104 protein-coding genes, 3 tRNA genes and 1 pseudogene (1 of these 108 running past the window's edge) are annotated in these 115,343 nt (G+C 70.8%); 41 read left to right on the top strand and 67 right to left on the bottom strand.

Annotated features, from left to right (window positions below; all coding sequences use genetic code 11):
- A protein-coding gene (locus tag ACIG5F_RS06970; protein ID WP_396516494.1) for an amino acid deaminase/aldolase crosses the window boundary here: on the bottom strand, positions 1-1,098 show its 5' portion. It extends 108 nt beyond the left edge of the window; the window shows 1,098 of its 1,206 coding nt (coding positions 1-1,098); it begins with the start codon at positions 1,096-1,098; its stop codon lies beyond the left edge, outside the window.
- Positions 1,099-1,186: 88 nt separating this feature from the next.
- Between ACIG5F_RS06970 and ACIG5F_RS06965 the strand changes: the two genes are divergently transcribed.
- On the top strand, positions 1,187-2,527 hold the full coding sequence (locus tag ACIG5F_RS06965) for a D-arabinono-1,4-lactone oxidase (RefSeq protein WP_396516492.1): 1,341 nt from the start codon (positions 1,187-1,189) through the stop codon (positions 2,525-2,527).
- Positions 2,528-2,784: 257 nt separating this feature from the next.
- Here the strand turns inward: ACIG5F_RS06965 and ACIG5F_RS06960 are convergent, their stop codons facing one another.
- Both ACIG5F_RS06960 and ACIG5F_RS06955 read right to left on the bottom strand, forming a co-directional pair.
- Complete coding sequence (locus ACIG5F_RS06960; RefSeq protein WP_396516491.1) at positions 2,785-3,447, bottom strand: NAD(P)H-binding protein; 663 nt, start codon at positions 3,445-3,447, stop codon at positions 2,785-2,787.
- 16 nt (positions 3,448-3,463) lie between these two features.
- A complete protein-coding gene (locus ACIG5F_RS06955) occupies positions 3,464-4,084 on the bottom strand; it encodes a hypothetical protein (protein WP_396516490.1) in 621 nt (206 codons plus the stop codon).
- A 599-nt stretch (positions 4,085-4,683) separates the two neighbouring features.
- Between ACIG5F_RS06955 and ACIG5F_RS06950 the strand changes: the two genes are divergently transcribed.
- A complete protein-coding gene (locus ACIG5F_RS06950) occupies positions 4,684-5,808 on the top strand; it encodes a hypothetical protein (protein WP_396516489.1) in 1,125 nt (374 codons plus the stop codon).
- Between the two features lie 303 nt (positions 5,809-6,111).
- Here ACIG5F_RS06950 and ACIG5F_RS06945 read toward each other — a convergent pair.
- A tRNA-Leu gene (locus ACIG5F_RS06945) sits at positions 6,112-6,194 on the bottom strand.
- A 115-nt stretch (positions 6,195-6,309) separates the two neighbouring features.
- Here ACIG5F_RS06945 and ACIG5F_RS06940 point away from each other — a divergent pair.
- From ACIG5F_RS06940 to pknB, 7 genes are read left to right on the top strand one after another with little or no spacing between them, the layout of a single operon-like run.
- On the top strand, positions 6,310-7,491 hold the full coding sequence (locus ACIG5F_RS06940; protein WP_396516488.1) for a DUF3662 and FHA domain-containing protein: 1,182 nt from the start codon (positions 6,310-6,312) through the stop codon (positions 7,489-7,491).
- 46 nt (positions 7,492-7,537) lie between these two features.
- Entirely contained in the window at positions 7,538-7,999 is a 462-nt protein-coding gene (locus ACIG5F_RS06935; protein ID WP_396516487.1) for an FHA domain-containing protein, read from the top strand.
- Positions 7,996-9,414 carry a protein phosphatase 2C domain-containing protein gene (locus tag ACIG5F_RS06930; RefSeq protein WP_396516486.1) on the top strand — a complete coding sequence of 473 codons (1,419 nt, stop codon included), beginning with the start codon at positions 7,996-7,998 and terminating at the stop codon, positions 9,412-9,414. The genes ACIG5F_RS06935 and ACIG5F_RS06930 overlap by 4 nt, the downstream gene beginning before the upstream one ends.
- On the top strand, positions 9,414-10,865 hold the full coding sequence (locus ACIG5F_RS06925) for an FtsW/RodA/SpoVE family cell cycle protein (RefSeq protein ID WP_396516485.1): 1,452 nt from the start codon (positions 9,414-9,416) through the stop codon (positions 10,863-10,865). The genes ACIG5F_RS06930 and ACIG5F_RS06925 overlap by 1 nt, the downstream gene beginning before the upstream one ends.
- A complete protein-coding gene (locus tag ACIG5F_RS06920) occupies positions 10,862-12,352 on the top strand; it encodes a peptidoglycan D,D-transpeptidase FtsI family protein (RefSeq protein ID WP_396516484.1) in 1,491 nt (496 codons plus the stop codon). The genes ACIG5F_RS06925 and ACIG5F_RS06920 overlap by 4 nt, the downstream gene beginning before the upstream one ends.
- Before the next feature lie 2 nt (positions 12,353-12,354).
- Complete coding sequence (locus ACIG5F_RS06915; protein ID WP_396516483.1) at positions 12,355-13,593, top strand: serine/threonine-protein kinase; 1,239 nt, start codon at positions 12,355-12,357, stop codon at positions 13,591-13,593.
- Positions 13,594-13,650: 57 nt separating this feature from the next.
- The gene (gene pknB / locus ACIG5F_RS06910) at positions 13,651-15,663 is read left to right on the top strand and encodes a Stk1 family PASTA domain-containing Ser/Thr kinase (protein ID WP_396516482.1); all 2,013 of its coding nucleotides are present in this window, start codon (positions 13,651-13,653) and stop codon (positions 15,661-15,663) included.
- 58 nt (positions 15,664-15,721) lie between these two features.
- Here pknB and ACIG5F_RS06905 read toward each other — a convergent pair whose 3' ends face one another.
- The 4 genes from ACIG5F_RS06905 to ACIG5F_RS06890 all read right to left on the bottom strand — a co-directional run bounded on the left by ACIG5F_RS06905 (position 15,722) and on the right by ACIG5F_RS06890 (position 17,914).
- The gene (locus ACIG5F_RS06905; protein WP_396516481.1) at positions 15,722-16,087 is read right to left on the bottom strand and encodes a helix-turn-helix domain-containing protein; all 366 of its coding nucleotides are present in this window, start codon (positions 16,085-16,087) and stop codon (positions 15,722-15,724) included.
- A gap of 77 nt (positions 16,088-16,164) precedes the next feature.
- On the bottom strand, positions 16,165-16,809 hold the full coding sequence (locus ACIG5F_RS06900; protein ID WP_396516480.1) for an aminodeoxychorismate/anthranilate synthase component II: 645 nt from the start codon (positions 16,807-16,809) through the stop codon (positions 16,165-16,167).
- Between the two features lie 9 nt (positions 16,810-16,818).
- Positions 16,819-16,974: a hypothetical protein gene (locus ACIG5F_RS06895; RefSeq protein WP_396516479.1), complete on the bottom strand. Its 156-nt coding sequence runs from the start codon at positions 16,972-16,974 to the stop codon at positions 16,819-16,821.
- Between the two features lies 1 nt (position 16,975).
- Positions 16,976-17,914 carry a class E sortase gene (locus ACIG5F_RS06890; RefSeq protein WP_396516478.1) on the bottom strand — a complete coding sequence of 313 codons (939 nt, stop codon included), beginning with the start codon at positions 17,912-17,914 and terminating at the stop codon, positions 16,976-16,978.
- A gap of 208 nt (positions 17,915-18,122) precedes the next feature.
- On the opposite strand from ACIG5F_RS06890, the gene crgA reads away from it, so the two are divergent.
- Positions 18,123-18,389, top strand: coding sequence for a cell division protein CrgA (gene crgA / locus ACIG5F_RS06885; protein WP_043720472.1), 267 nt, complete (start codon positions 18,123-18,125; stop codon positions 18,387-18,389).
- A gap of 177 nt (positions 18,390-18,566) precedes the next feature.
- Entirely contained in the window at positions 18,567-18,998 is a 432-nt protein-coding gene (locus ACIG5F_RS06880; RefSeq protein ID WP_396516477.1) for a PH domain-containing protein, read from the top strand.
- Here ACIG5F_RS06880 and ACIG5F_RS06875 read toward each other — a convergent pair.
- Complete coding sequence (locus ACIG5F_RS06875; RefSeq protein WP_396516475.1) at positions 18,975-19,859, bottom strand: rhomboid family intramembrane serine protease; 885 nt, start codon at positions 19,857-19,859, stop codon at positions 18,975-18,977. The genes ACIG5F_RS06880 and ACIG5F_RS06875 overlap by 24 nt on opposite strands.
- 4 nt (positions 19,860-19,863) lie before the next feature.
- Entirely contained in the window at positions 19,864-20,394 is a 531-nt protein-coding gene (locus ACIG5F_RS06870; RefSeq protein ID WP_396516474.1) for a peptidylprolyl isomerase, read from the bottom strand.
- 91 nt (positions 20,395-20,485) lie between these two features.
- Here ACIG5F_RS06870 and ACIG5F_RS06865 point away from each other — a divergent pair, with 91 nt between their 5' ends.
- From ACIG5F_RS06865 to ACIG5F_RS06855, 3 genes are all read left to right on the top strand, one after another.
- Positions 20,486-20,989, top strand: coding sequence for a hypothetical protein (locus ACIG5F_RS06865; protein WP_396516473.1), 504 nt, complete (start codon positions 20,486-20,488; stop codon positions 20,987-20,989).
- A gap of 172 nt (positions 20,990-21,161) precedes the next feature.
- The gene (locus ACIG5F_RS06860) at positions 21,162-21,512 is read left to right on the top strand and encodes a DUF485 domain-containing protein (RefSeq protein ID WP_396516472.1); all 351 of its coding nucleotides are present in this window, start codon (positions 21,162-21,164) and stop codon (positions 21,510-21,512) included.
- Positions 21,509-23,128, top strand: a complete 1,620-nt coding sequence (locus tag ACIG5F_RS06855; RefSeq protein WP_396516471.1) for a cation acetate symporter — start codon at positions 21,509-21,511, stop codon at positions 23,126-23,128. The genes ACIG5F_RS06860 and ACIG5F_RS06855 overlap by 4 nt, the downstream gene beginning before the upstream one ends.
- A 27-nt stretch (positions 23,129-23,155) precedes the next feature.
- Here ACIG5F_RS06855 and ACIG5F_RS06850 read toward each other — a convergent pair whose 3' ends face one another.
- From ACIG5F_RS06850 to dnaA, 13 genes and pseudogenes are all read right to left on the bottom strand, one after another.
- Positions 23,156-23,704: a DUF2020 domain-containing protein gene (locus tag ACIG5F_RS06850; RefSeq protein WP_396516470.1), complete on the bottom strand. Its 549-nt coding sequence runs from the start codon at positions 23,702-23,704 to the stop codon at positions 23,156-23,158.
- 35 nt (positions 23,705-23,739) lie between these two features.
- Positions 23,740-25,899, bottom strand: a complete 2,160-nt coding sequence (locus ACIG5F_RS06845; RefSeq protein ID WP_396516469.1) for an RCC1 domain-containing protein — start codon at positions 25,897-25,899, stop codon at positions 23,740-23,742.
- Positions 25,900-26,471: 572 nt separating this feature from the next.
- Positions 26,472-26,544, bottom strand: a tRNA-Ala gene (locus tag ACIG5F_RS06840).
- A gap of 55 nt (positions 26,545-26,599) precedes the next feature.
- A pseudogene (locus ACIG5F_RS06835) lies at positions 26,600-26,716 on the bottom strand (DLW-39 family protein); the annotation flags it as partial.
- A 283-nt stretch (positions 26,717-26,999) separates the two neighbouring features.
- Positions 27,000-27,073: transfer RNA gene (locus tag ACIG5F_RS06830), tRNA-Ile, on the bottom strand.
- Positions 27,074-27,122: 49 nt separating this feature from the next.
- A complete protein-coding gene (locus tag ACIG5F_RS06825; protein ID WP_396516468.1) occupies positions 27,123-27,971 on the bottom strand; it encodes a DUF3566 domain-containing protein in 849 nt (282 codons plus the stop codon).
- 44 nt (positions 27,972-28,015) lie between these two features.
- Positions 28,016-30,529, bottom strand: coding sequence for a DNA gyrase subunit A (gene gyrA / locus ACIG5F_RS06820; RefSeq protein WP_396516467.1), 2,514 nt, complete (start codon positions 30,527-30,529; stop codon positions 28,016-28,018).
- Positions 30,530-30,581: 52 nt separating this feature from the next.
- The gene (gene gyrB / locus ACIG5F_RS06815) at positions 30,582-32,558 is read right to left on the bottom strand and encodes a DNA topoisomerase (ATP-hydrolyzing) subunit B (protein ID WP_396516466.1); all 1,977 of its coding nucleotides are present in this window, start codon (positions 32,556-32,558) and stop codon (positions 30,582-30,584) included.
- Positions 32,559-32,828: 270 nt separating this feature from the next.
- Positions 32,829-33,344 carry a DUF721 domain-containing protein gene (locus tag ACIG5F_RS06810; RefSeq protein ID WP_396516465.1) on the bottom strand — a complete coding sequence of 172 codons (516 nt, stop codon included), beginning with the start codon at positions 33,342-33,344 and terminating at the stop codon, positions 32,829-32,831.
- A 202-nt stretch (positions 33,345-33,546) separates the two neighbouring features.
- Positions 33,547-34,683, bottom strand: a complete 1,137-nt coding sequence (gene recF, locus ACIG5F_RS06805; protein ID WP_396516464.1) for a DNA replication/repair protein RecF — start codon at positions 34,681-34,683, stop codon at positions 33,547-33,549.
- Positions 34,684-34,686: 3 nt separating this feature from the next.
- Positions 34,687-35,601 (bottom strand): phosphogluconate dehydrogenase (NAD(+)-dependent, decarboxylating), encoded by a 915-nt coding sequence (gnd, locus tag ACIG5F_RS06800; protein ID WP_396516872.1) that lies wholly within the window; start codon positions 35,599-35,601, stop codon positions 34,687-34,689.
- A gap of 34 nt (positions 35,602-35,635) precedes the next feature.
- Entirely contained in the window at positions 35,636-36,772 is a 1,137-nt protein-coding gene (gene dnaN / locus ACIG5F_RS06795) for a DNA polymerase III subunit beta (RefSeq protein ID WP_396516463.1), read from the bottom strand.
- A 1,545-nt stretch (positions 36,773-38,317) separates the two neighbouring features.
- Positions 38,318-39,868, bottom strand: a complete 1,551-nt coding sequence (gene dnaA / locus ACIG5F_RS06790) for a chromosomal replication initiator protein DnaA (RefSeq protein ID WP_396516462.1) — start codon at positions 39,866-39,868, stop codon at positions 38,318-38,320.
- Positions 39,869-40,446: 578 nt separating this feature from the next.
- Between dnaA and rpmH the strand changes: the two genes are divergently transcribed.
- The 8 genes from rpmH (at position 40,447) to ACIG5F_RS06750 (ending at position 45,844) form a co-directional block, all read left to right on the top strand.
- A complete protein-coding gene (rpmH, locus tag ACIG5F_RS06785) occupies positions 40,447-40,590 on the top strand; it encodes a 50S ribosomal protein L34 (RefSeq protein WP_084579815.1) in 144 nt (47 codons plus the stop codon).
- A gap of 12 nt (positions 40,591-40,602) precedes the next feature.
- A complete protein-coding gene (gene rnpA / locus ACIG5F_RS06780; RefSeq protein WP_396516461.1) occupies positions 40,603-40,989 on the top strand; it encodes a ribonuclease P protein component in 387 nt (128 codons plus the stop codon).
- Positions 40,986-41,252, top strand: coding sequence for a membrane protein insertion efficiency factor YidD (gene yidD, locus ACIG5F_RS06775; protein ID WP_396516460.1), 267 nt, complete (start codon positions 40,986-40,988; stop codon positions 41,250-41,252). Before rnpA ends, yidD begins: the two co-directional genes overlap by 4 nt.
- 4 nt (positions 41,253-41,256) lie before the next feature.
- Complete coding sequence (gene yidC, locus ACIG5F_RS06770) at positions 41,257-42,384, top strand: membrane protein insertase YidC (protein ID WP_396516459.1); 1,128 nt, start codon at positions 41,257-41,259, stop codon at positions 42,382-42,384.
- Positions 42,385-42,412: 28 nt separating this feature from the next.
- The gene (locus ACIG5F_RS06765) at positions 42,413-42,949 is read left to right on the top strand and encodes a protein jag (RefSeq protein ID WP_396516458.1); all 537 of its coding nucleotides are present in this window, start codon (positions 42,413-42,415) and stop codon (positions 42,947-42,949) included.
- 193 nt (positions 42,950-43,142) lie between these two features.
- Positions 43,143-43,829 (top strand): 16S rRNA (guanine(527)-N(7))-methyltransferase RsmG, encoded by a 687-nt coding sequence (rsmG, locus tag ACIG5F_RS06760; RefSeq protein ID WP_396516457.1) that lies wholly within the window; start codon positions 43,143-43,145, stop codon positions 43,827-43,829.
- A 108-nt stretch (positions 43,830-43,937) separates the two neighbouring features.
- Positions 43,938-44,855, top strand: coding sequence for a ParA family protein (locus ACIG5F_RS06755; RefSeq protein WP_396516456.1), 918 nt, complete (start codon positions 43,938-43,940; stop codon positions 44,853-44,855).
- The gene (locus tag ACIG5F_RS06750; RefSeq protein ID WP_396516455.1) at positions 44,852-45,844 is read left to right on the top strand and encodes a ParB/RepB/Spo0J family partition protein; all 993 of its coding nucleotides are present in this window, start codon (positions 44,852-44,854) and stop codon (positions 45,842-45,844) included. The genes ACIG5F_RS06755 and ACIG5F_RS06750 overlap by 4 nt, the downstream gene beginning before the upstream one ends.
- Positions 45,845-46,355: 511 nt before the next feature.
- Here ACIG5F_RS06750 and ACIG5F_RS06745 read toward each other — a convergent pair.
- Positions 46,356-47,309, bottom strand: coding sequence for a D-alanine--D-alanine ligase (locus ACIG5F_RS06745; protein ID WP_396516454.1), 954 nt, complete (start codon positions 47,307-47,309; stop codon positions 46,356-46,358).
- A gap of 20 nt (positions 47,310-47,329) precedes the next feature.
- The gene (locus ACIG5F_RS06740) at positions 47,330-48,592 is read right to left on the bottom strand and encodes a PLP-dependent aminotransferase family protein (protein WP_396516871.1); all 1,263 of its coding nucleotides are present in this window, start codon (positions 48,590-48,592) and stop codon (positions 47,330-47,332) included.
- Between the two features lie 214 nt (positions 48,593-48,806).
- Between ACIG5F_RS06740 and ACIG5F_RS06735 the strand changes: the two genes are divergently transcribed.
- Positions 48,807-49,445: a GNAT family N-acetyltransferase gene (locus ACIG5F_RS06735; protein WP_396516453.1), complete on the top strand. Its 639-nt coding sequence runs from the start codon at positions 48,807-48,809 to the stop codon at positions 49,443-49,445.
- A 59-nt stretch (positions 49,446-49,504) separates the two neighbouring features.
- Here the strand turns inward: ACIG5F_RS06735 and ACIG5F_RS06730 are convergent, their stop codons facing one another.
- The 9 genes from ACIG5F_RS06730 to ACIG5F_RS06690 form a co-directional block, all read right to left on the bottom strand.
- Complete coding sequence (locus ACIG5F_RS06730) at positions 49,505-50,650, bottom strand: N-acetylmuramoyl-L-alanine amidase (protein ID WP_396516452.1); 1,146 nt, start codon at positions 50,648-50,650, stop codon at positions 49,505-49,507.
- 206 nt (positions 50,651-50,856) lie between these two features.
- On the bottom strand, positions 50,857-51,183 hold the full coding sequence (trxA, locus tag ACIG5F_RS06725; protein WP_396516451.1) for a thioredoxin: 327 nt from the start codon (positions 51,181-51,183) through the stop codon (positions 50,857-50,859).
- A 33-nt stretch (positions 51,184-51,216) separates the two neighbouring features.
- Entirely contained in the window at positions 51,217-52,194 is a 978-nt protein-coding gene (gene trxB, locus ACIG5F_RS06720) for a thioredoxin-disulfide reductase (RefSeq protein WP_396516450.1), read from the bottom strand.
- 113 nt (positions 52,195-52,307) lie between these two features.
- Complete coding sequence (locus ACIG5F_RS06715) at positions 52,308-53,048, bottom strand: hypothetical protein (RefSeq protein WP_396516449.1); 741 nt, start codon at positions 53,046-53,048, stop codon at positions 52,308-52,310.
- On the bottom strand, positions 53,045-53,662 hold the full coding sequence (gene sigM, locus ACIG5F_RS06710; RefSeq protein ID WP_396516448.1) for an RNA polymerase sigma factor SigM: 618 nt from the start codon (positions 53,660-53,662) through the stop codon (positions 53,045-53,047). The genes ACIG5F_RS06715 and sigM overlap by 4 nt, the downstream gene beginning before the upstream one ends.
- A 59-nt stretch (positions 53,663-53,721) precedes the next feature.
- Positions 53,722-55,290 carry a protein kinase family protein gene (locus ACIG5F_RS06705; RefSeq protein ID WP_396516447.1) on the bottom strand — a complete coding sequence of 523 codons (1,569 nt, stop codon included), beginning with the start codon at positions 55,288-55,290 and terminating at the stop codon, positions 53,722-53,724.
- A gap of 70 nt (positions 55,291-55,360) precedes the next feature.
- Positions 55,361-57,037 carry a murein biosynthesis integral membrane protein MurJ gene (gene murJ, locus ACIG5F_RS06700; RefSeq protein ID WP_396516446.1) on the bottom strand — a complete coding sequence of 559 codons (1,677 nt, stop codon included), beginning with the start codon at positions 57,035-57,037 and terminating at the stop codon, positions 55,361-55,363.
- Entirely contained in the window at positions 57,034-59,238 is a 2,205-nt protein-coding gene (locus ACIG5F_RS06695; protein WP_396516445.1) for a DUF6049 family protein, read from the bottom strand. Before ACIG5F_RS06695 ends, murJ begins: the two co-directional genes overlap by 4 nt.
- A gap of 73 nt (positions 59,239-59,311) precedes the next feature.
- Positions 59,312-59,842, bottom strand: coding sequence for an NUDIX hydrolase (locus ACIG5F_RS06690; RefSeq protein ID WP_396516444.1), 531 nt, complete (start codon positions 59,840-59,842; stop codon positions 59,312-59,314).
- Between the two features lie 92 nt (positions 59,843-59,934).
- On the opposite strand from ACIG5F_RS06690, the gene ACIG5F_RS06685 reads away from it, so the two are divergent.
- The gene (locus ACIG5F_RS06685; protein ID WP_396516443.1) at positions 59,935-61,386 is read left to right on the top strand and encodes a CCA tRNA nucleotidyltransferase; all 1,452 of its coding nucleotides are present in this window, start codon (positions 59,935-59,937) and stop codon (positions 61,384-61,386) included.
- A gap of 16 nt (positions 61,387-61,402) precedes the next feature.
- Here ACIG5F_RS06685 and ACIG5F_RS06680 read toward each other — a convergent pair whose 3' ends face one another.
- Positions 61,403-62,686, bottom strand: coding sequence for an MFS transporter (locus ACIG5F_RS06680; RefSeq protein ID WP_396516442.1), 1,284 nt, complete (start codon positions 62,684-62,686; stop codon positions 61,403-61,405).
- 72 nt (positions 62,687-62,758) lie between these two features.
- Between ACIG5F_RS06680 and ACIG5F_RS06675 the strand changes: the two genes are divergently transcribed.
- On the top strand, positions 62,759-63,331 hold the full coding sequence (locus ACIG5F_RS06675; protein WP_211764496.1) for a YqgE/AlgH family protein: 573 nt from the start codon (positions 62,759-62,761) through the stop codon (positions 63,329-63,331).
- Positions 63,332-63,334: 3 nt separating this feature from the next.
- Here the strand turns inward: ACIG5F_RS06675 and ACIG5F_RS06670 are convergent, their stop codons facing one another.
- Positions 63,335-63,742 carry an SdpI family protein gene (locus tag ACIG5F_RS06670; RefSeq protein ID WP_396516441.1) on the bottom strand — a complete coding sequence of 136 codons (408 nt, stop codon included), beginning with the start codon at positions 63,740-63,742 and terminating at the stop codon, positions 63,335-63,337.
- A 66-nt stretch (positions 63,743-63,808) separates the two neighbouring features.
- On the opposite strand from ACIG5F_RS06670, the gene ACIG5F_RS06665 reads away from it, so the two are divergent.
- Positions 63,809-64,969, top strand: coding sequence for an esterase-like activity of phytase family protein (locus tag ACIG5F_RS06665; RefSeq protein ID WP_396516440.1), 1,161 nt, complete (start codon positions 63,809-63,811; stop codon positions 64,967-64,969).
- Here ACIG5F_RS06665 and ACIG5F_RS06660 read toward each other — a convergent pair.
- A complete protein-coding gene (locus ACIG5F_RS06660; protein WP_396516439.1) occupies positions 64,966-66,303 on the bottom strand; it encodes a PQQ-binding-like beta-propeller repeat protein in 1,338 nt (445 codons plus the stop codon). The two genes, ACIG5F_RS06665 and ACIG5F_RS06660, sit on opposite strands and share 4 nt — an antisense overlap.
- 166 nt (positions 66,304-66,469) lie before the next feature.
- On the opposite strand from ACIG5F_RS06660, the gene leuS reads away from it, so the two are divergent.
- Entirely contained in the window at positions 66,470-69,274 is a 2,805-nt protein-coding gene (leuS, locus tag ACIG5F_RS06655; protein ID WP_396516438.1) for a leucine--tRNA ligase, read from the top strand.
- Between the two features lie 30 nt (positions 69,275-69,304).
- Here leuS and ACIG5F_RS06650 read toward each other — a convergent pair whose 3' ends face one another.
- Positions 69,305-70,060: a TetR/AcrR family transcriptional regulator gene (locus ACIG5F_RS06650; RefSeq protein ID WP_396516437.1), complete on the bottom strand. Its 756-nt coding sequence runs from the start codon at positions 70,058-70,060 to the stop codon at positions 69,305-69,307.
- A gap of 110 nt (positions 70,061-70,170) precedes the next feature.
- Here ACIG5F_RS06650 and ACIG5F_RS06645 point away from each other — a divergent pair, with 110 nt between their 5' ends.
- Positions 70,171-72,330, top strand: coding sequence for an MMPL family transporter (locus tag ACIG5F_RS06645; RefSeq protein ID WP_396516436.1), 2,160 nt, complete (start codon positions 70,171-70,173; stop codon positions 72,328-72,330).
- Positions 72,331-72,500: 170 nt separating this feature from the next.
- Positions 72,501-72,767: a glutaredoxin domain-containing protein gene (locus ACIG5F_RS06640; RefSeq protein WP_396516435.1), complete on the top strand. Its 267-nt coding sequence runs from the start codon at positions 72,501-72,503 to the stop codon at positions 72,765-72,767.
- Between the two features lie 68 nt (positions 72,768-72,835).
- Here ACIG5F_RS06640 and ACIG5F_RS06635 read toward each other — a convergent pair whose 3' ends face one another.
- On the bottom strand, positions 72,836-73,876 hold the full coding sequence (locus ACIG5F_RS06635) for a hypothetical protein (RefSeq protein ID WP_396516434.1): 1,041 nt from the start codon (positions 73,874-73,876) through the stop codon (positions 72,836-72,838).
- A 167-nt stretch (positions 73,877-74,043) separates the two neighbouring features.
- The gene (locus tag ACIG5F_RS06630; protein ID WP_396516433.1) at positions 74,044-75,984 is read right to left on the bottom strand and encodes a DUF2339 domain-containing protein; all 1,941 of its coding nucleotides are present in this window, start codon (positions 75,982-75,984) and stop codon (positions 74,044-74,046) included.
- A 67-nt stretch (positions 75,985-76,051) separates the two neighbouring features.
- Here ACIG5F_RS06630 and ACIG5F_RS06625 point away from each other — a divergent pair, with 67 nt between their 5' ends.
- On the top strand, positions 76,052-76,945 hold the full coding sequence (locus ACIG5F_RS06625; protein WP_396516432.1) for a ribokinase: 894 nt from the start codon (positions 76,052-76,054) through the stop codon (positions 76,943-76,945).
- A gap of 3 nt (positions 76,946-76,948) precedes the next feature.
- The gene (gene ptsP / locus ACIG5F_RS06620; RefSeq protein ID WP_396516431.1) at positions 76,949-78,607 is read left to right on the top strand and encodes a phosphoenolpyruvate--protein phosphotransferase; all 1,659 of its coding nucleotides are present in this window, start codon (positions 76,949-76,951) and stop codon (positions 78,605-78,607) included.
- Between the two features lie 33 nt (positions 78,608-78,640).
- On the opposite strand, the gene ACIG5F_RS06615 is transcribed toward ptsP, so the two are convergent.
- Positions 78,641-79,273 (bottom strand): response regulator, encoded by a 633-nt coding sequence (locus tag ACIG5F_RS06615; RefSeq protein ID WP_396516870.1) that lies wholly within the window; start codon positions 79,271-79,273, stop codon positions 78,641-78,643.
- Positions 79,274-79,284: 11 nt separating this feature from the next.
- Entirely contained in the window at positions 79,285-80,439 is a 1,155-nt protein-coding gene (gene macS / locus ACIG5F_RS06610) for a MacS family sensor histidine kinase (protein ID WP_396516430.1), read from the bottom strand.
- Positions 80,440-80,576: 137 nt separating this feature from the next.
- Between macS and ACIG5F_RS06605 the strand changes: the two genes are divergently transcribed.
- Positions 80,577-81,773: a GGDEF domain-containing protein gene (locus tag ACIG5F_RS06605; protein WP_396516429.1), complete on the top strand. Its 1,197-nt coding sequence runs from the start codon at positions 80,577-80,579 to the stop codon at positions 81,771-81,773.
- Here the strand turns inward: ACIG5F_RS06605 and ACIG5F_RS06600 are convergent.
- The gene (locus ACIG5F_RS06600; protein ID WP_396516428.1) at positions 81,770-82,912 is read right to left on the bottom strand and encodes an AI-2E family transporter; all 1,143 of its coding nucleotides are present in this window, start codon (positions 82,910-82,912) and stop codon (positions 81,770-81,772) included. The genes ACIG5F_RS06605 and ACIG5F_RS06600 overlap by 4 nt on opposite strands.
- A gap of 198 nt (positions 82,913-83,110) precedes the next feature.
- Here ACIG5F_RS06600 and ACIG5F_RS06595 point away from each other — a divergent pair, with 198 nt between their 5' ends.
- Together ACIG5F_RS06595 and ACIG5F_RS06590 are read left to right on the top strand one after the other, a co-directional pair.
- The gene (locus tag ACIG5F_RS06595) at positions 83,111-83,998 is read left to right on the top strand and encodes a hypothetical protein (RefSeq protein WP_396516427.1); all 888 of its coding nucleotides are present in this window, start codon (positions 83,111-83,113) and stop codon (positions 83,996-83,998) included.
- Between the two features lie 200 nt (positions 83,999-84,198).
- A complete protein-coding gene (locus ACIG5F_RS06590; protein ID WP_396516426.1) occupies positions 84,199-87,618 on the top strand; it encodes a beta strand repeat-containing protein in 3,420 nt (1,139 codons plus the stop codon).
- A gap of 52 nt (positions 87,619-87,670) precedes the next feature.
- Here ACIG5F_RS06590 and ACIG5F_RS06585 read toward each other — a convergent pair whose 3' ends face one another.
- Both ACIG5F_RS06585 and ACIG5F_RS06580 read right to left on the bottom strand, forming a co-directional pair.
- Positions 87,671-88,525, bottom strand: a complete 855-nt coding sequence (locus ACIG5F_RS06585) for a diguanylate cyclase domain-containing protein (RefSeq protein WP_396516425.1) — start codon at positions 88,523-88,525, stop codon at positions 87,671-87,673.
- A gap of 111 nt (positions 88,526-88,636) precedes the next feature.
- Positions 88,637-89,512, bottom strand: a complete 876-nt coding sequence (locus ACIG5F_RS06580) for an exonuclease domain-containing protein (protein WP_396516424.1) — start codon at positions 89,510-89,512, stop codon at positions 88,637-88,639.
- A 35-nt stretch (positions 89,513-89,547) separates the two neighbouring features.
- Between ACIG5F_RS06580 and ACIG5F_RS06575 the strand changes: the two genes are divergently transcribed.
- The 3 genes from ACIG5F_RS06575 to ACIG5F_RS06565 are packed head-to-tail and all read left to right on the top strand — an operon-like array spanning position 89,548 to position 90,929.
- Positions 89,548-89,841 (top strand): hypothetical protein, encoded by a 294-nt coding sequence (locus tag ACIG5F_RS06575; RefSeq protein WP_396516423.1) that lies wholly within the window; start codon positions 89,548-89,550, stop codon positions 89,839-89,841.
- Positions 89,838-90,011 (top strand): hypothetical protein, encoded by a 174-nt coding sequence (locus ACIG5F_RS06570; RefSeq protein WP_396516421.1) that lies wholly within the window; start codon positions 89,838-89,840, stop codon positions 90,009-90,011. Before ACIG5F_RS06575 ends, ACIG5F_RS06570 begins: the two co-directional genes overlap by 4 nt.
- 9 nt (positions 90,012-90,020) lie before the next feature.
- Positions 90,021-90,929, top strand: coding sequence for an oxidoreductase (locus ACIG5F_RS06565; protein WP_396516420.1), 909 nt, complete (start codon positions 90,021-90,023; stop codon positions 90,927-90,929).
- On the opposite strand, the gene ACIG5F_RS06560 is transcribed toward ACIG5F_RS06565, so the two are convergent.
- The 18 genes from ACIG5F_RS06560 to ACIG5F_RS06475 form a co-directional block, all read right to left on the bottom strand.
- The gene (locus tag ACIG5F_RS06560) at positions 90,910-91,287 is read right to left on the bottom strand and encodes a VOC family protein (protein WP_396516419.1); all 378 of its coding nucleotides are present in this window, start codon (positions 91,285-91,287) and stop codon (positions 90,910-90,912) included. The two genes, ACIG5F_RS06565 and ACIG5F_RS06560, sit on opposite strands and share 20 nt — an antisense overlap.
- Before the next feature lie 144 nt (positions 91,288-91,431).
- Complete coding sequence (locus ACIG5F_RS06555; protein WP_396516418.1) at positions 91,432-92,250, bottom strand: class I SAM-dependent methyltransferase; 819 nt, start codon at positions 92,248-92,250, stop codon at positions 91,432-91,434.
- Positions 92,247-92,585 (bottom strand): VOC family protein, encoded by a 339-nt coding sequence (locus tag ACIG5F_RS06550; RefSeq protein WP_396516417.1) that lies wholly within the window; start codon positions 92,583-92,585, stop codon positions 92,247-92,249. Before ACIG5F_RS06550 ends, ACIG5F_RS06555 begins: the two co-directional genes overlap by 4 nt.
- Positions 92,582-92,752, bottom strand: coding sequence for a ribbon-helix-helix protein, CopG family (locus ACIG5F_RS06545; RefSeq protein ID WP_396516416.1), 171 nt, complete (start codon positions 92,750-92,752; stop codon positions 92,582-92,584). Before ACIG5F_RS06545 ends, ACIG5F_RS06550 begins: the two co-directional genes overlap by 4 nt.
- 1 nt (position 92,753) lies before the next feature.
- A complete protein-coding gene (locus ACIG5F_RS06540) occupies positions 92,754-93,863 on the bottom strand; it encodes a serine hydrolase domain-containing protein (RefSeq protein ID WP_396516415.1) in 1,110 nt (369 codons plus the stop codon).
- A gap of 52 nt (positions 93,864-93,915) precedes the next feature.
- Positions 93,916-95,106 carry a cytochrome P450 gene (locus ACIG5F_RS06535; RefSeq protein ID WP_396516414.1) on the bottom strand — a complete coding sequence of 397 codons (1,191 nt, stop codon included), beginning with the start codon at positions 95,104-95,106 and terminating at the stop codon, positions 93,916-93,918.
- Positions 95,107-95,119: 13 nt separating this feature from the next.
- Positions 95,120-95,911, bottom strand: a complete 792-nt coding sequence (locus ACIG5F_RS06530; protein WP_396516413.1) for an ABC transporter permease — start codon at positions 95,909-95,911, stop codon at positions 95,120-95,122.
- Positions 95,908-96,837 carry an ATP-binding cassette domain-containing protein gene (locus ACIG5F_RS06525; protein WP_396516412.1) on the bottom strand — a complete coding sequence of 310 codons (930 nt, stop codon included), beginning with the start codon at positions 96,835-96,837 and terminating at the stop codon, positions 95,908-95,910. The genes ACIG5F_RS06530 and ACIG5F_RS06525 overlap by 4 nt, the downstream gene beginning before the upstream one ends.
- Before the next feature lie 3 nt (positions 96,838-96,840).
- Positions 96,841-97,686 (bottom strand): DUF4097 family beta strand repeat-containing protein, encoded by an 846-nt coding sequence (locus tag ACIG5F_RS06520; RefSeq protein ID WP_396516411.1) that lies wholly within the window; start codon positions 97,684-97,686, stop codon positions 96,841-96,843.
- Between the two features lie 72 nt (positions 97,687-97,758).
- A complete protein-coding gene (locus ACIG5F_RS06515) occupies positions 97,759-98,283 on the bottom strand; it encodes a YlcI/YnfO family protein (RefSeq protein WP_396516410.1) in 525 nt (174 codons plus the stop codon).
- Positions 98,284-98,562: 279 nt separating this feature from the next.
- Positions 98,563-98,805 (bottom strand): hypothetical protein, encoded by a 243-nt coding sequence (locus ACIG5F_RS06510; protein WP_396516409.1) that lies wholly within the window; start codon positions 98,803-98,805, stop codon positions 98,563-98,565.
- A 33-nt stretch (positions 98,806-98,838) separates the two neighbouring features.
- Positions 98,839-99,315, bottom strand: a complete 477-nt coding sequence (locus ACIG5F_RS06505; RefSeq protein ID WP_396516408.1) for a GNAT family N-acetyltransferase — start codon at positions 99,313-99,315, stop codon at positions 98,839-98,841.
- A 216-nt stretch (positions 99,316-99,531) separates the two neighbouring features.
- Complete coding sequence (gene dnaB, locus ACIG5F_RS06500; RefSeq protein ID WP_396516407.1) at positions 99,532-102,138, bottom strand: replicative DNA helicase; 2,607 nt, start codon at positions 102,136-102,138, stop codon at positions 99,532-99,534.
- Positions 102,139-102,543: 405 nt separating this feature from the next.
- A complete protein-coding gene (gene rplI, locus ACIG5F_RS06495; RefSeq protein ID WP_396516405.1) occupies positions 102,544-102,999 on the bottom strand; it encodes a 50S ribosomal protein L9 in 456 nt (151 codons plus the stop codon).
- A gap of 17 nt (positions 103,000-103,016) precedes the next feature.
- On the bottom strand, positions 103,017-103,259 hold the full coding sequence (gene rpsR, locus ACIG5F_RS06490; protein ID WP_211764534.1) for a 30S ribosomal protein S18: 243 nt from the start codon (positions 103,257-103,259) through the stop codon (positions 103,017-103,019).
- A 51-nt stretch (positions 103,260-103,310) separates the two neighbouring features.
- Positions 103,311-103,811 carry a single-stranded DNA-binding protein gene (locus ACIG5F_RS06485; RefSeq protein WP_396516404.1) on the bottom strand — a complete coding sequence of 167 codons (501 nt, stop codon included), beginning with the start codon at positions 103,809-103,811 and terminating at the stop codon, positions 103,311-103,313.
- Between the two features lie 4 nt (positions 103,812-103,815).
- Positions 103,816-104,112 (bottom strand): 30S ribosomal protein S6, encoded by a 297-nt coding sequence (rpsF, locus tag ACIG5F_RS06480; protein WP_116174880.1) that lies wholly within the window; start codon positions 104,110-104,112, stop codon positions 103,816-103,818.
- Positions 104,113-104,227: 115 nt separating this feature from the next.
- On the bottom strand, positions 104,228-105,244 hold the full coding sequence (locus ACIG5F_RS06475) for a hypothetical protein (RefSeq protein WP_396516402.1): 1,017 nt from the start codon (positions 105,242-105,244) through the stop codon (positions 104,228-104,230).
- A 121-nt stretch (positions 105,245-105,365) separates the two neighbouring features.
- Here ACIG5F_RS06475 and ACIG5F_RS06470 point away from each other — a divergent pair, with 121 nt between their 5' ends.
- The 4 genes from ACIG5F_RS06470 to ACIG5F_RS06455 all read left to right on the top strand — a co-directional run bounded on the left by ACIG5F_RS06470 (position 105,366) and on the right by ACIG5F_RS06455 (position 108,219).
- Positions 105,366-106,136, top strand: coding sequence for a deoxyribonuclease IV (locus ACIG5F_RS06470; protein WP_396516401.1), 771 nt, complete (start codon positions 105,366-105,368; stop codon positions 106,134-106,136).
- Between the two features lie 39 nt (positions 106,137-106,175).
- On the top strand, positions 106,176-106,391 hold the full coding sequence (locus tag ACIG5F_RS06465; protein WP_396516400.1) for a hypothetical protein: 216 nt from the start codon (positions 106,176-106,178) through the stop codon (positions 106,389-106,391).
- Positions 106,392-106,502: 111 nt separating this feature from the next.
- Positions 106,503-107,699: an SGNH/GDSL hydrolase family protein gene (locus ACIG5F_RS06460; protein WP_396516399.1), complete on the top strand. Its 1,197-nt coding sequence runs from the start codon at positions 106,503-106,505 to the stop codon at positions 107,697-107,699.
- A 46-nt stretch (positions 107,700-107,745) separates the two neighbouring features.
- Positions 107,746-108,219 (top strand): hypothetical protein, encoded by a 474-nt coding sequence (locus ACIG5F_RS06455; RefSeq protein WP_396516398.1) that lies wholly within the window; start codon positions 107,746-107,748, stop codon positions 108,217-108,219.
- Here the strand turns inward: ACIG5F_RS06455 and ACIG5F_RS06450 are convergent.
- The 4 genes from ACIG5F_RS06450 to ACIG5F_RS06435 all read right to left on the bottom strand — a co-directional run bounded on the left by ACIG5F_RS06450 (position 108,189) and on the right by ACIG5F_RS06435 (position 115,025).
- On the bottom strand, positions 108,189-109,766 hold the full coding sequence (locus ACIG5F_RS06450) for a glycosyltransferase family 87 protein (RefSeq protein ID WP_396516397.1): 1,578 nt from the start codon (positions 109,764-109,766) through the stop codon (positions 108,189-108,191). The genes ACIG5F_RS06455 and ACIG5F_RS06450 overlap by 31 nt on opposite strands.
- Before the next feature lie 49 nt (positions 109,767-109,815).
- Positions 109,816-111,753 (bottom strand): transglycosylase domain-containing protein, encoded by a 1,938-nt coding sequence (locus tag ACIG5F_RS06445; protein ID WP_396516396.1) that lies wholly within the window; start codon positions 111,751-111,753, stop codon positions 109,816-109,818.
- A gap of 35 nt (positions 111,754-111,788) precedes the next feature.
- Positions 111,789-114,527: a transglycosylase domain-containing protein gene (locus ACIG5F_RS06440; protein WP_396516395.1), complete on the bottom strand. Its 2,739-nt coding sequence runs from the start codon at positions 114,525-114,527 to the stop codon at positions 111,789-111,791.
- Between the two features lie 93 nt (positions 114,528-114,620).
- Entirely contained in the window at positions 114,621-115,025 is a 405-nt protein-coding gene (locus ACIG5F_RS06435) for a DUF5318 domain-containing protein (RefSeq protein WP_396516394.1), read from the bottom strand.
- Between the last annotated feature and the right edge of the window lie 318 nt (positions 115,026-115,343).

Below are 115,343 nucleotides of genomic sequence, written 5' to 3'. Positions count from 1 at the left end.
GGCGTGCCGCATCCAGACCCGGTCGCCGATCCGCAGCCGGTCGGCCGCCTTGCCGGTGACCGGCGTCTGCACCTCGCCGGCGGCCTCCAGCTTGGTCAGCTTCAGCCCGGCCGGCAGGTACGGGGAGGGCAGCCGGTCCTCGCCGATCGGCCCCGAAGCTGGGTAGCCGCCGGTGAACAGCGTGGCCACGTTCGGGCCGGGGCGGCGCACCACCGGCAGCGCGAACAGGGCGGCCGGCCTCGGCTGGAACGCCCGATAGCCGTCGAACAGGGTCGGCCCCAGCAGGCCCGATCCGGCCGCGACCTCGGTGACCGCCTTCTCCGACGAGGTCTGCTCCAGGCTGCCGGTGCCGCCGCCGTTGACGAATTCCAGCGGGGCCAGCGCTCGCACCGCGGCGACCACAGCCGCCCGCCGCTCGGCCAGCTCGGCCGCCGACTTGCTCTGCATCCAGCGCACCGCCACGCCGCGCAGAGGGTTGCCGGGCGGGGCGTCGCCGATGCCGGCGATCTGCCCCTCGTAGGCCATGATCCCGACCAGGCTGAAGCCCGGCCGGTCGATGATTCTCCTGGTCAGCGCGGTGGCCTGGGCCGCGGTGTGCACCGGGGAGCGCAGCGGGCCGACGTGCAGCCGGCGCGATCCGTTCAGCGGTCGCCAGGAGGCGTCCAGCTCCAGGCAGACCCGGATGTCCGGGTGGCCCGGGCCGAGCGCGTCGTCGACCAGGTCGAGGTGCTCGACCGAATCGACCATGATCGTGATCGCCGCGCGGGCCGCCTCGTCGTGGGCCAGCTTCTGCAACGTCGCCCGATCGGTCGTCGGGTAGCCGACCAGCAGGTCCGCGCAGGTGCCCTCGGCGAACAGCCACATGGCCTCGGCCAACGAGTAGGTCATCAGGCCGGCGTAGCCCGGCATCGCCAGCACCCGTTCGAGCAGGGCCCGGACGCGCACGGACTTGCTCGCGACGCGGATCGGCACGCCGCCGGCCCGTCGCACCAGCTCGGTGGCGTTGTGATCGAAGGCGTCGAGGTCGACCAGGGCGAACGGGGCGTCGAAGCCCTCGGTCGCGGAATCGAACCGGACGCGCTGCTGCTGCGGTGACACAGTTGAACGGTACGTCGCCACGCATTGAAATGTGAATACTTTTCACCTAGCTTGTGTGCAGCGCATCACAGGTTGGCGGAGGACAGCGATGGTCGGACAGCTCCGGGGCAGCGACACCGCACGACCGCCGCAGTGGCGGAACTGGGCCGGCACGGCCCGGTCCCAGCCGGTGCAGGTGGCCCGACCTCGGGACGTGGGCGAGATCGCCTCGGTCGTGACCGCCGCCGCCCGCGACGGTCTGACCGTCCGCCCGCGGGGCAGCGGGCACTCGTTCACCAGCATCGCCGCCACCGACGGCGTCGCCATCGACCTGGCCGAGTGGACCGGCATCGTCCGGGCCGACGTGGAGAACGGCCTGGTCACCGTCCGGTCCGGCACTCCGCTGTACCAGTTGAACGAGGAGCTGCACCGGCTCGGCCTGGCCATGGCCAACCTCGGGGACATCGACGCCCAGACCGTCTCCGGCGCCATCTCCACCGGCACCCACGGCACCGGCGCCCAGCTCGGCGGGCTGTCCACCCAGGTCAGGGCCCTGGAGCTGGTGCTAGCCGACGGCTCGGTCGTGACCTGCTCCCCCGACGAGCGCCCGGACCTGTTCTCCGTGGCCCGGGTCGGTCTCGGCGCCCTGGGCGTGATCAGCACCGTCACCCTCCAGTGCGTGCCCGCTTTCGTGCTGCGCGCCCGGGAGTTCCCTCAGCCGCTCGACGCCATCTTGGAGCGGTTCGACAGCATGACCGCGTCCGAGGACCACGTCGAGTTCCACTGGTTCCCGCACAGCGACCGCGTGCAGGTCAAGCACAACGTCCGGCAGCCAGCCGACGTCGCACCCGCGCCGCTGTCCAAGGCCCGGCAGTTCTACGAGTACGAGATCATGGAGAACGCCGCCTTCGGCCTGGTCTGCAAGCTCGGCCGCGCCGCCCCGTCGGTGGTCCCCACCCTCAACCGGGTGTGCGCCTCCCTCTGGTCCGAGCGCTCCTACAGCGACCATTCGTTCCGGGTCTTCACCACCCCGCGCCGGGTCCGCTTCGTCGAGACCGAGTACGCCGTTCCACGTGAATCACTGCACGACGTGCTCCGCGAGTTCCGCGCCGCCATCCCCCGCCTCCGGCACCCCGTGATCGTGCCCGTCGAGGTCCGCGTCGCCGCCGCCGACGACATCCCGCTGTCCACCGCCTACGGCCGGGACAGCGCCTACATCGCCATCCACCAGTACATCGGCATGCCGTACCGGGAGTACTTCGACTGCTTCGAGAAGATCGCCGGCGCCGTCGGCGGCCGCCCCCACTGGGGCAAGATGCACACCCTCGACGCCTCGGTGCTGGCCACCCGCTACCCCCGCTTCGAGGAGTTCCGCTCCGTGCGCGCCAAGGTCGACCCCACCGGCGTCTTCCGCAACGCCTACCTGGACCAGGTCCTCGGCGCCCCGTGACCCTCGGTCATGTTGGCAACCCGCCCCGTATGCCCCTCCCCGCGTCCCATCACCGCAGCTCACAGCCCCCGCAAACGCTTGTCCACAACCCCCTGAGTTATCCACAGGCAACCCCAGGTAAAGATCAACGCCACCCCACCCCAGGTAGGCTGGCAGCGGGGTCGCCCCCCTGGGAATGGGTGGGGGATGGTCTTGTCAGCGGAACGCGCGAGGGCCGTCAGATTTCCTTGGTGTCGTGGCGGCGCCGTGAGTCCGGGTCAGGCTCCGTTCACGGCGGCGACGGCGTCGGCGATCGGGGTGTCGCCGGCGATGAGTTCGAGGGTGAGGCCGGCGGTGGCCGGGGCGTCGAGCAGGGCGAGCAGCACGGCGGCGACGTCGGCGCGGGTGACGGTGCCACGCATGGTGGAGGGGGCCTCCAGACGGACCCGACCGGTGGGCGCGTCGTTGGTGAGGCCACCGGGACGCAGCACCGTCCAGTCGAGGTCGCAGCCGCGGACGGCGTCCTCGGCGGCGGTCTTGGCGGCCATGTAGGCAGCCCACGACTCGTCGGAGCCGGCGGCGAGGGGGCGGCCGACGCCCATGGAGCTCACGAGCAGGTAGCGGCGGATGCCGGCCAGCGAGGCGGCGTCGGCGAGCAGCACGGCGGCGGCGCGGTCGACGGTGTCCTTGCGGTCGGTGCCGCTGTTGGGCCCGGCACCGGCGGAGAAGACGACGGCGTCGGCGTTCTTGAGGTGAGCGGCGAGCTCGTCGGCGGTGGCGGACTCGAGGTCGCACACGACCGCTTCGGCTCCGACGGCGGCCAGGTCGTCGGCATGGGCGGGGTTACGCACCAGCCCAACGGGACTGTCGCCCCGAGCGGAGAGAAGTCGCTCCAGCTCAAGGGCAATCTGGCCGTGTCCGCCGGCGATCACTACGCGCATGTGGTCCGACACTAGTTCAGCTGGCGGTGGCCAGCACCTGCTCGTACACGACCTCGTTGACCCAGCGGGTGACGGCGGTCTGCTCGAGGCTGACGTGCTCGGGGGCGCCGGCGAGGTCCATCGACACGGTGCCGTCGGGGTCGGCGCTGACGATGGACACGCCGTAGCGGCGGGCCCGCGGCAGGCAGTTGCTCAGGTAGTCGTCGGTCAGCGCGACGGAGGAGGGCAGCACCACAGCGGCGTCACCGTGCAGTGCGAACGGCACGGCGGAGGCGAGGCCGGTGCGCCAGTGCTTGGCCACGGCGAGCACGCCGACGATGCGCACGGCGGCCGGCGGGACCTTGCCGGTCAGCTCGGGCCACACCCAGGTGGCGACGGTGGTGCGGTCGACGACCGGCCCGACGCCGAAGCACAGCCGTTCGGCGTGCGCGTCGGGCAGCAGTTCGGCGACCACGAAGACCTTCCGGCCGAGCAGGGTGAGCTGCGGCAGCAGCACGCCCTTCCAGCCGAGCCGTTCGACCGCCTTGGCGGCAAGCTCCTCGGACGGCGCCGGAAGTTCGACCGCGGGCACCGCGCGGGACGGCAGGGTCTTGGCGTTCTTGTGGACTGCTGCCGTGTTGCCTGCGGAGCGGCTCACGAACTTCGCCTCCTCATCAGCCTCGACGACTGCGCCGTCGCGATTTCTTCCGGTTACTGGAGTACCAGGTCTGACCGGCCCGGATTCCGCACTACCTGAGGGTGTGCGGTTGGCGGCAACATGCGGTCGGTGACCGGTCGCCAGCCCGGAATCGGACTTCGGTCCGGCGGTGCTGCCGTTCGTGTGAACGGCTCCGGCGGACGGTCGGCGGTCGGCCAGCGGCCCCGCCCAGGCCGATGCACGTGCATCTGCCCAGGAATTGGGCCCGTTATCGTTCACGCGACCGGTGGAACCCAGGCCGCTGACCAGCCGCGCAGGCCGCCGGACGGGTGAACGCCGACCGCTCGTCGCACGCCGACTGGTCCGCGCTGCGACGAACGGTCGGCGTGGCCATGGACAATCAGGGCGACATAACCGGTACAGTCCGTCACCGGCACTAACGGATGCCCGGCAGGTCCACCTTCAATCCCGGCAGACGGGTGGAAAGCACCGCCGATGGCTGCCTCCGCGCACCACCGTTCTTTTCTTTCTTGTGCCTCGACGACGGTTGCTGCCACGCGCCCTTCGCCGAGCCGGGCGGTGAGGGGAGCGAGGACCCGATGCCACACCGACTTTCTCTGGTCCGACGCCTGGCGTCGCTGCGCCGCATGTACACCGGCGAGACCGATTCCACGCTGCTGCCGGCGATCACCGCCGGCGTGCAGCAGCTCGGCGCCGATGACCGGACCCAGCTGCACGCCATCCTCGACAACGACAACGTGGGCCGCCTGTTCGGCGACGACGAGCTGCCCCCGCCCCCGGGCCGGGTCCGCCAGGCGATGCTGGCCGACGCCCCGACGGAGGGGCAGCGCGAGTTGGAGTCCGGCATCCTGACCGCCGCCGGCCGCGCCGTGAACTACCTGCACCTGCGCATGCCGGCCGATCTGCTGCGTCCGGCCCGGATCTTCCGCATGATCCGTCCGCACGCCCACGAGCTGGTCATGCACCTGGAGGGCGGGGCGCTGGGCCCGCTGCTGGTCGAACTGATGCCGCATCTGGTCGAGAACGAGCTGGTCGGCGTCCCGGGCCTACGCGCCCGCCTGCACCGGCGGCACGTGGAGCTCTATCTGGTGGACGACATCTCGGCGACGGTGCACCTGTCGAACGTCTCCTACCGCCAGTGGACCGCCGCCCTGGCCTTCACCGAGTCGCTGGCCGACATGGGCGAGCTGCGCTGGCTGGGCAACGATCCGACGCCGCTCACCGACGTCGAGCGGCTGGCGTTGGACACCCGGCACCGGTCCCCGGGCCCGGCCGGCCTGAACAGCGCCCTGCTGCGCCGCTTCCGCATCTTCGGCGACGCCCTCTGGTCGGTCGCCTGGTCGCGGGGCTGTGAGACGACGAAGGTGGAGTGGACCGCGCAGCCGTCACTCGGACGGGTGGCTCGCCTGCTTGTGCATCCGCTGTTCGGTCTGCCCGGCGACGGACATCACGTCCGCTATTTCGACGAGAGTGGCCTCACTCTCACCGATCTCTACGCTCCGCGCTGTGCCATGCACCCCGCGTCGACCGCCCCGGTGCTGGTGCTGCGGCCCGACCCCGGGCCTGATGGGCCACTCGAGTTGTCCAGTCCCGGCTGGCGCGCCGCCGCCACCCCCTGGTCGGCCTGGCAACGGGCCCTGGCGATCGCCAATCCCACGTTCCCCCGCCAGTCCACCCAAACCCCATCCCCCCTCAACAAGTGACCGACATCACCCATTAGAAGGTCCCCCACCCCTTTTTTTACCCACCCCACAACAACTAATCCCAAAGAAGCAGGTCAGCGCCCCAAAGAAAGCCGAAGCGACCGCGAGACCAAGGGGGGACAGGTCCGCGGCCCGCTCGCCCGAAGACCCCGCGACCTGCGACTTTCCCGATCGCCATCCCGGATTGGGGGGTGCAGGGGGGCGAAGCCCGCCCTGCCTCGGGGTCTGGGGCGAGAGCCCCAGTGTAAAAAACGAGAGAGCCATGTTGGCGCTTTCTGCCAACATGGCTCTCTCGCTATCGAGTGGGCGAGGGGGGAGTTGAACCCCCACGTCCTTTCGGACACACGGACCTGAACCGTGCGCGTCTGCCATTCCGCCACTCGCCCTCGGTGACAGGAGAAACACTAGCACGGGTGCGGCTCGGTCTCCTAATTGGGCCGTGTCGCCCCTCGCGGGCCCGGATACGATCGAGTCAGGAAGTCCGTAGCGAGAGGAACAGCCGTGGGACGCGTGCAGCGCTTCGAGCGCCGCCTTGAGGGCGCTGTGGGCAACGCCTTCGCACGCGTGTTCGGCGGCAGCGTCGTGCCGCAGGAGGTGGCGCAGGCGCTCCAGCGCGAGGCCGAGTTGAACGTGCGGGAGCTCGCGGGTGAGAGGCTGCTCGCGCCCAACAGCTACCGAGTGCTGCTCGGCGCAGCGGACCACGACCGTTTGGCGGGTGCTGGACAGGACGAACAGCGCATAACGGAGCTGCTCGAGGACTGCGTCCGCGAGCACCTCGCAGAGCACGGATGGGATACCTATGGTGACGTCGTAGTCTCCCTGGAGCGCTCCGACGCGCTGCACACTGGACAGTTCCGAACCAACTCGTCCGTCGACCCTGACGTACGACGGCCAGCACCACCTCGCACCGCAGGAGACCGATCCATGAGCCAGCCACCAGGCCAGTACCCCCCGCAGGACCCCTACGGTCAGCACCAGGGTCAGCAGGGTTACGGCTATGACCAGGGCTACCCGCAGCAGGGCGGCTATCCGCAGCAGCAGCAACCTCAGGGCGGCGGCGGGTACGACCAGTACGGCCAGCAGCAGGGTGGCGGTTACGACCAGCACGGCTACCCGCAGCAGGGCGGCGGTGGCTACGACCAGGGCTACCCGCAGCAGGGCGGCGGTTACGACCAGGGCTATCCCCAGCAGGGCGGCGGCTACCCCCCGCAGGGTGGTGGCGGCTACGACCAGGGCTACCCGCAGCAGCAGCCGGGCGGCTACGACCCGTACGGCCAGCAGGGCGGCTACGGCCAGCAGCAGGGCGGTTACGACCCGTACGGGCAGCAGCAGGGCGGCTACGGCCAGCAGGACCCCTACGGCGCCCCTCCCGGGCCGCCGCCGGGCCCGCGTCAGATCACCGCGATCCTCCAGCTGGACGACGGCTCCAACCGCACGTACAACCTGAAGCAGGGTGGCAACGTGGTGGGCCGTGGCCAGGACGCGGACTTCCGGCTGCCCGACACGGGGGTCTCCAGGAGGCACCTGGAAATCACCTGGGATGGTCAGAGTGCGATGCTCGCGGATCTCGGCTCCACGAACGGCAGCACGGTGAACGGCACTCCGGTGCAGACCTGGCAGCTCGCGGACGGCGACGTCGTCCGGGTCGGCCACTCGTCACTCGTGTTCCGCATGCAGGGCTGAGGCGGTCGCGGGCGGGTACGAGGTCAAGCGGGAGCGGTCACTACAGGTGCCAGAGCTGGTGTTGCAGCTGACCAGAGCAGGGTTTCTCGCCCTGCTCTGGTTGTTCGTGCTGGCCGCGCTGCGCGTGGTCCGGTCCGACATCTACGCCGCGTCGGGGTTGAGGGTCGCGGTGCCCGGCGGGTTCCGCAAGGGCGGCAAGCAATCGGCCAAGGGGAAGACGGCCAGACAGCTTGTCGTCACGCACGGGGCGCTGACGGGCACCCGCATCACTCTCGACGACCGGCCGATCCTGATCGGCCGGGCCGACGACTCGACCCTCGTGCTCGACGACGACTTCGCCTCGACCCGACACGCGAGGCTGTCGCTGCGCGGCAGCGACTGGTACGTGGAGGATCTCGGCTCCACGAACGGAACATACCTAGACCGGGCGAAGGTGACGGCACCGCTGCGGGTCCCGCTCGGTGCCCCGATCCGCATCGGCAAGACAGTGATCGAGCTGCGCACATGACCCTCGTCCTCCGTTACGCCGCCCGCAGTGACCGCGGCCTGGTTCGTGCCAACAACCAGGACTCCGTCTACGCCGGCCCGCGCCTCCTCGCCCTTGCCGACGGCATGGGCGGCCACGCCGCCGGGGAGGTGGCCAGCAAGGTGGTGGTCGCCGCCATGGCCCCGCTCGACGACGACGAGCCCGGCGACGACCTGCTCGACCAGCTCCGCGGCGCGGTGCTGGAGGGCAATGGCGCCATCGCCGAGCTGGTGTCGCACGATCCGGACCTGGACGGCATGGGCACCACGCTGACCGCGGTCCTGTTCTCCGGCAACCGGCTGGGCCTGGTGCACGTCGGCGACTCGCGGGCCTATCTGCTGCGCGGCGGCCAGTTCACCCAGATCACCCACGACGACACGTTCGTGCAGTCGTTGATCGACGAGGGCCGGATCACCGAGGAGGAGGCCAACGTGCACCCGCAGCGCTCGCTGCTGCTGCGCGCGTTGACCGGCCACGAGGTGGAGCCGAGTCTGGCGGTGCGCGAGGCCAGGGCCGGCGACCGCTACCTGCTGTGCTCGGACGGCCTGTGCTCCTACGTCAGCCACGAGACGCTGGCCGAGGCGATCCTGATCCCGGATCCGCAGGCCTGCGCCGACCGGATGATCGAGCTCGCGCTCAAGGCCGGCGGCCCGGACAACGTGACGGTGATCATCGCCGACGTGGTCGACGTGGACTACGGCGACGACGTGGCGATCGTCGGCGGGGCCGCCGGGGACGGCAGCCAGGACCAGCCGCCGCCGGACTCGCCGGCCTCCCGGGCCGGCGCGATAACCGCGCCGCGCACGCCGCCACCACAGCCGATGGCGCAGGTAGCACCGACACCGGACCCCAAGGCGAGGAATCGCAAGCGGGTCCGGTTACTCGTCTGGATCGTGGCGATCCTGATCGTGTTGGGGCTGGGCGCGGGCGGCACCGTGTGGTGGGTGCTCGGCCAGTACTACGTGGGCGCCACCGACGACAACCATGTGGCCATCTTCGAGGGCGTGCGCGGCGGCCCGGTGCTCGGCATTCCGCTGCACCGGGTGGCCGAGAGCTCGTGCCTGGACCCGAATCAGGCCCCGAACTGCGACTCGCTGACCCTGGACCAGCTGCAGGAGTCGGCGCGGGAGGACGTGCGCAAGGGAGTGATCCCGGAGAAGCCGGGGGTGGACGGCGCACGGGACGCGGTGCGGCGGCTCTGGCTGGGCGCGCTGTTGCCCATCTGCACGCCTGACACGGCAACCACCGGGACGTCCGCGACGACCACCACCACGACCGCCACGGCGCCCACGGGCGGCAGCACCACCTCGGGCGCGCCCGCCTCGACGACCAGCTCCACGCCCACGCTGACCAGCGCACCGCAGCAACCGGGCAAGAACTGCAGGAAGGTGGGCTGATGGCCCTGCCGCCCGGTGTACTGGGCGCGGCGACGACGCACATGAACGCGCCGGGGTCGCCGCCCGCCACACCGACCCGTCGCGGCACCGAGCTCGCGTTGCTCGGTTTTGTGCTGGGCCTGGTCGCGCTGGCCTTCGTGCTGATCTCGGAGAACCAGTTCCAGACCCTGAAGCCGGACATCCTGCTCTACGTGGCCGGTTACGCGGTGCTGTTCGGGGCGGCGCACCTGGCCGTGCGCAAGTTCGCGCCGTACGCGGATCCACTGATCCTGCCCTGCGCGTCGCTGCTCAACGGCCTGAGCATCGCGATGCTGTACCGGCTGGACCCGGCGTTGGCGGAAATCGCCTTCCAGGGCGGGCACGGCTACTCCAACGCCGCGCCCAAGCAGCTGATCTGGACCGCGCTGTCGCTGGCGGCGATGATCGTCGTGCTGTGGGGTGTGAAGGACCACCGCACGCTGTCCCGCTACGGCTACACGTTCGGCCTGGTCGGCCTGGTGCTGCTGGTGCTGCCGGGCGTGCTGCCGTGCAGCATCTCCTGTGTCGGCGGCGCGAAGCTGTGGATCATCATCGGCCCGGTGTCGATCCAGCCCGGCGAGTTCGCCAAGGTGCTGATCATCCTGTTCGTGGCCGCCTTCCTGGTGGCCAAGCGGGACCTGTTCACCATCGCCGGCCGCAAGCTGTTCGGCCTGGAGCTGCCCCGGCCGCGCGACCTCGGCCCGCTGCTGATCGCCTGGGCGGTGGCGATCGTCGTCCTCATGATCGAGACCGAGCTGGGCGCCTCGCTGATGTTCTTCGGCACGGTGCTGGCCATGGTCTACCTGGCCACGGAGCGGTCCGCCTGGGTGTGGATCGGCATCGTGCTGTTCATGGGCGGCGCCACCCTGGCCTACCGGATGTTCACGCACGTGCAGACCCGGGTGACCAACTGGATCGACCCGTTCGCCGACGCGCAGAACGACGGCTACCAGATGGTGCAGTCCCTGTTCAGCCTGGGCAGCGGCGGCATCGCCGGGGCCGGCCTCGGCGCCGGCCACCCGGAACTGGTGCCGGTGGTCAGCAGCGACTTCATCGTGTCGGCGTTCGGCGAGGAGCTGGGCTTCATCGGCCTGGCCGCGATGATCATCGTCTACATGCTGCTGGCCCTGCGCGGCCTGCGCAGCGGCCTGGCCGTGCGCGACACCTTCGGCAAGCTGCTGGCCGGCGGCCTGTCCTTCCTGCTGATGTGGCAGATGTTCGTGGTCATCGGCGGCATCAGCAAGCTCATCCCGGAGACGGGTCTGACCGCGCCGTTCCTGTCCGCGGGCGGTTCGTCCCTGCTGGCCAGCTACATCATGGTGGGCCTGCTGCTGCGGATCTCCGACGCCGCGCGCCGCCCGCAGGCCAGCCGTCCCAAGCCGCAGGCGCCGATCGCCGAGGCAAGCACCGTCCTCGTGGAGCGACCGACGTGAACAAGCCCCTTCGCCGAGTGGGCCTCGCCATGATGGTGATGGTCCTGCTGCTGTTGGCCAACCTGACGTACGTGCAGGTCATCAACGCCGACACCTACGCCAACAACCCGGCCAACCGGCGCAGCGTGATGGAGGAGTACGGCCGGCAGCGCGGCCAGATCGTCAGCGCCACCGGCACCATCCTGGCCAACTCGGTCGAGACCAAGGACGCCCAGCACTACCTGCGGGTCTACAAGAACGGCCCGGAGTACGCCCCGGTCACCGGCTACTACTCCTCGGTGTTCGGCGCGACCGGCATCGAGCGGGCCGAGGACGACGTGCTCAACGGCTCCTCGTCCAAGCTGTTCGTGCGCCGGCTGTCCGACCTGATCACGGGCCGGGACCCGCGCGGCGGCAACGTGCAGCTGACCGTGGACCCGAAGGCGCAGGACGCGGCCTACCAGGGCATGACCGCGAAGAACTTCCACGGCGCGGTGGTGGCGATCAAGCCGTCGACCGGCGAGATCCTGGCCATGGTGAGCACGCCCTCGTTCGACCCGAACCCGCTGGCCTCGCACGACAGCACCACCCAGCGCGACACCATCAACAAGCTGGACAACGACGACAACCAGCCGGCGCTGAACCGGGCCACCCAGGAGACGCTGCCGCCGGGGTCCACATTCAAGCTGGTGGTGGGGGCGGCGGCGCTGTCCAGCGGCGTGGCCGACGCGAACACCAAGAACCTGCCGGGCGACGCGACGATCACCCTGCCGGGCACCAACACCACGCTGTCCAACTTCGCCAACCAGCCGTGCCCGGAGAGCACGAACGGCCAGGTCTCCATGACCATCGCCATGGAGTACTCCTGCAACACGGCCTTCTCCACGCTGGCCGGCAAGGTGGGCAAGGACAACCTGACCGCGCAGGCGGCCAAGTTGGGCATCGGCCAGACCGACCTGACCGTGCCGATCCCGGTGGCCACCTCGACGGTCGGCTCGCTGCCGGACGAGGCCGCGCTCTACCAGAGCGGCATCGGCCAGCGCGACGTGAAGCTGACGCCGTTGCAGGACGCCATGGTCGCGGCCACCATCGCCAACGGCGGCGTGCGCATGCAGCCGCAGCTGGTGAAGAACATCCTGGCCCCGGACATGTCGTCGATCTCGAACTTCTCCCCGCAGGAGGCCCCGGGCGGGCCGGCCCTGTCCAAGGACGTCGCCGACCAGCTCAAGGCGATGATGCTGCTGTCAGAGCAGCACACCGCCGGCACCGGCAAGCAGGCCAACGTCACCATCGCCTCCAAGACCGGCACCGCCGAGCACGGCACCGACCCGAAGAACACCCCGCCGCACGCCTGGTACGTGGCTTTCGCGCCGGCGGACAACCCGCAGATCGCCGTGTGCGTCGTCGTGGAGAACGGTGGTGACCGCGGCCTGGCCGCCACCGGCAGTTCCGTGGCCGCGGGCGTCGGCCGTGCGACCATCAACGCCTACCTTGCCGGGGGAGGCTGAGGATGCTCACCACCGGGCAGTTGCTCGCCGACCGCTACCGGCTTGCCCGCCGCATCGCCGTCGGCGGCATGGGCGAGGTGTGGGAGGCGACCGATTCCCGGCTGGACCGCGCGGTGGCGGTCAAGGTGCTCAAGCCCGAGCTGTCCGGCGACCCCGAGTTCCTGCACCGGTTCAGGACGGAGGCCCGCACCACCGCCTCGCTCAACCACCCGGGCATCGCCGCCGTGCACGACTACGGCGAGACCTCCTCGGAGCCGGACGGTCCCGAGGACACCGCGTACCTGGTGATGGAGCTGGTGGCCGGCGAGCCGCTGGCGGCGATCCTGGCTGGCCAGGGCCGGCTGGCCCCGGACCGCACGCTGGACCTGCTCCAGCAGTGCGGCGCCGCGTTGCAGGCCGCCCACGAGCGGGGCTACGTGCACCGGGACGTGAAGCCGGGCAACATCCTGGTCGGGCCGACCGGCAAGGTGAAGCTGACCGACTTCGGCATCGCCAAGGCGGCCGACGCCGCGCCGGTGACCCGGTCCGGCATGGTGATGGGCACCGCCCACTACATCGCCCCCGAGCAGGCCGTCGGCCAGGAGGCCGAGCCGGCCAGCGACGTGTACTCGCTGGCCGTGGTCGGCTACGAGTGCCTGGCCGGCCGGCGGCCGTTCCTGTCGGAGAACGCCGTCACGGTCGCGATGATGCACATCCGGGAACTGCCGCCGCCGCTGCCGCCGGACGTGCCGCCCGGGGTGCGGGCGCTGATCGAGGCCACGCTGGTGAAGGACCCGCGGCAGCGCTACCGCAGCGGCGGCGAGTTCGCCGCCGCGGCCGGCGCGGTGCGGGCGGGGCTGCCGCTGCCGGCGCCGTCCGGGCTGGCCATGGCGATCCCGATGCAACAGCAGCGGCCGCCGATGGGCGGTCCGCCGACGTATCCGCCAGGGGCCATTCCGGTGGTTCCGCCACAGGTGCCGCCATCGGGTGCTCCGATGGGGCCGGGCACCGGTACCTTTCTGCTGGGACCACCACCCCGGCCCAGACCCAACCGGACCGGGCTGTGGGTCCTGTTGGCTTTGCTGGTGGTGATTCTGGTGAGTCTGCTCGCGGTCTGGGGGATTCGCGAATGGCAGCGCTCGGGGTCGTCGGGGACCGAGGGCACCGGACGGCCGACAACAGCCTCCTTCACGGGCGACCGCCCGGCGCAGGACCGATGTCTGGGGACGGTCACGTGCGCGGGGCGGGGGCCCGGTGGCTGAAGTTGGCGGCAGGAGCATGATGGGACGACTGTTGACGAGGAACGAGACGACGCACCGATGAGCACTCCGCGACTGCTCTCCAACCGTTACGAACTGGGCGAGACCCTCGGCTACGGTGGGATGTCGGAGGTCCACAAAGGCCGCGACGTCCGTCTCGGCCGGGACGTCGCCGTCAAGGTGCTGCGCGCGGACCTCGCCAGGGACCCGCAGTTCCAGGAGCGCTTCCGCCGCGAGGCGCAGAACGCCGCCGCGCTCAACCATCCCGCGATCGTCGCCGTGTACGACACCGGCGAGACCAAGACCGAGTACGGCCCGCTGCCCTACATCGTCATGGAGTACGTGGACGGGCGCACGCTGCGGGACATCGTCAAGACGCAGGGGCCGCTGTCGGGCAAGCGGGCCATGGAGGTCATGGCCGACGTCTGCGCGGCGCTGGACTTCAGCCACCGGCACGGCATCATCCACCGGGACGTCAAGCCGGCCAACATCATGATCACCAAGACCGGCGCGGTGAAGGTGATGGACTTCGGCATCGCCCGGGCCATCCACGACGGGCAGGCCGCCGTCACGCAGACCGCCGCCGTCATCGGCACCGCCCAGTACCTGTCGCCGGAGCAGGCCCGCGGCGAGGCCGTGGACGCGCGGTCCGACGTGTACGCCGCCGGCTGCGTGCTGTTCGAGCTGATGACCGGCCAGCCGCCGTTCACCGGCGACTCCCCGGTCGCCGTCGCCTATCAGCACGTGCGGGAGGAGCCGCCGGCCCCGTCCTCGGTGAACCCGCAGGTCACGCCGGCGCTGGACTCCATCGTGCTCAAGGCCATGGCCAAGGGCCCGGCCAACCGCTACCAGTCGGCCGCCGAGATGCGCGCCGACCTGGTCCGGGTGCTGTCCGGCCAGCGGCCGTCGGCCCCGGCCGTGATGAGCGCCGAGGACCGGACCGCGTTCATGAACAACGGCGCCGGCGCCCGCACCCAGGTCGTCACCGGCCGGCACCGGCCGTCGGCCGCCGCCGAGGAGCCCGAGTACGACGCCTACGACTTCGAGGCCGATGAGGAAGAGGAGCGCAAGGCCCGCCGCAAACGCGCCCTGACCATCGCCGGCGTGGTGCTGATCTGCATCGCCGTGCTGGCGCTGGCCGCGTGGCTGACCACGATGCTGCTCGGCCCCGGCAACTCCGGCGACGCCACCAAGGCCGACGTGCCCAAGGTCACCGGCATGCAGCTGTCGGCGGCCCAGCAGGCCCTGCGGGACAGGGGCTTCGCCACCCAGAACCTCAGCTACGCCGTCTGCGCCCCCACCACCGACGGCACCCCGCAGCCGTGCACGCAGGACCAGATCGGCAACGTCATCAAGCAGGACCCGACCTCGGGCACCCTGCCCAAGACGACCGCGATCAACCTGACCGTGGGCAAGTCCCCGGACTCGTTCCCGATGCCGGACGTGACCGGGAAGACGGTTCAGGAAGCGACCGACATCCTCAAGGCCAAGGGGCTGACGGTCTTGCCGAACACCACCCAGGAGACGGTCACCGACACGTCGCTGATCGGCAAGGTCAGCTCGACCTCGCCGCCGGCCAGCGCGCAGGTCAGCCAGGGCGCGAACGTCACGCTCGCCATCGGCAAGGGCCCGGACCAGGTGGGCATCCCCGACGAGGTCGGCCAGGACTACGCCGCCGCCAAGGCCAACCTGGAAAGCGCCGGCTTCCACGTCGTGCAGGTCCCGCAGTCCAGCGCCAAGCCCAAGGACCAGGTCATCAGCCAGAGTCCGCAGGGTGGCACCAAGGTCGCCCCGGGCAGCACCATCACGCTGACCACCTCGCTCAACGACCAGTTCGTCATGCCCAACCTGACCGGCCAGACCGTGTCGGCCGCGCAGAGCGCCCTCCAGGCGCTCGGCTGGACCGGCTCCTTCAGCCAGACGCCGGACCCGACCATCGACTCGAGCAAGATCGGCACCATCGAGTCGTCCAGCCCGAGCCCCGGCAGCACGGTCAAGAAGGGCCAGACCATCCAGATCCAGGTCTTCACCTCCCTGGGCGGGTCGACCACCACCACAACTCCGCACGGCTGACCCGAACGACAAGGGCCCGGCACCTTCCAGGTGCCGGGCCCTTGTCGTCTGTGCGGAGTCAGACGCAGCTCTCGCTCTCGTCCATCTCGGGCTCGGTGATCACGACATCGTGGTCGGCAAAATCGGCGACCAACCGAAGCCGGCCTCCCACTGCGGCGACATACCGCCCCACGGTGGCGACTTCCAGTTGATTGACATCCCCACGCTCCAACTGGCTCACCCGCGCCTGGCTGATGCCCATCCGCTCGCCCACCTGCACCTGCGTCAGCTTCGCCTTCGCCCGCAACATCCCGAGGTGATGACCGATGACGAACGCCTCAAACTTTTCGCGCGCCGCCGCTTTGGCCGCGGCCACGTCCCGTCCGGACGCCCGATCAATGGCGTCCATCTCCCGCTTGACGTCCTCCCACGAGCGAGAAGTCATTGCCGTCACCCTTTGCTTTGCGCCTGCCGCTTCAGGGTCATTCCGTGCACGGTAATGCCCCCGGAAGCGAGGTTGGGCTAAACGGCGGCAGCGGCGGCGGCCAGGCGGCGCATGCCGGCTTCGAGTTCGTTGACGCGCTCGGGGGCGACGGGGAAGCCGGCGGAGGCCATCCAGTTGGCGAGCATGCGGTGGCCGCCGTCGGTGAGCACGGACTCGGGGTGGAACTGCACGCCGTGGATGGGCAGCTCGCGGTGGCGCATGGCCATGACGATGCCGGTGTCGGTCTTGCCGGTGACCTCGAGCTCGGCGGGCACGGTCTCGGGCAGCACGGTGAGCGAGTGGTACCGGGTGGCGACGAAGGGCGAGGGAACGCCGGCCAGCACGCCGACACCGCTGTGGTGGACGAGGCTGGTCTTGCCGTGCAGGAGCTCGGGCGCCCGGTCGACGGTGCCGCCGAAGACGGCGCCGATGGCCTGGTGGCCGAGGCAGACGCCGAGCACGGGGATGCGCTCGGTGGCGCAGTGGCGGATGACGTCCATGCTGGCGCCGGCCCGCTCGGGTGTGCTGGGGCCGGGGCTGATCAGCACTCCGTCGGCGGCCGCGACGTCGGACAGCTGCACGACGTCGTTGCGCCGCACGACGCAGGTGGCCCCGAGCTGGGCCAGGTACTGCACCAGGTTGTAGACGAAGCTGTCGTAGTTGTCGACGACCAGGACGCGCATGGAAGGAACCTACCCCGTTGTCACCTGGTTGAAGGGCAGCAGCGGCTCTACCCACGGGAACACCACCAGCATCAGCAGCGCGACGACGCCGAGCACCAGCACCACGGCCTCGGCGACCTTGGCCGCGGTCGGCCCGGGCAGGTGCCGCCAGATCCAGCCGTACACGTCAGTCGGTCTCCTTCAGCTCCGGCGGAGCCTTGTCCGGCTGCTTGGGGTCCTTGGCGTACTGGTTGGTGAGCACGGCGTGCAGGATCAGCCGGTGCGAGGCCGAGAACTTCGGCGTGCAGGTGGTCAGCGTCATCAGCGAGACCTGCTGCCCGGCCGGGAGCTGGAGGTCGGCCTTGTGTGGCACGGGGGCGATGACGTCGCCCTGCGACGGCAGCACGGTCTCCTGCCCGACCAGCCCGGCATAGGCCCCGCCCAGCGGCGCGACGCCCTTGCACTGGGGCTGGCTGCCCTTGCCGGCGGCCCAGCCGGACACCTCGGCGGTGGTGGGCAGCATCCGGTAGACGAACCAGTCGGTGTCGGTCTCCACCACGATGGCGTCGCAGGAGCTGATCAGGTCCAGGTCGTTGAACGGCGCGCCCTTGCCGACCCGGTGGCCGGCCACGGCGAAGTCGCCGGGCTGGCCGGGCAGCGCGCTGCCGATGTAGTGGCCGGGGCCGATGTCCAGGTCGGCGTCGGTGGTGCCCTCGACGATGGTGAAGTGGTAGTCGGCGCCGAGCGCGGGCACGTAGAGCTTGGCGAAGCCCTGCCCCTCGGCCAGGTCGTAGTGGGTGCCGCGCTGCGGGCCGCCCACGGTGTCCTGGTCCTTCCACTTGTCGTCGAGCGAGGAGGTGGCCTGGTTCTGCTTGCCGGCCGAGATCAGGTCGGTCCAGTACACCTCGTAGACGACGAAGAGCAGGATCACCAGGCCGGCGGTGATGAACAGCTCGCCGAACGTGCGGACGACGCGGCGGGCGGTGTCCTTGGGCGGCGGGGGCGACTCCAGCTCGTCGCCGTAGGAGTCGTCGGTGTCGATGCGACCGGTGTCGTCCTCTTCCTCCTGGTGGCGCCGGCGCGAACCCGGCTCCTGGTCGAGCACGTCGATCTTCGGGAGGAACACCGTGGGCTGTTCGGGCGCAGGGCGAGGACGCCAGCCGGGGGGACGTCCCGCCGCCGGCCGCGGGTCGTAGCTCACGTGTACGCCTCCTGTGCCCCTGACCTCAACTAGTGGTTCGCTGGCATCCTCGATTACGTTAACGTGTTACCCCTGGCAGTGGTTGCCCCGCGCAGCCACCGATGCCTCAGCGCGCGAGGTCAGGCGAGGAAAGATGCCCAAGTCGAAGGTCCGCAAGAAGACGGTCTACACGCCGCCGACCGATCGGCGCACGCCGGTCAAGGTGAAGGCGGTCGGCCCGTCCCACCCGGTGTACGTGACGGTCATGCTCGGCATGATGCTGCTCGGCCTGGCGTGGCTGGTGGCCTACTACCTGGTGCCCACCGGCATCCCGGTCATGGAGTCGCTGGGCTCGTGGAACTTCCTCATCGGCTTCGCGCTGATGATCATCGGCCTGCTGATGACCATGCGGTGGCGCTGACCGCTCACCACGCGTGACGACGGCCCGGGCGTGACACGTCCGGGTCGTTGTCTGTTACACCGTCGTTCAGCGAGTTCACCTGCCGGTCATCGAACGACACGGGTGTAAGTCATCCCCAGTGGGGACAACTCCTGTGGACAACTTTGCGCCAAAAAGCACAAGCGCCGGAGCGTGCACATGACCGAGCCCACCACGACGGAGTACCGCTGGGCCCCGCAGGCGCCGCTGGTCGGCATCGGCTGGGTGCTGACCGCGATCGCCGTCCTGCTGGCGGTGGTCGGCACGGACCCGGGCGGCCGGGTGCTGCTGACGCTGGCGGCGCTGCTGCTGGCGGCGATCTCGCTGTTCGGCACGCTGGCCCGGCCCCGGCTGCGGGCCGACGAGCAGGGCGTGACGGTGCGCGGGCTGTTCTCCAGCCGCACGTGGGCCTGGCCGGAAGTGCGCATCCGCCTGGCGCACGGCCGGCGGCTGGGCCGGGTCACCTCCACCGTCGAGCTGACGGTGCTGCACGACGACGGCCTGATCGTGTTCGGCAAACTGGACCTCGGCGAGGATCCGGTCGACGTCGTCGAGCAGCTCCAGGCGCTACGTCCCTGGCCCCAGGGCTGACACCAGCTGCGCCGCCCTGGTCGCGTACATCAGCACGAGCACCAGCAGCACGGCCGTTAGCACGCCGCCCTGCCACCACTGGCGGTTGCGGGCCGGCGCGTAGACGATCGCGGCCATGGCGATCGCGCCCACGACCAGGCCGCCGAAGTGCCCGGTGATGGAGATGCCGGGCAGGGTGAACGTGATGAACACGTTGACCGCGAGGGTGATCAGGATCGGCCGCGGGTCCAGCTTGAGCCGCAGGATGGCCACCAGGTAGCAGCCCATCAGGCCGTACAGCGCGGTGGACGCGCCGGCCGCGCCGGTGTCCGGGCTGGAGAACAGCATCACCGCGACCGAGCCGCCGATCAGCGACAGGAAGTACACCGCGGCGAACCGGACCCGGCCGAGGATGCGCTCCAGGTCCCGGCCCAGCATCCACAGCGACAGCATGTTCACCGCGATGTGGATGAGGCCGTAGTGCAGGAAACCGCCGGTGACCAGCCGCCACCACTCGCCGTTGACCGCGGCCGCCCGCGGCCAGGTCACCCACGCGTCGAACAGCGGCGAGTTGGAGTTGCCGGCGACGCTGCCGGCCTGCACGACGGTGATCCCGAAGATCACCACGTTGACCGCGATCAGCAAGTAGACCAGCACCGGGCGCTCGGCCATGCGGCCGCCGACCCGGTTCACCGGCTGCCGCACGCTGCGCCGGCCCTCGTGCACGCATTCCACGCACTGCTGGCCGACGGCGGCGTCGCGCAGGCATTCCGGACACGTCGGCCGGTCACACCGGGTGCAGCGCAGGCCGGTGTGCCGGCCGGGGTGGCGGTAACAGGCGGGCAGCGCGTCGGTCGGCGGCGGCCCGTACGGCGCGGTCACGGGGTCAGCCGCGCTCGATCGTGATCTTCTCGATGGCGACCTCGGTCAGCGGCCGGTCGCTGCGGTCGGTGGGCGTGTTGGCGATCGCGTCCACCACCGCCCGGGACTCGGCGTCGCGGACCTCGCCGAAGATCGTGTGCTTGCGGTTGAGGTGCGGGGTCGGGCCCACCGTGATGAAGAACTGGGAGCCGTTGGTGCCGGGCCCGGCGTTGGCCATGGCCAGCAGGTACGGCTTGTTGAACACCAGCTCCGAGTGGAACTCGTCCTTGAAGGTGTAGCCGGGGCCGCCGCGGCCGGTGCCGGTCGGGTCGCCGCCCTGGAGCATGAAGCCCTTGATCACGCGGTGGAAGACCGCTCCGTCGTAGAACGGACCCGACTTCTCGCCGCGGGCGTTCTCGGTCGTGTAGTTGGCAGTGCCCTCGGCCAGCCCGGCGAAGTTGCGGACGGTGTGCGGGGCGTGGTTCTCGAACAGATGCAGGCGGATGTCGCCCTGCGTGGTGTGCAGGGTCGCCCCGACGATGTCGTTGTCAGCCACCACTCCATCGTGCCATCCACGGCGGGATCGGGGCGGTAGGGGCAGACTGGATCGGTCAGATCGGTACCGATCGACGGGCTTGGAGCAGCAGATGGACGAGGTCGAGACCATGACCGAGGCCGGCGCGAAGGCCGGCGAGGCGGTCGGCAGGGCGGTCCGCGCCGCCCGCCGCAAGGCCGTCCGCGCAGGCCAGGCCGGCATCGAGCGCACGCACGAACTGGTGGATTTCGCGGGCGAGGAGTTCGCGCCGACCCGCAAGGCCGCGCGCAAGGCGGCCAAGCAGGCGCGGCGGGATCTGCGGCGCACCGCGGGCAAGGCCAGGGCCGAGACCGTGCGCAACGCCAACAAGATCCGCAAGCAGGCCCGCAAGGTCGCCGAGGACCTGGCCGACAGCATCGACCCGCGGCCGAAGCGGCGGCGGTGGCCGTGGCTGGTCGGGTTGCTGGTGGCCGGCGGCGCGACGGCGGCGGTCGTCGTGCTGTCGCGGCGGCCGCGCGAGGTGCGCCTACAGGACGTTCGGGACGAGGCGAGCTCGGTGCCGGTGCCCGAGCCGGCGCGCAACGGCCGGGAGGCGCCGCGCACCGCGGACAAGTGAGCGGGCGGTGCTCCGCCCCGCTGAGCTGGGCGGAGCACCGTTCGTCGCGGAAACACCACCGTTCCTGGGGCGCAGCGGTCCCGCTGGTCGCTTATGCCCGATTGAGTGCTGTCGATGTGACCTGCATCTCCTAGGTTACGGCGGGTAACTGTCCCCCGTCCGGGAGGTTGCCGTGGGCACCACCGAAGACTCCGCCGCCGCGCCGACACCGGCGGCGACCGACTGGAAACAGGTCCAGGCCAGTCCCGAATTCACCGAGCTGCGCCGTCGGCTGCGCGGCTTCGTGTTCCCCATGGCCGGCCTGTTCCTGGCCTGGTATCTGCTGTACGTCCTGCTCGCCGACTACGCCCATGGCTTCATGTCGACAAAGCTGTTCGGCAACATCACCGTCGGCCTGGTGTTCGGGCTGCTGCAGTTCGTCTCCACCTTCGTGATCACCGGCCTGTACGTCCGGTTCGCCAACCGCGTGGTCGACCCGGCCGCCGACCAGATCCGGCACGAGATCGAAGGGGACGGCCAGTGATCAACTCCGTGCTCGCGGCGGGCGTCGAGGGCAGCAACCCGACGCTGAACATCTCCATCTTCGCCGTCTTCGTGCTGATCACCCTGGTGATCGTGTTCCGGGCCAGCCGGAGCACCAGGACGACCACCGACTTCTACACCGCCGGCCGCGCGTTCACCGGCCCGCAGAACGGCATCGCGCTGTCCGGCGACTACCTGTCGGCCGCGTCGTTCCTCGGCATCGCCGGCGCGATCGCCATCTACGGCTACGACGGCTTCCTGTACTCGATCGGCTTCCTGGTGGCCTGGCTGGTGGCGCTGCTGCTGGTCGCCGAGCTGCTGCGCAACACCGGCCGGTTCACCATGGCCGACGTGCTCAGCTTCCGGATGAAGCAGGGCCCGGTCCGCACCGCGGCCGCCATCTCCACGCTGGCCGTGTCGCTGTTCTACCTGCTGGCCCAGATGAACGGGGCCGGCGGCCTGGTCGCCCTGCTGCTCGGCGTGACCAGTGCCGCGGGCCAGGCCGTGGTGGTCGGCGTGGTCGGCGTCGTGATGATCATCTACGTGCTGGTCGGCGGCATGAAGGGCACCACGTGGGTGCAGATCATCAAGGCCGTGCTGCTCATTCTCGGCGCGTTCGTGATGACGGTGTGGGTGCTCGGCCGCTACGGCTTCAACCTGTCGGCCCTGCTCGGCGACGCGGTCGCGCACGGCGGCAAGACCGGTGAGGCGCTGCTCGGCCCGGGCAAGCAGTACGGCGCCACCGGCACCTCCCGGCTGGACTTCCTGTCGCTGGGCCTGGCCCTGGTGCTGGGCACCGCCGGCCTGCCGCACGTGCTGATGCGCTTCTACACCGTGCCCACGGCCAAGGAGGCGCGGCGCTCGGTGGTCTGGGCGATCGTGCTGATCGGCATCTTCTACCTGTTCACCCTGGTCCTGGGCTACGGCGCCGGCGCGCTGGTCGGCCCGGAGACGATCAACGCCGCCCCCGGCAAGGTCAACTCGGCGGCCCCGCTGCTGGCCCTGGCCCTGGGCGGCCCGGTGCTGCTCGGCCTGATCGCCGCGGTGGCGTTCGCGACCATCCTGGCCGTGGTCGCCGGCCTGACCATTACCGCATCGGCCTCGTTCGCGCACGACATCTACGTCAACGTGATCAAGAAGGGCGACCGGGCCAGCGCCACCTCCGAGGTCAAGGTGGCCCGCTGGTCGGCCGTGGTGATCGGCCTGGTCGCCATCGCCGGCGGCATCGCCACCAACGGCCAGAACGTGGCCTTCCTGGTGGCGCTGGCCTTCGCCATCGCCGCGTCGGCCAACCTGCCGACCATCCTGTACTCGTTGTTCTGGAAGCGCTTCACCACCACCGGCTCGCTGTGGAGCATCTACGGCGGCGTGATCATCACGGTCGGCCTGATCGTCTTCTCGCCGGTGGTGTCCGGCGCGAAGACCTCGATCTTCCCGGACGCGCACTTCGACTGGTTCCCGCTGAGCAACCCGGGCCTGGTCTCGATCCCGCTGTCGTTCCTGCTCGGCTACCTCGGCACCGTGCTGGGCAAGGACAAGTCCGACGAGGACAAGTACGCCGAGATGGAGGTCCGCTCCCTCACCGGCGCCCACGCCGAGAAGGCCGTGCAGCACTGAGTTCGTGCCGCAACGCGATCGCCGTCCTCACAACCCGAGGGCGGCGATCGCCTGCTTCACCACCTGCTTGGCCTTGATCGTCTGCTTCTGGTCGGTGAACGCCACCACCGCTGAGCCGGCCTTGGCCACCGCGTAGACCGCGCCCGTCGAGGTCGCCATCGACCCGCCGTTCCAGCCGCCAGGCAGGTCCGCCTTGTCCGACGAGTCGATCGGCGCCGCCTTGTTCACCAGCGCCGTCGCCGCCGCCGCTTGACCCACGTACACCTGCACGACCAGCTGCTTGTCATTGCCGAAGCTGTAGAAGAAGCACGCCGGGTGCGGCTTGTCGGCGGAGATCATCACCTTGGTGACCTTCTCCCCGTTGGCATCGGCCACGAAGTCCGAGCTCAGATACGGGCACTGCGCCGTCGTCGCCGCCACCGGATCCCCCGGCGCCGCCGCGCTCGTCGAGGTCGACGCGCTACTGGTCGTCGGCGACGGCGTGGTTGTCGTCGTTGACGCCTGCGGCTGCGACGAGCAGCCGCCGAGCACGACAGCGGTGAGCAGGACTCCGGTGTACAGCGCGGCGTTCCTCATAGGGCCGACAGTCAACCAGAGTCCCGCTCAGCGCCTCAGCCCTGGTGCGGCACCAACGCGTAGGCGTGGTCGAGCCGGTCCGCCGCCACCTTGGCCACGCCGGTCAGCCCTGGCACCTGGGTCGGGTGCGTGGCCGACTGCCCCCACGCCCACACCGTCCCGTCCGATTTCACCGCGTACGCCTCGGAAAGCCCGGCCGTGACGGACGTGACGCCGCTCAGTCCCGGCACCTGCGACACGCTGTACTGCCACGCGTCGTCGCGGCTGCCGTTGCCCAGCGTCCCGTACTTGTTGTTGCCCCAGGCCCAAACCGTGCCGTCGGCCCGCAGCGCCAAGCCGTAGTTCTCATGCGCGGCAACGGAAACCACATTGCTCAGCCCCGGGATCTGCACCGGCGTGTAGGCATTGCCGCTGCCGCCGCTCAATCCCTTGGCGTCGTGACCCCACACCCACACCGTGCCGTCGGACTTCACCGCATAGCCCTGCCCGTCGCCGCCGGCGACCGACACCACGTCGGTCAGCCCCTGGACCTGCACCGGCTTGCGCACCTCGCAGAAGCCGGACTGGCACACACCGTTGCCGAGGTTGCCGTCGTCGTCGGAGCCCACGCCCCACACCGTGCCGTCGGTCTTGAGGGCGTAGTTGTTCACCCGACCGCCGGCCAGCGCGGTGACATTACGGAAGCCGTCGACGTAGTGCGACCCGCCCCGGGGTTCGTCGGTGTAGTTCTCCACGCCGTACGACACCCAGACCTGGCCGCTGTCCAGCAGCGCGTACATCTCCCAGTCCAGCGCACTGGGGACCACGGCCCGCACGCCTTCCGGAGCGCCGACTCGCACCGGCGCGTTCTGCACGCACATGCTGGTGTACTTCATTGCCTCGTCCAGGCACTGCGACCAGTTCCCCGAGTCGTTCTGGCCCCACGCCCACAGCGTTCCGTCGGCCCGCACCGCGAACCCCTCCGGCCCGTTGGTCCCGATCGACGTCACGTCCGTCAGCCCGAACACCCCGCTCGGGTGCTGGGTCGCCCCGCCGTAACTACGCTGCCCCAGCTGGCCTTCCGCGTTGTCGCCCCACGAGTACACGCAGCCGTTGACGCACTGCGTCGTCCTCGGCGCGAAGTACCCGGCCAGGTCGACGATCAGGTCCACCGATCCGCTGTGGTTGTACAGGTTCAGCTTCGCGTCCCCGCTGACCGACACCACCGCGAGGTTCGGCGAGGTCTGCCCGGCCACCAGGTTCAGGTTCGACGGGCCGTTCGGATCCCTGGTCGTCCCGCCCGGATACGCCGCCACATACGTGCTCGCTGTCGGGTTCGTCCCCGTCAGGTTGGCCACCACCGCCGTCGCTCTCACCGGCACCCGGCCCGCCAGGTCCAGCGTCTTCGTCGCGTTCGGCCCCAACGCCCCGTACTGATCGGTCCACTGTCGCCTGGTGTCCAGCACGCGCGCCGGGCTCAACGGGCTGAACGTCGCCACCGACTCCGCCGAGTAGTACCCCGCCACGTCAACGATCAGGTGCACCGACCCCGCGTGGTTGTAGAGATCGATCTTTCCCCCGGCCCCCACCTGCACCGTCACCAGATTCGGCCTCGTTTCCCCTCGCCCCAGGTTCAACGCCGACGCCGCCGGCCTGGCCTGCCCGTCCGGCCACACCGACACATACGTCTCCGCCGAGGTGTCCGTCCCGGTCAGGTTCAGCACCACCGCTTTGGCCCCCGCCGGCACCTTCCCCGCCAGATCCAGCACCCGGGACGAGTCCGGGCCCACCTTCCCCCCACTCACCCGGGTGTCCAACGCCCGCACCGGCGTCAACGCCGTGAACCCCACCCCATCACTGGGCGCGTAATACCCGGCCAGATCCGCCACCAGGTTCACCGACCCCGCGTGGTTGTACAGATCGACCTTGCCCCCGGCCCCCACCTGCACCGTCACCAGATTCGCCGCCGTCTGTCCCCGCTCCAGGTTCAGGTTCGACGCCACCGGCCGCGCCGCCCCGTCCGGCCACACCGTTACGTTGGTCGCCGCCGTGACATCCGTCCCCGTCAGGTTCAGCACCACCGCCCGGGCCTCCGACGGCACCTTCCCCGCCAGGTCCAGCACCCGTACCCCGTCACTCCCCACCGGCCCGCCGCTGACTCGGGTGTCCAACACCCGCTGCGGCCCCACCGCCACGAACCCGTTCCCATCCCCCACCGGCACTCCAACGTCCCCCGCCGCCGGCCCACTCCCCACCCCGACAAGCCCCGCCGCGACCACCACCGCAGCCGCCATCCCCACAGCTCGTCTCATACAGGATCTCCCCACCCCTCGGCGCGACCCCACCGCCCCGCCCCTACCCCCGACGCTAACCCCACCCTCACAAAACGGACAAGAGTCACCCCCGCTCAACAAATCCCCAAGACGAAGGAGAGGAGAGGAGACGCCAACGCCGAGCGCGCAAGCCCCAGCCGGCGGCCGCACCAACGAGCCGCAACCAGGTCGACACCAAGGAACCTGCGACCAACAGCAGGACGCCCCAGCCGGCGGCCGCACCAACGAGCCGCAACCAACCCCGAGGCGAGCGAAGCGAAGCCGCCCCCCAACCAGGGGCGAGCGAAGCGAAGCCGATCCAACGGCGAGGGCGAGCGCCAGCGAGCCGAGCCCGAAGGGGGGTGCAGGGGGGCGAAGCCCGCCCTGCCTTGGGGTCTGGGGCGAGAGCCCCAGTGTGATGACGAGCGAGCGAGGCTAGGACGCGAAGCGTCCAGCACAGCTCGCCCACGAGCGAGTGGAGACAAGGGGAATCGAACCCCTAACCCCCGCCTTGCAAAGGCGGTGCTCTGCCAATTGAGCTATGTCCCCGAGGGGCCCGCGGGCTCTGACCGCGCTACCCCGGTGATCGTCTCGCCCGACCTCAGTCGGTCGGAGCCGTCGCCTCGCGCCACAGGTCGGCCTCGGCCTTGGCGGAGCGCTGCTTCCGCACGATGAACAGCACGACCCCGGCCACAGCCACGAGCGCGATGAGCTTCTTCACGTCTGGTCGCCTCCTCGGCGCTAGCCACCCCAATATTCAGGACAGGTAGTCCCCAACATACACGTCGTCCCACCGGGCGAAGCATCTTCCAGCCCCGGCCCCCACCGCCCCACTCGAACCTCCGCCGCCCCCACCACAGGCGAGCGAAGCGAAGCCGAAAGGGGGGTGCAGGGGGGCGGAGCCCGCCCTGCCTTGGGGTCTGGGGCGAGAGCCCCAGAAAGCCCTGCGAACGATAAAGGCCTGGAAGCTTCGCTTCCAGGCACACTTCACCCGATCGATCGCGTGGGCCCAGGAGGACTTGAACCTCCGACCTCTTCGTTATCAGCGAAGCGCTCTAACCGCCTGAGCTATGGGCCCTTACGGGAGAAGAGATTACCGCACCCCTCTCCCCTGATCCAAACCGGGTCTACTCCCGCTCGGAGAGCGTCACTTCGACGCCTCCGGCCAGGTCAGCGCACACGTTGTAGATGAAGGCGCTGACGGTGGCCATGGCCGTGAACAGGATCACGTTCACGAGTCCGACGACGGCGGCCACGCCGAAGACGCGGCCGGCGCTGATCAGGTCGCCACCGCTGTTGTCGCCGCCCTGCACGAGGTCGTTGTAGGTGCCGTTGAGCTTGGTCCACACGTTCATGCCGCCGAGCACGCTGTACAGCACGCCGACGGCGACCATCCAGACCAGGAACATGGCGAAGCCGAGCACGAGCGCCAGCTTGAGCACCGACCACGGGTCGACGCGCTTGATCTGGAGGCTGGCCCGGCGCGGACCCCGGCCGGGGCGGCGCAGCGCGGTGGGCGCGGCGGTGCCCCGGGGCGGGGTGGCGGTGGGGCCGCCGAGGTTGACCGAGGTCCGGGTGGACACGGTGGGCGAGTCGAGCGGGCTGGCGGCCGGCTCGGGCGGCGTGACCGGCCGGAAGTTGGTGGTGGCCTGCGAGCTGGTGTCGACCGGTTCGTTGTCGTACGCCGTGGACGCGATGGTCGTGCCGGCGGCCGCGGCCGCGGCGGTGTCGGCGGTGACGCGCTGCCAGGGCGGCGGCGCCGAGGAGGCCGCCGCCGGCTCCGGGGCAGCGGCGGCCTCGGCGCTGAACTTGGCTGTCTCCTGCTCGTGACTGGCGGCGCCGTTGGTCGCCGGCTCGGCCGCGGCCGCGGGCTGCTCCGGCTTGGCCGGGGCTTCCTCGGTCGCGACCGACTTCTTCTCGACCTGGTCGTGCTCGGTCTTGGCGTCCGGCTGTTCCGGGTTCTCCGGAGTTGTCACGAGAGGTCCTCAGTCAGCTTGTCGTTGTCTTCCCGGCGGCGCTGTTACTCGGCCACGTCCGGCGCGGAGGTCTGGTCGTCCTCTCCGGAGACGTCCGTGGGCTCGTCGGCGTTGCGTGCGACACCCATCAGGGTGCCTCCCTCGTCGAGGTTCATCAGCCGCACCCCCTTCGTCTGCCGGCCGGCCTTGCGCACCTGGACGACGCTGGTGCGGATCACTCCACCAGATGACGTGATGGCGTACAACTCGTCGTCCTCGTCGACGATCAGCGCACCGACCAGCCTGCCACGCTTGCGGTCGTACTGGATGGTCAGCACGCCCTTGCCGCCGCGGCCCTGGATCGGATAGTCGTCGATCGGCGTCCTCTTGGCATACCCGCCGTCGGTGGCGACCAACACGAACTTGTCCGGCTGCACGACGCCCATCGACAGCAGCTCGTCGCCGGAGTTGAAGCGCATGCCCAGCACGCCGGAGGTGGCCCGGCCCATCGGCCGCAGCGTCTCGTCGGTGGCGTGGAACCGGATGGACTGCCCGTCGGCGGAGACCAGCAGCAGGTCGTCCTCGGCCGCGCAGAGCACGGCGCCGACCAGCTCGTCGTCCTCCTTGAGGTTGATGCCGATCAGGCCGCCGGACCGGTTGGAGTCGAAGTCGAGCAGCCGCGACTTCTTGACCAGGCCGGTCTTGGTGGCCAGCACCAGGTACGGCGCGACCTCGTAGTTGGGGATCTCGATGACCTGGGCGATCTCCTCGCCCGGCTGGAAGGCCAGCAGGTTGGCCACGTGCTGGCCGCGGGCGTTGCGGTTGGCCTCGGGCAGCTCGTAGGCCTTGGCCCGGTAGACCCGGCCCATGTTGGTGAAGAACAGGATCCAGTCGTGGGTGGAGCAGACGAAGAAGTGGGCGATGATGTCGTCCTGCTTGAGCTGCGCGCCCTGCACGCCCTTGCCGCCGCGCTTCTGCGACCGGTACAGGTCGGTCTTGGTCCGCTTCGCGTAGCCGGTGCGGGTGATGGTGACGACCACGTCCTCGACGGCGATGAGGTCCTCCATGGAGACCTCGCCGTCGAACGGCAGGATGCGGGTGCGCCGGTCGTCGCCGTACTTGCCGACGATCTCCATCAGCTCGTCGCGCACGATGGCGCGCTGCCGCTCGGGCTTGGCCAGGATGTCCTGGAGGTCGGCGATCTCGATCTCGATCTCGGCCAACTGGTCGACGATCTTCTGCCGCTCCAGGGCGGCCAGCCGGCGCAGCTGCATCTCCAGGATGGCGTTGGCCTGGATCTCGTCGACCTCGAGCAGCTCGATCAGGCCGATCCGGGCGTCCTCCACGGTGGGCGACCGGCGGATCAACGCGATCACCGCGTCCAGCTGGTCCAGCGCCTTGACCAGGCCGCGCAGGATGTGGGCCCGTTCCTCGGCCTTGCGCAGCCGGTACCTGGTCCGCCGGACGATGACCTCGATCTGATGCTTCACGTAGAGGCGGATCATCTGGTCCAGCCGCAGCGTGCGGGGCACGCCGTCGACCAGGGACACCATGTTCACGCCGAACGTGTGCTGGAGCTGGGTGTGCTTGTAGAGGTTGTTCAGCACGACCTTGGCCACCGCGTCCCGCTTGAGCGTGACCACGATGCGCATGCCGGTGCGGCTGTTGGACTCGTCGGCGATGTTGGCGATGCCGGCGAGCTTGCCGTCGCGGACCAGGGTGGCGATGTTCTCCACCAGGTTGTCCGGGTTGACCTGGAACGGCAGCTCGGTGGCGACCAGGATGGTCCGCCCCTTGCTGTCCTCCTCCACCTCGACCACCGCGCGCATGCGCACCGAGCCGCGGCCGGTGCGATAGGCGTCTTCGATGCCGCGGGTGCCCAGGATCAGGCCGTGGGTCGGGAAGTCGGGGCCTTTGATGCGGGCCATCACCGCTTCCAGCGTCTCCTCGTCCGGCGCCTCGGGGTTCTCCAGCGCCCACACCACGGCCGACGCGACCTCGCGCAGGTTGTGCGGCGGGATGTTGGTGGCCATGCCGACGGCGATGCCGGCGCTGCCGTTGATCAGCAGGTTGGGCACCCGGGAGGGCAGGACGATCGGCTCCTGGATGCGGCCGTCGTAGTTGTCCCGGAAGTCGACGGTCTCTTCCTCGATGTCCTGCAACATGTGCATGGCCAACGGGGTGAGCCGGCACTCGGTGTACCGCATGGCGGCGGCCGGGTCGTTGCCGGAGGAGCCGAAGTTGCCCTGGCCGTCGACCAGCGGGTAGCGCATCGCCCACGGCTGGGCCAGGCGCACCAGCGCGTCGTAGATCGACGAGTCGCCGTGCGGGTGGTAGTTGCCCATCACGTCGCCGACCACACGGGCGCACTTGTTGTAGCCGCGGTCCGGCCGGAAGCCCGAGTCGTACATCGAGTACAGCACCCGCACGTGCACCGGCTTGAGGCCGTCGTACACGTTGGGCAGCGCGCGACCGACGATCACGCTCATCGCGTACGCGATGTAGGAGTTCTGCATCTCCTGCTGGATGTCGACCGGCTCGGTCCGCCCGTGGTTGTCGGGCGGCAAGGTTTCGGTCACGACTGGGAGTTCCTTTCACACAAGGCGAGGAGGAGGCGGTGGGGCCGGGACGTCACACGTCGAGGAACTTGACGTCCTTGGCGTTGCGGGTGATGAAGGACCGGCGGGCCTCCACGTCCTCGCCCATCAGCACGCTGAACAGCTCGTCGGCGGTGGCGGCGTCGTCCATGGTGACCTGGAGCAGCACCCGGTTGGCCGGGTCCATGGTGGTCTCCCACAGCTCCTGGGCGTTCATCTCGCCGAGGCCCTTGTAGCGCTGGATGCTGTCGTCCTTGCCGATCTTCTTGCCGGCGGCCAGGCCGGTCTCCAGCAGGCCGTCGCGCTCGCGGTCGGAGTAGGCGTACTCCGGCTCGACGCCGCGCTGCCACTTGATCTTGTAGAGCGGCGGCTGGGCCAGGTAGACGTGCCCGTGCTCGATGAGCGGCCGCATGAACCGGAACAGCAGCGTGAGCAGCAGGGTCCGGATGTGCTGGCCGTCGACGTCGGCGTCGGCCATCAGCACGATCTTGTGGTACTTGAGCTTGGCCAGGTCGAAGTCGTCGTGGATGCCGGTGCCGAAGGCAGTGATCATGCTCTGCACCTCGGTGTTCTTCAGCACGCGGTCGATGCGCGCCTTCTCCACGTTGATGATCTTGCCGCGGATCGGCAGGATCGCCTGGTACATGGAGTCCCGACCCTCCTTGGCCGAGCCGCCCGCCGAGTCGCCCTCGACGATGTAGATCTCGCACTCTTCCGGGTCGGTGGACCGGCAGTCTTTGAGCTTGCCGGGCAGGCCGCCGATGTCCAGCGCGCCCTTGCGGCGGACCAGCTCGCGGGCCTTGCGGGCGGCCAGCCGGGCCTGCGCCGAGGACACCGCCTTGTTGATGATGATCTTGGCCTCGGCCGGGTGCCGGTCGAACCAGTCGGCGATCCACTCGTTGCAGGCCTTCTGCACGAAGGACTTGGCCGAGGTGTTGCCGAGCTTGGTCTTGGTCTGGCCCTCGAACTGGGGCTCCTTGAGCTTGACCGAGACGATGGCGGCCAGGCCCTCGCGGATGTCCTCGCCGGAGAGGTTGCCGTCCTTCTCCTTGACCAGCTTCTTGTCCTTGGCGTACTCGTTCACCACCCGGGTGAGCGCGGCGCGGAAGCCCTCCTCGTGGGTGCCGCCCTCGTGGGTGTTGATCGTGTTGGCGAAGGTGTAGACCGACTCCGAGTAGCCGGTGTTCCACTGCATGGCGATCTCGACCTCGAGGTCGTCGCCCTTGGCGTCGAAGGCCACGACCTTCTCGTGCAGCGCCTCGCGGGACCGGTTGATGTGCCGGACGAAGTCCTCGAGACCGCCCGGGTAGTGGAAGGTCTGCTCCTTGACCCGCGCCACCTGGCCGTCGGCGTCCGCCTCGGCGTCGGCGTCGGCGACCCGCTCGTCGCGCAGCACGATGGTCAGGCCCTTGTTCAGGAAGGCCATCTCCTGAAGGCGGCGGGACACCGTCTCCAGGTTGTACTCGGTGGTCTCGAAGATCTCCGGGTCGGCCCAGTAGGTGATGGTGGTGCCGGTCTCGGCGGTCGGCTCGCCCTTGACCAGCGGACCGGTCGGCACCGAGTTCACGTAGGTCTGGGTCCAGTGGAAGCCGTCCCGCTTGATGTGCACCTCAAGCCGGGTGGCCAGCGCGTTCACCACGGAGACGCCGACGCCGTGCAGGCCGCCGGAGACCGCGTAGGAGTCGCTGTCGAACTTGCCGCCGGCGTGCAGGGTGGTCAGCACCAGCTCGACGGCCGGCTTCTTCTCCACCGGGTGCTCGTCGACCGGGATGCCGCGGCCGTCGTCGATGCACTCCACACCGCCGTCGGCCCGCAGCACCAGGACGACCTTGGTGGCGTAGCCGGCCATCGCCTCGTCGACGGAGTTGTCCACGACCTCCCAGATGAGGTGGTGCAGACCGCGCTCGCCGGTGGAGCCGATGTACATGCCCGGCCGCTTGCGGACCGCCTCGAGACCCTCGAGGACGGTGATGGACTTGGCGCTGTACTCAGCGTTGGTGTTGGCAGCCACGAGTTTTGCTGTCTCCCTCTGGGACGCCACGCAGGACTGGTTTGCGAGCCTGCGCGGACGACCGTCCAGCGCTGCCGTGCTCACATCCTCCCGAAAGTATACCGGGAGACCCTGCCGAAAACGCCGCTAGGACCCGCCTGAGAACGTCACAGAAGCCCGGAAGTGAGTGAATGAGGGTCCGCGGGGCTGGGGATGTCACTCGGTCCGGCTACGTTCGTCTCCGTGAGCCGTGATTTCCCCGCTGCCGTGTTTCCCGTGAAACATGGTGTGTCAGCCGTAGGTGTCGCGTGGCCCGCGACCTGGGGCATGTAGCGGTCCGAATCGCCAGTTGGGGGCGGACGGGCCCTGCACCTTGAGCCGCTTGACCACGTTCGGGCCGACCCCCTTGGCGATCTGCTGCAGGAGCTGGCGCTGGAGCAGCCGAAGCTGGGTCGCCCAGGCCGTCGACTCGGCCTGCACCACCAGCTCGCCCTCACGCAACGTCACCGGTTTCGCGTGCTGGGCCACCTCGGCGCCGACCAGGTGCGGCCACTTGGCGAACACCTGGCCGCCGGAGAGCTGGTCGCTCCAGCCCCGGTCCATGGCCAGCCGGGAGACCAGCCGACCCAGCGGCTGCGGGTCCCGGTCGTCGGCCCCGGAGCCCGACCAGCGCCGGCGGCGGCCACGCCGGACCGCCGGCATCGAGCGCTGGGACGGCTTGCGGGCCTTGCTCGCCTCGCGGGCGGCGGCGAGGGCGGCGCGGGCCAGATCGGATCCGGTCAACCCCTCCGGCAGCCGGTCGATCACGCGTTCGGGTTGTCCACCATCAGGTGACGACTCGGGAGTCAATCCTGCCCGATTTGCTCCATTTGCCGCACTACTGGCCGGTTCGGCGGGGGTTTGACGCCCCGGAGTCACCGAGTTATCCACACCATCCACAGGTTTATCCCCAGATGTGGGGTACCTGGAGCCATCCATGCGTACCCCTAGTGGCGGATTGCCCGCGGGCTCATCGGACACGGTTCACCTCGCCGTCGCGGACCTCGTACCGTGCGCCGGCCAACTCCTCCGGCACATCCTCGGCGCCCGCCGCGGTCACGAGCACCTGCTCCGCGTTCGCCGCCACCTTCGCCAGTTGCTGCCGCCGCCTGCGGTCCAGCTCGGCGAACACGTCGTCGAGCACCAGCACCGGCTCGGCCCCATCATCGCGCAGCAGGTCGTACGCGCCCAGCCGCAACGCGAGCGCGAAAGACCATGACTCTCCGTGACTGGCGTAGCCCTTGGCCGGGTTGTCGCCCAGCGTCAGCTCCAGCTCGTCCCGATGGGGCCCGACCAGGCAGACCCCGCGCTCCACCTCCTGCGGCCGGACCCGGGCGATCTCGGCCAGCAGCGCCGCTTCCAACTCGGCGATGTCCGCCCGTTCGCGCTGCGGCAGCGCGTCGCCCAGCGTCGACCGGTACTTGATGGACACCGGCCGCGACTCGGGCGCGACCCCCGCGTAGTTGGCCGCGACCAGCGGCGCGAGGTCGTCGATCAGGTCCAGCCGGCCGGCCAGCAGCTGCGCGCCCTGCGCGGCCAGGTGACCGTCCCACACTTCCAACGTGCTGAGATCACCGCGCCCGCCGGCCCGCCGCGCCGCGCCCGCCGACTTCAGCAGGGCACTGCGCTGCTTGAGCACTCGCTCGTAGTCGGAACGGATCCCCGCGTACCGAGGGGCCCGCGCGACCAGCAGGTCGTCCATGAACTTGCGACGCTCGCCGGGATCGCCGCGGACTAGCGCCAGGTCCTCCGGCGCGAACAACACGGTGCGCAGGATGCCCAGCACCTCACGCGGGCGAGGCACCGGGCCGCGGTTGATCCGCGCGCGGTTGGCCTTGCCCGGCGTGATCTCCAGTTCGACCAGCAGCTCGCGGCCGGCGTTGACCACGGCGGTGCGGATCACCGCCCGCGGGCTGCCGGACCGCACGAGCGGGGCGTCCGTGGCCACCCGGTGCGAACCCAGGGTGGCCACGTAGCCGATCGCCTCGACCAGGTTGGTCTTGCCCTGGCCGTTCGAGCCGACGAAGACGCTCACTCCCGGGTCGAACGCCAGGTCGGCGTGCGCCCAGGAGCGGAAGTCGACGACCTGGAGGTGCCGGACGTACACCGGTCAGTGCGTCGATCCGCCGCCGGACGACGGCCCAGCCGTGTGCACCGCGTGCCCGCCGAACTGGTTGCGCAGCGCGGCGACGGCCCGCATGGCCGGCGAGTCGTCCTGGCGGGAGGCGAACCGGGCGAACAGCGCGGCGGAGATCACCGGCGCCGGCACCGAGTGGTTGATCGCCTCCTCGACCGTCCACCGGCCCTCGCCGGAGTCCTCGACGTAACCGCGCAGGTCGTCGAGCTCGGGGTCCGAGTCCAGGGCCCGGACCAGCAGGTCCAGCAGCCAGGACCGGACCACGGTGCCGCGCTGCCAGGCCTTGATCGTCGCCGGCACGTCGGTGACCAGCTCGGAGGCCTCCAGCAGCTCGAAGCCCTCGGCGTAGGCCTGCATGAGGCCGTACTCGATGCCGTTGTGCACCATCTTCGAGAAGTGGCCGGCGCCGACCGGGCCGGCGTGCGCGAAGCCCTCCTCACGCGGACCCTCCGGACGCAGCGCGTCGAAGATCGGCATCGCCTGCTCGACGTGCTTCTTGTCGCCGCCGACCATCAGGCCGTAGCCGACCTCGAGGCCCCAGACGCCGCCGGACACGCCGCAGTCCAGGTAGCCGATGCCCTTCTCGTCCAGCGCGGCCGAGTTGGCCGAGTCGTCGGTGAACCGCGAGTTGCCGCCGTCGATCACGAGGTCGCCCTCGTCGAGCAGCTCGCGCAGCTCCTCGACGGTCTTCCTGGTCGGGTCGCCGGCCGGCACCATGATCCACACCGTCCGCGGCGCGGCCAGCGCGCCGACCAGGTCGGCCAGGCTGGCGACGTCGGTGACGGCCGGGTTGCGGTCGTAGCCCACCACCTCGTGGCCGGCCTTGCGCAACCGCTCCCGCATGTTGAAGCCCATCTTGCCCAGGCCGATGAGTCCGAGCTGCACGATCGCGGTCCTCTCCGAGTAACTGGAAGCCAGCCGGTCAGCCGGGCAGGCGCACCGGCATGAGCAGGTAGAGGTAGCCCTCCACCACCCCACCATCCTCGCCCACCGGCTTGATCAGCGCGGGCCTGCTGGGTGTGGTGAACGACAAGTGGGCACGGTCGGTGCGCACGGCGGCCAGGCCGTCGAGCAGATAGCCGGGGTTGAACGCGATCGTCACCGGGTCGCCGGTGAACTCGACCGGCAGCTCCTCCTCGGCGCTGCCCTCGTCGTCGCCGCCGGCCGACAGCCGCAGGCCGCCGTCGCTGAACTCCAGCCGAACCTGGGTGCCGCGCTCGGCGACCAGCGACACGCGCTTGATCGCGTCCTGGAGCGAGGACACCTCGATGATCGCGGCGGCGTTGTGCTCGGCCGGCAGCAGCTGCCGGTACTTCGGGAACTCGGCGTCCAGCAGTCGGCTGGTGGTCCGCCGGCCGGTGCCGGACAGGCCGAGCAGGCCGTCGCCGGAGGCCAGGGACAGCTCGACCGTGGAGCCGGCGCCGCCGAGAGTCTTGGCCGCGTCGGCGAGATTGCGGGCCGGGACCAGCACCGCCGTCTCCACCTCGTCGGCCGGCTCCCAGTCGAACTCGCGCATGGCCAGCCGGAACCGGTCGGTGGCGACCAGGGTCAGCTTGCCGCCGTTGAACTCGACCCGGACGCCGGTCAGCATCGGCAGCGTGTCGTCCTTGCCGGCCGCCACGGCGACCTGGCCGACCGCTTCGGCGAACACCTCGCCGGCCAGCGCGCCGGCCCGCTGCGGCATCTCCGGCAGCGCCGGGTAGTCCTCGACCGGCATGGTCGGCAGGCTGAACTTGGCGCTGCCGCACGTGATCGAGACGCGGGCCCCGTCCACGGCGATCTCCACCGGGTGGTTGGGCAGCGCCTTGGTGATGTCGGCCAGCAGCCGGCCGGAGACCAGGGTCTTGCCGCCGGCCGCGATCGTCGCCGGCACGCCCACCTGGGCCGAGACCTCGTAGTCGAAGCCGGAGACGGTCAGCGCGTCGCCGGTGTCCCCCTCATCGGAGCCGGCGTCCAGCAGGACACCGCCGAGGACCGGGACCGGCGGCCGCGACGGCAAGCTCCGTGCGACCCAGGCCACGGCGTCGGCTAGACCGTCGCGCTCGACGCGGATCTTCATGAGGGCGTCCTTTCCTTCGGCACGACCGCTGGTCGTCCCCGTGTCGTCCGGGCTCGGCACACGACCGGGTCCTAGGGGAGCCCAACGGTAGAGCGTGCGAGCCCGCTTCGTCATGTCGGGGCGGCTCGACCCGACGCCCGCCCGAGGCGAGGTGTCCCCAGCTTCGGCCACCCCCTGTTTTTCTTCTTTTCATCTCTTCGAAGAGATAACCAGTAACAGCAGTAAGGGCTGTGGATTGTGTGGACAACCGGGGTTTGCGCTGTTCAGGTGATGGCTGGGGGTGTGGGCAAGTACCCCGGGTGACCGGTGGACAACTCGGGGACCCCGTGGACAACTTCTGGACTGCTCCGAACGGTCCACAGATCGGCCGAGTTGTCCACACTTCCATCCCCAGATGTGGGCTGGTCCGTCCCCAGGTGTTGCACAGGGTGAAAGTGGCCCAGGTCTCCCCGATGTGGGTGACTGTGGACAACTTTTCTGGGAGGACGCCCCGATCGGGCGCCTCGGCCCGCCAGAAAAGTTCATCGACCGAGGGTTGCGGGCGGCCGGTTTCTGAGGGCGGCCGGTCCCGCGACCAAGGGGTCGGTCAGAAAGATCACGAATCTCGGCCAAGGTGGACGGCCAGATCGGGGCGCGGCCGGCGTGCGGCCGCCGGCCCGGAGTTTCTCACCGGAGGCCCGGCCGGCCCAGCACCCCGGGCAGAAAGTCGCGAGGCAGGTGCGCGGCGGGTGGAGTGGCCGGCCGGGGCTGTCGGATCCGGCGCCGAGCCGTCGAAGTCGTGTTGGGAGCTGTTTTCCCTGGTCAGCACCCCTCGGGACCTGTGGATAACTGTCGGATCCGGCTCGTGTGCCAGGTGTTTGCGCAGGTCGAGCACGTCTGGGCGGTCCAGGCGGTAGGGCGGCCGCACCGCCTGGACCAGGTCGGATGGCCGCTGGTTACTCGCAGAGGTGGCCGGCCGGGCCATGGCGGCCGGCCGAAAGATGCCGGCGGACCGGAGCGCGGCCGGCGGATTTTCCAGCCGGCCCCTGGGCGGGTGCGGGATGCCAGTCAGAAAGGGAGGGGGCTGGGCCCCGGGGGCGCGACCTTTCTGATCATCGTCTCCGGCCGCGAGCGGGACCTCGGTCAGAAAGATTCGGCAGGCGGTCAGGTGGCTGGGACGTCGGGCGGCAGGGGTGGCCGCTGTCCGGCCGAGTCGGCGGATGGTTTCTGGCCGGGGTGCTGGGCCGACGGAGGGGGTCGGTCAGAAAGAAGTCGCGGGGCTCAGCCGACCGGATCGTCGGTCGAGGCCCTCAGTCGGCCGCTGGGGCAGAGCAGGCTCGCCGGGGCGGCCCGGACCAGGCCGGCGCGGGCGGACCTTTCTCTCCGGGGTGGTCGCTCGCGCCGAGGCCGCGGTGAGAAAAGTTCGGCGGGCGTCGGCGACTTTCTCACCGGGGCCGGTGTCCGACGGAGGTGGTCGGTGAGAAAGGTGCGGGCGTAGGCGGCCGAGGGCCCGACAGCGCAGAGCGGCCCGCCGGGATCGGAGGGCCGCTCAGGGGCGAAACGGAGTCAGGCGCGGGCGCGCTGCTTGATGCGGGAGGTGAGCTCCTGCACCTGGTCGTAGATCCGCCGGCGCTCGGCCATCTCCTTGCGGATCTTCTTGTCCGCGTGCATGACGGTGGTGTGGTCGCGGCCGCCGAAGGTCTGGCCGATCTTGGGCAGCGACAGGTCGGTCAGCTCGCGGCACAGGTACATGGAGATCTGCCGGGCCTGGGCCAGGGCCTTGGTCTTGCCGGGACCGCACAGGTCGTCGATGGAGACGCCGAAGAACTCGGCGGTGACGGCCATGATCGTCGGGGCGGTGATCTCGGGGGCGTGCGAGTCGGGGATCAGGTCCCGCAGCACGATCTCGGCCAGCTGCACGTCGACGGGCTGCCGGTTCAGGGAGGCGAACGCGGTGACCCGGATCAGCGCGCCCTCGAGCTCGCGGATGTTGCGCTCGATGCGGGCGGCGATGAACTCCAGCACCTCGGCCGGGGCGGCCAGCCGGTCCTGGGCCGCCTTCTTGCGCAGGATGGCGATCCGGGTCTCCAGCTCGGGCGGCTGGATGTCGGTGATCAGGCCCCACTCGAACCGCGTGCGCAGCCGGTCCTCCAGGGTCTCCAGCCGCTTGGGCGGCCGGTCCGAGGACACCACGATCTGCTTGTTCGAGTTGTGCAGGGTGTTGAAGGTGTGGAAGAACTCCTCCTGCGTGCCTTCCTTGCCCTCCAGGAACTGGATGTCGTCGACGAGCAGCACGTCGATGTCCCGGTAGCGGCGCTGGAAGGCGATCTTGCGGTCGTCCCGCAGGGAGTTGATGAAGTCGTTGGTGAACTCCTCGGTGGACACGTAGCGCACGCGCATCCCCGGGAACAGCCGCTGGGCGTAGTGCCCGACGGCGTGCAGCAGGTGGGTCTTGCCCAGACCGGACTCGCCCCAGATGAACAGCGGGTTGTACGCCCGGGCCGGCGCCTCGGCCACCGCGACCGCGGCCGCGTGCGCGAACCGGTTGGACGCGCCGATGACGAAGGTGTCGAAGGTGTACTTCTCGTTCAGCCTGGTCTGCGAGTTGGTCTGGCTCGGCTGCGCGGCCGGCGGCCCGCTGAAGGTCGGCCAGATCTCGTGCACGGTGGCCAGCGCCTCGCGCTCCTCGTCCACCTCGTCCTCGGCCGATTCGCCGTCCTCGGACAGGGTGATCGCCTGCATCGGCGCGGTCTGCTCGGCGGGAGCGACGGCCGGTGGGCGCGGGGCGGGGGTGGTGATCAGCGGCTGGGGGGCCGGCGCGGGCGGCGGCGGACCGGGAGTGGCCCGCGGCACCACGGTGTCGACCTTGACGGCCAGCGACACCGGGCGGCCGAGCCGGCGGGAGAGCGCGGCGGTGATCGGATCACGCAGCGCCCGCTCGATCGCTTCCTTGGCGAAGTCGCTCGGCGCGCCGAGCAGGACCGTGCCGTCCAGCAGCCCGATCGGCCGGGTCACCCGCATCCAGGCGCGCTGCAACGAGGACAGGGCCCCCGCGGCGAGCAGTTCCTGGACGACCTGGTCCCATACCTGACCGAGGTTGGTCTGGTCGTCGGACACGTCCCTGCTCCCCTCCCCTCGCCTGATTCGCCGACGCCGGGGTCGGCGTGCGGATGCGCTACAACCCCAGATCGTCACGTCCGGTGGTGCTGTGGACAACGAGACCTGTAGTCCACAGGTTGTCCACAACTGTGCACGAAGGTACGCCGGGACACATCGGCGCCTCGCACTGGGTCGTTCTCGGCGAGGTCCGGGTTCCGCGCGGACGTTCGGCGCCACGTGTGGGGAGCCTCGGGCCGGTCCCGAGGTCGAAACCGCGGGGGAGCACGCTAACAAGGCGTGGCGGTCGCCACAAGACGAACCGGCCGGTCATTCCCCTGCCGTGACCGCTCTGTCGCCTGATGGGGTGCTGGTCGGGTGCGCTGCGCAGCCGATTTGAGAACCGGCGCGCGGCTGCGTACTCTCGAATGGTCTCCCGCTGGTAGCGGGCGTCTTCGCGCGCCCGTGCCAATGAGTGCCGGAACATGACCCGGCGCCCACGACTCTCGTCCGGTGCGGCCGCGTGAAGCGGTGACCGTGTGAGTGCGGCTGGGGACGCCACCAGACCTGCTTGCAGTAGAGCACCGGGAGACCCAGAAGTGAGCAAGGGTAAGCGCACCTTCCAGCCCAACAACCGTCGTCGCGCCAAGACCCACGGGTTCCGGCTGCGCATGCGGACTCGCGCGGGCCGCGCGATCCTGGCCGCCCGCCGGGGCAAGGGCCGCGCCCGTCTCTCCGCCTGACCCTGACGCGCCGTGCTCCCCGCGGCCGCCCGGCTGACCAGTAGCCAGGACTTCGGCCTGGTCGTCCGCCGGGGTCGCCGAGCCGGCAGACCCCGGCTCGTCATGCATGCCCTGACGAGCTCGGCGGACACCTCAGCACTGACGTCGCCCACCCGGACCGAGCCCGCTCGGACCAGGGTGGGCTTCGTCGTGAGCAAGGCCGTCGGCAACTCGGTGGTGCGCCACGGGGTGAGCAGGCGGTTGCGTCACCAGATGGCGGAGCGGCTCGACGCCCTGCCGGCCGGCACGGCGATCGTGGTCCGGGCGCTGCCACCGGCGGCGGCCGCGTCCAGCGCCGAGCTCGGCCGCGACCTGGACGCCGCGCTGCGCCGCCTCGGCCTGGCGGGCGGCGCCCCGTGACGGTGACGGCGAAGGTGCTGGTGGCGCCGATCAGGGTGTACCAGAGGTGGATCTCCCCTCTGTTCCCCCCGAGCTGTCGCTTCTACCCGAGTTGCAGTGCTTACGCGGTGGAGGCGCTCACCGTCCATGGCGCGGTGCGTGGCAGCTGGCTGACGATTCGTCGGCTGCTGCGCTGCGGGCCCTGGCATCCTGGAGGCTTGGACCCGGTGCCGCCACGGCAGCCGCGGACCGGCGCCAGTTCCAACACGGCTGCCGAGGAGTAGCTCAGTGCTCAACTTCATTTACTACCCCGTATCGGGGATCTTGTGGGTATGGCACAAGGTCTTCGGCTTCATCCTGGGTGACGGGTCCTTCGGCGGCGCGGCCAGCTGGGCGCTCTCGATCGTGTTCCTCGTGTTCACCCTGCGAGTGATCCTGTTCAAGCCGTTCGTCGCGCAGGTCAAGTCGATGCGCAAGATGGCGGAGTTCCAGCCCGAGATCAAGAAGCTGCAGAAGAAGTACGCCAACGACAAGCAGAAGCTCGCGGCGGAGATGCAGAAGCTCCAGTCCGAGCACGGCGTGAACCCGTTGGCCGGCTGTCTGCCGATCCTGCTCCAGGCGCCCGTCTTCATCGGCCTCAACCACGTGCTGCGGTCGTTCAACCGGACCGGGCTGACCTACGACCAGAACATCAAGATCCCGAACTACTGGCTGCCGACCGAGGACGTCCAGTCCTTCCTCCAGGCTCGCCTGTTCGGCGCCCCGCTGTCCTCGTACATCGCGATGGCCGACAACGAGCTCGCCGGCTTCGTCCCGCACGTGGACCGGCTCGACGTCATCATCGTGTCGATCCCGCTGATGATCGTGGCCAGCATCGCGACCCACCTGACCGCCCGGCACAACGTGGCCCGGCAGACCGCCGCGGTGACCGCCAACCCGCAGACCGCGATGATGAACAAGCTGACCCTGTACTTGTTCCCGCTCGGTGTGCTCGCGTTCGGCGCCTTCCTCCAGATCGGTCTGCTCTTCTACTGGCTGAGCAACAACGCCTGGACGCTCGGGCAGCAGTACTTCGTCTATCACCGGATCGACCGGGAAGAGGCCGAGGCCAAGGCGAAGAAGGTGGAGCAGCGTAACAACCTCGCGCCCAAGCCCGGGCAGAAGCCGATGCAGCAGGTGCGCAAGCCGGTGAAGCCGGCCGACGCGGCCGATGCCACCGACGCCGCCGACAAGGCCGCGGAGCCGGCCGACAAGCCGATGGACAAGAAGCCGGCCGATGTGCAGGACAAGCCCGTCGTCGACGGTTCGAGCGCGCCGACCAACGGCAGCGCCGTCAACGGCAGCGGCCAGCCCAACAAGGTGCCCGGCGCGGCGCCGACCCAAGCCCGAAAGAAGCAGAGCCGTAAGCGTCGCTGACGCCGAACTGTTCTGGAGAGGAGAGAACGTGTCGGAGACGTTGCAGGCGGCCGACGCCGACCAGGAGACCGCGACCGAGGAGCGGTCGTCGGCCAGCACCGAGGATCTGCTCGTCCAGGAGGGCGACATCGCCGGTGACTACCTGGAGCAGCTGCTGGACGTGCTCGACTACGACGGCGACATCGACCTGGACGTGGAAGCCGGCCGGGCGATCGTGAGCATCGACGGCGGCGAGGAGCTGGAGAAGCTGGTCGGCCCTCGCGGCACCGTGTTGGAGGCGTTGCAGGAGCTGACCCGGCTGGCCGTGCAGCAGGAGACCGGCGTGCGTAGCCGGTTGATGCTGGACATCGCCCAGTGGCGGGAGGGCCGCCGGAGCGAGCTCCGCGAGCTCGGCCGCTCGGCGGCGGAGAAGGTCCTGTCCACCGGCGAGAAGGTTCGGCTCCAGCCGATGACGCCGTTCGAGCGCAAGGTCGTGCACGACGCGGTCGCCGCGGTGAAGGGCACCTACAGCGAGAGCGAGGGTGAGGAGCCCCAGCGTCGCGTGGTGGTCTTCAAGGAGCAGTAGGTCGGACGTTCACCCAGCGCGGCCCGTTTCACGTGAAACGGGCCGCGCTTTTTTGTGCCCGGAGGATCGGAATGGGTACCGGTCGGCGACGCGGGCGGTGTGTTGGCCGCCGTGGTTTCACGTGAAACGAGATCGTCGGGGAAGATGGGTCGGTCATGGTTTCACGTGAAACGCGCGGATGGATCGGGAGCGTATGAGCGAGTTGTTGTCGCCGCCGGCGGACGTCGTGGAGCGGGTGTTCGGCGACGGGGCGTCGATGGCCATCAAGTTCGCCACGCTGCTTGCCGACCATGGAGTGGAGCGCGGACTGATCGGGCCGCGGGAAGTCGAGCGGCTCTGGGACCGGCATCTGTTCAACTCGGCCGTACTCGCCGAGTTGGTGCCGCGGAATTGCCAGGCGGTGGACGTAGGCTCGGGGGCGGGACTTCCCGGCATCCCGTTGGCGATCGCCCGACCGGACCTCCGGCTCACCTTGCTGGAACCGATGGCTCGTCGTGTCGCCTGGTTGCAGGAAGCCGTGGACACCCTCGGCCTCGACGTCGAGGTGATGCGTGGCCGGGCGGAGGAGCCCGAGGTGCGCCGCCGGCTCGGGGGCAGTGACGTGGTCACCGCCCGGGCGGTCGCCCCACTGGAGCGGTTGGCGAAGTGGTGCCTGCCGCTCCTCCGTCCCGGCGGTCAGATGCTGGCGCTCAAGGGCGCCAGCGCGGCCGAGGAACTGGAACGCGATGCGGCAGCGGTGGCCAAGGCGGGTGGCTCCCGGCAACGGTTGGCCAGCTGTGGGGCCGAGGTGCTGGACGTGCCGACGACCGTCGTCGTGGTGGAGCGAGACGAACAGGTGGGGCGTCGTGACGGCGGGCGTCGGAGACGGAAGGATGGGTGAGGCGTGTACTCGGATCCCCAGATCGGAGCACCGCATGTTCCACGTGAAACAGCGAGACTCGCAGAGGCACACGACGGGCCCGTCGGAGCCGGAGAGGTACTACGCCCGATGAATCCAGCAATGAGCGAGTCGGTCATGGCCGGCGAAGGCGCGACCTGGACTCCGATCGAAGCCGAGGCTCAGCGCGCCGCCAAGGTGCTGCACCCGGATTCGTTGAAGCTCCCCCGCCCGGCCCGCCGTCGCATCATGACCGTGGCCAATCAGAAGGGCGGCGTCGGCAAGACGACCAGCACGGTCAATCTGGCCGCCGCCCTCGCCCTGCACGGCCTGAAGACGCTCGTGATCGACCTCGACCCGCAGGGCAACGCCAGCACCGCCCTGGCCATCGAGCACCGGTCCGGCACGCCGTCGGTCTATGAGGTGCTGATCGGCGAGATCTCCATCGCCGACGCGGCCGCGGTGAGCGAGCAGTCCGAGAACCTCTACTGCGTGCCGGCCACCATCGACCTGGCCGGCGCCGAGATCGAACTGGTCTCGATGGTCGCCCGCGAGTCCCGGCTCAAGGAGGCGCTGTCCAGCGAGGCGCTCGACGAGCTCGGCATCGACTATGTGTTCATCGACTGCCCGCCCTCGCTCGGCCTGCTCACGGTCAACGCGCTCGTCGCGGCCAAGGAGGTGCTGATCCCCATCCAGTGCGAGTACTACGCCCTGGAGGGACTCGGCCAGTTGCTCCGCAACATCGACCTCGTCAAGGCGCACCTGAACCCGGCGCTGGACGTCTCCACCATCCTGCTCACCATGTACGACGGCCGCACCAAGCTGGCCGACCAGGTGACCAGCGAGGTGCGCGGCCACTTCGGCGACACCTGCCTCCAGACGGTCATCCCCCGCAGCGTGAAGGTCTCGGAGGCGCCGGGCTTCGGCCAGACGGTGCTCGCCTACGACCCGGGTTCGCGCGGCGCGATGAGCTACCTGGACGCCGCCCGTGAGATCGCCGACCGCGGCACTGAGATGGAGCGCGCATGACCCCGCCGGAACGCAAGGGCGGCCTCGGCCGCGGCCTCGCGGCGCTGATCCCCCAGGGGCCGCCCGCCGGTGAGACCAACGGCGCGGCCGCCCCGGTCGCCACCATCCCGGACAGCGCTCCCCCGCCGGCCGTGGTCGGCGGCAACACGGTGGCTGGCGCGGTCTACCGCGAGGTGCCGATCGACGAGATCACGCCGAACCCCAAGCAGCCCCGACAGGTGTTCGACGAGGAGGCGCTCGCGGAACTGGAGCACTCCATCCGCGAGTTCGGCCTGATGCAGCCGATCGTCGTCCGCGAGATCGGCCGCGGCTCCTACGAGCTGGTCATGGGCGAGCGCCGCTGGCGGGCCTCCCAGCGGGCCGGCCTGGACGCCATCCCGGCCATCGTCCGCCAGACCGCGGACGCCGCGATGCTCCGGGACGCGCTGCTGGAGAACATCCACCGGGCCCAGCTGAACCCGTTGGAAGAGGCCGCGGCCTATCAGCAGCTGCTGGACGAGTTCGAGGTGACCCACGAGGAGCTGGCGTCCCGCATCGGCCGCAGCCGCCCCGTCATCACCAACACCATCCGGCTGCTCAAGCTGCCGCTGCCGGTGCAGCGTCGCGTCGCCGCCGGCGTGCTCTCCGCCGGCCACGCCCGGGCGCTGCTCGGCCTGGAGGACAACGGCGCGCAGGAGGACCTCGCCGCGCGTATCGTCGCCGAGGGCCTCTCGGTGCGGGCCACCGAGGAGATGGTGACGCTGGCCAAGAACGAGGCGCCGGCCAAGCCCAAGCCCGCTCCGCGTAAGCCCATCCACGCCCCCGGTCTCCAGGACCTCGCCGACCGCCTCTCCGACTCCTTCGACACCCGGGTCAAGGTCGAGCTCGGCCGCCGCAAGGGCCGGATCGTCGTCGAGTTCGGCTCGGTCGACGACCTCGAACGCATCGTCGGCCTCATCTCGCCAGAAGCGGCAAAACGGACAGACATCGGGGATATCCCATCACCCTGACCACTTACGTCACGGTGACGAAGTCTCCAACGGCACGATTTCGCGCCGCTGGAGAATGATCAGTCGCCCGCCCGGCGACTGATCATCCAAGGCGCGGTTTCACGTGGAACAGTGACCGGCGAGCGATCGCCGGCGCGCGCCAGCCGATCGCTGGCGGCCAATGCCCGGCGATGCCGGCATCGACTGACGCCGGCAACGGCAGCGCTCAGGAACGGACGTAGGTCGGGTGCGAGCCACCGGCGCACCCGACAAGCGGCAGTGGTCAGCCACGACCGCTGCGCGGGTGACCGCGGCCAGGGGGGCGAGGGTCGGCGGGCCAGCCAGCACGGCCGGGGAGCGAGCCCGGGGTTGGCCAACAGGCCTGGAGGCGGCCGCATAGGGAGCCCAAGGGCGTGAGTGTGTTGGGGCCAGGGGTGCCGGGGAGGAACGAGGCTGGTCCCCCGCCGGGGGCGAACCGGGGCCGGGGTGGTGCGAGCCCGCTGAGAAGGCCCTCTGAGAAGGACTGCGGCGGTTAGCGGGGGCCGCGGGCTACGGCTTGCTCGACGAGGGTGGCGAAGGTGTCGCCGAGGGAGCGGCCGGCGGCCTCGATGGCGATGGGGAGCAGGGAGGTCTCGTTCAGGCCGGGCGAGACGTTGACCTGGAGGAAGTTGACGGTGCCGTCGGGGGTGACGATGGCGGTGGTGCGGGAGACGTCCCGAAGGCCCAGCAGGCGGTGGGCGGCGATGGCGAGCTCGGAGACCTCGGCGGCGGCCTCGGGGGTGAGGCGGGCGGGGGTGTGGAACTCGGTGAGCCCGGCGGTGTAGCGGGCGTTGTAGTCGTAGATGCCGGCGGGCGGGGTGATCTCGACGGCGGGCAGGGCCTCGGGACCGGCGGGGCCCTCGATGACGCCGATGGCGACCTCGACGCCGTCGAGGTACTGCTCGGCCATGACGGTGTCGCCGTAGGCGAGGCAGCCGACCATGGCCGAGGGCAGCTCGGAGGCCTCCCGGACGATCTGGGTGCCGAGGGCGGAGCCGCCCTGGTCGGGCTTGAGGACCAGGGGCAGCCCGATGCGGTCGACGAGGGCGTCGAGCACGGCCTGGGCGCCGAGGTCGCGGAAGGTGCTGTGCGGCAGCACGACCCAGTCGGGGGTGGCGAGCCCGACCCGGGAGAGCTCGGCCTTGGCGTTGGGGCGGTCCCAGGCCCAACGGCAGGCCCGAGAATCGGTGCCGACGTAGGGCACGCCGAACATCTCCAGGATGGACTGGATGGAGCCGTTCTCGCCCTGCCCGCCATGCAGGGCGACGACCACCGCGTCGGGACGGTTGGAGCGCAGGCGCTCGAGCAGCCCGCTGTCGGTGTCCCACTCGTCGACGGTCAACCCGACCGACCGAAGAGCGGCCGACAACCGGCGGCCCGAGCGCAGCGAGATGTCCCGCTCGTGCGACAACCCACCCGACAGCACAGCCACCCATCGATCCGACATGGGAGAACCGTAGTTGACGGTCAGGCAGTGTCCGGAGTCGGCGTCTGCGGCCCGGACAGGGTCCGCCGCTGCACGGTGCCGAAGGTGTTCAGGAGGTCCATTTCGCCCTCCAGAACGGCCGCCAGCCGCCGAACGCCCTCCCGGATGCGTTCCGGGGTCGGATAGCAGTACGAGAGCCGCATCTGGCGGCTGCCGAAGCTGTCGGCGTAGAACGCGGTGCCGGGAACGTAGGCCACGCGCTGGGTGACGGCCCGCGGCAGCATGGCCTTGGTGTCCAAGCCCTCGGGCACGGTCAGCCACACGTAGAAGCCGCCGGCGGGCTTGGTCCAGGTGCAGCCGGCCGGCAGGTGCTGGTCCATGGCGGCGAGGGTGGCGTCCCGGCGCTCCCGGTACTCCTCCCGGTAGGTCTTGATCTGGCCCTTCCAGTCGTGCTGGGCCAGGTACCGGCTGACCACGGCCTGGGTGAAGGCCGGCGGGCACAGGGTGGCCGACTCGGCGGCCAGCACCAGCTTCTCCCGCACGGCGTGCGGGGCCAGCACCCAGCCGACCCGGAGGCCGGGGGCGAAGGTCTTGGAGAACGAGCCGAGGTAGACGACGTTGGCGGCGTCGGCGGAGCGCAGCGCCGGATAGGTCTGGCCGTCGAAGCCGAGCAGCCCGTACGGGTTGTCCTCGACCACGAGCACGTCGTGCTGGGCGCAGATCTCCAGGATCTCGCTGCGCCGCCGCACCGACAAGGTCACGCCGGCCGGGTTCTGGAAGTTCGGGATGGTGTAGAGGAACTTCACCCGGCGGCCGCTGGCCCGCACCGCGGCCAGGGCCTGGCGCAGCGCCTCGGGCACCAGGCCGGCGTCGTCCATCTCCACGTGCACGACCTGGGCCTGGTACGCGGAGAAGGTGCCCAGCGCGCCCACGTAGGACGGGGCCTCGGCCAGAACGACGTCACCCGGGTCGCAGAAGACCCGGGTGACCATGTCCAGCCCCATCTGGGAGCCGACCGTGACCACCACGTCGTCGGGATGCGCGGAGATGCCCTCGAGCGCCATCACCTCGCAGATCTGCTCACGCAGCTCGACGGTGCCCTGGGCGGAGCCGTACTGCAGCGCGGTCAGCCCCTCGGTGGCCATCAGCCGGCCCACGTCGGCGGCCAGCGACTCCAGCGGAAGTGCGGCAAGATAGGGCATGCCGCCGGCCAGGGAGACAACCTCGGGGCGGCTCGCCACCGCGAAGAGAGCTCGGATCTCAGATGCGGTCATGCCCGCGGTGCGCGCTGCGTAGCGCCCCATGTGCGGGTCGAGACTGCGTCCGGGCTGGTGCGCCGGCTGAGATCCGGTTTCGTTCACGCCTGCCTCCCTGATGTGTGCGGCGTGTCGTAGATCGGTCGAGTGTAACGGCCGTCCCGATCGGGGCTGAGTCCTTCCGGCACGCGTCACACCGGCCTATGCTGGTTCGGGTTCCCGTGGGGTCACGCGGGGTTCGATTCTGCGCGTGGGAGGTCGGGTGTCGCGGCGCGTTGTGGGCGTCACTCTGGACAACCTGGAGCACCTCCCCAAGCGGTGCCGCAAATGCGTGTACTGGGAGCTCGCCCCGCATCTGAAGGAGCAGGCCGAGGAGTACGGCCAGACCGACTTCGAGAAGGAGGCCTGGGTCTCCAGCGTGCTGCTGGAGTGGGGCTCATGCGGTCGGATCATCTACGTGGACAACGTGCCAGCCGGCTACGCGCTCTACGCGCCGCCGAGCGCGGTCCCGCGGGCCGTCGCCTTCCCCACCGCCCCGGTGTCGGCCGACGCCGTGCTGCTGACCGCGCTGCGGGTGCTGCCCGAGTTCGAGCGGGGCGGCCTGGGCCGGGTGCTGGTGCAGGCGGTGGCCAAGGACCTCACCCGCCGTGGCGTGAAGGCGATCGAGGCGTTCAGCGACGCGTCCATCGACGAGGAGTCGAGCTGCGTCATCCCGGCCAACTTCCTGCTGTCGGTGGGCTTCAAGACGGTCCGCCCGCACCCCCGCTGGCCCCGCCTGCGGCTGGAGCTGCGCACGGCGCTGTCGTGGAAGGAAGACGTGGAGGCGGCGCTGGAGCGCCTGCTGGGCACCGTGACGATCGCCGGTGTCGGCAGCGCCGAGCCCAGCCTGCGCCCCGCCTGATCAACGCGAGAAAATCGCCCCCGCGCCGTCGGCACGGGGGCGATTTGTCGACTAGGCGATTACTCGGCCTTGGCCAGCTCGTGCCGGATCAGGTCGGCGAAGGTGAAGGTGCCGGTGGGCTGGTCGTTCTCCCCCAGCAGGTACAGACGCTTCACGGCGACCAGGATGCCCTCGGCCACGGTGTCGCGGAACGCCGGATCGGTCAGCTTGGCCCGGTCCGAGGCGTTGGTCAGGTAGCCGACCTCGACCCGGACCGCCGGGCAGCGGGTGCCGACCAGGATGTCCCAGGTGCGGCCGTGCGTGCGGCAGTCCGACAGGCCCGTGCGGGCCACCAGCTCGCGCTGGATGAAGCCGGCCAGGGTCTCGCCGACGGTGGAGGTCGTGGTGCCGTTGCCGGTGCCGTAGTGGAACGTGGCGACGCCGGTGGCCTGCGGCGAGGGGTTGGCGTCGACGTGCAGCGACAGGATCAGGTCCGCGCCGGCCTCGTTGGCGAACCGGGCCCGCTCCCGCTCCGGCGGGCACTGGTCGGGGCCCCTGGACAGCAGCGCCTCCATGCCGGTGGCCTGCATGCGGCCCTCCAGCCGGCGGGCCAGGTCCCACACCAGGTCGGCCTCGCTGTGGGCGCCGACGACCACGCCGCGGTCCCGGCCGCCGTGGCCCGGGTCGATCACGATGCGCTTGCCCCGCAGCCTCGGCCCGGACCGGCGGACCTGCTCCTGCTCGCGCAGCAGCACCGGCCGGCCGCCGCGGACCTTGGGGGTCAGCTGGCGCAGCGCGCGCACGGTCTCGGCACCGCAGATGCCGTCGGCGCTCAGGCCGTACTCGCGCTGGAAGTTGCGCAGCGCCTGCTCGGTCATCTGGTCGAACACGCCGGTGTGGCGGCCGGCGTCGAAGCCCAGCTCCAGCAGGCGCTCCTGGAGGGCGGCCACGTCGTCGCCGGTCATGGGTTGCGAGACCAGGTAGGTCAGCGGGCGGTCGCCGAGCTGGTAGGTGGCGGCACGCAGGGACGCGTAGGTGGCCGGGCCGACCAGACCGTCGGTGATCAGGCCGCGCTGCTGCTGGAAGGCACGCACCGCGTGCTCCACATCGGCGTCGAAGACGACCGCGCCGTCCTGCGGGTTTCCGGACAGCAGCCCCAGCGCGATGAGGGTGGACCTGATCTCGGCAACCGCCGGCCCGACGTCACCGCGACGGAGAACCTGCATACACCCTCGCTCGTCTAGGGCGCCGGATACCTCCGGCGCGGTGTGTGACGCCTTATTGTGCCCTGTCCGTGACAATGCTCAGAACGGGCCTACACAGAGCATTCGGGCCACTACGCAACTGGTCCGAACGGCCCAGAACGTGCGCGAAGCCCGTGCGTCAGAGGGTAAGACGCACGGGCCACGTCACAGGGTTGCCTCACGGAGGGTCACAGCACCTCGGAGAGCTCCTTGAGCATCGCCGCCTTCGGCTTGGCGCCGATGATCTCCTTCACCTTCTCGCCGCCCTGGAACAGCATCATGGTCGGCACCGACATGATCTGGTACTGCCGGGCGATCGCCGGGTTGGCGTCGATGTCCAGCTTGGCGATGGTGATCTTGTCGGCGTGCTCGGCCGCGATCTCCTCCAGCACCGGCGCGACCATCTTGCACGGGCCGCACCAGGTCGCCCAGAAGTCGACCAGCACGGGCTTGTCGCTGTTGAGCACGTCCTGGTCGAAGGACTTGTCCGTGACGATCACGGTGTTGCCGGCCATGGTTTCTCTCCTACGTGGGTGGAAGGGACGAGCTCAGTTGACGGGGACGGCCGTCGCCTCGGGTTCGGGGGCGGCGTCCGCGTGCTCGGCCAGCCAGCGTTCTGCGTCGATGGCCGCCGCGCAACCGGAGCCGGACGCGGTGATCGCCTGCCGGTAGGTGTGGTCCACCAGGTCGCCGGCCGCGAACACGCCGTCGAGCTTGGTGTAGGTGGACGGCGCGAGCACCCGCACGTAACCGTCCTCGTCCAGCTCGACCTGGCCCTTGACCAGCTCGCTGCGCGGGTCGTGGCCGATGGCCATGAACAGGCCGGTGACCGGCAGCTGCGACTCCTCGCCGGTGCGCGTGTCCCTGATCTTGACACCGGCCACTGTGGTGTCGCCGAGCACCTCGAGGACCTCGGTGTTCAGCTGCCACTTGATCTTCTCGTTGGCCCGGGCCCGCTCCAGCATGATCCGGGAGGCGCGGAACTCCTCGCGCCGGTGGATGATCGTGACGCTGCGGGCGAAGCGGGTGAGGAAGGTGGCCTCCTCCATCGCCGAGTCGCCGCCGCCGACCACGGCGATGTCCTGGTCGCGGAAGAAGAAGCCGTCACAGGTCGCACAGGCCGACACGCCGCGGCCCAGCAGCTTCTGCTCGCCGGGGATGTTCAGGTAACGGGCCGCCGCGCCCATCGCGAGGATCACCGCGCGAGCCGCGTAGCGCACGCCGTTGGCGGTGACGTGCTTGATGTCGCCGTCCAGCTCGACCTGCTCCACGTCCTCGGTGCGCAGCTGGGCGCCGAAGCGCTCGGCCTGCGCCCGCATCTGCTCCATCAGCTCGGGGCCCATGATGCCGTCGCGGAAGCCGGGGTAGTTCTCGACCTCGGTGGTGGTCATCAGGGCGCCGCCGAACTGCGTGCCTTCGAACACCAGCGGCTCCAACTGCGCCCTGGCCGCGTACACCGCGGCGGTGTAGCCCGCGGGGCCGGACCCGACGATGATCAGGTTCCGGACTTCTGATTCCGCCGCCACTGACACGACCTCCGTATCGCGCTCGCCAGACATACCGTTGAACGCGATGGTAGGTGTCCGGCATTCCACACCGGAGGGTGACGGCCGGCACCGGGCCGGCCGTCACGGAATCGTCAGCCGCCGATGGTGGTGTTGGCGATGGTGTCCGGGTTGCCGGCGGCGCAGTTGTCGCCCACCACCAGCAGTCGGATCTTGCCCAGCGCGCCGCCGGGCAGCAGCATCATCACGCCGGGCTGGCCGTCCACGGTGACCAGCCGGCCGGCGCTGGGCTGGCCGGACAGGTTGTTGGCGGCCAGGCAGGCCTCGAGCTTGGCCGGGTCGCCGTACGGGCCGTAGTTGGCGTTGCCGAAGGCCTTGAAGCCGGCCCCGGGCAGGTCGCTGCGTTTGATGGCCAGCACGCTGCCGTTCGGCGGGTCGGACTGGGGGCTGGTGGAGCCGGGGACGGCCTGGGGCACGCCGCCGGTGGTGCCGGACGGCAGGGTCACGAACACGACGCCCACGGCCACGGCAGCCGCCGTGAGCAGGCCGGCGATGGTGAGCCGCCGGTTGCGGCGGCGGCGGGCCTCGGCCAGGTCCACGACCGGCGCGGGCCGTTGTGGGGCCGCGACGGGGGCCGGCTGCTGCTGCGCGGAGCGGGCGGCGGACTCGGCGGCGATGACGGCGTCGAGGCGGGCGGCGAGGTGGTCGGGCATCCGCATCGGCGGCAGCTCGGCCAGCTCGGCCTGGGTGGCGTCGAGGGCGGCCAGCACGGCCAGGGCGTCGGCATCCAGCCGCGACCGGTCGCCACCGTCGGCGTGCAGGTCGGCGAGCAGGTCAACCGACCACGGCCGCCCGTGGGGCGAATCCCCGTTCATCGGCCCTCCCAGTGGCGTTGCGGATGCGAACCCGGTGCACTACCTGGGACGTTCGCATCTGCACTTGGGTTCCGCAGGTGCCCGAGAAGTTTCGCCAGCTTCGTGCGGCCCCGGGCGCAGCGGCTCTTCACGGTGCCCTCGGCGATGCCGAGCATCTTGGCGGTCTCCGCCACCGAGTATCCCTCGACGTCGACCAGCACGATCGGCACCCGCTGCTCGTCGGGCAGCTCGTGCAACGCCTCCTGGACGACCATCCGGGTCTGCAGCTCGGACACGGCGTCGCGGGGCACGCTGGGCTCCTGGCCGCCGGCCTCGGGCAGCGGCACGGTCGGCCGGGCCTGGCGGCGGCGGATCCGGTCCAGGCAGGCGTTCACCACGATGCGGTGCATCCAGGTGGTCACCTGCGACTCGGCCCGGAACGAGCCGGCCGCGCGGAAAGCGGAGATGAAGGCCTCTTGGAGCGCGTCAGCCGCCTCGTCGGGGTCGCGCAGGGTGCGAAGAGCCACCGCCCACATCCGGTCCCGATGTCGCCTGACCAGCTCCCCGAAAGCGTGCGGATCGCCGGCGGCATGAGCCGCTATCAGGTCGGCGTCCGAGCTGGCGGCTGCGGTCACCCGCTGAGGATATCGGTCCTGCTCTCAGGCCCCTTGACGCGGCCGAACGGGTGATCCACTCACCGCGCGCCGACGAACTTGACCTCGGACAGCTGGGAGGCGAACAGCTTGCCGCTGGGGCTCATGCTGGTGATCCAGATGACGAAACGCTGGCTGGGCGAGGTCATCTTCACCGGGATCGTGGTGTCGCCGGCGGCCAGCGTGGCGCTGCCGACCACCAGCGTCTGCTGGAGCTGGGGGGTGTCGCTGGCGGCGGTGCGGATCTCGATCTTGGTGCCGGCGCTGGGCGAGGTGATCACGACCTGGGCCAGCTTCACCGGCTGGCCGAAGTTGGCCAGCAGCCCGATGCCGGGCTTGAGCGCCGGGAAGTTGGACAGGTACTTGTCAGTGCGCCAGGAGGTGTTCGGGTCCCCGTCGATGGCCAGCCCGCCGTTGCGGGGACTGTCCGGGTCGCTGGCCACGTTGAACACGCTCACGCTGGCCGGCTTCACCGGGCCGGTGGTGGGCGTGGGGGCGTTGTTGACCGACTGCTTGCCGTCACTGGTCGGGGCGACCTGGCTGATCACCAGCGGCGGGCCGCTGTTGGCCGGGGTGTTGGACTCGTTGAAGAAGCCCACCACCTGCATGGCGATCCAGCCCAGCACCAGCAGCGTGGCCGCGGCCAGCGCGGCGACGCCGATGGCCAGCTTGCGGCTGCGCTTCTTGTCCTTCACCGGCCGCTGGGTCGTCCAGACGACATCGTCCTCTGGCTCCTCGGCCACCGCTGGGATCAGCCCGGTCTCGGCCTCCGCCTCGGCGATCTCGTCGAGCACCTGGAGGATGGCCGCGCCGGTGCGGATGCCGCCGACGCTGGTGTCCTCCAGGCTGCGCACGGCCACCGTGGACAGCGAGTGCGGCACCATCGGGTGCAGGCTGCGCGGGGCGACGACACTGCCGTTGGGGCCGATCGGCGCGACCGGCAGCCCCTCCGGGCCGCCGGGCAGCGCCCAGCGACCGGTCAGCAGCAGGTACAGGATCGCGCCAAGGCCCTTCACGTCGTCCCGGGAGGTCGCCTCGGCCCGCGGCCCGGGGAAGGCCAGCCGCAGCTGGCCCTCGGGGGTCACGCGGATCCGCTGCGGGTGCTCGGTGCCGAGCACCAGGCCGGCGTGGTGCGCGCCCTCGACGGCGGCGGCCAGCGGCTCCAGCAGCCGGGACGCGGTGGCGGCGGGCAGCGGCCCGTCGGCGATGAGGTCGATCAGGTCGGTGCCGTTGGTCCACTCGGCGACCACGATGCCGAGGATCTGCTCCCGCGGCGCGATGCCGTTGCCGGGGCTGAGCACGTCCAGGATCCGGGCCACGCCGGGGTGGGCGTAGCTGGCGCCGTGCATGGCCCGTTCGACGGTCCGTCGAACCCGGGCGGCCGCGCGTGCGTCAGCCTGGTTACCGAGCAACAGGGTCAGGGCCACGTCCCGGCCGAGCTGGCCGTCGCGGGCCCGCCACAGCTGGGCGTTGCACCGGGCGTCGGCGCCGGCGTAGCTGAGCAGCCGGTAGCGGCCCTGCCCGACCATGCCGCCCGGCAGAAGGGCATGGCTCGGCGGCCCGGCAGTTCCCCTGCCGGGCGGCGCCATCTCGGTCGGCCAGCTGCTCACCGCGTGCTCTCTCCCGTCCCGCTCGGGTCGAGGGTACGTGAAACCGATCGGTCGGGCCCTGGGTGAACCCTCAGGTCCGCCGCACGAATCGGGTGATTCGGCTCAGTGCCGGTGTGAGCTCGTGCACTCTGAGCAACGTCATCATGCCGAACGCGCACACCAGACCGAGCAGCCCACCGCCGACCACGGTCAGCCAGGCCCCGCCCGCACGGTGGATACCCCCGGGAATGTAGCGGGTAACCACCAGAGCCACGGCCAGTGCGGCGGCCGCGCCCCACACCGCGCTGACGCCGGTCTTCACGTACGTCTTGACCACGCGCCGGCTGCCGAGCTTGCCGAACCGCCTGCGCAGCCAGATCTCCCCCATCGCCATGCCGACCACGAAGGTCAGGCCGTTGACGAAGGCGATGCCGTAGACCACGTCCTGGCTGGGCAGCACCAGCGGGCAGGCGAAGGTCAGCGGAACCTGGAAGGCCACCATCAGCGCCCGTAGCACGGTCGGCGTGCGGGAGTCGTTGAACGCGTAGAAGACCCGCAGCTGCAGCAGGGTGACCGAGTAGGGCAGCAGCAGGAAGGCCGAGGCCGTCACGCCCAGGCCGAGCTCGAACGCGCCGGAGGACTCCGAGGACTTGATGGAGAACAGGGCCACGCCCATGGCCGGGCCCAGCACCGTCATCAGCGCGCTGATCGGCACCAGCATCACGGCGGTCAGCCGGCTGCCCTGGGACAGGTAGTCCAGCACCCCGGGCACGTCGCCCTCGGCGGCGGCCTGGCTCATCTTCGGCATGATCGCCGTGAGCAGCGACACACCCAGCACGCCGTAGGGCACCTGGAGCAGGTTCCAGGACTGGAGGTAGATCGACAGGCCGCCGCCGGCCGCGCCGGTGGCCACCCGGGTGATGGCCCACACCGTGACCTGGCTGACCAGCACGTAGCCGAAGGCCCAGCCCATCAGGCCGCCGAACTGGCCGATGCGCTTGTCCCAACCCCAACGGGGGCGCAGCTTGAAGCCGCTGCGCACCAGGGCCGGCACCAGCACGGCGGCCTGCGCGGCCACGCCCAGCGAGCTGCCGATGCCCAGGACCAGGAACTTCGCGTCGGTGATGTGGAACGGGTTCAGGTCCTGGTCGCCCGGCACGATCATGTAGGTGGCCAGCGTGCCGAACATGATCAGGTTGTTGGCCACCGGGGCCCAGGCCGGCGCCTTGAAGATGTTCTGCGCGTTGAGGATGGCGCTGAACAGGGCGCTGATGCCGTAGAACAGGATCTCCGGCAGCACCAGGTAGCCGAACGCGGTGACCACCTCGGGCCGCGACTGCCCGGTCGAGCTGTCGACGAAGATGCTGGTCAGCAAGGGCGCGCAGGCCACAGCCAGCACGGTGACGGCCAGCAGCATGACGGTGCCCATGGTGACCAGGCGCTGGGTGTACGCGACGCCCTTGTCCTCGTCGTCGTGCCGCGCCTTGATCAGCACCGGGATCATCACGCTGGTCAGCACGTTGCCGACGAACAGCTCGTAGATGATGTTCGGGAAGGTGTTGGCCGCGTTGTAGGCGTCCTGGGTGGCGGTGATGCCCAGCAGCACGGTCAGGGCCAGCCGCCAGCCGAAGCCGGTGACCCGGCTGATCAGCGTGGCGATGGCCATCGAGCCGCTCGCCTTGGCCAGCGACGGGGCCTCGGCCTCCTCCGCCGCCAGCTGGGCTTGTAAGTCCGCTGCTCGTATGACGATCGTCGCCGGCTCGCTCAACTCTCGCTCGACCTCTCGTCGCCGGGCACGCCGGCGGTCAGCTTCTCGGGGACGGGCGCGTGCGCGGGCACGGTGACCTCGGCGGCGGTCTCCTGGGCCTGCTGCTGCTCCCTCTTGCGCTGGCGGGACGCGGTGATGCGGCGGTAGATGCGCCGGCCGGACAGGCCGAACAGCGCCACCGCGGCGACACCGGTGATCACCAGGTTGACGGTGCCGAACGCGGTCGAGGTCAGCTCGATCCGGGCCGGCGCGCCCAGCGTGGTGCGGCCGGAGGTGGTGGTCAGCGAGACCGTCACGGTGAACCGGCCGCTGCGCACCACGGTCGAGCCGAGCAGCACGTCGCGCGGGATGCCGGCCGGGATCCGCTGGATCGTCGGCTGGGCGTTGATGACCCCGCTCAGCGACTGCAGCTTGACGCCGACCTTCACCACGACCTGGAGGTTGTTGAAGACGCGCACCGGCAGCGGGCTGTCCTCGGACGCCAGCGTGATGGGGCTGCCCGGCTGCTGCACGCCGACCTGGCTCTCCAGGCTGTCCAGCAGCGTGACCGGCGGGGCCAGCGCGCCGGCCGCGCCGATGTCCCGGCCCCGCCACACGCCGGACCCGGCCCGCAGCAGACCGTCGAACACCGGCGACATCACCTGGGCGGGCGTGACCGGCGAGGCCGGGTCCTGCTCCATCGAGGTGTAGAAGTCCCAGGCGTGGCTGGTGGCCTCGGCCACCGCGCCGGCGGCGCCGGGCGAGAGCTCCGCGCCCTGCTCGGAGTAGCCGGGGGCGACCTTCGTCGACGGCGTCGGGCCCGACGCCAGCGAAGCCAGGCCGGTCGGCGCCAGGTACTGCTGGTCGGCCAGCGTCTGCACGCCGCTCAGCAGGGCGGCGGCGTCCGCCTCGGACGGGCTCCACTGGTGCGGCGGGGCGACGACCAGCGGGACCGCGGAGCCGGCGTGCAGCTGGAGCGCGGCCAGCGCCGCCGCCGAGCCGTTGGCCAGCGCGGCCGACACCAGGTCGTCCAGGCGGATCACCCGGGGGCCCTTGTCCCCCAGCTGCGTCGGGTCCGAACCGGGCACGGTCGCCGCGGACAGCAGCACGCCGGTCACCTTGGTGCCGCGCAGCAGGCTGGTGTCCAGGGTCTGCGCCGAGTTGTCGGTGAACGCGGCCAGCGTCCTCGGGTCCAGCTGCCCGTCGATCGGCCAGGTCAGGCCGGTCAGCGGGGTGGCCCCCAGCACCTGGTGCAGCACGTCGCCGGCCAGCGCGTACTGCACCAGCGGGGTGGCGCCGGCCCGGGCCAGCGCGTTCAGGTCCGCGTCGGCGGCCGGCAGCGCGAACAGGCAGCGACCAGGCAGATCCAGCTTGAGCCGGTCCAGCCAGGAGCGGGCCGCGCCCTGGCCCTTGCCGGGCACGCGGCCGTTCGCCGACTCCACCTGGTAGCCGGCGGCCATCGACTGCACGGTCTCGACCAGGTCCGGGTCCACGGCCAGGCAGATGGCCTGGGACAGCCCGGCCGGCGCCATCTCGTAGGCGCTGAGCAGCGCGTCCAGCCGGCCGCCCTGGGCCAGCTCGGCGGCCAGCACGTCGTCGCCGAGCACGGCGCTGCCGTCGGTGGCCGCGGTGACCAGCCGCGGCTGGTCGGACAGCGGCCACAGCATGGTGATCTTGGCCGGCGTCGCCGGCTTGGCCAGCGCGCCGCCGCCGGGCAGCGACAGCACCGGCAGCACGGTGGTGGCCTGGCCGACCTTGGCCAGCCCGCCGAAGTCCGGCACGCCGTTGACGTTGACCATCAGCGGGTACACGCCGGGATCGTTGATCTCCAGGCTGTTCGAGCTGACGCCGTGCAGCGTGACGTTGATGACGAAATCCGCGGCCTGACCAGGGGCCAGGGACGGCGCGACCGGTTGGAAGTCGCTGAACTTCACGCCGGTCGGCGACTTGGCCAGCACGGTGCGCAGGCCGTTCTCGTCCAGCTTGTCCCCGCGCTCCAGGCGCACCTCGGCCTTGGACACCCGCCTGTCGCCGACGTTGGTCAGCCGGCCGTGCACGGTGAGGGTGTCCTGCTGGCCCGAGGTGACCGGCTCGGGTGTCACCTGGACGATGTCGACCTTGATGCGATTCTGCTGGTCGGACTCCTGAGCGGTGGCGTTCGACGGGGCGAGCGTCAGCACCGCGATGCCGGCGGCCGCGAACACGGCCAGCACCCTTTTCATGACCCTGCCTCGCTAGCGCTCGGCAGGCCCATGCAGCGATTCCCTGTGCTCAATGGTGAGCTCGCAAGCTCGCTCACGCCGACTCCGCCCCGGAACGCTCGCTGGAGGCTGACCCGTCGGAGAGCAGGTCGAGCGCCAGCCGCACCAGGCGGCGCTCGTCGGCGTAGGCGAGCAGATCGTCCAGCTCGCCCAGCGGCACCCATGCCACCTCGGTGACCTCCACGTCCTCGTCGGAAAGTTCTCCGCCCACCGCTTCGAGCAGGAAGTGGTGGACCGTCTTGTGCACCCGGCGGTCCTCGGCCACGAACCAGTAGTCGATCGTGCCGAGGGTGCGCAGGACCTTGCTGTCGATGCCGGTCTCCTCGCTGACCTCCCGGACGGCGGTCTGCTCGGAGGTCTCACCGGCCTCGATGTGCCCCTTGGGCAGCGACCACAGCAGCCGGCCCCGTCGGTCCAGCCGGCCAATGATCGCAGCGGCCCCGTGCGCCTCGTCGAGGACCAGGCCGCCGGCCGAGGTCTCGTCGACGGTCCGCAGGCGTCGGCCCCGGCGCCGGTTGCGGCGCCCCGGCTTGGTTCCGCCGGAACGACCGGTCGACGGGGACATGCACGCGATGGTAGTGGGCAGTCCCGTGTGCTGGCCGTTGCAGGGCGATCGCGCTCCGACACCGGCGGCCGATACCGATACCCTGCCTTGTCGTGTCCGGTTCGAATTCACCCGCCCTGTCCGAAGCCGTGCGTGAGAACGCCGTGGTGGAGCTGCTGCGCGTCGCCCCGGTGGCCGAGGAGCTGGCCGCCCGCTTCGCCGCCGCCGGCCACCAGCTCTACCTGGTCGGGGGACCGGTCCGGGACGTGATGCTGGGCCGGCTGGGCAACGACCTGGACTTCACCACCGACGCCCGCCCGCAGCAGGTGTTGGCCCTGGTCCGGCCGTGGGCCGATGCGGTGTGGGAGACCGGCATCGCCTTCGGCACGGTCGGGCTGGCCAAGCACGGGCAGCAGCTGGAGATCACCACCTTCCGGGCCGACAGCTACGACCGGGTCACCCGCAATCCCGAGGTCACCTTCGGCGACTCCATCGAGGCCGACCTGCTGCGCCGCGACTTCACCGTGAACGCGATGGCGGTGGAGCTGAGCCGGCGGCGCTTCGTCGACCCGTACGGCGGCGTGCAGGCGCTGGCCGACAAGGTGCTGGACACGCCGGCCACGCCGCAGGAGTCCTTCGCCGACGACCCGCTGCGCATGCTGCGCGCGGCCCGGTTCGTCAGCCAGCTGGGTTTCCGGCCGGCGCCCCGCGTGGTCGAGGCGATGACCTCGATGGCCGACGAGATCACCCGGATCACCGCCGAGCGGGTGCAGGCCGAGCTGTCCAAGTTGCTCTGCGGCGCCCACCCCAAGCTGGGCATCGAGCTGCTGGTCGACACCGGCCTGGCCGCGCACGTGCTGCCCGAGCTGCCGGCGATGCGGCTGGAGATCGACGAGCACCACCAGCACAAGGACGTCTACCACCACTCGCTGGTGGTGCTGGACCAGGCGATCGCCCAGGAGGAGGACGGCCCCGACCTGATCCTGCGGCTGGCCGCGCTGCTGCACGACGTGGGCAAGCCGGCCACCCGGCGGTTCGAGGAGGGCGGCGGCGTCAGCTTCCACCACCACGAGGTGGTCGGCGCGAAGATGGTCCGCAAGCGGTTGCGGGAGCTGAAGTACAGCAAGGAGATCATCAACGACGTCTCCCAGCTGGTGTTCCTGCACCTGCGTTTCCACGGCTACGGCAAGGGCGAGTGGACCGACTCGGCGGTCCGCCGCTACGTCACCGACGCCGGTCCGCTGCTGAGCCGGCTGCACAAGCTGGTCCGGGCCGACTGCACCACCCGCAACCGGCGCAAGGCCCAGCACCTCCAGCGCACCTACGACGAGCTCGAGGAGCGCATCGCCCGCATCGCCGCCGAGGAGGACCTGGCCCGGGTGCGGCCGGACCTGGACGGCAACGAGATCATGCGGCTGCTGGGCGTGCCGCCGGGCCCGATCGTCGGCAAGGCCTGGAAGTTCCTCAAGGACCTGCGGCTGGACCGCGGCCCGCTGGAGCACGAGGACGCGGTGGCGGAGCTGCGGCAGTGGGCCCGGGACCAGGGCATCGACGTCCCGAGTTGATGTTTCATGTGAAACGTCAGCGCGGGCCGTTGGGATGCGCCCGCAGCACGAGGACGTAGCCGAGCAGGCCGACCACGTAGACCGCGGCGGTGCCGATCACCACGCCCGGCGACCGGCCGTCCATCGGCACGATGGTCGCGACCACGGCCACGCCGAGCACCATCGCCGCGTTGAACACCGTGTCGGAGACCGAGAACACCCGGCCCCGGGACTGGTCGGGCACGTCGCGCTGGATGGCCGCGTCCACGTTCAGCTTCACGGTCTGGCCGCAGAACGAGACCACGAACGCGGCTCCGAGCAGCGTCGGCACGGTCATCGGGAGGCCGAACCCGGCCAGGCCGACCGCGGCCGCGACCAGGGCGCCGGCGACCGCGCGGGGCCGGCCGAAGCGGCGGACCAGCCCTGGCGTCACCACGCCGGACAGGACCAGGCCGGCCGCGCCGGCGGCCACCGCCTCGGTCAGGCCGCCGGCGCCGGCCCGGAACATGCCGTGGCTGTGCATCGAGTACTTCATCAGCAGCACGATGACCAGCAGGGACGCGCCGTAGGCGATGCGGTGCGCGGTCAGCGCGATGAAGCCGGCGGCCACGCTCGGCGCGCGCAGCGCCGCCCGGCCGCCGTCGACCATGCCCTTGGCCACCGCGACGAACGCCGCGCGGGGCTCGTTCACCTCGTCCGGGCCGAGCACGCCGGCGGCGAACTGGGCCGCGAACAGGGCCGAGACCAGGGCCCCGACGATCGCCACCGAGGTCACCTGGGCCGAGCCGACGTTGCCCGAGCCGAGCACGTCGCGCAGCCCGAACGCGGTCGCGCCGCCGATCGCCGCGGCCGCCGAGGCCAGCGTGGCCACCATCGAGTTGCCGGTGACCAGGTCCCTCGGCTCCACCACGTGCGGCAGCGACGCCGACAGGCCGGCCCCGATGAACCGGCTCGCGCCCATCACCAGCAGCGCGGCGGCGTACAGCGGGCCGTTGCTCAGACCGAAGCCGTCGGCCACCGCGGTCAGCAGCACCAGCGCCACCCGGACGAAGTTGGCCACGATCAGCAGCCGCCGCCGGTCCCACCGGTCCAGCAGCGCGCCGGCGAACGGGCCGACCACCGAGTACGGGATGAGGATCACCGCGAAGCCGCCGGCGATGGCCAGCGGATCGGCCTGTCGTTCGGGGTTGAACAACACCGCGCCGGCCAGTCCGGCCTGGAACAGGCCGTCGGCCCACTGCGAGGCCAGGCGGCAGAACAGCAGCCGCCGGAACCCCGGAGCAGCCAGCATCCTGCGCACGGCGTGTCCGTCTGCGACCACGGCAGCAGACTACGTGCCCGGCATCGGCCCGGTCCCCCGTATCGCGCACCCGCTTAGTGGGATCATGACCGGGTGCGTCCCGACCGCGACGTCGAGCCCGGTTCACTGCTGGTGGCCTCGCCGAAACTGCTCGACTCGAACTTCCGCCGCACCGTGGTCTACATCATCGACCATCGGGGCGAGGGCACGCTGGGCGTGGTGCTGAACCGGCCGAGCGAGGTCGCCGTGCACGACGTGCTGCCGGCCTGGGGCCCCTACGTCAGCCGGCCGCAGGCCGTTTTCGTGGGCGGCCCGGTCGACCAGAAGACCGCGCTGTGCCTGGCCGCGCTCAACACCGGCGAGGACGTCGGCAGCACCGACGGGGTGATCGCGGTGCGCGGCCCGGTGGCCATGGTGGACCTGGACTCCGACCCGGAGTCGCTGGTCTCGAAGGTGCGCGGATTACGGGTGTTCGCCGGCTACGCCGGCTGGGACGTCAACCAGCTGGCCGGGGAGATCGAGCGCGGCGACTGGTTCGTGGTCGCCGGGCTGCCCGGTGACGTGCTCACGCCGCCGGGTGTCGACCTGTGGGGTCGGGTGCTGCGGCGGCAGGGCATGCCGCTGGCGTTGCAGGCCAGCCACCCGGGCGACGTGCTGCGGAACTGACCGTCAGCGCTTGACCAGGCTGCAACCGCCGCAGGCGCACCCGGCGCAGCCGGCCGGCAGCGCCGGCTCGGGCTCCGGCATGGCCTCGGCCGCCTTGGTGCCGGTGGCCGCGCCGGCGATCACGATCGCCAGCATGCCGACGATGCCGACCCCCAGCGGCACGATCGAGTCGCGCATGGCCAGCGAGGTGACCGCGCCGACCAGGCCGACCAGGCCGGCGACCGCGGTCGGCAGCCCGGCGACCTTGTTGGCCAGGGTGAACGCCTCGTCGCTGCGCATGGCCGCTTCGGTGCGTACGCCGAAGAACCGGTTGCGGCGCAGCGTGCCGCGCAGGCCGAGCCCGCCGATCACGCCGAAGGACACGCCGACGAGCAGGACAACCACCGATACCGTCGTGACTGCGAGGTTCACACTGTGGAGGGTAGGCGTTATCCGATGTCCACCAGGACTTCACCCCGGTCGTATGTGCTGCACGCCATGTTCAGACGCAGCCTGACCATCGCCACCGTGACGCTGCTGGCGACCGGACTGACCGCCGGCGCCGCCGCCGCGAGCCCGTCCCGCGCACGCCTGCTCGGCGAGCAGATCGTGCCGTTCAACCTGCCGTTCCAGGGCACCACCGTCGGCGGCCTGTCCTCCATCGACCGCGACCCCCGCACCGGGCAGTACGTGCTGATCAGCGACGACAGATCGGCGATCAACCCGGCCCGGTTCTACACCGCCGAGATCGACGTGGATGCCGACGGCGTGCACTCCGTGCAGTTCACCGGCACCCACCCGTTCCTGCGGCCGGACGGCAAGACGTACCCGACGATCAAGGAATGGACCGCGACCCCGTGCACGGCCTCGCGGCAGGTGTGCGACCGGGACGGCACCGTCGATCCCGAGGAGCTGCGGGTCGACCCCTGGACCGGGAACGTCACCTGGAGCCAGGAGGGCGAGCGGATCCTGACCCCGCAGACCACCCTGCTCGATCCGTCGATCCGCCAGGCCCGCCCCGACGGCGGCTACGTCGGCCAGCTGCCGCTGCCGGCCGACGAGCGGATGAGCGCCGACAACGTCGGCCCGCGGCAGAACCAGACGCTGGAGGGCATCACCTACGCCGCCGCCGGCACGCTGCTGGTCAGCGAGGTGGAGGACCCGCTGCTCCAGGACGGCCCGGACCCGACGGCGACGGCCGGGGCGCTGACCCGGATCACCGTGCAGAGCCGGTTCGGCCCGGTGCTGGCCCAGTACGCGTACCCGATCGACCCGCTGTTCGCGCCCTCCCCCAGCGCCAACGACACCAACGGCGTGTCCAGCATGGTGGCCGACGACCCGATCGACCCGACCCGCTACCTGATGGTGGAGCGGGCCTTCGTCACCGGCGTCGGCAACAAGGTCCGGGTCTACGAGATCGACACCAAGGGCGCGACCAACGTCAGGGACGTGGCCTCCCTGGCCGGCGAGAAGATCAAGCCGGTGAGCAAGAAGCTGCTGGTCGACCTGGACACCCTGGGCCTGCCCAAGGTGGACAACATCGAGGGGATCACCTGGGGCCCGACGCTGCCCTCCGGGGAGCGGACGCTGCTGCTGGTCAGCGACAACAACTTCAACTCCGGCCAGATCACCCAGGTGATCGCCCTCGCGGTGCGCTAGGCCCCGGCCACCGACACGACGCCGTCCACAACGCCGATGTAGGCGTGGTCCACGGACAGCGTCGGGGACGCGAAGTGCGGTGCGGGGCCGATCTGGAGCTGGCCCCGCACCGCCCCGGTCCGCAGGTCCAGGGCGTAGAGCACGCCGCCGTCGACATCGACCACCCAGGCCGCGTCGGCGCCGATGGTCGGCGAGCCGGCCGCCGGGACGGGTGAGCTCCACATCGGCGTCAGCTGGCCGCCGTTGTCGAAGCTCATCGCCTTCGGACCGGCCTGGCACGGGATCACCACGACGTTGCCCTGCACGGCCGGCGATCCCAGCGACGGGCAGGTCTCCAGCTGCGCGGACGAGTGCGACAGGTCGGTCCGGTCCAGCACGTAGCTGATGCCGCGCTTGCCCGTCACCAGCACGTGCGACCCCAGCGACACCGGGTTGGAGGAGCCGAGATCCAGGTCCTGGGCGTTGTCGTCGGCCCAGGTGGTCGGCGTGAAGATGTCCACCCGGTTCAACGTGTCCGTGGTCAGCGCCACCACCGAGTCGCTGTCGTCGTACTGGCCGTTGGTGGCCTGGCCGTTGCCCACCGCGTACAGCAGGCGCGGGCCGTCCAGCACCGCGCCGCCCGGGGCCCAGATGCCGGCCTGTCGCCGGGTCGGCACCACGTAGCTGTGCGGGTTGGTGCCGTCGGTGCGTACGGACAGGACCGTGCCCCGGTAGTTGCCGCAGTCGCCGAACAGGCCGCCGTAGGCGATGAAGACCTTGTTGTCGACGATCGTCAGCGCGGCCCGCTGCTGGTGCGCGATCGCGTCGCCCCGCGGCGGATCCACCATGGTCTGCACCTCGACCGTGCCGGTGTCCACGTTCATGCCGATCAGCGTGTGGCTGCCGCCCGCGGTCTCGGCCACCGCGAACAGCCGGTTGGTGAACCGGTCGTAGGCCATCGTGCTGGTGATGCCCAGCGGGTCGATGTCGCCGCAGGCCAGGCCTTTCCGCGGCTGGGGCGTGCCCAGGTGGGTCTGCCAGCGGACCTTGCCGGTGGCCGGGTCCAGGGCGTAGACCGTGTCGTTCTCGGTGGCGGCCAGGATCCGGTCGCCGACAACCAGGGGCTGGCCGTAGACCGCGCCGTCCAGCTTGGCGTGCCAGGCCAGCGACAGCGTGCCCAGCGGGGCCAGATCGGGCTTCGCCCCGGTCCGCTGGTTGTCGAGGTGGTAGGTGGGCCAATCGCCGGCCGACACCGGGGCCAACACGGTCGTCGTGGTGGTCGGGGCAGGGGGTGGCGGAGGCGTCGCGGTACAGCCCGCGACCAGCAGAACCAGGCCGATCCAAACCCAGCGCATGACCTACAGAGTGTGCGCTAAACTGCACGTCATGAGCACGGTCCGCCTGCTCCTTATTTAGCCGCGTTGGCCCCCTGAAGAAGCGGCCGGCGCGGCAGCCCTCCATGCCCTGTTTGGGCTGGAGGGTTTTGTCATGTCAGGGGCAGGTATGACGAGAGGGACTTCGATGACCGAGCAGACCGCCGAGGCGGCGCCGGCCCACCGCTACACCGCGACGCTGGCCGGCGAGTTCGAGCGACGCTGGCAGCAGCACTGGGAGGAGCACGGCACCTTCCACGCGCCCAACCCGGTCGGGGAACTGAGCTCCGACGCCCCGCTGCCCGCCGACAAGATGTTCGTGCAGGACATGTTCCCGTACCCGTCGGGCGCGGGCCTGCACGTCGGCCACCCCCTGGGCTTCATCGGCACCGACGTGTTCGCCCGGTTCCACCGGATGAACGGCCGCAACGTGCTGCACACCATGGGCTTCGACGCGTTCGGCCTGCCGGCCGAGCAGTACGCCGTGCAGACCGGGCAGCACCCGCGCAAGACCACCGAGGACAACATCGCCACCTACCTGCGGCAGATCCGCCGGGTGGGGCTGGGCCACGACGAGCGCCGCCGGATCTCCACCATCGACCCCGGCTACTACCGCTGGACGCAGTGGATCTTCCTGCGCATCTACAACTCCTGGTACGACGAGCAGGCCGGCAAGGCGCGCCCGATCGCCGAGCTGGAGGCCGAGTACGCCAAGGACCCGTCCTGGGCATCGCTGTCCCCGGCCGAGCGCCGCGCGAAGATCGACTCCAAGCGGCTGGCCTACCTGTCCGAGGCCCCGGTGAACTGGTGCCCGGGCCTGGGCACGGTGCTGTCCAACGAGGAGGTCACCGCCGACGGCCGCAGCGAGCGCGGCAACTTCCCGGTGTTCCGGCGCAACCTGCGCCAGTGGATGATGCGCATTACCGCGTACTCCGACCGCCTGGTCGACGACCTGGAGCGGCTGGACTGGCCGGAGAAGGTCAAGTCCATGCAGCGCAACTGGATCGGCCGCTCCTACGGCGCCCGGGTGCGCTTCGCCGCCGGCGACGAGTCGATCGAGGTCTTCACCACCCGGCCCGACACCCTGTTCGGCGCCACCTACCTGGTGCTGGCCCCCGAGCACCCGCTGGTCGACTCGCTGGCCGCCGACGCGTGGCCGTCCGATGTGGACAGTCGCTGGACCGGTGGCGCGGCCACGCCGGCGCAAGCCGTTGCGGCGTACCGGCTGGCGGCCTCCCGCAAGTCCGAACTGGACCGCCAGGAGAACAAGGACAAGACCGGTGTGTTCACCGGCGCGTACGCGGTCAACCCGGTCAACGGGGCCAGCATCCCGGTGTTCGTCGCCGACTACGTGCTGATGGGCTACGGCACCGGCGCGATCATGGCCGTGCCCGGCCAGGACACCCGCGACTGGGACTTCGCCGAGGTGTTCGGGCTGCCGATCATCCGGACCGTGCAGCCGACCGAAGGCTTCGAGGGCAAGGCCTTCACCGGCGAAGGCCCGGCGATCAATTCGGGGTTCCTGGACGGCATGGACGTCGTCGAGGCCAAGAAGGCCATCACCGAGTGGCTGACCGAGCAGGGCTCGGGCGAGGGCACCGTGCAGTACAAGCTGCGCGACTGGCTGTTCTCCCGGCAGCGCTACTGGGGCGAGCCGTTCCCGATCGTCTACGACGAGGACGGCGTCGCCCACGACATCCCCGTCGACCAGCTGCCGGTCGAGCTGCCCGAGGTGGACGACTACTCGCCGCGGACCTTCGACCCGAACGACCCGAACACCGAGCCCTCGCCGCCGCTGTCCCGGGCCACCGACTGGATCAACGTCGAGCTGGACCTGGGCGACGGCCCGAAGATGTACCGCCGCGACGCCAACACCATGCCCAACTGGGCCGGCTCCTGCTGGTACCAGCTGCGCTACGTGGACCCGGACAACACCGAGCGCTTCGTCGACGCCGAGAACGAGAGGTACTGGCTGGGCCCGCGCCCGCAGATCCACGGCCCGGCCGACCCGGGCGGCGTCGACCTGTACATCGGCGGCGTCGAGCACGCCGTGCTGCACCTGCTGTACTCCCGGTTCTGGCAGAAGGTGCTGTTCGACCTGGGCGAGGTCAGCTCGGACGAGCCGTACCGGCGGCTGTTCAACCAGGGCTACATCCAGGCCTACGCCTACACCGACGCGCGCGGCGTGTACGTGCCGGCGAACGAGGTCGAGGAGCGGGACGGCAAGTACTTCTGGCAGGACCAGGAGGTCAACCGCGAGTACGGCAAGATGGGCAAGAGCCTGAAGAACGTCGTCACCCCGGACGAGATGTGCGAGACCTACGGGGCCGACACCTTCCGGCTGTACGAGATGTCCATGGGGCCGATGGACGTGTCCCGGCCGTGGGCCACCAAGGACGTCGTCGGCGCCCAACGCTTCCTGCAACGGCTGTGGCGCAACCTGGTCGACGAGGAGACCGGGCAGCTGCGGGTCACCGAGGCCGAGCCGGACGAGGCCACCCTGCGCGCGCTGCACAAGGCCATCGCCGGCGTGCGCGAGGACTACGCCGAGATGCGCTACAACACCGCCGGCGCGAAGCTGATCGAGCTGAACAACTTCCTGACCAAGGCCGGTTCCACGCCGCGGTCGGTGGCCGAGCCGCTGGTGCTGATGCTGGCGCCGCTGTGCCCGCACATCGCCGAGGAGCTGTGGCAGCGCCTGGGCCACGGCACGTCGCTGGCCCACGGGCCGTTCCCGGTGGCCGACGAGCGCTACCTGGCCGCCGACACCGTCGAGTACCCGATCCAGGTCAACGGCAAGGTCAAGGCCCGGGTCACCGTGCCCGCCGACGCCGACCAGGAGCAGGTCAAGGCGGTCGCGCTGGCCGACGACAAGGTGGCCGAGCTGCTGGGCGGCAAGGAGCCGCGCAAGGTCATCGTGGTGCCGGGCCGGCTGGTCAACATCGTGGCGTGACGTCACTGAGGGGTCCCTTCGCGGGGCCCCTCAGGAGGCGTTGGCCAGGCCGATGTCCTCGAACAGCTCGGTCAGCATGGTCTCGAACAGCGGCTCCGCGTTGGACACCGCGAAGGGGAAGCGCTCGAACACCTCCAGCGCCACCTGGCCGTAGAGGCGGACCCAGAACTGCAGCATGGTGTAGACCACGGACAGGTTGAGGGCCTCCTCGGGCAGCGCGATGCCCTCCTGCGCGATCTGGGACAGCAGGTGGGTCCGGAAGGCCACCAGGTCGGTGCGCAGGCCCTCGGGCACCTTCTCCTCGTCCGGCACCGCCAGCTTGTGGGTGGCCAGCAGCTTGCCGGCCATGTTGAGGAAGATCCGGCCGAACTGGTCCTTGGCCGGGCGCATCATCGTGCCGGTGGTCTCGTCGACCTCGCACTTGGCGGAGTCGTCGGGCGAGGCGAACACCAGGGTGAACTCCTGCGGGTGGGCCAGCGCCCAGCGGCGGAAGCCGCGGCAGGCCGCCAGCACGCCGCCGACCGCGTCGTGCTCGTCGATCTGGGTGAGATCGGCGGTCAGCTCGGCCGCCAGGTCGACGCAGATGTCGTCGATGACGCGGCGCAGCAGGTCCTCGCGCGAGTCGTAGTAGCGGTACAGCGCCGGCGCCGTGATGCCCAGCTCGCGGGCGATCGCGCGCAGCGTGACAGCCTCGCGGCCCTGCTCCACCAGTAGCCTGCGCGCCTGCTGGCGGATTTCCCGCTCGGTGTCGGCGCGCGGCCGATCACGTCGCGTGGTCTCCGTCATAGTTCACCCCATCGTGTTGTAAACACTGTTAACTTCCCCGTGTCGGAGAGCCTGTTAACGGTGTTTACAGGTGGTTGTCCTAGGGGAACGGTACAACGACGGAGGGGTTGATGTTCGCGTCCTGGGGAAGGGTGGCGTTCCGCCGCCGCTGGATCGTGATCATCGCGGTCCTGTTGCTGACCGTGATCGGCGGGGCGTGGGGAGCCGGCGTGAGCGACAAGCTCACCCAGGGCGGCTACGACGACCCCGGCAGCCAGGCCGCGCAGGTCGACAAGGTCATCGAGGACGCCATCGGCAAGCAGGGCGGCGACGTCGTCGTGCTCTACACCGCGCCCGCCAGCACGACCGTCGACGACCCCGCGCTGGCCGCCAAGATCAACGCCAAGCTGGCCGCGCTGCCGGCCGCCGATGTGAGCAAGGTCGTCTCCTACTGGAACACCCACGTGCCGGCGCTGGCCGACGCGAGCAAGACCCATGGGCTGGCCACCATCACCCTGGCCTCGGCCGACCAGACCAAGCAGAGCGAGCAGTACGCGGCCATCGCCGACAAGCTCGCGGTCGACGGCGTGCAGACCCAGATCGGCGGCCAGGCCCCGCTCCAGAAGACGATCACCGACAAGTCCATGACCGACGTCGAGTTCGCCGAGATCGTGTCGCTGCCGATCGTGCTCCTGCTGCTCGTGGTGATCTTCGGCAGCGTGGTCGCCGCGCTGATGCCGGTGCTGGTCGGCGGCCTGTCCATCCTCGGCGCGCTGGGCGTGCTGCGGCTGATCTCGCTCGGCCTGGACGTGAACACCTTCGCCGTCAATGTGGCCTCGCTGCTGGGACTCGGGTTGGCCATCGACTACGGCCTGTTCACCGTCGGCCGGTTCCGCGAGGAGCTCGCCGCCGGGCGCGACACCGCCGACGCCGTACGCCGCACTGTCGCCACCGCCGGCCGGACTGTCGCCTTCTCGGCCACGCTGCTCGTGATCGCCCTGGCTGGGCTCATGGTCTTCCCGCTCGACTTCCTCAAGGCCGTCGCCTACGGCGGCATGTCCGCCGTGGCCATCGCCGCCATCGTGTCCCTGACCCTGCTGCCGGCGCTGCTGGCCGTGCTCGGTCCCCGTATCGACCGGCTGGCCGTGCCGTGGCGGCGGGGCAAGACCGCCAACCCCGAGCCACGGTGGCTCAACCGGGTCGCCGGCACCGTGATGAAGCGGCCCGCCCTGTTCGTCGTGCCCATCGTCGCCCTGCTGCTCGTGCTCGGCGGTCCGTTCCTCAACGTCCGCTTCGGCGCCGCCGACGAGAAGCAGCTGCCGCCCAGCGATCCCGGCCGGCAGGCCATCGAGGCCATCACCGCCGCGTTCCCCTCCACCGGCAACTCCGTGGCCTCCATCGTGCTGCGCGGCAAGGCCCTCGACCAGGCCGCCATCAGTCAGTTCGTCGCCGACGCCGGCAAGGTCGCCGCTGATGTGCATCCCGTCGGGGCCAAGGGCGACGTGTACGTGTTCAACGGCACCCTGCCCGGCGACCCCCTCAGTGACCAGGCCAAGGACGCCGTCGATTCGCTTCGGGCGCTGCCCCACCCCGCCGGCGCCGAGGTCCTCGTCGGCGGCTTCACCGCCAAGCTCGCCGACAGCACCCAGGCCATCTTCGACCGGCTGCCGTGGATGGCCCTCATCCTCGTCGGCGCCACCCTGCTGCTGATGTTCCTGGCCTTCGGCTCCATCCTGCTGCCGATCAAGGCCGTGGTGATGAGCGCCCTGAGCCTGTCCGCCACCTTCGGCGTGCTCACCTTCGTCTTCCAGGAGGGGCACGGCGCCGGCTGGCTCGACGTGACTCCCCAGCCCATGCAGGTCGGCGTCATGGTCCTCATCGGCGCCGTGGTGTTCGGGCTGTCCACCGACTACGAGACGTTCCTGCTCTCCCGCATGGTCGAGGCCCGCAACCGCAGCCTGTCCACCCAGGAGGCCGTCCGCACCGGCCTCGTCCGCACCGGCCGCATGATCAGCGCCGCCGCCCTGCTGCTCATCCTGGTCACCGGCGCCTTCGGCCTGTCCAGCATCGTCATCATGCGCTTCATCGGCGTCGGCATGATCGTGGCGCTCGTGCTGGACGCCACCGTCGTCCGCCTTCTGCTCGTGCCCGCCGTGCTGCGGCTGCTCGGCAACGCCGCCTGGTGGGCCCCCGGCCCCCTGCGCCGTCTCCAGGAACGCGTCGGCATCCAGGAGACCGACGAACCCGACGAGGACATCGAGCCGGCCCGCGAACCCGAGCTCGTGCACTGACCGACCTGCGCATTCTCGCCTTGTCCACAGGGGCGGAGTTGTCCACATCCCGATCTTCGCCCCGCTCGGCGGCGTGCCCGGCTCGGTAGGCTGGGCCTGGGACGCCACCCCAGGGAATCGGGTGGGGGTTGGTCGGGAATACGACCCTTGAATGAGAGGTTGGCCGTCAGGTGACGACTGAAGTGCTTGTGCACGTGCGGCCGGGGTGCCCGTTCTGCGACATGCTGCGCTCGAACCTCAAGCGGAGCGGCCTGAAGTACCGGGAGCTGGACATCTGGCAGGACCCGGATGCGGCGGCGGCGGTGCGGAAGGCGGCCAACGGGAACGAGACGGTGCCGACGGTGAACGTGGGCGGCACGTGGATGGTGAACCCGTCGATCCAGCAGGTGCTGGCGGCGGTCAAGGCGGAGGCGCCGGAGCTGTTGCCCCAGCAATAAGGCCCAGCAATAGGGCCCAGCAATAGGGCCCAGCAATAGGACCCAGCAATAGGACCCAGCGGTGAACGTCAGCCGGTGACGGCGATGACGGTGGCGGGATCGCGGTTGCTGGCCAGGTCGATGGTGGAGGTGACCTGGCCGGTGCCGCTGTCGACGACGGTGGCGGTGCGGCCGGTGGCCAGGTAGACGCTGTGGTCCCGAGGCGAGAAGGCGATGCCCCGGGTGGCCAGCACGAGCGTGGACAGGACCCTGCGGGTGGCGGTGTCCACAACGGACACGGTGCCGTCCTGGAGGTTGGAGACGTAGAGCCGCTCGCCGCCGACGGCCAGCTCGGAGGCGCCGACGCCGACGGGGATGTGGGCGACGACCTTGCTGGTCCGGTTGTCGATGACGGTGACGAAGCCGGTGGTGTCGGCCGACTTGCTGGTGTGGCTGACGTAGGTGGTGGCGCCGTCGGGACTGACGGCGACGTACTGCGGCAGCACGTCGACGGGCACGGTGTGGGCGACGCTGGCGTCCCGGGTGTCGATCACGCTGACGCTGGCGCCCTGGTTGTTGATCACGTAGAGCCGAGTGCCGTCGGGACTGACGGCGATGCCGGTGGGAGCGCTGCCGACCTGGATGACGGCGGCCAGGGAGTCGTTGGCGAGGTCGAAACCGAGCACGACTCCGTGGCCGTTGGCGGTGCCGGTCAGGTAGAGCCGCTGGCCGTCGGGGCGCACGACAGCCGAGTCAAGCTCGGCTTTGACGCGGATGCGCCGCAGGATCGAGGCGGTGGCCACGTCGACCACGGCGATGGAGCCGGACCAGCCGTTGACCACGAACACGGTCCGGCCGTCGGGGCTGACGGCGAGACCGGTGACGGGCGCGCCGGTGTCGACGACGTCGGTGACCGCGCCGGCGGCGACGTCGACGATGCGCAGTTCGCCGGCGTCACCGGCGACAAAAGCGTGCACGGCCGCGATGCTCGCCGCGGGCCGGATCACCAGGGGTTGCTCGGCCACCACCCCGGCGGCCAGCAGCGCCGTCGCGATTCCGGCCGCCACCAAAGCCCGCAGTCGCCGAGCGCCGACGTGACGCTGGCAGCGCGTGGTGGTCACAAGCCGCATGGGAGCATTTTGACCATGCCCCCGGCCACTCAAGCACCCGGGATGGGTGAACGTTTCCGCCCGGCCGGGAAAACGTAAGTGCCCTGGTGCCGGGTCGCTCGGGGGGCTACGCGACCGGCGCCAGGGCACCTTTCCGGCGGACGAATCAGCCGGTACATCTCTGTGTATCAGTCCGGCACCTGATTCGTTACACCTCGCGACTCATCCGTTATGACTCCTCCACGTGCGACCAGACGGGCGTATCGCGTGCCGGCCAGGAGCAGTAGCAGGCCGGCGGCCAGGAAGGCGATCACCCGGGCGATGCCGTCCAGGGTGGCCAGGTCGAACAGAATCAGCTTCACCACGGCCGCCCCGACCAGCACCAACCCGATCGAGCGCAGCACCGCGGAGCGGATTCCCCACAGCAGCAGGGCGATGGCGGCGACGGTCCACGAAACCGTGATCACGGTGTGTCCGAACAGGTATCCAGTCCGGTCGGGCGAGATGAGCAGCGCGGCCGACAGCACGGTGGCGGCGGCGCCGTAGAGCGTCACGACACCGGCGACGACCCAGGGCGCGGCGTTGCGGGCGGGCGCCGGGATGACCCGCATCCGGTACGCGACCAGCGGAATGGCGATGGCCACGGCGGTCATGAGCAGGGCGGTCAGCAGCACGCTGACGCTGGACTCCAGGCCCGGCCGGTAGACGAACATCGACGGCACCACCACGGTCAGCCCCCACAGCAGCCCGGCGGCGGCCGAGAGCAGGGCGGCCAGCAGCGCGGCCCGGTGCCGAACCAGGTCGGCGGCGAGGGCGAGCACCAAAGTTTCACCCAGCAGGGTGATCGCCTGGGTGGGGCCGGTCAGCGTGTGCGCGGTGGCGTCGACGATGGCGATGACGCCGATGACGGCGGCCGTCATGGTCAGCTGGGTGCTCAGCCAGCGGTCGCACACCGCGACACCGAGCATCAGCGCCGCCACGATCACCGCCATCCACGCGGCCTCGGGCCTGGTCAGCTCGGTGCCGGCGACCAGGGCGGTGAGCGGCGCGCCGGCCAGCAGGATCACCGGGGACGGGTCGTCGGAGCGTCCCCGCAGCGTCGCCACCACGGCGACGGCCACGCCGACGATCGTGGCCACCAGCGCCGCGCCGGCGGTCTGGTGCGGATCGCCGGACCGCATGACGAACACCGTGGCCGCGAAGCTGGCCAGCACCGGTGGCACGCCGGCGACCAGGACCAGGGACGGCCAGCTGCGCAGCAGCTGCACCGGCATCGCCGCGATCTGGAGCACGACCAGGAACGACACCAGCAGCGGCGTGAAGCCGCCGGTGAGGAACGGGTCGCAGACTGCGCAGCCGAGGATCACCCAGATCGCGATGAACTGAGCGTTCCAGCGCGCGGCCAGCAGCAGCCCGCCGCCCGCGACCAACAAGGCGACCAGCAGGCCGGCCCATTGCGGCATCAGGTCGTACAGCGAGGTCGCCGCGGCCACGTCGAGATAGAGCACGGCGATGCCGGTCGCGGCCAGGGCATAGGCGCCGCTGCGGCCGGCTGGGTTGCGGTGCGCCCACAGCCCGCCGGCGATCAGCGCCAGCCCGAGCCCGCCGCCGACGAGCACCCGTGGCTCCGGGCCGAGCCAGCCTCGCTGCACGGCCAGCACCATCAGCAGCACGATGCCGAGCAGCGTGACGGAGCCGCCGATCCAGGCCACGACCTTGCCGCCGGCGCCATCACGGCTGAGGCGCTCGGGGAGCGGAACGGGAGGACCGGGCTGCGGGATCGGGACCCAGCCGGGCGGCGCGATCATCGGCGGCAGCGGCTGTGGGTCTGCGGCGGGATAGGCCGGGAAGGCCGGAGCGGGCTGGGGCTGACCGGCGGGTGGCCCGGCGATCGGCATGGGCGGCTGGGCCGGGGCAGCATACGAAGGCTGCCCGGCCGTGCCTGGGGCTGGCGGTTGGCCGGTGATCGGGCCCGAAGGCTGGGGCGGGGCGATGGGTGCCGTGAGGGGCGGCTGGCCGGGGGCGGGCGCGGGCTGGGTGTGCTGCAACTCCTGGCTGACGACCTGGAGCCGCCGGCCGATGAAGTCCAGCTCGGCGGCCAGGCGGGCCAGCGGTTCAGACGTGGTCATGGCGTCAGGATGCGGTGTGACCTCGTCGAGGGGATCCGTAGCACTACTCACGTGGCAGGGTTGTGATGTGACTGTTGAGGTGGTGGTGATCGGGTCGGCCAACGCCGACGTGGTGGTGCAGGTCCAGCGGCGGCCGGGGCCGGGCGAGACGGTGCTGGGGTCGGACACGGTGCTGGCGGCCGGCGGCAAGGGCGCGAACGCGGCGGTGGCGGCGGCGTTGCAGGAGGGCCGGGTGGCGCTGCTGGGCGCCTTGGGCGAGGACCAGCACGGGGAGTTGCTGCGGGGCTCGATGAGCCGGGCGGGCGTCCACCTTGACCTGGTCCGGGCCACGGACCGCCCGACGGGGGCCGCCTACATCACGGTCACGCCGGACGGTGAGAACACGATCGTGGTGTCCCCCGGCGCGAACTCCGCGGTGGACGTCGAGCAGGTGGAGGCGGCCCGCCACACGATTGCCGAGGCCAAGGTGCTGCTGGCCTCGCTGGAGGTGCCGCTGGAGGCGGTGGAACGGGCGGTGGCGCTGGCCAGCGAGTCGGGCACCCGCCCGGTGCTGAACCTGTCGCCGGTGGCGAAGCTGTCGCCGCAAACGCTTGCGGCGCTGGATCCGCTGGTGGTCAACGAGCATGAGGCGCAGTGGCTGATGGACGGCGAGACCGACCTGGCCAAGCTGCTGGAGCTGGGCCCGAAGTCGGCGGTGGTGACCCTGGGCGGCAAGGGGGCGCTGGTGATCGAGCCGTCGGGGACAACGGAGGTGAGCTCGCCGAAGGTGGCGGCGGTGGACACGACCGGGGCCGGCGACGCCTTCGTGGGCGCGTTGGTCACGCGGCTGGCGGCCGGGGACGACCTGGCGGCGGCGGCGCGGTGGGCGGTACGGGTGGCGGCGGTGTCGGTGACCCGACCGGGGGCGCAGGCTTCCTACCCGACCCGTGGTGAAGTCGATTCAGTGAGGGGTATGGTCTAGACCATGTCGAGCGCGCGACTCAAGGGTGTCGGGGTGAGTGCGGGCCGGGCCTCCGGCCCGGTCGTGCGGGTCGCGGACCCGCTGCCGGAGCCGGCGGCGACCCCGGCCCCCGCCGATCCGGCGGCCGAAGCGGCCCGGATCCGGCCGGCGGCCGACGCGGTCGCGGCCCGGCTGACCGAGCGCGCCGACGCGGCGAGCGGCGAGGCCAAGGCGGTGCTGGAGACGACGGCGGCGATGGCCGCCGACCCGTCGCTGGCCAGCTCGGCCGAGAAGCTGGTGACGGCCAGGTCGCTGCCGGCGACCCGGGCCGTGTTCGAGGCGGCCGAGACCTTCGCCTCGGCGCTGGCGGCGGCCGGCGGCTACATGGCCGAGCGGGTCCGGGACATCCGGGACGTGCGCGACCGCATCGTCGCCGAGCTGCTGGGCGTCGAGCCGCCCGGCGTGCCCACGCTGACCGGCCCGACGGTGCTGGTCGCCCGCGACCTGGCGCCGGCCGACACCGCCGGGCTCGACCCGAGCAAGGTGCTGGCCCTTGTCACCGAGGAGGGCGGCCCGACCAGCCACACCGCCATCCTGGCCCGTTCGCTGGGCATCCCGGCCGTGGTCGCCACCACCGGCCTGCTGTCCCTGGGCGAGATCAAGGGCCTGATCGTGGACGGCGACACCGGCGTGGTCGAGGCGCCCGCCGGCCGCGTCGAGATCGTGGCCGCCTCCGCCGGCGCGCAGGCGCACTGGGACGGCGTCGGCATCACCCGCGACGGCAACCGGATCAAGGTCCTGGCCAACGTCGGCTCGGCCAATGACGCGACCACCGCGGCGGCCAACGGGGCCGAGGGCGTGGGCCTGTTCCGCACCGAGTTCTGCTACCTGTCGGCGACCGACGAGCCGTCCGTGGCCGACCAGACCGCGGCCTACAGCGCGGTGCTCAAGCCGTTCGCCGGCAAGCCGGTCACGGTCCGCACCCTGGACGCCGGCGCGGACAAGCCGCTGGCCTTCCTCGCTCCCGACCCGGAGCCCAACCCGGCGCTGGGCGTGCGCGGCCTGCGGGTCGCCTTCACCCGCACCGACGTGCTGGACCGGCAGCTGGAGGCGATCGCCGCGGCGGCCGCCGACACCGGCGCGCAGGTCCAGGTCATGGCCCCGATGGTGGCCACCGCCGAGGAGGCCAGCTGGTTCGCCAAGCGGGCCCGCGCCGCCGGCATCGCCAAGGTCGGCGTGATGATCGAGGTGCCGGCGGCGGCGCTGTCGGCCCGGGAGATCTTCGACGTGGTCGACTTCGTCAGCCTCGGCACCAACGACCTGGCCCAGTACACCTTCGCCGCCGATCGCCAGGTCGGCGCGGTGGCCACGCTCAACGACCCGTGGCAGCCGGCCCTGCTGCGGCTGATCGCCCTGGTCGGCAGGGCCGCCGGGGAGACCGGCAAGCCGGCGGGCGTGTGCGGCGAGGCCGCCGCCGACCCGCACCTGGCGGCGGTGCTCGTGGGCCTGGGCATGACCAGCCTGTCGATGAACGCCGGCGCGCTCAACCGAGTCGGCGCGAACCTGGCCGAGGTGCACTTCGACCAGTGCCAGCTGGCGGCCAAGGCCGCGCTGGCCGCCCACGACCCGGAGCACGCCCGGCTGGCCGCCCGCGCGGCCCTCACCGCACGCCGCCAGCACTGACAGCCGGGGCCCCGCGCCCACCGGCGCGGGGCCTCAGCCGTGGTCGAGGCCGTGCTCGATGGCGTAGCGGGCCAGCTCGACCCGGTTGTGCAGTTGGAGCTTGCGCAGCGTGGACTGCACGTGGTTCTCCACGGTCCGCGGCGAGATGTGCAGGCGGTCGGCGATCTGCTTGGACTTCAGGCCCTTGGCCACCAGCCGCAGCACCTCGGTCTCCCGGCCGGTCAGCTCCGGCGTGGGCGCGGGCCCAGCCGGCTCGGCGGCCATCCGCCGGTACTCGCCGAGCACCAGCCCGGCCAGCCCGGGAGTGAACACGGTCGCGCCCTCGGCGGTGCGGTTGACCGCGTCGACCAGCTCCTCGACGGACGCCGACTTGAGCAGGTAGCCGGACGCGCCGGCCTTCACCGCCTCCAGCACGTCGCTGTGCTCGCCGCTGGCCGACAGCACCAGCACCCGGGTCTCGGGCAGGGCGGCGACGATCTGCTGGGTCGCCTCGACCCCGGTCTGCTTGCCCAGATTGAGGTCCATCAGCACGACCGCGGGCCGCACGGTGCGGGCGATGCGCACGGCGGACGCCGCGTCGCTGGCCGTTGCGACCACCTGGAAGCCGCGTTCCTCCAGGTCACGGGCCACGCCGGCCCGCCACATCGGATGGTCGTCGACCACCATCACCGACACGCTCACGCTGCTCCCCCCGTCGGCACGTGCATCTCCCACTCGGTGCCCTCGCCCGGGGCCGTGGTCAGCTCCACGGTCCCACCCAGGTCGGCGATCCGTCCCCTGATCGACTGCGAGACGCCCAGATGTCCCTCGGCCTCGGCGACGGCCAGCCGGCCATCGGCGATGCCCACGCCGTCGTCGCGAATGCTCAGCACCACTTCGCCGCCGAGATCCTCCAGCAGCACCCAGGCCCGCGCCCCGGCCCCGGCATGTTTGTCCACATTGGACAGCGCCTCGCGGGCGGCCGCGGTCAGCTCGCCGGCGGTCACCTGCGGCACCAACACCGGGGTCGCCGGCGCGGCCACGGTGATCTCGGGCGTGGCCATCAGCTGCACCCACTGCCGCAGATCGGTGTCGCCGTCCACAGTGGACTCCAACGGCCCGGACGCGATCAGCGACCGCAGCGCGATCTCCTGCTGCCCGGCCAACTCGGCGATCTCGGCCGCCTCGCCGCCGACCTCCAGCCCGCGCTTGCGCACCCGGGCCAGCACCTGGAGCACGCCGTCGTGGATGGAGCGGGCCAGCCGCTCCCGCTCGGCCGTGGCCGCCTCGGTGCGCAGCGCCTGCCGCACCCGCGCGGCCGAGTTGCGGGTCGACTCCGAGGCCACGCCGACCACGAAGCTGACCCCGATCAGCAGCACGGTGTCCTCGGCCAGGTAGACGTTGAAGTAGCCGCGCGGCAGCACGTTGACCACGGCGGTGATGCCGCCGAACAGCAGCCCCCAGTACCGGCCGCCGTAGAGCGCGCCGCCCACCGGCGGCCCGCTGGACCACAGAGTGGTGATGATCTGGCCGTTGGCCTGGAGCTGGGCCGGCCCGACGATCGGCACCGAGCTCATCATCAGCAGGGTGTTCAGCACCAGGTCGGCGATCACCAGCTGGGGCCGCCGGCCCGCGGGCGTGAGGTAGGCGAAGGTGAGCACTCCCGTCCACACGGTCATCACGCCGATGACAATCCAGGCCGCCCACGGCGTGTTGTAGGTGTGCACGTTGATCCAGATGCTGCCCAGGGCGAATGCCCAGGTCACGATGCGTAGCACGATCAGCCCCCGCCAGAACGGCGTGGCCGGATCGTCGTCGGGCCTGATCCCCGGAATGGCTGGTCTGCGGCTCACCACGTGCTCCCTCCCCGCGGACATCCTGCCGTGACCGGGTGGTTCCCGGTATCCCTGACCGGTGGACTTATGCACACGTCACGGAGTGTGCGAGCCTGTCGGACGTCGGGTGGTGTTGTCGGGAAACGGACTTCCTCGTGCGCGACTGGTCGATGTGGACCCTGCCGAGGCCCGCGCTGGTCTACTGGCTCGCGGTGGACCTGGCGGCGCTGGCCGTCGGTGGCTACGTCCTGGCCGCGACCGACCCGCCGAGCCTGGCGGACCTCGGGCGGTTCGGCGCGATCGCCTGCACCGGCCTGGTGGTCATCGTGATCACCGCCGTGGCCACCCAGCTGTCCAACGAGACCCGGCGCAACCCGTGGGCGCTGCACATCTGCTACCTGTCGGCCGGCGTGCTGGTGCTGCCGCCGAACCTGGTGCTGCTGCTCCTGCTCGGCCCCGCCCTGTACGGCGTGCTCGGCGCCGGCCCGCAGGCCCACCGCTGGCTGTTCACCCTGGCCGCCACCACCCTGTCGGTGTTCGCCGCCCGTCTCACGGTCGGCTGGGAGCACCCGAGCTGGGATTTCGGCGTGCTGATGCTGGGCGGCGTGGTGCTGCTGATGACCAGGGCCGTGCTGGTGGCGGTCGGCCTGCGGCTGCGCGCCCCGGCGGCGGCCGCCGACGAGGTGTTCGGCGAGCCGATCGACGTCGTGCTGGGCATCGTGGCCGCGAGCACCGGCGGCCTGGTGGCGATCGCGGTGCTGACCGACCCGGTCCGCGCGCTGCTGGCCGGCCCGCCGATGTTCCTGCTGGAACGGGCCGCGCAGCTGCCGCAGTGGCGGCGCTCGGCCCAGCGTGACGCCAAGACCGGGCTGTCCAACGCAGTGCACTGGGATCTGCGGGCCCGCGACGAGTTGTCCAAGGCGTCCTCCCGGCGGCGGCCGGTGGCGATGCTGCTGCTGGACCTGGACCACTTCAAACGGGTCAACGACCGGGTCGGCCACCTGGCCGGGGACGCGGCGTTGGCCGCGGTGGCCCGTGAGCTGCGCGGCGCGGTCCGGCACGGGGACGTGGTCGGGCGGTTCGGCGGCGAGGAGTTCGTGGTGCTGCTGCCCGACACCGGCCCCGGCGTGGCCGAGTCGGTGGCCGAACGGGTCCGGCACGCCATCTCGGTGCTGCGGGTGGCGACCACCGCCGCCGACGGCCACGCCCACATGCTGACCGGGCTCACGGTCAGCATCGGAGTGTCCACTTCGGACCGTTACGGTTACGACGTCTCGGCGCTGCTGGTGGCGGCCGACTCGGCCCTGTTGTCGGCCAAGGGCTACGGCCGCAACGTCGTCGCCATGGCCTAGCCCTTGCCGTTGTGCCCGGGCTCGACCTTGGGCGGTCGGGTCGGGTCCACTTCGGACGGATCGACGCCCTGGTCGTGCAGCAGCGAGCGGATGCCGGAGTTGAGCACGGCCAGGATCGGCACCGACATCAGCGCGCCGGCGATGCCGCCGAAGGTGAAGCCGGCCGCGATCACCAGCACCACCGCCAGCGGGTGCAGCTGCACGGCCCGGCCCAGCAGCAGCGGCTGGAGGATGTGGCTCTCCAGCTGCATCACCGCGATCACGATGGCCAGCACGATCAGCGCCGACACGAAACCCTTGGCCACCAGGGCCACCAGCACGGCCACGGTGCCGGCGATCACCGCGCCGATGATCGGGATGAACGCGCCGAGGAACACCAGCGCGGCCAGCGGCACGGCCAGCGGCACGCCGACGATGCCGATGCCGATCCCGATGCCGACGGCGTCCACCACGGCCACCGCGGCGGTGGCCCGCACGTACCGGACCAGCGAGGCGAAGCCGCGGCGGCCGGCCACGTCCACCCGAGGGCGCACGTCGGCCGGGATGATCCGGACCATGAACGACCAGATGCCGCTGCCGTCGTGCAGGAAGAAGATCGTGGTGAACAGCACCAGCAGCACGCCGGTGAGCACCTCGGTCACCGTGGCGGCGGTGCTCAGGGCGCTGGTGGTGATGGTCAGCTGGTTGTCCTGGATCAGCTTGATGATCTGGTTGGGCAGGTCGAGCAGCTGCGAGTCGGGGATGCGCAGCGGCGGGCCCTCCAGCCACTGCTTGATCTGGGTGACCGAGCTGACCACCTGCTTCTGCAGGTCGGGCAGGCCGCCGATGAACGCGGTGATCACGCCGTAGAGCACGCCGCCGACCAGCGCGATGCCGCCGATCAGCACGATGGCGGTGGCCACCCCGCGCGGCACCTTCCAGCGCACCAGCTGGGCCACCGCCGGCGCGAGCAGCGCCGCGAGCAGCATCGCGATGGCGACCGGGATGATCACCACCGCCAGGTAGCCGACGACCCAGGAGATGAGCCAGACCGCGCCGGCGACGGCCAGCAGCCGCCAACTCAGCGCGGCGCTGACCCGCAGCACCTTGGGCACGGACTGGCTGACGTCCTCGGGACGGCCGGGCCGGGGCGAAGTCACACGATCACCTTATGGGCCCGGCCTCCCATCCGCACTGTTCACACCTTCAGGGGATCTTGTCGGGTGAGGGCTGCGCGGCCGTCGGGAAACTGACAATCTCTCGGCGTCGACATCGCCGCCATCACCGTGGCGATCTTGGATGTCGGCGTTTCCCCAGGCGAGCGGAAGAGGATCTTCATTTTGTCGACGGACGGGCACGTGATCACGGGAGGCAGCCGGCTACGCCGCGCGCTCACCCGTGCGCTGCTGACCGTCGGCGGCGCGGCCGGCCTGACGGCCGCCGCGTGGTGCCTCTCCGCCGCCACCGCGTCCGCGGGCACGCTCGGCGGCCACCTCGCGGTGGTCGACCAGGCCGGCCACGCGGTCGTGACGCAGGACCACTCGCCGGAACCCGCATCAGCGGACGACGGGGTGCACGAGATGGCCCGCGCGGTCGCGACCGCCAGCAAGCCGACCGTGAGCTCGCTCGTCGACGAGCACCAGCCCCTGGTGACCGAGGCGAATCTGCCCTCGGCCACCGATTTCGACCGCTTCGCCCACCAGGTCCAGGACGATTTCGTCCAGGTGGGGCGGCACGTGGCCGCCCCGGCCCCGTCCGCGCTGGTGGGAGACTCGGTCACCCTGGTGCGCCACGTTGTCCAGTTCCCGCTGGACAGCCTGCCGGTGCGGCTGCCGATCCCGATGATCGGCGAGCTCTCCGACGTGTTCACGACGACCGACGGCACGCGTCAGACCGTCTCGTCGGACGGGGTCTCCCCGGCCGGCGCGGCCGCTGGCGCCAGCTCCGCGGCCGTCGTCGACCCGTCCGCCGTCACCGCGCCCACTGTGCGGCACCAGCTGCCGCCGCACCGGAGCTCGGACCTGTCCGGCCCGAGGAACTCCACGCCGATGCCGGCCGCGCCCGCCCCGGCGCCGCTGGCCCCGTGCTGCTTCGGAACCGGTGGAGCCGGCGCTGCCGGCGTCCCCAACCCCGAGCAGCTTCCGTTCGGCACCATCCTCGGCGCCGCCGCGTACCGGTCCCTGGTGGCCACCTCGCAGTCGGTGTCGATGCTGACCGGCAAGCAAGCCGGCATCACGCCCGACTGATTTCTGCGCGCGGCTGGCGGTCGCAGGGCTCTGGCCCGCACCGTGTCACGGTCCGTGCGCATTCTCCTGCGCCGTTCCAGTCGCGCTGACGACCCGGGATGCACCCACCCCCCTCAGCTAGGTGCATCCCACTTCCCCCGGGTGGCCGTTGCCCCCGGTCACCCGTCAGCCCCGCAAGGGACTAACCCGAAGGAGAAGTAATGCAGACGTGGGCGAAGCGCGGACTTCAAGCCGCGCTCCTCACCGGTGGCTTCATCGCCGTCGGCACCGGCATCGCCAACGCCTCCGAGGCTCAGCCGGCGCACCCGCTGGGCGTCCCCGCCGCGGACCTGGTCGACGTCAACGTCAAGGTGCCGATCGCGGAGCAGAACAACCAGCTGGGCACCGTGCTGGGCAAGACCGACCTGCCCGGCATCAGCCACACCGTGAGCACCCGCGAGCTCACCGGCAAGCTGGCCCCGCACCCGCTGGCGACGCAGGCGAAGAACATCCCCGTCGCCGTGCCGGGCAACATCAGCCGCGGCAACACCATCCCGCTCGACGTGTGCGTGCCGATCGACATCTCCGGCAACGCCATCGGCGCCACCGGCGACGCGGCCACGGTCAACCACTCGAAGATCGGCTGCGAGGCCGAGTCGGTCACCACGACCACCGGCCACAAGGGCTCGATCGCCGGCAACATCATCGGCGTCGACCTGGGCCTGCCGGTCCAGCTGGACAACAACGCCATCGCCGCCGCCGGCAACGCGGCCGCCGCCGGCACCGCCGACGCGGCCACCGCGACCGGCACCACGCCGTTCATCAGCAACGGCGACAAGGGCACCCTGGCCGGCAACATCGTCGACGCCGCGCTGGGCGTCCCGGTCCAGCTGACCGGCAACGCCATCGGCGTCGGCGGCAACTCGGAGACCGCCTCCAAGGCCACCACCGACGTCGCCACCGGCGGCCTGCTGCAGAGCAGCGGCAACGGCGGCACGCTGGCCGGCAACCTGATCGGCGTGCCGCTGGGCCTGCCGGTCGAGGCCAACGGCAACGCCATCTCCTGGGTCGGCAACGCCGACGCCCGCAACCACAGCACGGGCGTGGTGCAGGCCGGCGACACCAACGAGGACGGCTTCTACGCCCTCACCTCGGGTGACCCGAGCACGCTGTCCGGCAACATCGCGCAGGCCCCGATCGTCAGCAAGGTGCTGCTGGCCGGGAACGCCGTCTCCTGGATCGGCAACGCCAACGCGCTCGGCGTGACCGAGAACGAGCTGGTCTCCGGCGGCAAGGCCGGCACCACCGGTGTGAAGTCGACCGGCTCCGGCAACATCGTCGACCCCGAGGTCGCGCTGCCCGTCGAGGTCTTCGGCGACGGCGTCACCTGGATCGGCACCGCGCAGGCGGCCGACCTGAACACGGTCTCGGCCATCACCGGCGGCAACACCTACACCGACGGCGACAAGTCCACCCTGGGCGGCAACCTGGTGCCGGTGCCGGTGGCCGGCGCGGTCGACGTGTTCGGCTCGGCCGTGTCCTGGATCGGCAACGCCAGCGGCACCGCGGGCAACGACTCCACGGTCGGCGCGGGCGGCTACAACGGCACGCTGGGCAACAGCGCGGTCGGCGGCGGCAACATCGCCTCCGTCCCGGTGGCGCTGCCGGCCGAGGTCTTCGGCGCGGGCGCCTCGCTGACCGGCAACGCGGACGGCCTGACCAAGGAGGTCAAGCAGGTCACCGCGGGCGACAAGACCAACACCAACGACGACCGCGGCACGGTCAGCAGCAACGCCGCCTCGGTTCCGGTCACCCTGCCGGTGCAGGTCTTCGGTGACGCGGCCGGCCTGGTCGCCAACGTCACCGGCGCCGCCAAGTCGCAGACCACCGCCACCGCCGGGCACGACGTGCAGGCCAACGGCGACAAGGGCAGCGTCTCCGGCAACGCCGCGCAGGTCCCGGTCTCGCTGCCCACGCAGCTGTTCGGCGACACCGCCACCCTGGTCGGCAACGGCGACGCCATCGCCGAGAACCTGACCAGCTCGACCGCCGGCGGCGACGTCGACGCGTCCGGCAAGGGCGGCTCCATCACCGGCAACATCGCCGACGTGCCGGTGGCCGGCGCCATCCAGGGCTTCGGCGCGGCCATCGCCGGCGCCGGCGTGGACAACGCCACCGCGCAGAACCTGACCAGCTCGATGGCCGGTGGCACCGACATCACCGGCGGCCAGGGCGGCTCGGTGGCCGGCAACATCGCGCAGGTGCCGCTGGCCCCGGTCGTGGGCGTGCTCGGTGACACCGTCACCGCCGCCGGCGTGGGCAACTCGGCCGCCGACAACAAGGTGTTCGACACCGCCGGCAAGGACGTCGTCACCAGCGGCACCGCCGCGGCGATCTCCGGCAACGTGGCCAAGGTGCCCGCCGCCGCGACCGCCCAGGTGCTCGGCGACGCGGTGACCCTCGGCGGCATCGCCAACGCCCTCGCGGAGAGCTACACCGACCCGTCGGCCGGTGGCGACACCACCACCTCCGGCAAGCTGGGCTCGGTCGCCGGCAACGTCGCGCAGGTGCCGGCCGCGGCCAACGCGCAGGTGCTGGCCGACTCGGTCGGCGCGCTGGGCAACGCCGCCAACGACACCAAGGCGTGGACCGGCAACTTCGCCGGCGGCACCACCCACACCACCGGCATGTTCGGCGCCATCTCGGGCAACCTGGCCCAGGTCCCGGCCGTGGCCAACGCCGAGGTGCTGGACGACGCCGTGGGCGCGGGCGGCCTGGCCTTCGCCAAGAACGCCACCTCGGTGGTCAACACCGCCGGCGGCGACTCGGTCACCTCGGGCGTGCTGGGCTCGGTGGCCGGCAACCTGGCCTCGGTGCCCGTCGTCGCCGACGCGCAGGTCACCAAGGACGCCGTGTCCGCGGCCGGCCAGGCCTTCGAGGCCGGCACCAACAAGGCGGTCGACCTGGCCGGTGGCGATGTCGCCACCAACGGCACGGCCGGCTCCATCTCCGGCGACCTGCTGAGCGTCCCGGTGGGCGCGATCGCCGGTGTCATCACCGACGCCGTGACCGTGGGCGGCATCTCCGGCACCAAGGGCGCGGACGTGCTCGACGTGGCGTCGGGCGGCAGCCAGGCCACCGCCGGCGCCATGAAGACGCTGTCCGGGCTGAACGGGCACCTGCCCGTCGGCGCCCTGGTGCAGGTCTTCGACGTGCCGCTGGCCGTGTTCGGCACCGCGCTGGCCGCCGGCCAGAACGTGACCTCGGCCGTCGTGGGCGAGGAGCACCCGGCGCTGGACCTGCCGATCACCAGCAAGGGTCTGATGGGCGCCCGTGAGCTCCCGTCGCTGCCGACCGCCGGCCTGCCGCTGGCCGGCCTGGGCGTGGACAGCATCATGGGCCTGACCAGCCTGCTGCCCGCGGGCGCGCTGCCGGGCCTGCCGGCCCAGGAGCGCGACCTGCCGGCTCTGTCGGGCACGCTGCCGACGGAGAACCTGGTTCCGGGCGCGCACCTGGCGCAGCTGCCGAACCTGCAGGGCCTGAAGGTGCAGCCGAACGTCGCCGGTGGCGAGCGTGACCTGCCGGGCATGGACCTGCTGGGCGGCCTGGGCTCGATGACCGAGGGCCTGCACCTCGGCTGAGTCTGAGTAGCTGACAGCAAGAACCCCCGGGCAGCCAGCCCGGGGGTTCTTGCTATGTGGTCCGCAGTCTCTTCTCCACGTGGGCGATCACCGTGTGCACCGGGGCGGAGCCGTCGCTGGTCGCCCAGCACACCCGGACCTTGGGATGCAGCCGCACCTTGCCCACCGCCACCGTCCGCTCGCACAGCTCCCGGACCCGGGCCGCGATCGGCTCGCCGGTGCCGCACGGATGCTCGGCGACCACCGCGAACTCGTCACCGCCGTAGCGGGCCACGGTGTGGTCGTCGCGCAGCCCCGAACGCAGCCGGCCGGCCAGCACGGTCAGCAGCCCGTCGCCAACGTCGAAGCCGTGCTCGGCGTTGACCTCGGCCAGCTTCCGCACGTCCACCAGCACGAACGTGCTCAGCGAACCGTTGGTCCGGGACCGGGTCAGCGACTGCTCCAGCCGGTCCAGCAGCAGCGCGCGGCTGGGCAGCCCCGTCAGCGGATCGACCAGCCCCCGGCTGTGCGGCACGTCGGTGTGCACCGGTTGCAGCACGGTCAGCACGCTCGGCCGGCCCCGATGGCTGACGGCGTGGAAGTCGGCCCACAGCCGCGAGCCGGCGACGCCGTCCCGCACGATCACCATCGGCACCGCGAGCCGGCCGTTGCCCCGCAGCACCTGCGCGGTCAGTTCCGCCCCTTGGGGCAGCGGCGCGCCGGAGTCGTCGCACACCCGCCAGCCGACCGGGCGGCGGTTGCGGAGCAGATCGGCCCGGCTCAGCCCGAGCAGGTGCCCGGCCAGGCTGTTGGCCGCCAGCACCGCCCCATGTTCGTCTTGCAGCAGCACCCCAACGGGCAGCTCGGACACCAGCTCGTCCCAGACCGTCCCGATGGTGGCCGGTGCCGCCGTGTCCACGGCACTCATCGCCAGTTGCCACCTTCCTCAGCGGGGAGGCTTCGCGCTTCGAGCCTGCCCCCGAGACGCGGTGAATGACAAGGGGCCCGCTCCACCCGTACCGGTGATCTTTGCCGTGTTTCAGGTGATCAGGGACTCGAACAGGCCGGCCGACACGATCGGCACCCCGTACCGGCGGGCCGCGCGGGCCTTGGTGGACATGGTTTCCGGGTCGGCCGCGACCAGCAGCGCGGTCTGCCTCGTGACGTAGCCCGCATTGACCCGCAGGCCGGCCGCGAGTGCCCGTTCGACCAGCTCAGACCGGGGCAGGTCGGCCTGTCCGGTGAACACCACCAGGTCCCCGATGCGCAGTGAGGGAACCTCACCTGTCGGCGCCGGCGGCACGTAGCTGCCCCGCCGGTACTCGGCGACCTCGTCCGCCGGCAGCGTCGGCCAGGCCCAAGTCGACGCCGCGGCAAGCAGATCCGTCCACGGCTCCGGCCGCCCGGCCTGCGTCAGGTAGTGCGACAACAGTCCGGCCGCGGCGCGGGCGTCGTCCAATGCCGAGTGCGCGTCCCGCAACACGACGCCGGCCGCGTCGCAACTGGCCTTGAGCGACCGTCCACTGCGGTGCGGCAGGTACGCCGCGCCCAACGCCATCGTGCACAGGCCCAGCTCGGCCGACACCGGCGCCGGCAGCCCGAGCCGGTCGAACTCGGCGGCCAGGAACCGGGCGTCGAAGGCCAGGTTGTGCGCCACCATCACCCGCCCGGCCAGCCGCGCCGCCAGCGATCCCGCCACCTGCGCGAAGGACGGCGCCCGCCGCGCGTCCCCCGCCCCAATCCGGTGAATGTGCTGCGGCCCGAGATCGCGCCCGGGATTGACCACGGTGCACCACTCGTCGGTGATCACGCCGGTCCGGTCGACCCCCACCACGGCCACCTCGACCACCCGATCACGGCCGGCGGCCGCGAATCCCGTCGTCTCGACATCAACGACCGCATAGCCATCCGACACACGGAGAAGTTACAAGCTGTGCCACGATGGCTCGCGTGAGGTGGCTCGAAGCGTCCACGCCGTGGCTGATCGCGGTGATCGTGTGCTGGGTGGCGGCCGGGCTTGTCGAGTTCCTGCTGATCCGTCCGCGCGAGAGGGTCGCGTTGGAGGGCAAGGGTTGTCCCTACTGCGGCACGCCGTGGAACGGGCTGAAGGCGTGCGCCAACTGCGGGCGGGATCTGGTCCGGGAGCAGAACCACGTCGTCACCCGGGTGCTGTTCACCCTCGGCGCGCTGGCCACCGGGCCGGTGATCGGCATCCTGGTCGTGCACCTGCTCACCGGGAAGTGACTCAGGCCAGCCAGGTGCAGCTGCTCATCGAGTACGACCCGCAGCCGCCGCTGGGCGGCATCGACTGGGACGAGGTGCACATCGAGGCCCGCCGGCCGGTGGTCGACAAGTGGCTGGAGACGGGACTCGCCGATCACCCGAAGCTGCTGGCCGAGCTGCTGGGCTCGTAGTGTTGGGGCATGAGCAAATGGACCACGGCTGACCTGCCCGATCAGGCGGGCCGGGTCGCCGTGGTCACCGGGGCCAACACCGGGGTCGGCCTGGCCACCGCCAGGGCGCTGGCCCGGGCCGGCGCCACCGTGGTGCTGGCCTGCCGGGACCAGGACCGCGCCGACGCGGCGGCGGCCGCGGTCGGCGGCGAGCCGGTGCTGCTGGACCTGGGGTCGCTGGCCTCGGTGCGGGCCGGCGCGGAGCGCATCACCGCCGCGCACCCGCGGATCGACCTGCTGGTCAACAACGCCGGCGTGATGATGACGCCGCGGGGCCGCACCCTGGACGGGTTCGAACTCCAGATCGGCATCAACCACCTGGGCCACTTCGCCCTCACCGGCCTGCTGCTGCCGGCGATGCTGCCGGTGGACGGCTCGCGGATCGTCACCGTGTCCAGCAACGCCCACCGGACCGGCGAGATCAACTTCGACGATCTGAACTCCCGCGACCGCTACCGGCCGATCGCCGCCTACGCCCAGTCCAAGCTGGCCAACCTGCTGTTCGCCTTCGAACTCCAGCGCCGGCTGGCCGCCGCCAAGGCCCGGCCCATCTCGGTCGGCGTGCACCCCGGCTCGGCCCGCACCGACCTGGCCCGGGACAGCCCCCGGGTGGTGCGGTGGCTGCTGGGTTCGCCGCTGATGTCGTGGATGGTGCAGGACAGCGAGCAGGCGGCGCTGCCGACACTGCGCGCCGCCACCGATCCGGCCGTGCGTGGCGGCGACTTCTACGGGCCTGACGGCTGGAACGGCTTCAAGGGCCATCCCGTGCGCACCGCCTCCTCGCCCCGGTCGCTCGACGCGGTGGCGGCGCGCCGACTCTGGGAGAAGTCGGAGCGCCTGACCAGCGTCGTCTATCGGTTCACAGGTACGGGCGGGTGATCATCTCCAGGCCGTGCCCGGCCGGGTCGAGGAAGTACACGCCCCGGCCGCCGTGCTCGGTGTTGGTCTGGCCCGGCCGCTTGAAGAACGGATCGGCCGCGTAGGCCACGCCCTGGTCGACCAGGCGCTGGAAGGCCCGGTCGAACAGCTCGTCGTCGACGAGGAAGGCGTAGTGGTGCAGCTGGATCTCCGCCAGCGGCGGCTCGGCGAACTGGATGAGCACCCCGTCGCTCATCTGGATGTTGGTGAACGGTCCCCAGGACGGGGCCTCGGGCAGCTCGAACAGCTCCCGGTAGAACCGGGCGGTGGCCTCGCGGTCCTGGCACGGGATGATGGTGTGGTTGAACGTGACTGGCATACGGATGCTCGCTTTCGGTTGTGGTCCAACGGATCGGGGGTTGACGTCCCCGATCGGGAGGGCCACGCGAGCGCCCACTCAGCGATCCACCGGATCGCCCTTCCGTGAATGGCGCAAGGCCGGTCCGGTGCTCACGTCACCAGCTTATCCCGTGGTGGCAACCAGAATATCCTCGCCGGTGGACGGCCTGAACCCGTCGGCGCGGCCGGCGAAGTACCGGTCGGCGATGTCCGGCCCGGACACGTTCTCCACCTCGGCGAAGCCGGCTTCCCGGGCCGTGGCCAGCATTTCCGCCGGCCGGTAGAAGCTGACGAACGGCGTCTTCGACGACCGTGCGCCGTTGAACGACATCGCCCGCCCCGGCTGGTCCCGCGCGTCGATCAGGTCCGGCTCCAGCAGATAGGTCATCACCAGCGTGGTCCCGGGCGCGAGGGAGGCGACCTTGGCCAGCGTGGCCGCGTTCGCCGCCTTCGTCAGGTACATCGACACGCCGGTGGACGCCACGACGGCCGGCTTGGCCGGGTCGAAACCGGTGTCCACCAACCGTTGCAGCCAGTCGTCGCCGGCCTCGAAGTCCACCGGCACCAGGGTCGGGACCGGATGGCCGGTGTCGACCAGCCGCCGGCGCTTCCACGCCTGCGTCCGCGGCTGGTCGATCTCGAACACCTGCCGTTGCCCGGGGTTGCGCTGGGCGAACGTGTCCAGGCCGGCCCCGAGGATCACGTACTGCCGGGCCGGGTGGGCGGCGACCAGGTCCTCCACGAACCGGGCCCGGCCGATGATCGAACCCCGGAATCCGGCGGTGGCCCGGGGATCCATGTCCGCACGTTGACGCCAGCCGTCTTCCGGATCGGCCAGTTCGAGGCCGATCCGGTCGACGAAGACGTGCGGCTCCTGGTCCACGTCCACGTGCATGGCGCGCCACAGCGCCACCCGCACCGCGGTGCTGTCTGGCTCGGTCACTTGGCCGGCGCCTGTAGCGTCCAGGTCCGGCCGTCGGGGTCCCGGACGACCATTTCCCTGGTGCCGTAATGGGTGTCCTCGAACGGCGTGACGACCTCGACGCTCGGGTCGAGCCGGACCTTGCTCTCGTCGGCCACCTTGAGCACCAGTCGCGTGCTCGGCTCCTGCGTCGGCACCTCGGCCACGAACACCGGCGGCCCGTCGTCGGCCACCAGCTGCCCCGAGTTGTGGTCGGTCTCGAAGTCGAGCCGGAACCCCAGGTCCTGGAAGAACTTCGCCGTCCTGCCCCAGTTGTGGGTGGTCAGATAGACCGCCCCGATGCCGTCCGTGGTCATGCCGGTCCCTCCCCTTGCTCGTGCTGGCCGTGGGAGTCGAGGTAGGCCCGCAGCGCGTCGGCGACCAGCGCCGACAGCGACCGGCCCTCCTCCACCGCGTGATGCTTGACCTGCTTGATCAGGTCGAGCGGCAGGTACACGTTGAACTGCTTGACGTCCTCGCCCACATTAGGATGCTAGCATAGTAGCCATCACCAGGCCGAGCCCCCTCTCGTCGCCGGTGGTCCCACCGGCCATCTTGTTCATCGTGTAGGCGAAGGTCAGGCGGGCGTCCATGTCGATCAGCGCCAGCGAACCGCCCGAGCCGCCCCAGTAGATCGTGTGGGGATTGGGCATGATGCCGCCGTTCACGGCGAAGCCCAGACCCCAGCGGATCTTCGTGCCGAGCAGCAGGTCCGGCCCCTCGACCTGCACCTGGAGCGCCCGCCGGCAGCCCGCCTCGGACAGCAGCCGCTTGCCCTTGGCCTCGCCGCCGTTGGCCAGCAGGGCGTGGATCTCCGCCACCGACCGGGCGTTGCCGGTGCCGTTGCCGGCCGGGATCTCCGCGCCCCGCCAGGCCCTGGTCCTGGTGACGGTCGGGTCCACGTCGGGATTGGTGGCCGCGTTGAGCTGGATCTCGGTGCTGTGGTCGGGATCGAACGGCGAGACCACCGCCGGCGGGATCAGCTCCGCCACCCGGTGGTCCTGCGACGCCGGCAGCCCGATGTGGAAGTCCGCGTCCAGCGGCTCGGCGATCTCCTGCCGGAACACGGTGCCCAGCGAGAGCCCGGTGATCCGGCGAACCACCTCGCCGACCAGGTATCCCTGGGTCACCACGTGATAGCCGCCGGCGGTGCCCGGCTCCCAGAACGGCTCCTGCCGGGCCAGCAGGGAAGTGGCCTTCTCCCAGTCGTACAGGTCGTCCACGGTGATCGGCTCCCGCCAGCCCGACAGGCCCGACGAGTGGCTCATCACCTGCGCCACCGTCACCGATTCCTTGCCGGCCGCGGCGAACTCCGGCCAGTACCGCGCCACCGGCGCCTCGAACTCCAGCTCACCCCGGTCGGCCAGCAGCAGGGCCGTCAGCGCGGTCATCGTCTTGGTCACCGAGTAGACGTTGACGATCGTGTCCCGCTGCCACGGCCGGGTGCGGGCCGCGTCGGCGAACCCGCCCCACAGGTCCACCACCGTCTCGCCCTCGACCGTCACACAGACCGAGGCGCCCACTTCATCGTTGTCCTCGAACGCCTGACGCACCGCGGCAAAGCGGTTGTCGGCGAACCCCTCGCTTGTGGTCACACGGCAGTGTCCGGCCGGCCCGCCGCCGTGCTCCAACCATTTTCCGCCGACCCTACGGCCGACCGGTCGAGTCCCAGCTGACCGGAAGCCTGCGCACGCCGTAGATGTTCTGGTGGCCGGGCCGCAGCTCGACCGCGCCGGCCAGCCGCAGCGTCGGGAAGCGGCGGAACAGGGCCGGGAAGGCGACCCGCATCTCGACCCGGGCCAGCTGCTGGCCGAGGCACTGGTGGATGCCGTGCCCGAAAGTCAGGTGCCCCACGGCATCCCGGCTCAGATCGAGGCGGTCCGGGTCGGCGAACCGCTCGGGATCGCGGTTGGCGGCCAGGATCGAGAACGTCACCGACTCGCCGGCCCTGATCAGCTGCCCGCCGATCTCCACGTCCGCCAGCGCCGCCCGCACCCCGGTGTGGGTGATGGTCAGGTAGCGCAGCAGCTCCTCCACGGCCCGGTCCGGATCGGCCAGCAGCGCCTCGACCTGACCCGGATTCTCCAGCAGGGCAAAGGTTCCCAGCGCCAGCTGGTTGGCGGTGGTGTCCAGGCCGGCGCCCAGCAGGAACGCGCCGATGCCGGCCAGCTCCTCGTGCGTGAAGTCGTCGCCGGCGGCCAGGTCGCTGAGCAGGTCGTCGGTCGGCGCGGCCCGCTTGGCCGTGACCAGGTCGCCGATGTAGGCCATCACCGAGCCGTAGGCGGCGTACATGTCCTCGGGCGCGCCGTCGGGGTTGAAGATCGCCTCGATGAGCCGCTGGAAGGTCTCGCGCTCCTCGTACGGCACGCCCAGCAGCTCGCAGATCATCACCGCCGGCACGGGATAGGCGAAGGCCGGCACCAGATCCACCGTCGGGCCACGCTCGGCCATGGCGTCCAGGTGCTCGGCGGTGACCTGCTCGACCCGCTCGGTCAGCTGCCGCATCCGGCGCACGGTGAACTTGCCGATCAGCTGCTTGCGGAAGCGGGTGTGCTCGGGCGCGTCCATGCCGGTCATGTCGCCGGGCGGCGCCGGCGGCAGCGACTCCAGGTTCTCCATGCCGGGGAACGGGAAGTGGGCCAGCTCGTAGCGTGAGCTGAAGCGCTGGTCGGCCAGGATGGCGCGGGTCTCGGCGTAGCCGGTGGCCAGCCAGCCCTCGTGGCCGTCGGGATAGGTCATGCGCGCCAACGGGTTCTGCGCGCGGGTCGCGCCCAGCCGGGAGTGCGGGTCGAATGGGCAGCCGGTCTCGCGGGTGACCAGGGCATCGTTCAGGGACATCGCGGATTTCCTTTCACCGGGCGTATTCGCGGTTGAACAGGCGCTTGGACCACAGGTAGCCGGTCAGGGCGATGCCGGCGCACCAGGCCAGCGCGATCCAGCCGTTGTCGCCGACCGGCCGGTCGGCGACCAGCCCGCGCATGGTCTCGATGATCGGCGTGAACGGCTGGTGCTCGGCGAACCAGCGCAGCCCGGCCGGCATCGAGTCGGTGGGCACGAAGCCGCTGCCCAGGAACGGCAGCAGCACCAGCGGCATGGGCAGGTTGCTGGCCGTCTCCACGCTCTTGGACACCTGGCCCAGCGCCACGGCCAGCCAGACCAGGGCGAACGTCACCGCCAGCAGGAAACCGGCCAGCAGCAGCCAGTTCCCGACGCCCGCGGCCGGCCGGAAGCCGACCAGCAGGGCCACCCCGATCACGATGACCAGGCTGATAACCGTCTGGATCACACTGCCGAGCACATGCCCGGTCAGCACCGAGACGCGGGCGATGTGCATGGTCCGGAACCGGGCGATCACCCCCTCGGTCATGTCCATGGCGATGGAGATCGCGGTCCCCTGCACGGCCGAGGTGATGGTCATCAGGATGATCGCCGGCGTGATGTAGTTGGCATACCCCGAACGGTCCCCGCCCATGCCCGCGCCGAGCGTGCCGCCGAGCACGTAGACGAACAGCAGCATGAACACGATCGGCATCCCGACCAGCATGAACGTCATCGACGGGTAGCGGAGCATGTGCTTGAGGTTGCGGCGCAACATGGTCGTGGAGTCGCGCAGCGGATGCGACCGCAGGTCCACGGTGGTCATCGGGCACTCACCTTGTCCGGCCCGGTCAGGGCCAGGAAGACGTCGTCGAGATCGGGGGTGTGCACGGACAGCTCCTCGACGTGGACCCGGCCGTCGAGCCGGTCGATGAGCGTCTTCAGCGAGCTCAGGCTGCCGTCGCTCGGCACCCGCAGCGCCAGGGCCTCGTTGTCCCGCACGGCCCCGACCAGCAGGCTCATCGCCGCGTCCAGGCCGCTCGGGTCGGCGAAGCGCAGCCGCACGTGCCCGCCGGGGATGCGGCGCTTGAGCTCCTCCGCGGTCCCCTCGGCCACCAGCCGCCCGTGGTCGAGCACGCCGATCCGGTCGGCCAGCTCGTCGGCCTCCTCCAGGTACTGCGTGGTCAGGAAGATCGTCACACCGCCGGCCACCAGGTCCCGCACGATCCGCCACATGTTCCGCCGGCTGCGCGGATCCAGGCCGGTGGTCGGCTCGTCGAGGAAGATCACCCGAGGGCTCCCGACCAGCGTCATGGCCAGGTCCAGCCGGCGGCGCATGCCCCCGGAGTACGTCGCCGCCGGCTTGCCGGCCGCCTCGACCAGGTCGAACACCGCCAGCAGCTCGGCCGCCCGCCGCCGGCCGTCCCGCCGGGGCAGGTGGTGCAGGTCGGCCATCAGCAGCAGGTTCTCCTCGCCGGTGAGCAGGTTGTCCACCGCCGAGAACTGACCGGTGACGCCGATGGCCGCCCGCACCGCGTCCGGCTCGCGGGCGATGTCGTGCCCGGCCACGCCGGCCACGCCGCCGTCGGCGTTGATCAGCGTGGACAGGATGCGGACCGTGGTGGTCTTGCCGGCACCGTTGGCGCCGAGCAGCGAGTAGACGGCGCCGGCCGGCACCTCCAGATCGAGGCCGTCGAGCACGACCTGATCGCCGTACGACTTGCGCAGGCCGGCGACGGTGATCGCGGACATGGCTCAGGCCCGGTGGATGGTGATGGAGCCGAACGCGGTGTGCCCCTGGACCTTCACGGTCTCGTCGGAGTCCTCCGGCCGGTCGGCGCTGGCCAGCTGGTTATGCACCTGGCCGAAGCCGGTGTTGACCTCCAGCCAGGCGGCGGTGCCGGCGGCGATGCCGATCTTCAGGTCGCCCATCGACGTGGAGAGCGTCGCCAGGCCCCGAGCCACCTCGCCGACCCGGACGCTGCCGTTGGCGGTCTTGGCGTCCACGCTCGCGCCGGCCCGCTCGACCGAGATGTCGCCGTTGGCCGAGCGCACCCGCACGTCGCCGGTGACCGCGCCGATCTCGGTCTCCCCGTTGGAGTTCTTCACCGTCAGCGTGCCGTCGACGTCGCCGATGCGGACCTTGCCGGAGCTGGTGCTGATCTCGGTGTTGCCGCCGGCCCGCTCCGCGCCGAGGTGGCCGGCCGAGGTGGTCAGCCGCAGCGCCCCGGCCCGCTCCACCTGGGCGTTGCCGGCCGAGGACTTGAACTCGACGTCGCCGAGCCGGCCGGTGGCGTACAGGTCGCCGACCGCGGTCTCGCCGTGCAGCCGCGAGCCGCTGGGCAGCTCGATGGACACCTCGACCGACCTGGTCTTGCGGGAGAAGTCGAACATCCGCGGCTTCGGCCCGACGATGGTGAGCACGCCGTTGGCGTAGTCGACGCGGACCTTGCCGGCCGCGTCCACATCGGACTCGTCGGACAGGGAGCTGGGCTGGACGTCGACGACGGTGTCGGCGCGGTCGCTCGCGGCGATCCGCACGCTGCCGACGCTCAGGTCGACGGTGACCGAAATCGGCTCGGGCGTGTCGAAAGTAGGCATGGCTGTCCCCTCGAAGTGTGTCGGTGAAGCGTCTCCGCAGGTCGGAGACGTGTGGGTGAAACGAGTTCTAGGTCAGCGGACCCAGCCGGTGAGGCTCTGCCGGTTGCGCGGCGTGCTGCCGCGGGCCGGCTCCGGACGCTGGTCGCGGTGCAGGCCGGCGGCGGCCGCGCGGACCAGCCAGGCGTTGACCGAGCGGCCCTCCTTGGCCGCCGCCTCCTCGATCTGCGCCTTCAGGGCCTCCGGCAGCCGCACGTTGATGCGGGAGCTGGGGCCGTCGTCGGAGATCGGCACGTTCCCCTCGGCCGTGCCGATCTCCGACGGCTCCTCCGTGGCGGCGTCCGGGGCCCGGTCGACGGGCGGCGTGGTCACCACGAACTGCGGGTCACGCCCGCGCAGCCGCAGCTCGACCGACCCCGGGGCCAGGTCCCGGGTGATCTCGTCGGTCGCGGCCGAGAGGGCGTCCAGCAGGGTCATCCGGATCGCCGACTCCAGCGGTCCGGTCAGGCGCTCGACCAGCGCACGCGACTCCTCGCCGCCGGCTTCGGCCAGCGTGGCGAACTCGCGGCCGAGGTGGTTCACATACGAGGTCAAGTCCATGGCACAACTATGACACACGAGTGGCACCATCGCAATGCCAACTTGGCTCAACTTGTGCCACGGGTGGCACCGGTTAGGTAAAAGTGCTGGTCGGAGGCGTGTGCCAGCTTGGCTCAGGTGGTGCCATCAGTGTTGGCCGATCCACGTCGCCGAGCTTCGACCTCGCCGCCGCCCGCCCGGCCCGAGCGAAACAACGGGCCTTTCGATGCGGCCCTAGGCCGACGTCGTAGGCGGCGATCAAGGCCTCGAGGGTCTGGTCCGCGTCGGCATGCCGGCCGATCACACTTGTCGCTGTCCCAACGCCAGCGCGGTGTCCAAGGTGTCCGGATCATGATCGCCCAGGGGCCGCCGGCACAGCGCGGCCACCTTGCGTAGCCCCGCCTCGGCCGCGAGCGGCTCAGTCGCCTGTCGCTGCTCGGCCGCGAGCGGCTCAGTCGCCTGTCGCTGCTCGGCCCGGCGCGCCCGTTCAGCCAGAATCTGCCCCCGGCGCAGCCGGCTGCGCAGGTGCAATGTCCACTCCACGCTGATCCCTCCCCAGCGCGGGAGGGTAGCCGATCACACTGCCTCGGTGATCCGGAAACGGGCCAGCTTCTCCTCGGTGCCCCACCGCTGGAAGCCGGCCTTCTCCAGTACCCGCACGGACGCCGGATTCGCCAGCTCCACGTCCGCGTACACGGTGTGGACCTCGGGCGCGGTCAACGCGAACTCCGCCAACGCCTTCGCCGCCTCGGTGGCGTAGCCCCGGCCCTGGCGCGACGGCACGATGCCGTAGCCGAGCTCCAGCTTGCCCTCGCCGGGCGGCCAGAACAGGCCGACCCCGCCCACCAGCAGCCCGCTGTCCCGCTCGACGATCCGCCGCTGGCCGTGCTCGTGGAGCCAGCCCGGCCGCTGCCCCAGCAGGCCGGCGATGACCCGATCGCCCTCCGACGGGTAGTCCTCGGCCCAGTCGCCCGCCCTGGCCCCGCCGACGACCGCCGCCGCCTCGTCCAGGGTCCACGTCCGCAGCACCAGCCGCTCGGTGATCAGCTCCATCCGCTCAGGATCGCGCGGCCCCGGCGACAGCGCCCGCGAATTACCGGGGTCGGCCCGACTGTCCGGCATCCTGCGCGTCCCTGTGGACCGGAACCGCCCTCGGTCCGGGGACACCGAACTCTCGCCTGGCCGCCGCGATCCGGTCCGCCCGCGACGGCGACGCCGCCGACTTCACCCTCGTCCAGGACAAGACCCTCAACCGGGGAGCCCCGGGTTTCAGCCCTGGGCCAGGTCGGCGAAGCGGCTGTAATGCAGCTGGTGGGCCACCGTGATCGTCGCCGTCGGGCCGGCACGGTGCTTGGCCAGGATCAGGTCCGCCTCGCCGGCGCGCGGGTCGTCCCGCTCCCAGGCGTCCGGCCGGTTGATCAGGATGACCGCGTCCGCGTCCTGCTCCAGCGAGCCGGACTCACGCAGGTCGGACAGCATCGGCCGCTTGTCGGTGCGCTGTTCGGGACCACGGTTGAGCTGACTGATCGCGATCACCGGCACCTCCAGCTCCTTGGCCATCAGCTTGAGGTGCCGGGAGAACTCCGAGACCTCCTGCTGCCGGGACTCGGTGCGCTTGCCCGAGGTCATCAGCTGGAGATAGTCCACCACAATCAGCCGCAGGTCGTTGCGCTGCTTGAGCCGCCGCGCCTTGGCCCGGATCTCCATCATGGTCAGGTTCGGCGAGTCGTCCACGAACAGCGGCGCCTCGCTGATCTCACTCATCCGCCGGGCCAGCCGCGTCCAGTCGTCGTCGGTCATCCGCCCGCCGCGCATGTCCCCCAGCCGGATCTTCGCCTCGGCCGACAACATGCGCATGACGATCTCGGTCTTGCTCATTTCCAGCGAGAAGATGCAGCTGGTCAACCCGTTGCGAATAGACGCCGACCGCGCGAAGTCCAGTCCCAGGGTCGAATTGTGGGTCGGGATCATCGCCCGACCGGCCAGGTACAGATGCGCCGGGTTGTCCACCTCGACGCAGCGCACCGGCACGCTCGCGATCGGCCGCACGTCCACGATGTGCCGGGAGCCGGTACGGGCCGTGCTCGTGGCCCGACGCCGCTCCTTGTGCACCAGCCGCTTGCGCTCCAGTCGGAAGACCTCGTCCTCGCTGCCGAAGGTGATCGTGTACGAGATCGATGATTCGGCGCTACGGCCGGCCACCGCCTTCGTGACCATCGAGCAGCGGTAGCCGAGGCTCGTGATGAGCTCCCGCGTGTCGTCGGCCAACCGCTTGTTGGTCACGGCGAACTGGACACTGCCGCCGGCGGTCACTGTGCCGTCGGTGTCGAGCAGGCCGGCGAGAAGGGATCGCCGCTGCGCCTGCGAGGCCCGGAGGTACTCGACGGGTATGTGCTTGTTGCCGAGGACACCGAGCGTGCGCAGGATCGCCTGCACGGTGCCGTGGTGATTGCGGCACTGCTGGCACTGCGCCAGCCCACAGGACGGGCCGCCGCAATCCGCACAGACCGGGGTGGACACGGCGGCGGACACGAACCTGGCCTTGCCTCCGCACGACCGCCCGCAGGTGCGGACCTGACTGGTCATCGGCTGGAAGACGTCTCCGCAGACGACACACTCTCGGGCCGGGATTCCCTCCCGGGCCGGGAGCCGAAGGCTGTGGCGGAGGTCGCCGCGAGGGATCACGTCGATGCCCTCGGCCTCGATGTGCCACGCGATTTCCGGGTCGGCGGTGGTGAACCGCGATGAGCCGGAATGCCCGTCGCCCAGCCATACGCCGAGTGTGTACGGCGGCAGCGGCAGGTCGCGCTCGGGCAGGTCGAGCGGCTCGGCGTTGGTCACCGAGTGGTTCAACCGGCCGTCGGCGGTGGCGCAGCGCAGCGTGGCGGCGATCTGTTCGGTGGTCCGGACCTCGGCGAAGGTGCGCTGGTTGCGGTACCGGTTGTAGCCGGTGGCCGCCTGCTGGGCCGAGCGGCGGGACGCCCTGGTCTCGGTCAACCACTGGTGCTGGGCGTCGGCGACGATCACGCTGCCGTCGGAGAACTCGACCTCATAGCACGGGCGGCCACGCATCACCTCGGTGGCCGCGACGACCAGGGTCGGCCGGCCGGACGCGTCGACCAGTTCGTCGCCGACCCGGACCTCGCCCATGGTGGTCCAGCCCGTCGGTGTGGGCAGCGGGGTGTCCAGCGCCAGCGCCTTCCCGACGCCGGGTCGGGCCGCGACGATGATCATCTGGCCGGGGTGCAGGCCGTTGGTGACGGCGTCGAGGTCGGTGAAGCCGGTGGGGATGCCCAGGGACTGGCCGCCGCGGGAGGCGATGGCGTCGATCTCGTCCATGGTCGGCTGGAGCATGTCCTCCAGCACCGAGTAGTCCTCGGAGGTGCGGCGCTCGGTCACCTCGTAGATGGCGGCCTGGGCGCGGTCGACGACCTCGTCGACGTCGGCCCCGTCGGCGCCGTTGTAGCCGAGCTGCACGATGCGGGTGCCGGCCTCGACCAGGCGGCGCAGCACGGCCTTCTCGGCGACGATCTCGGCGTAGTAGCTGGCGTTGGCCGCGGTGGGCACGGTGGCGATGAGGGTGTGCAGGTACGGCGCGCCGCCGACGCGCAGCAGCTCGCCGCGGCGTTCGAGCTCGGCGGCGACGGTGATGGGGTCGGCGGGCTCGCCCCGGCCGTAGAGGTCGAGCACGCAGTCGTACACGGCCTGGTGCGCGGGCCGGTAGAAGTCGTTGGGGCTGAGCACCTCGACCACGTCGGCGATGGCGTCCTTGCTCAGCAGCATGCCGCCCAGCACCGACTGCTCGGCGGCGAGATCCTGCGGCGGCTGCCGTTCGAACCCGGGCTCGCTCATGCCACGGTCGTCCACCAACGCCACCGCGAACTCCCCAAGTCGAAGGTTGTCGTGCTCGTTTGTACCGGGCACCCCTGACAGTTCCGGGCCCGCACGCTAGGTCCCCCGTCCGGAGCAGGCAAACCAGCCTGTGCACGCAGCTGTGGACAACTTGTGGACCGCCGGCCGGGCATGGGGCACAGGCCGTCGAGCGGCTGGGGACAAGTTGTGGACAACTATCCGGGGTGTGGGAAGAACCGCAGGTCAGGGGCTGTGGGTAAGGTGTGGAAAAACTCACCCCGGCCCGACCCGGCGTGTCGCGTTCGACCGGTTGTTCGGCGTGTCGCGGCGGTCGGCCGGGTGGCGACTGTCCACAGCCGTTCGGGTCGACGCTGCTGCAAACGAGCGAAAGCTCCGCCCGAGGCGACCCGGGCGGAGCTTTCGGCTGAATCAGGCGGTGGGCACGACCGAGAGGGTCAGCGCCACCGTCACGTCCGGGTGCAGCCGGACGTTGACCGTGTGCTTGCCGGTGGTCTTGATGTGACCGGCGGTGTCCACGGTCCGCTTGTCGAGCACCGGGCCGCCCGCGGACTTCACGGCGGCGACGATGTCGGCGGAGGTGACCGAGCCGAACAGCTTCTTCGCGTTGGCGGCGGCCTTCGCGGTCAGCGTGATCGGACCGAGGTTGTCGATCGCGCTCTTGATCTCCTTGGCGTGGTCCAGGTCGCGCACCCGGCGCGTCTCCTGGGCCCGACGGATCGTGGCCACCTGCTTCTGCGCGCCACGGGTCGCGAGGATCGCGAAGCCGCGGGGCAGCAGGTAGTTGCGGCCGTAGCCGTCCTTGACCTCGACCAGGTCGCCGGGGCCGCCGAGACCGCTGACATCGGTGGTGAGGATGAGCTTCATCGGTGCACTCCCCTTTCTCAGCGAGCGGTCGAGGTGTAGGGCAGCAGCGCCATCTCGCGCGAGTTCTTCACCGCGATGGCGATGTCCCGCTGGTGCTGCGAGCAGTTGCCGGTCACCCGACGCGCGCGGATCTTGCCGCGGTCGGAGATGTACTTGCGCAGCAGCGTGGTGTCCTTGTAGTCGATCAGGTTCGCGCTGGCCTTGTCCTTGCAGAAAACGCAAACCTTCTTCTTGGGCTTGCGCACAGGCGGCTTCGCCATGGGTCTTCTCCTGAAAAAAGCTCTACGTGAATGAGGTCTGCTGGGCCGCGGCTAGAACGGCGGCTCGTCGGCGAAACCACCGCCGGAGCTCGCCGGGGGCGCGGAGCCCCACGGGTCGTCGACCGGGGCGCTGTTGCCGCCCCCACCGCCGCCGAACCCTCCACCGCCGCCACCGCCACCGCCCGCGCGCTGGACCTTGTTGACCTTGGCGTTGGCGTACCGGAGCGACGGGCCGACCTCGTCGACCTCCAGCTCCACGACGGTGCGCTTCTCGCCTTCCTTGGTCTCGTAGGACCGCTGGCGCAGCCGGCCGGTGACGATCACGCGAGCGCCCCGGGTGAGGGACTCGGCGACGTTCTCGGCGGCCTGGCGCCAGATGTTGCAGCGCATGAACAGCGCGTCGCCGTCCTTCCACTCGCCGGTCTGCCGGTCCAACGTGCGCGGCGTGGCCGCGACGGTGAAGCTGGCGACAGCGGCGCCGGACGGGGTGAAGCGGAGCTCGGGATCGGCGGTCAGGTTCCCGACCACGGTGATCGTCGTCTCGCCCGCCATGGGATCAGCCCCTGGCGGCGTCGCGGCGCAGGACCTTGGTGCGCAGCACCGTGTCCTGGAGCGACAGCTGGCGGTCCAGCTCCTTGACGGCGGCCGGCTCGGCGTTCACGTCGAGCAGGGCGTAGATGCCCTCGGGCTGCTTCTTGATCTCGTACGAGAGCCGGCGACGGCCCCAGACGTCGACCTTCTCCACGTTGCCGCCGGACGTGCGGATCACGTTGAGAAAGGTGTCCAGGGTCGGGGCGACGGTGCGCTCGTCGAGACTGGGGTCCAGGATGACCATCACTTCGTAATGACGCATGAAGACCACTCACCTCCTGTGGACTCGGCGGCCACGGTCGTTCCGTGGCAGGAGGGCCTGTTGCGTCAGCAACCCGAAGAGGGTAACAGCCTGGGGCCGGTCGGCCGAAATCGCCTCAGCTGACGGTCACTCGGCGCAGCACCCAGGTGCGCACCAGGGCGGCGGTCACGCAGGCCAGCGCCAGCACGGCGATCAGCACCGGGGCGGCCACGCCGGAGCCCGTGCCGCTGCCGGGCAGGGCCTGGGCCCGGCCGGCGGTCTGCACGCCGTCGGCCTCGGAGCTGATGCCGCTGAGGGTGCCGACCTGCGGGGCGTAGCCGGAGACGTTGCCGCCGTAGAGCACGCCGGGCGAGGGGGCGAAGTCGCCGGGGACCGCGAACGGCAGGTTGGTGTACGAGAACAGCGGCACGCGGCCGTAGTCGTAGCTGTTGGTCCCGTTGAACTGGTAGAGCTGCACGCCGCCGTTGGGCAGGCCGCCGGAGGTGGGGAAGTTCGTGCCGCCGCCGGAGCCGCCGGTGCTGGTGCCGCCACCGCCGGTGGAACCGCCGCCACCGGTCGTGCCGCCTCCGCCGCCGGTGGCGCCGCCACCGCCCGTGGTCCCGCCTCCGCCGCCGGTCGAACCGCCGCCGCCGTTGCCCCCGAGGGCCCCGGTGCCGGTCTGGATCGGCGCAGCCACCGCGTTGACGCCGTTGACGGCGACGCCGCAACCGGCGGTCAGCGCCTGCTGCACGCCGCCGACCAGCAGCCCGAGCACCGGGCCGAGCAGCGGGATGGTCTTGAGTTGGGCGACGACCTGGGTGGCGATGGCGCCGCCGCTGATGTAGCCGGCGCCGGTGGGCAGCGCGCCGATCGGGATGGGCGGCAGCGCGGTGAACGCCTTCTGGAACGGCTGGGCCAGCGGCGGGCCGAGCAGCGGGATGGCGTTGAGCACGTTGGTCACGGGCTGCACGACCGCGCCCGGGCTCAGCGACACCGGCTGGCCGGGTTCGCCCTGCACGGAGGTGGCGCAGCTGCCGATGACGATGGGGGTGGCGGCGGCGCTGGCGGTGCCGGCGGTCGCGACCAGGCCCAGTGAGCTGGTGGCGAACACGAGCGTCGCTGCCGTCGCCAGCGTGCCGATTCGCCCTCGCATGCCCACCCCGTCCAGCCGTGAAACCCGTCGGTAACTTACGTGGTGACCAACGACGGTACGTCCAACTGGTGACGCCGTGCCATACCCAATTCGTGTTCGATCTTGGACTACCCTGCTGGCCATGCGCATCGGAGCCCACGTCCGCGACGACGACCCGATCGGCGCCGCCCAGGAGCGCGGCGCCGAGGTGGTGCAGTTCTTCCTGGCCGACCCGCAGGGCTGGAAGGCCCCGAAGCCGCATCCGCAGACCGCCGAGCTGCTGGCCGGCGACATCGACGTCTTCGTGCACTCGCCCTACATCATCAACGTCGCCTCGACCAACAACCGGATCCGCATCCCGTCCCGCAAGCTGGTCCAGCAGCACGCCACCGCGGCCAAGGCGGTCGGGGCCAAGGGCCTGATCGTGCACGGCGGGCACGTGACCAAGGGCGAGGACGCGGCCGCCGGCTTCGAGAACTGGCGCAAGCTGTTCGAGCGGCAGGCCGAGTCGGGCGGCTTCGACGTGCCGATCCTGATCGAGAACACCGCCGGCGGGGACAACGCGATGGCCCGCCGGTTCGACGCGCTGGCCCGGCTGTGGGACGCGGTCGGCGAGTTCGGCGCCGGGTTCTGCCTGGACACCTGCCACGCCTTCGCCGCGGGCGAGGACCTGGTCGGCATCGTCGAGCGGGTCAGGGCGATCACCGGCCGGATCGACCTGGTCCACCTCAACAGCTCGCGCGACGAGTTCAACTCGGCCCGGGACCGGCACGCCAACATCGCCGACGGCACCATCGAGCCGGAGCAGTTGGTCGCGGTGCTGGCCGCCGCCCAGGCCCCGGCCGTGGTCGAGACGCCGGACGAGGGCCAGGCCGCCGACATCGAGTTCCTGCGCGCCAAGCTCGGCGGGTGAGACGAGCGGGACTGCCCGCTGCTCGAGGTCTCCGCCGCCATGCTGGGTGGGCTTTTGTTGCTGTGCAAGGTGGATTCGCCGCAGTACATGCTGTGGCTGCTGCCGTTCCTGGTGCTGCTGCCGGTGCGCTGGGGCTGGCTCGTCGGCTACTTCGTCGTCGAGGTCGTGCTGGGCCTCGGCGTTTTCCGCTGGTACTCGTCGCCGGGGTGTGGGGGCGCGCGGCGCTGCTGGCCTCGCCGTTCGTGGTCTTCCTGACGCCGATCGCCGCTGGTCCCGCTGTGATCAGCACCACCCCAGTGGGCGATACCCGCGCTCCCGTCCCCGAGTGAAGGTGGAGGTCCGCCGCCGCGGAGGGGAGAGCGCGCCATGCGAACCCGATTCGGACGTATCGCGCTGGTTGCCGTGCTGGCAGCCGGCCTCACCAGCGGCCTCGCGGCCGCCGGGACCTTAGACCAAGCCGGCGCGACCTGGGTCGGCACCTGGGAGGCCGCCCCGGCCACCGGCGTCGCCAACACCCCCGACGGCTATCCCAACTACTCGATCCGCAACGTCGTGCACACCAGCGTCGGCGGCAGCGAGGCCCGGATCCGGCTCAGCAACCGCTACGGCACCTCTCCCGTCACCTTCGGTCACGTCACCGTCGGCGTGCAGGCCCGGGTCGGCACCGCCGACGCCGCTTCCCTGGTCACCGTGAAGTTCCACGGCTCGGTGTCGACGACCGTGCCGGCCGGGGCCGACATCGTCAGCGACCCGGCGCCGCTGAAGGTGCCGTCCAACTCCAACCTGCTGGTCACCACCTTCGTGCCCACGCCGTCGGGGCCGGTCACCTACCACCCGCTGGCCATGCAGACCTCGTTCTTCACCCGCAACGGCGACCACACCGCCGACACCTGGGGCACCGCGTTCAACGAGACCACCTCCGTGTGGCACTACGTGACCGGCGTCGACGTGCTCGCGCCGGCCAAGGGCACCGTCGTCACGCTCGGCGACTCCATCACCGACGGCTACGGCTCCACGCCCGACGCCAACCACCGCTGGCCCAACTACCTGGCCGAGCGGCTCGGGTCGCGCTACGGCGTGGCCGACGCCGGCATCAGCGCCAACCGCCTGCTGCTCGACGGCGGTGGCGGCGGCGAGGCCGCGGTCAAGCGGCTCGACGAGGACGTGCTGTCCCGGACCAACGTGCGCAGCATGATCGTGCTGCTCGGCGTCAACGACATCCAGCAGGACCCGCACCAGCTCGACCCGACCAAGATCGAGGGCGCGCTCCAGGACATCGCCACCCGGGCCAAGGCCAAGGGCATCCGCACCATCGCCTCGACGATCCTGCCGTTCAAGGGCTGGGGCGTCTGGACCCCGCAGCTGGAGTCCGTGCGGGCGGCGGTCAACCAGTGGATCCGCACCAGCCACGCCTACGACACCGTCGTCGACTTCGACCAGGTCGTGCGCGATCCCGCCGACCCGCAGCGCATGCTGCCGGCCTACGACTGCGGCGACCACCTGCACCCCGGTGACGCCGGCTACCAGGTGATGGCCAGCGCCGTGGACCTCAACTCGCTCTGACGCCCCGGCTCGGCCGCCGGAACCCGTCGGGTGCGAGGATCGGCGCATGTTCCAACCGATGCCCTCGGCGTTCGGCGCGTTCCGGCGGCTGGCCCTGACCGTGTTCTGGCCCTGCCTGCTGTTCGTGGTGGTCGGGCTGCTGATCGTGCTGCCGTCCGCGCCGGTGACGCTGACCCCGTACGCGCTCATCCCGCCGGCGGTCGGCGCGCTGGGGGCCGTGCTGGTGCTGAAGGTGCTGGACCCGCGCCGCGCCCCGGCCAAGCGCCCGGACAAGGCCGCCGTGGTGCTGATGGCCCGGGCCATGTTCTTCGCCCGGCTGCTCACCGGCGAGGTGGCGATCATGGCCGGGCTGGTGGTCGGCATGGCCACCTTCGACCAGACCCCGCTGCTGGCCGGCCTGGTCACCGCCGTGCTGCTCTACACGTGGTGGCTGCGCACCGACAACTTCCTCGCCGCGCTGCACCGCGCGCTGGACCCCGTGGGCGCCGGTCAGCTCACCGACGCCGTCATCAAGCGCTGACGCCGTCGGAACGTGAACCGGTCGGCCGCGCCGTCCAGGAAGCCGCCCGTCGGATCGTCGTCGCCGGTGCGCCGCACCAGGTCCAGTTCCGGCCGGTAGATCTCGCGGATCACCAGCACGCACAGGCCGATCACCGCCAGGTCCCGGATGCAGACGAAGGTCAGGAACGGGCCGGCCGGCAGGCCCTTCTTGTCCGTGCCCAGGTAGAAGAACATGCGCGGCACCCAGACCAGGGCGTCGATGGTCATCCAGGCCAGCAGCGGCTTCCAGCGCGGGATGGCCAGCACCGCCAGCGGCACCAGCCACAGCGAGTACTGCGGGCTCCACACCTTGTTGGTCAGCAGGAACGCCGCGATCACCAGCAGGCACACCTGGGCCAGCCGGGGCCGGGTCGGGGCCGACATCGTCACCCAGGTGATGCCCGCGCAGCAGAGCAGGAACAGCACCGCGCTGACCGTGTTCAGGATCGTCGGCACCTGGTTCTGCGCCAGGACGCCGTCGAAGCCCAGCCAGCCCGTGAAGTACGAGACCACGTTGTACAGCGAGTCCGGGTCCGCGCCGCGCTCGGTGTTCAGGCGGAAGAACTCCCACCAGCCCGGCCGGTACAGGATGTAGATCGGGGCGTTCACCGCCACCCACGTGATCAGCGCCGACGCCGTTGTCGTCAGGCCCTGCTTCATCCGCCCGCCCCGCCAGCACAGCAGGAGCAGCGGGCCCAGCAGGAACAGCGGATACAGCTTCGCCGCCCCGCCAAGGCCAAGCAGAATGCCGGCCAACACCGGCTTCTTGCGGGCCCAGGCCAGCAGGCCCACCGTCGCGAACGCCACCGCGATCGTGTCGAAGTTGGTGAACGCCTGCACGATCACCAGCGGCGACACCGCCACCAGGGCCGCGTCCCACATTCGCTTGCCCGCTATGCGCATCACCGCCCACACCACCACCAGCCACGCCAGTGACAGGAAGAAGGCGATGAAGTCGAAGTAGGCCACCACCGTCATCGTGAACGGCAGGATGCCACTGGCCGCGATCGCGATGTAGCCCTGCGCCAGCTTGGCGTTGAACCACTGGAACAGGCCGGTCAGGACCGGGTACTCCATGTACCGGATGTGCGCCTGCGGCGTGCCCTCCCCGTCGATCCACGACGTCCGGTAGGGGAACGTGCCCGGCTGGTCCAGCCGCTCCGCCGTGTACAGCGGCACCACGTCCGAGTAGCACATCGCCACGTACTGCCGGTTGCCGCTCCAGTCCAGCTGCAGGACGCCCTTGTCGTCCTTCACCGTCTGGATGCACGGCGACTTCTGGAGCCACCCCAGCGCCAGCACCACCACCGCCAGCAGCAGGATCACCCGGGCCGAGGTCCAGAACCACTGCCGCCCCACCGACGCGTGCCGCCCCAGCGGCCCCCCGAACGGCCGGCTCAGCGACCTGACCAGCGACTCCGTCCAGGTGGGCGCGACACGCTCGTCCGGCCCCAGCGACTCGGTGTCCTCCAGCAGGGAGGTGCCGGTCGGCTGCACGGACTGGTTCCCATCCGGTTCACCTGACACTCGGGGCATGCTACGGGCCCTCACGTGTGCGCATGGTCAGCGCCGGTGCTCAGCGGGTCGTCGGCGCGTGCGGAAGGGCGGAAGCGGCTGGTGGGAACGGTTCCGCCGGCGCGTTCGCCGCCTTGAGGTAGCCGTTCATGAAGGCCTGCCAGATCTTGCCGGGCAGGCCGTTGCCGGCGATGGGATTGCCGTCTTTGTCGTGAATGGCCTCGTACTTGTCGGAGCCGACCCAGACCGAGGCGGCGACCGAGCGGGTGTAGCCGATGGTCCATGCCTTGGCGGTCTCGCCGGTGTCGAGGGCCTGGACCCCGGTCTTCACGGCGGTCGGCCACGGCCCGGCCAGGCCGAGGTTGTTCTGCTGCGCGCCGCCGCTCATGGCCGCCGTGACCTCGTCGGCCATCTGCTGGCTGTCGGACCCGAAGGCGGCGACGGCGTCGTCGGGCCGGGCGAAGCTGCTGCCGTCGGAGAAGGTGATCTTGCTGATGAAGTGCGGGGCCCGGCGCTGGCCGTCGCCGGCCAGGGTGGCGTAGGCGGCGGCCAGGTCGATGGGCCGCACCTGGGTGGAGCCGCCGCCGTTGGCGATGTCGATGTCGGGGGTGCCGCCGTTCTCCCCGACCAGCAGCTTGGACCCGTCGACCTGGTCGGGGACGCCGGCCTGGTGCGCGGCGTCGGCCACCGACTTGGTGCTGACCCGGTTGTAGACCAGGTTGGCCAGCTCGGTGCTGATCGAGTACTGCAACGCCTGGGCCAGCGTGCACTGCGCCTTGCACGGGTAGTGGTCCTCGGCGTTGGCGACCTGCCGCGCGTCGAAGGTCTGCGGTGAGGCGGAGTTGAAGACCGAGTTGGTGCCGATGCCCTGCTGGAGCGCGGCGACGAGATCGAACGGCTGGAACGCGGTGCCGGGCTGTTGCAGGGTCTGCGCGTTGTCCGGGACGCCCGCGTCGGAATTGCCCCAATACGCGGTGACGCCGCCGGTCTTGGGATTCACGGCGACCAGCGCCTGCCGCAGGGAACGCGGCTGCCCGTTCATCACGCCGGTGACGGCCTGCTCGGCGGCGTCCTGGGCCTTGGGATCGATGGTCGTGTAGATCTTCACGCCCTGGCGCTCGGCCTGGTCCACGCTGATGCCGAAGGGCTGCTGGGCCAGTTCGTCGAGCACCTGGTCCTCGATCGCCTGCCGGGCGCCGGTCAGCGTGGTCGGCCGCGCCTTGTCCCGGTCGATCAGCGTCGGCGGGGCGGTGTACCTGGCCCGGTCGACGGCCGACAGCCAGCCCTTGTCGACCATCTGCGTCATCACGTTGGTCCAGCGCCACGTCCGGTAGGTGGCGTCCTCGCTCTTGCTCGGGCCCTGGATCATGCCGGCCAGCTGCGCCGCCTCGGACGGGTTGAGCTGGTCGAGGTCCTTGCCGAAGTAGGCCTGCGCGCCGGCCTTGATCCCGTAGGCGCCGCGGCCGAAGTAGACGGTGTTCAGGTAGGCGGTGAGAATGTCCTGTTTGGACTTCTCGTTGTTCATCTTGAACGCCGACACCAGTTCCAGCCACTTGCGGCTCAGCGTCGGCGCGTCGTCGCCGGTGGCCTTCTTGACGTACTGCTGGGTGATGCCGGAGCCGCCGCTGTGCCCGCCGGACAGCTGGATCCACACCGCCCGCACGATCGACTTCACGTCGAAGCCGGCGTTGTCCTCGAAGGTGGCGTCCTCGGCCGCGAACACCGCGTTCTTGACCAGGTCCGGCAGCTGCCCGTAGTCGACCTTCGACCGGATGCCGTTCTGGGCGATGTCCACCATCTTGGAGCCGTCGGCGTAGTACAGCGTGACCGTCTGCGTCTCCTGGGCCGCGACCACGTCCGGATCGGGCACGTCGACCAGCAGATAGGTGATCACGAACGCGATCACCGGCACGAGAACGGCGGCGGACACCAGCACGTAGCACGTGCGCCGGATCCGCCGCCATCTCCGTTTTCTGTTGTCCCGCTGCTCCTCCGCCACGTCAGGTCAGACGCCGTTCGTGGCCGCGGAGTTGCTCAGCCGTTGCTGCCGAAGCCGCCCGGTGGACCCCCGCTGTTGCCGTTGGACTTCGATGTCGTCGTTGTCGGATCCGTCGGCTGGCAGCCGATGAACGGCGGACACGTGGTGGTCGACGTCGGATGGTGCTTGGTCGTCGGGTCGTCTGACGAGTCCGTGACGTCGGTCGTGGTCGTGCCGCCGGTCGTGGTCGTCGCGGTGGGCGTGGTCGTGGTGGTGAGACCGCTGAAGTTGCCCTTGCCGCCGAGGTCCTTGAACGTCGAGAAGTTCTCGACCGGCTTGCCCTGCAGGTAGGCGGTCATGTAGCTCTTCCAGATGTAGGAAGGCTCCTCACGGCCGTAGATGTCGTAGGCCTGCGACGGACCGATCTTGTTGAGGTAGTAGCCGTAGATCGGGGCCAGACCGTTGCGGGTGCCGGTCCACACCGCCGTGACGACCTGCGGCGTGTAGCCCACCATCCAGGCGTTGGCGTTGTGCTTGGTGTCCTCGTACTGCGCGGTGCCGGTCTTGGCCGCCACCGGCCGGTTGGACAGGTTGGCGCAGATCGTCTTGGCCGGGTCGGCGCACGAGGACGCCGCCACCTTCGTCATCGACTCGGTGACGTTGCGGGCCAGCTGGGCGTTCTTGACGGAGTCGGTCTTGTCGAACGCCTGGGTCGGCGTCAGCTTGCCGTTGGCCGAGGCCTGGTAGAGGTCGCCGCCGCTGCTGTTCTTGATCGACGTGATGAAGTGCGACGGAATGTAGATGCCGTTGTTGGCCAGCGTGGCGTAGGCCTGCGCCATGTCACGGGGCCGCACTTCGTACTGGCCGATGCCGATACCGTCGGCGGTGGTGCCGTCGGCGTTCTGCAGCGCCGGCACCGTCTTGCCGACCAGTGTCTGGGTCTGGGCGATGCCGGCGTCGAACGCGGCCTTGCGCACCGCGGACGGGCCGATGTCGTCGGTCATCTTGTAGAACACGGTGTTCACCGACTGGGTCATGGCGGTCCACACCGTGCACTGGACGCCGCAGCTCTCCTCGTCGGAGTTGTTGACCGTGCGGCCGCCGATCTGCTGACCGCTGGTGCCGTTGTAGAGCGACTGGAGCCCGATCTGCGAGTTCGCGCGCATGCCGGCCAGGAACACCAGCGGCTTGAACGACGAGCCCGGCTGCTGGGCGGTGTCGGCCATGTCCAGCGACCAGGCCTTGGTGTCGCTGCCGCCGTACCAGGCGACGATGCCGCCGGTCTTCGGGTCGATCGACACGAGCGCGCTGGCGATGTTCGGATTGTGCGGTGTGTCCTTGGCCATCACCGTGTTGGCCGAGTCCTCGGCCTCCTTCATCGCGTTCTTGTCGATGGTGGTGTGGATCTGCGCCCCGTACTGCTGGAGCGTGGGCCGGTCCATGCCGATGCCGAAGTTCGGGTCGGCGGCTTCCTTCAGGATCTGCCGCACGGCGAACGTCGTCTTGCCGTCCAGCGCGCCGCCGCCGTCGCTGTTGTTCGGGAGCGGCTTGGGCTGCTCCTTGAACTGGTCGCGGTCGGCCTGGGTGAGCCAGCCGTTGGCGACCATCCGGCCCATCGTGTAGGTCCAGCGCTGGTTGGTCCATGACGGGTCCTCGTTGTACGCCGGCACGTTGATGCAGCCGGCGAGGAACGCGGCCTCGGACGGGTTGACCTGGTCGATGTTCTTGCCGAAGTAGGCCTGCGACGCGGCCTGGATGCCGTAGGCGCCGCGGCCGAAGTAGACGGTGTTCAGGTAGGCGTCCAGGATCTGGTCCTTGGACTGCACCTGGCTCATCTTGATCGACTGCACCAGCTCGGTCCACTTGCGCGTCAGCGTGTGGTCCTCGTTGCCGGTGGCCTTCTTGACGTACTGCTGGGTGATGCCGGAGCCGCCGCCGGCGTTGCCGCGCAGCTGGTTCCACACCGCGCGGCCGATGCCCTTGATGTCGAAGCCGCTGTTGGTCTCGAACGTCTCGTCCTCGGCCGCCATGACGGCGTGCTGGACCACCTTGGGGATCTTGTCGATGCTCAGGATGGTCCGGTCGCCGCCGGTGGACGGGCCGAGCGTGGCCATCACGCTGCCGTCGGCGTAGTAGATGGTCATGGTCTGCTGCTGGTTGAGCACCGACTGCGGATCCGGCGGCGTGACCGAGAAGTAGGTGACGATGAACGCCACGATCGGGCCGACGAAGCCGACCGCGCACAGCACGTAGGCCCCGCGGCGGACCCGGCGCCAGATGCGCTTGCGGCGCAGCGTCGCCTCGTCGGCCTCGTTGTCCAGGTACTCGTCGGGCTCGATGTAGTCCCGGGCGCCCGGCGGCAGGTCGTGCTCACGGTGGGTCATCAGCTCCGGTTCGCGCTGATACTCCTCGTGCACCGGCGGCAGCATGTCCGTGGGCTGGTTGAACGGGCTGCGCTGGGTCGCGTCGTTCGGGCCGCCGCGCTGGCCGGGGCCGGGCGGCCGCCCGGCCGTGCCGTTCGGTCCGGGGCCGCCGGGACGGCCGCCCCGGCCCATCGGCGGCGGGCCGCCGGGGCCCGTCGGGCGGCGGGGCGGCTGCGGTGGATAGCCCCGCGGCGGGGTGTTGGGCCCCCGCATGGTCGGCTGCTGCGACGGCGGCACCGGCGGTCGGCCGCCGGGCCCCCGAGTCGTCGGCTGTTCTCCGGGCCAAGCCGGCTGACCGCCGCCCCGGCGGCCGGGTTGCTCCGACTCGTCGAAGCTCGGCCACTGGGCCTCGTCACCACGCTCGTCACTCACCAAACGGCCTTCCAGATCGGTACCCACCAGGTAGGCAACCAGTCATGCTCGTCCATCGTCTCTACTACTAGACGCCGCAGCTCAGGAGCCTGTTCACTCCGCCGCGGTACGTCGACGCGGCTTGCGCGCGCGCAGGCCGCCCGTTCCCAGGACGTATGACTGCACCAGGTGGTTCCAACTACATGTGCGGCAAACTTCGACGACATAGACCGTGAACTCCTCGTACAGGGAGCTCATCCGGTCCAGTTCGTCGGGTGTGCGCGCCGAACCGGCCACGTGCTTGAGCGCGTCGCCGTAGACCCAGGACACCAGGGTCAGCTGCTCCTTGCGGCACACCGGGCAGCTCGTCTCCGTCGGCTGCCCGTGGAACTTGGCGGCCCGCACCAGGTAGGGACTGGCGTCGCAGACCTCCGCCGTGCCGACCCGGCCGGCGTAGACCTCCGCGAGCAGCGCACGGCGCTGCAACGCGTAGTCCACCACCTGTCTCTGGGTCCGCACACGCAACAGGGTACGTGCACCCCGCCGGGCCCCGATGGGCCGTTCAGCGCAGCAGGTGGCCACGCTGTGTCACGCGCACCACAGGAACAGGCAGGCGACAGGTCGCCGTGAGAGGCTGGAAAGCCCGGCTGACCAGCGATGGAACAGCACGGGCTCAGCGTCGCGTTGGCAGTGGTACTGCCAATCACACCGAGGAGGAGTCCGGATGAGTGTGCGGGTGGCCATCGTGGGTGTCGGCAACTGCGCGGCGTCCCTGGTGCAGGGGGTGCACTACTACCGGGACGCCGAACCGGGGACCCGGGTGCCCGGCCTGATGCA

The organism is Kutzneria sp. NPDC052558, from assembly GCF_044547355.1.
Classification (GTDB): Bacteria; Actinomycetota; Actinomycetes; order Mycobacteriales; family Pseudonocardiaceae; genus Kutzneria.
Note: the sequence above shows the minus strand (reverse complement) of the source record. Positions and strands in the feature narration are given on the sequence as shown.

Bases quoted from the DNA above. Each gene is read 5' to 3' on its own strand.
- ACIG5F_RS06965 (WP_396516492.1), top strand. From the start codon at position 1,187: ATGGTCGGACAGCTCCGGGGCAGCGACACCGCACGACCGCCGCAGTGG.
- ACIG5F_RS06960 (WP_396516491.1), bottom strand. From the start codon at position 3,447: ATGCGCGTAGTGATCGCCGGCGGACACGGCCAGATTGCCCTTGAGCTG.
- ACIG5F_RS06950 (WP_396516489.1), top strand. From the start codon at position 4,684: ATGCCACACCGACTTTCTCTGGTCCGACGCCTGGCGTCGCTGCGCCGC.
- ACIG5F_RS06930 (WP_396516486.1), top strand. From the start codon at position 7,996: ATGACCCTCGTCCTCCGTTACGCCGCCCGCAGTGACCGCGGCCTGGTT.
- ACIG5F_RS06925 (WP_396516485.1), top strand. From the start codon at position 9,414: ATGGCCCTGCCGCCCGGTGTACTGGGCGCGGCGACGACGCACATGAAC.
- ACIG5F_RS06915 (WP_396516483.1), top strand. From the start codon at position 12,355: ATGCTCACCACCGGGCAGTTGCTCGCCGACCGCTACCGGCTTGCCCGC.
- pknB (WP_396516482.1), top strand. From the start codon at position 13,651: ATGAGCACTCCGCGACTGCTCTCCAACCGTTACGAACTGGGCGAGACC.
- ACIG5F_RS06905 (WP_396516481.1), bottom strand. From the start codon at position 16,087: ATGACTTCTCGCTCGTGGGAGGACGTCAAGCGGGAGATGGACGCCATT.
- ACIG5F_RS06900 (WP_396516480.1), bottom strand. From the start codon at position 16,809: ATGCGCGTCCTGGTCGTCGACAACTACGACAGCTTCGTCTACAACCTG.
- crgA (WP_043720472.1), top strand. From the start codon at position 18,123: ATGCCCAAGTCGAAGGTCCGCAAGAAGACGGTCTACACGCCGCCGACC.
- ACIG5F_RS06880 (WP_396516477.1), top strand. From the start codon at position 18,567: ATGACCGAGCCCACCACGACGGAGTACCGCTGGGCCCCGCAGGCGCCG.
- ACIG5F_RS06865 (WP_396516473.1), top strand. From the start codon at position 20,486: ATGGACGAGGTCGAGACCATGACCGAGGCCGGCGCGAAGGCCGGCGAG.
- ACIG5F_RS06850 (WP_396516470.1), bottom strand. From the start codon at position 23,704: ATGAGGAACGCCGCGCTGTACACCGGAGTCCTGCTCACCGCTGTCGTG.
- dnaN (WP_396516463.1), bottom strand. From the start codon at position 36,772: ATGAAGATCCGCGTCGAGCGCGACGGTCTAGCCGACGCCGTGGCCTGG.
- rsmG (WP_396516457.1), top strand. From the start codon at position 43,143: ATGAGCGAGTTGTTGTCGCCGCCGGCGGACGTCGTGGAGCGGGTGTTC.
- ACIG5F_RS06755 (WP_396516456.1), top strand. From the start codon at position 43,938: ATGAATCCAGCAATGAGCGAGTCGGTCATGGCCGGCGAAGGCGCGACC.
- ACIG5F_RS06750 (WP_396516455.1), top strand. From the start codon at position 44,852: ATGACCCCGCCGGAACGCAAGGGCGGCCTCGGCCGCGGCCTCGCGGCG.
- ACIG5F_RS06745 (WP_396516454.1), bottom strand. From the start codon at position 47,309: ATGTCGGATCGATGGGTGGCTGTGCTGTCGGGTGGGTTGTCGCACGAG.
- ACIG5F_RS06740 (WP_396516871.1), bottom strand. From the start codon at position 48,592: ATGGGGCGCTACGCAGCGCGCACCGCGGGCATGACCGCATCTGAGATC.
- ACIG5F_RS06730 (WP_396516452.1), bottom strand. From the start codon at position 50,650: ATGCAGGTTCTCCGTCGCGGTGACGTCGGGCCGGCGGTTGCCGAGATC.
- trxA (WP_396516451.1), bottom strand. From the start codon at position 51,183: ATGGCCGGCAACACCGTGATCGTCACGGACAAGTCCTTCGACCAGGAC.
- ACIG5F_RS06715 (WP_396516449.1), bottom strand. From the start codon at position 53,048: ATGAACGGGGATTCGCCCCACGGGCGGCCGTGGTCGGTTGACCTGCTC.
- ACIG5F_RS06695 (WP_396516445.1), bottom strand. From the start codon at position 59,238: ATGAAAAGGGTGCTGGCCGTGTTCGCGGCCGCCGGCATCGCGGTGCTG.
- ACIG5F_RS06690 (WP_396516444.1), bottom strand. From the start codon at position 59,842: ATGTCCCCGTCGACCGGTCGTTCCGGCGGAACCAAGCCGGGGCGCCGC.
- ACIG5F_RS06665 (WP_396516440.1), top strand. From the start codon at position 63,809: ATGTTCAGACGCAGCCTGACCATCGCCACCGTGACGCTGCTGGCGACC.
- ACIG5F_RS06660 (WP_396516439.1), bottom strand. From the start codon at position 66,303: ATGCGCTGGGTTTGGATCGGCCTGGTTCTGCTGGTCGCGGGCTGTACC.
- leuS (WP_396516438.1), top strand. From the start codon at position 66,470: ATGACCGAGCAGACCGCCGAGGCGGCGCCGGCCCACCGCTACACCGCG.
- ACIG5F_RS06650 (WP_396516437.1), bottom strand. From the start codon at position 70,060: ATGACGGAGACCACGCGACGTGATCGGCCGCGCGCCGACACCGAGCGG.
- ACIG5F_RS06645 (WP_396516436.1), top strand. From the start codon at position 70,171: ATGTTCGCGTCCTGGGGAAGGGTGGCGTTCCGCCGCCGCTGGATCGTG.
- ACIG5F_RS06635 (WP_396516434.1), bottom strand. From the start codon at position 73,876: ATGCGGCTTGTGACCACCACGCGCTGCCAGCGTCACGTCGGCGCTCGG.
- ACIG5F_RS06630 (WP_396516433.1), bottom strand. From the start codon at position 75,984: ATGACCACGTCTGAACCGCTGGCCCGCCTGGCCGCCGAGCTGGACTTC.
- ptsP (WP_396516431.1), top strand. From the start codon at position 76,949: ATGTCGAGCGCGCGACTCAAGGGTGTCGGGGTGAGTGCGGGCCGGGCC.
- ACIG5F_RS06615 (WP_396516870.1), bottom strand. From the start codon at position 79,273: ATGGTGGTCGACGACCATCCGATGTGGCGGGCCGGCGTGGCCCGTGAC.
- ACIG5F_RS06590 (WP_396516426.1), top strand. From the start codon at position 84,199: ATGCAGACGTGGGCGAAGCGCGGACTTCAAGCCGCGCTCCTCACCGGT.
- ACIG5F_RS06585 (WP_396516425.1), bottom strand. From the start codon at position 88,525: ATGAGTGCCGTGGACACGGCGGCACCGGCCACCATCGGGACGGTCTGG.
- ACIG5F_RS06565 (WP_396516420.1), top strand. From the start codon at position 90,021: ATGAGCAAATGGACCACGGCTGACCTGCCCGATCAGGCGGGCCGGGTC.
- ACIG5F_RS06560 (WP_396516419.1), bottom strand. From the start codon at position 91,287: ATGCCAGTCACGTTCAACCACACCATCATCCCGTGCCAGGACCGCGAG.
- ACIG5F_RS06550 (WP_396516417.1), bottom strand. From the start codon at position 92,585: ATGACCACGGACGGCATCGGGGCGGTCTATCTGACCACCCACAACTGG.
- ACIG5F_RS06535 (WP_396516414.1), bottom strand. From the start codon at position 95,106: ATGTCCCTGAACGATGCCCTGGTCACCCGCGAGACCGGCTGCCCATTC.
- ACIG5F_RS06530 (WP_396516413.1), bottom strand. From the start codon at position 95,911: ATGACCACCGTGGACCTGCGGTCGCATCCGCTGCGCGACTCCACGACC.
- ACIG5F_RS06525 (WP_396516412.1), bottom strand. From the start codon at position 96,837: ATGTCCGCGATCACCGTCGCCGGCCTGCGCAAGTCGTACGGCGATCAG.
- ACIG5F_RS06520 (WP_396516411.1), bottom strand. From the start codon at position 97,686: ATGCCTACTTTCGACACGCCCGAGCCGATTTCGGTCACCGTCGACCTG.
- ACIG5F_RS06515 (WP_396516410.1), bottom strand. From the start codon at position 98,283: ATGGACTTGACCTCGTATGTGAACCACCTCGGCCGCGAGTTCGCCACG.
- ACIG5F_RS06505 (WP_396516408.1), bottom strand. From the start codon at position 99,315: ATGGAGCTGATCACCGAGCGGCTGGTGCTGCGGACGTGGACCCTGGAC.
- rplI (WP_396516405.1), bottom strand. From the start codon at position 102,999: ATGAAGCTCATCCTCACCACCGATGTCAGCGGTCTCGGCGGCCCCGGC.
- rpsR (WP_211764534.1), bottom strand. From the start codon at position 103,259: ATGGCGAAGCCGCCTGTGCGCAAGCCCAAGAAGAAGGTTTGCGTTTTC.
- ACIG5F_RS06485 (WP_396516404.1), bottom strand. From the start codon at position 103,811: ATGGCGGGCGAGACGACGATCACCGTGGTCGGGAACCTGACCGCCGAT.
- rpsF (WP_116174880.1), bottom strand. From the start codon at position 104,112: ATGCGTCATTACGAAGTGATGGTCATCCTGGACCCCAGTCTCGACGAG.
- ACIG5F_RS06475 (WP_396516402.1), bottom strand. From the start codon at position 105,244: ATGCGAGGGCGAATCGGCACGCTGGCGACGGCAGCGACGCTCGTGTTC.
- ACIG5F_RS06470 (WP_396516401.1), top strand. From the start codon at position 105,366: ATGCGCATCGGAGCCCACGTCCGCGACGACGACCCGATCGGCGCCGCC.
- ACIG5F_RS06465 (WP_396516400.1), top strand. From the start codon at position 106,176: ATGCTGGGTGGGCTTTTGTTGCTGTGCAAGGTGGATTCGCCGCAGTAC.
- ACIG5F_RS06460 (WP_396516399.1), top strand. From the start codon at position 106,503: ATGCGAACCCGATTCGGACGTATCGCGCTGGTTGCCGTGCTGGCAGCC.
- ACIG5F_RS06455 (WP_396516398.1), top strand. From the start codon at position 107,746: ATGTTCCAACCGATGCCCTCGGCGTTCGGCGCGTTCCGGCGGCTGGCC.